The sequence below is a fragment of the Sphingosinicella microcystinivorans genome, from assembly GCF_003634215.1.
In the GTDB taxonomy this organism is placed as follows: Bacteria; Pseudomonadota; Alphaproteobacteria; order Sphingomonadales; family Sphingomonadaceae; genus Sphingosinicella; species Sphingosinicella microcystinivorans.
Genome location: NZ_RBWX01000007.1, coordinates 957,302 through 1,072,644, shown reverse-complemented (window position 1 = coordinate 1,072,644; position 115,343 = coordinate 957,302). Strand labels below are relative to the sequence as shown.

Sequence of the window (115,343 nt, the reverse complement as noted above, 5' to 3'; positions counted from 1 at the left end):
CGGCAAGAAGCAGCGGAACGCTCACGAGCGCGAGCCAGGCGTGGATCGTCATCGGATTGACGCCTTGCAGGCGGCGGAACATCAGCGAGCCGACAGCCCACATGAAGGTGGACAGGATCGTCAGGCCCACGCCCAGCCGCTCGTCCCAGATGGCGGGGTCGAAGCCCATGATGACGATGCCGATGAACGAAGCCGCCGTGCCCGCGATGCGGATCCAGCGGATCGTCTCGCCGAGGAAGATCACGGCAAGGATCAGGCTGAACGGTACGCCGAGCTGACCAGCGATCGAAAGCGCCGCGACGTTCTCGGTGAGCGAAAAGCTGAGGCCGCCCAGTCCCATGAAGATCGCGCCGGAAACAATGCCCGCGATCACGATGTCGCGCATCCGCCCCTTCACGAGGCGAAGCCACGGCAGCGTCACCAGCAGTACGATCACATAGCGCAGGAACACGCCCGTCATCGGGCCGAGTGCGTCGATGATTTCCTTCACGGCGACGACGTTCATCGCCCAGAGGAGGTCGATGAACAGGATGAAGGCGAGGTGCGCGGGCTTCATGACGACATGATCGTCCGGTACGCCGCGTTGATCTCCGCCATGCGAAGATCGGCGACCCGGATGAACTCAGCGGGCGTCCCTTCCGCGTAGTGCCGGTCGGGGTGGTGCCGCTTCACGAGCGCGAGGTAGGCGCTGCGCACCGTCTCCCGGTCCGCGCCGGGCGCAATGCCGAGCACGACATAGGGATCGTCCGGGTCCGGCGCGACATAGCGCGTCTTGATCCGCGCGAAATCGGCGTCGGCGATGCCGAACTCGCGGCGCACGCGGTCGACGTATTCCAGCTCCTCGCGCGTCACCCCGTCCGCCACCGCGATCATCAGCAGCGCCTCGACAAGGTCTTCAAGCACGGGCGATCCGGTGCCGATGATGCTCCGCGCCTGCCGCGCATAGCTTTCAAAGCCGTCGGTCGACCGCTTGGCGAGGTTATAGAAGCGCTCGGCGTTGGGGCGTTCGGCGGCTTCCACCTGGAACAATCGCTCGAACACCGCGAACTCGTCTGCCGAGGCATAGCCGTCCGCGCGCGCCATTTTGGCGGAAAGCGCGATCGCGGCGATCGTGAAGGCGACCTGCGCGCGCTCGCCGCGCCCCAGCCGTGCCGCGCCCACATCGATCGCGTGCCCGGCCGCCAGGCCCGCGAGCGCGCCCAGCGGGCCACCGATGGCGAGCCCGACGGCGGTTCCCAGAATCTTGCCCCAGATCGACATGCGCCGCTGTCTAGACGCTGTTGCAGCCGGATGGAACCGCGATCAGACCGCGCGTGCGAACGTCGGCGGCTGGATGCCCGTGGGCGAATAGAGCCCCCGGTTCTGCCAGTCCGGCACAAAGGCGTTGCTTACGCCGAGCACGGTTTCGGCCGCGCCCAGCACGAGCTTGCCGTCCGGGCTCAGCTGCCGGTGGATGCGCGTGAGAACGTCCTGCTTGCAGGCGTGCGCGAAGTACATGAGCACGTTGCGGCACAGGATGATGTCGAACGGCGCACCGAGCGTCCATGGGCCGAGCAGGTTGAGCGTCTGAAAGCGCACCTTGGCGCGAATTTCCGGGCTCACCGCCCAATGTTCGCCGCTCTTTTCGAAATGCGCCATCAGGCGGTGAATGCTGAGCCCCCGCTGCACCTCGAACTGGGAATAGAGCCCGCTTCGCGCCCGCGTGATCGCGCGGCGGGAGATATCGGTGCCGACGATGTCGATCGTCCACCCCGCCCAGCTTGCGCTGTCCTCTGCGAAAAGCATGGCGATCGAATAGGGCTCCTGCCCCGTCGAAGCCGCCGCGCTCCAGATGCGGATACGGCGAGACGCGGCACGCGCGGTGCGCAGCTGCGGCAGTATGCGCTCCTTCAGCATGTCGAACGGCTGGATATCGCGAAAGAAGAACGTCTCATTGTTCAGCATCGCCTCAACGAGATCGGTCGCCAGTGCCTCCCCGATCCCGGTGCGCGCCAGATGCTTCAGAAAGTCGGACACGCTCACGAAGCCGTGCCCGCGCGCCAGCGGCCCCAGCCGCGATTCGACGAGGTAGATCTTGTTCCGTGCCAGCTCGATACCTGCACGGGCCCGAAGCAGCGACGAGAGACAGTCGAATCCGGCGTCGGGCGCCATTATCGTCCTGCCTCCAGCAGGCAGCCGATCGCCGATGCAAGCCCGCTCACAGGCAGCATTTCGGCGGCAAGGCCCGCTTTCACAACCGCACCCGGCATCCCCCAGACGATCGAGCTCGCCTGATCCTGCGCGAGCATGGTCCCGCCCGCGGCAACCACAGCGCGCGCGCCGTCGAGGCCGTCCGATCCCATGCCGGTCAGCATCACGCCGAGCGTGGCGGCGCCCCACACGGCTGCAGCCGTGCGCAGCATCGGATTGACCGATGGGCGGCAGAAATTCTCCGGCTCGGCGTCCGTAAGGCGCAGCTGCACAACGCCGTCCGCGCGAACGACCTCCATGTGCCGCCCGCCTGGCGCCACGTAGACGACGCCGGGCAGCACGGACATCCGGTCCGCCGCCTCGAACGCCTGCACGCCGCCGCGCCGCGCCATGTGCTCGGCAAGGATGGCTGTGAACATCGGCGGCATGTGCTGTGTCACGATAATGGGTACGCGCACGGGCTTCGGCAGCTGCTCGATCAGCTCGAACAGGGCATTGGGACCGCCCGTCGATGCGCCGATGGCAACAACCTGCGGCACAGCGCGAGAGGGCTCCGCCCGGGCGTAGGGCGGCGGCGCGGCGGCGGGAACGCGGCGCGGCGCGGCCTTCGGCCGTTCGATCTCGCCGAGCGCGCGTACCTTGCGCACGAACTCGCTGCGAAACGCGGGTCCGGCCGCCGTCGCCCATCCGCTGCGCGGCTTCGCGATCGCGTCGGTCGCACCAAGGTTCAGCGCATCGAACGTCACGCGCGCACCGCGCGTTGTCAGTGTGGACGCCATCAGGATGCGCGCGCCCGGCGCGGCTTCCACGAGCCGCGGCAGCGCCGCGATCCCGTCCATCCCGGGCATTTCGACATCAAGCACGATCACGTCGACCCGATGCGCCTTTGCCGCCGCGATCGCGTCCGCGCCGTTCGCGGCGGTGGCAACCACACGGATGACGGGATCGTCGTGGAGCCACTGCGCCATCAGCGCGCGGCTCACGCCGGAATCATCAACGAGAAGGACCCGGATCGAGGCCGCAGCCGGGGGCGATGTCGGTGCGGTTGGAGCGGACGCCGTGTTCATGGCTCGGAACCCCGAGCGCCTAGAGCGCGCCGACCTGTGCGAGCTTCGCTTCGATCACGTCCCGGTCGAAGGGCTTCATGATATATTCGTCCGCGCCCGCGTCGATCGCGGCGCGGATGTGCGCCATATCGTTTTCGGTGGTGCAGAAGACGACCAGAGGCCGTTTGCCTTCCTGTTCGGCACGCAGCGCCGAAAGAAACTCCATCCCGCTCATCACCGGCATGTTCCAGTCGAGCAGGATCACGTCTGGCATTGCCTGACGGCACTGTTCGAGCGCATCGCGCCCGTCCGCCGCTTCTTCAGTCGCAAAGCTCAGATCCTCAAGGATGCGACGCGCAACCTTGCGGATCACCTTGGAGTCGTCGACGATGAGGCACGATTTCATCACAGGCTCTCGCACAGAGGATTGGGCCAATTGTTTCATGACGTGAAAGTCTTGCATTCGCGTTAAGCAGCGACCGCAAGGTCGGCATCCATGATGGCTCGCACGCTGGCGAGAACCATCAGAACATCCAGTTTCAAAATGCCCTCCGAAACCTGCTGCCATCGGCGGTCGAGCGTCGGCGGATTGGGCTCGATCTGTTCGGGATCGACATCGATCACATCGCCGACGTCGTCCACGATCAGGCCATAGGGCTCGCCCTGGAACTCAACGACGACGCACATCGATCCGGCACGGTCCTGCCGGGGCGAAAGGCCGAAGCGCGCCCGAAGGTCGATCGCCGTAACGATGCGGCCGCGCAGGTTCATCACACCGGCGATCCAGCGCGGCGCCAGCGGCACCGGGCTCACCGCACCGAGGCGTATCACGTCCTGCACCTGTGCGACATCGATGCCGAGCAGCTGCCCGCCGAGCACGACGGTAACGAGCTTTGCCGGGATCATGCAGCTTCTCCCTTGAGCTGGCGGGCGACCGCATCGAGCAGCCGCGAACGGTCGAACTTGGCGACATACTGGTCGAAGCCGGCAGCCTCGCCCTGCCGGACATGCTCGTCGCCCGCGAGCGAGGAGAGCGCGACCAGCGGCGTCTCGCGCCAGCGCTCGTCGCCGCGCACGGCGCGGGCGAAGTCGACCCCCGAAAGGCCGGGCATTTCAATGTCGGAAAGGATGAGATCGAAGTATTCGCCGGACTCGCGGAGTGCCAGCGCCTCATCCGCGCTCGCCGCGGTCATCGCCCGGTATCCCGCGGATGCGAGCAGCGGTTTCAGCATGTTGCGGAAAAAGGCGCTGTCGTCGACGATCAGCACACGGCGCGCACCTTCGTCGTCCGCCGGGGCGGCAGCACTGCCCGCCTGCGAAAGATAATGCGCGACATCCAGGATTTCCGTCGCCCGGCCCGCGATAACCGCGGTGCCGATGCGCGATGGAAGGTCGCTTGTCATGCAGATGTCGATATGCGCGTCGACGATATCCAGAACCTCGTCGACCATCAGCGCAACAATGGCGCCCCTGTCGTCGAAGATGAGCGCAGGCTGGCGAGCCCCCACGCGCGGCGTCAGGGGGTCGTCAACCGCAAGCAGAGGCACCAGCGCATCGCGGTATTGCACGACCGGGCGGCCCTCGCTCCATTCGACAGCGGCGGCCTCGAATTCCTCGAGCCGCGCGACGAGGGACAGCGGGACGGCCTTGGGATGCGCGCTGCCCGCGCGGAACAGCAGCATCGCGTCGGTTTCCTGGGTCGCCTCGCGCACCGGCACTTCCAGCGTGTCGGCCGCATCACTTTCTCCAGCAATTCCAAGACTCTCTGCAATTCCGTTCGCATCGAGGATCATGATCACGGCGCCATCGCCCAGAATCGCGTTCCCAGAATAGACGTTCAGCGTCTTCAGGATCGGCGCCACCGGCTTCACCACGACTTCCTCGGTATCGAAGATATTGTCGACGATCAGCCCGAAGCTGATGTTCCCGGCGCGCGCGATCAGCACGTAATCGCCCCCGCTCCGACCATTGCCGATGCCGAGCAGCGTGCTGAGGTGGATCAGCGGCAGCAGACGGCCGCGCAGGCGCATCACCGCGGCGTTGTTCACGTATTCGACGACGTGCTCGTTGTTCGCGCCCACACGGAGCAGTTCGACAACCGTCATTTGCGGCATCGCGAAGCGCTGGCCGCCCGACGCCACGATCAGCGCGGGCAGGATCGCGAGCGTCAGCGGGATGCGGATGGTGAACTCAGTGCCTTTGCCCGGCGTCGATTCAATGTCGATCGCCCCGCCGATCTTTTCGATGTTCGCCCGCACAACATCCATCCCGACGCCGCGCCCGGATACGGAGGTCACCTGCTCGGCAGTCGAAAGCCCCGGATGAAACACCAGCCGCTGCGCCTGCAGCGCCGAAAGATGCACCGCGTCGGCTTCATTCACCAGGCGCAGCGCCACGGCCTTCGCCTTCAGCCGCGCCACATCGATGCCGCGTCCGTCGTCGGCGAGCGTGATGACGATGTGTCCGCCTTCCTGCACCGCCTTCAGCACGATGCGGCCGCGCGCGGCCTTGCCTGCCGCCTTGCGCTCCTCGGCCGCCTCGATGCCGTGGTCGGCCGCGTTCCGCACCATGTGCGCAAGCGGGTCCTTGATGAGTTCAAGCAGTTGGCGGTCGAGTTCGGTTTCGCCGCCCTGCATCTCGAGTTCGATCGGTTTGTCGAGTTCGACCGAAAGGCTCCGCACCAGCCGGGGCAGTGCGCTCCACGCATTGCTGATCGGCTGCATGCGCGTGCGCATCACGCTTTCCTGCAGTTCGCCGACCTGCGCCGACAGCCGCTGCAGCGGCACGGCAAGCCGGTCGTCCTTCAACGTCCGCAGGTGCTGCAGCAGTTCGTTGCGCGTCAGCACCAGCTCCGAAACCGTCGTCATAAGCTGTTCGAGCAGCGCGACCGACACGCGGATCGACTGGATACCCCGGCCCGCTCCCGCCTCCACGGCATTCACCGTCTCGGGCACGATCTCCACTTTCGGCACTTCGGGGGCTGCGATCGCGGCATTCAGGCGCGCGATCTGGTCCTCGTCGTCTCCGGCCGGTTCCTTGCCCGACGCCTCGAGCGCCGCGAGAATCACCTTGATGCCGTCGATCGCGGACAGCGTCTCGCTCACCACGGCCGGGGTCACTTGCGCCTGCCCGTCGCGGACCTTGCCGAGCACGGTTTCAGCGGCATGGGCCAGCCGCTCTAGGCGCGGCAAATTCAGAAAGCCGCACGTACCCTTGATGGTGTGCACCAGCCTGAAGATGTTGTTGAGCACGTCGCGGTTGCCGGGATCACGCTCGAACAGCACGATCTCATTGTCCACGGTTTGCAGATTTTCGGCGGTTTCAGCCAGAAAATCGCCAAGCAACTCGTCCATGTTCCATCCCGGTCTATGCGCGCCGCGCCACCTTGACCGGAAGTGGTTAATGCCGCGCTAAACGGCGAGACGCGTCCCGAAAACGAGAACGCCTTCGTCAGGCTCGGAAATCTGGAGGCTGCTGCCGGTTTCCGTGAGCAGCAGATGGACGAGATAGGCCGCAGCCGCCCGCGGTGTGAGCTGCGCGACAGGGGTTTCGCCGCTGAGCGCAGCGCGCAGTTCGGGATCGAGCAGCATCCGCGGGCCTTCCGCGCGCACCGCAAGCTCCACGCCTTCGCCCGTCTGCTCTGCCGCGACCCGAAGCTCGCCGCCGCGCAGCAGCGCATCCCCGGCGATCATCGCGAGGTTGAGCAGCAGCTTCACCGCGTCCTTGGGCAGCGCCGGGTTGCCGATCATCCACTGCACCGCCACGCGGCGTTCCGCGCCGAACAGCCCTTCCAGGGCCGCCTGCGCCTCGCGCGTGTCGACCTGATCACCGAAGCCGCCCGCGGCGCCAAAGGCGAGCCGGAAGAATTTCAGCTTGTTCGCGGTCTGCCGCGCGCTGTCGGAAAGCAGCTCCATGCAGCGCGCACGCATTTCGGGATCGTGCTCGTCGACCAGCAGTTCGACGCCGTTGTAAAGCGCGCCCACGGGCCCGACGAGATCGTGGCAAAGCCGGGAGCACAACAGGCTCGCAAAATCGGCCGAATTCATGTTTTTTGCCGCTCCCTCCGGGGTCTTTCTTCCCGCCTAATCGGTCGCAGCCCCCCGCGCAAGCGCTCAAAGCGCGGCGGATTCGTCCGAAGAGGCTTCGATAATTCGCACGCCCATCGCCGATGTGCGGCCGTCCGCAAGTTGTGTCAGTTCGAATTCGACAAGCTGGCCATCCTCAAGCGAGGTGATGTTCGATTGATGCAGAGCCGAAACATGTACGAATACATCGCGCGTGCCGACATCAGGCCGGATGAAACCAAAGCCTTTCTTGCGATTGAACCATTTGACTTCCCCGCGCGCCAACGCCTGCCCCTCAGATTATTTCAATGCCCACCGCTTCGAACCGCCCGTGTATGGGGCCGTTTGCGACGACACGGTAGGCTTTTTCGCCGTCCTGACCAAGGATGAGCCAAACCCACCCCGCATCGAGCGCGCGTTCGGCGTCGAGACGCGATGGAACCGCGGGCGCTGACGGATGCGAATGATAGCACCCCAGGATCGCCGGGCCGCCGCTCCGCGCGCCGCGGTGGGCACTGAAAAGCGCGGCGGGATCGATCTCGAAATGCCGCACGCGTTCGTCCGCCACGTTCCTGGCCGCAAGGCTGCTATCGACCGTGCCGCCTGCCCCCAGCAGCAGCCCGCAGGCTTCTTCGGGTGCGCGCGCGGTGCAGTCGGCGCGAATTTCCGCAAGCGTCCGCCTTGCAATTCGAAGCATCATGCCAACATCGCTATCCAATGAGCGGGGGCAAGTCGAACATAAGCGTCATTCTTCCGGCCGAGGCTGCCGGGCAGCGGCTCGACCGCGCGCTCGCCGATGCCCTGCCCAGCCTTTCGCGCGAGCGGCTGAAGGCGCTGATGCTGGAAGGCGCGGTCACGCTCGCGGGCAAGCGCCCCACGCCCTCGCTTAAGGTCGTCGGCGGCGAAGAGGTGAGCGTCTCGGTTCCCGAAGCCGCCCCCGCCACCGCGGAGGCCCAGCAGATCCCGCTCAGCATCGTCTACGAAGACGCCGACCTCCTCGTCGTCGACAAGCCCGCGGGCCTCGTCGTCCACCCGGCTGCCGGCAACCCGGACGGCACGCTCGTGAACGCCCTCCTCCACCACTGCGCCGGCGGACTCTCCGGTATCGGCGGCGTCGCGCGCCCCGGCATCGTCCACCGCATAGACAAAGACACCTCCGGGCTGCTCGTCGTGGCCAAAACAGACCTCGCCCACGAGGGGCTCGCCAAACAGTTCGCCACGCACAGTATCGGTCGTCGCTATCTCGCCGTCGTCGCCGGTCGACCCTCGCCCCCCGCCGGTCGAATAGAAGGTGCCATCGGCCGTCACCCGGTGCACCGGAAAAAGATGGACATCGTTTCTCCCGGCAAGGGCAAGCACGCGGTCACCCACTACCGCACGCTCCAGCCGCTGAAGGACGCCGCGCTCGTCGAATGCAGGCTCGAAACAGGCCGCACGCACCAGGTTCGCGTTCATATGGCGTCAAGCGGACATGCGTTATTGGGGGACCCACTTTATGGGCGCACACGCGCAAGTCACCGCGATCTCCTTAAATCGCTCGGTTTCGGCAGGCAGGCCCTCCATGCCCGGTCGCTGCAATTTGTGCATCCGCGCACCCAAGAAAATCTCACTTTCGAAAGCCCCGTCCCGTCTGATATTCAGGAACTCATAGAGGCGCTTGCCGTTTGAATTCCGCGCGCCACCCAAAAAATCCTTATCCAAGCGAAAGTCGCAACCATGGCCGAAGCCAAAGTCCCCGCCACAATTCCCGCCCTCGGCGGCGAAGCGTCGCTGAACCGCTATCTCTCGGAAATCCGCAAGTTTCCGATCCTTGCGCCTGAGGAAGAGTTCATGCTGGCGAAGCGCTGGCGCGAGCATCAGGATACCGAGGCAGCGCACCGGCTGGTGACGAGCCACCTCCGTCTCGTTTCCAAGATCGCCATGGGCTATCGCGGCTACGGTCTGCCGGTCAGCGAGCTGATCGCAGAGGGCAACATCGGCCTCATGCAGGGCGTGAAGAAGTTCGAGCCGGACAAAGGCTTCCGTCTCGCGACCTATGCGATGTGGTGGATCAGGGCCTCCATTCAGGAGTTCATCCTGCGCTCGTGGAGCCTCGTGAAGATCGGCACCACGGCGGCGCAGAAGAAGCTGTTTTTCAACCTCCGGCGCATGAAGAGCCAGATCGGCGCGCTCGAGGAAGGCGACCTGAAGCCGGAAGTGGTCGAAAAAATCGCACACGACCTCAACGTGACGGCTGACGAGGTCATCTCGATGAATCGCCGCATGTCGATGGGCGGCGATGCCAGCCTGAATGCGCCGCTTCGCGCCGACACCGAAGGCGATAGCCAGTGGCAGGACTGGCTGACCGACGAAGGTCCGATTCAGGACGAGATCGTTGCCGAGCGCGAGGAAAGCAGCCTGCGCGCCGCGCTGCTCGCAGAGGCTATGGCCGTGCTCAACGAGCGCGAGCGTCACATCCTCACCGAGCGCCGGCTCGCCGAGGAGCCGAAAACGCTCGAAGAACTCAGCCAGGAATACGACATCAGCCGCGAGCGCGTGCGGCAGATCGAGGTGCGCGCCTTCGAAAAGCTGCAAAAGGCAATCCGGAAGCTCGCTTCGGACCGCCATCTGCTCGAAGACGCGTAAACGCTATTCAGGCTGGCTGGAATCCTTGATTACGGTCAGCGTTTTGCCTGTCTTCGACTTCACGATGGGGTCGTCCGTTCCGTAAATCGTCGTGCCGGGTACCAAAACCGAACGCACGTCGAGGCGGAACTGGCGCGGCATGCCGATGCTGGCGAACTGTGCACGATCGAACGGCGCGCCGCTCACATCGCCTGATCCCGGAAGTTCGATGTATTGCCAGCGTTCGATGCCGTTTTCCACGGCGGCGAGCGTGATGGCGTGCGTACCGATCGCGCCTTCGGGGAAGCGCACCTTCGATCGGCCGATTTCCTTGCCGTTCCGCAGCACCACGATCTGGCTGTCTGCGCGGCTGACGAGGATGGTCACGGGACCTTCAGGCGATTTTTCAGGCTGCCAGCGGTATCGCATGTCCTCAAGATCGGTCGAAGCCGTCGGGTCAATGGGCAGGAACATGCCCGCATCGCGGATGTAGGTCGTGTCCGTCTTGTCGTCGGCGATGATGACAGTCATGCCGAGGCTGGTCGCGCCGTAGAGCTTCTGGGCAAATGCCATCGGCATGCGGATGCAGCCGTGCGAAGCCGGATAGCCCGGCAGGTTTCCGGCATGGAGCGCTATCCCGTCCCAGGTCAGCCGCTGCATGTAAGGCATGGGCGCACTGTTATAGAGGTTGGAGTAATGCTCCTTCTTCTTCTGAAGGATCGTGAAGATGCCTGTGGGCGTCGCCTTGCCCTTCTTGCCGGTGGAAACCGTGGTGACGCCGATCCGCACGCCGTTCCGGTAGAGCTGTGCCCGCTGCGTCGAAAGGTTGACGATCAGCATGGAAGGGCCTTCCGGCGCCACGGCATCGTACCACACCCACTCGCCCGGCTTCAGCGCCTCCACGGGCGTCGAGATCGGCATCGACTCCTTCGCGCCCTGCGCTGCCGCGGGCACCGCAAGGACGAGAGCAAGTGCCGTGAGCAACGGATAACGCATCAAATTCTCCCGAATCTCTCAGCGCACCGTTGCAGCACAAATGCTCCGCACGCTAGAGACGATCCGTGGCTAGAGGGGCAAGACGGGGCAAATCATCGTGGGTGGTCCGGTTCATCGTCCGGCCGCTGCTCATATTGATTGCCTTCACCCTTCTGTGGGTGCTGCTCTACCGCTTCGTACCCGTGCCGTTCACCGTGCCGATGGCGAAGGACTTCATCGCCGGTAAGGACGTGAGGCGCGACTGGACGTCGTTTTCGAACATCGATCCCGATCTCCCGCGCGCCGTCATCGCAGGCGAAGACGGCAAGTTCTGCTCGCACTTCGGCTTTGATACCGAGGCGATCAGCAAGGCGATGGAGGCGAACGCCGAAGGGCGGAAGCTGCGCGGCGGCTCCACGGTCAGCCAGCAGGTCGCGAAGAACGCCTTCCTGTGGCCGGGCCGTTCCTGGTTGCGCAAGGGACTGGAGGCCTATTTCACCGTCCTCATCGAGTTGATGTGGGACAAGAAGCGGATCATGGAAGTCTATCTGAACGTTGCCGAATTCGGCATCGGCGTTTATGGCGCCGAAGCGGCAGCGCAACACTATTTCGACAAGAGCGCAAAGTCGCTGACACGTCGCGAGGCCGCGCGGCTCGTCGCCGTGCTCCCCTCGCCCATCAAGCGCGACGCCCGCAACCCGCGCGGCTACACGGCCCGCTACGCGAAGCGCATCGAGCGGTGGACGCGGGTCGTGGACAATGAGGGTTTTGACGCCTGTCTGGGCCTTTAGGCGCGCCTGAGCAGCTTGCCGAGGAACGTCCCATCCGCCAGAATCTCGCGCGCCGCATTGTGTCCCGGCGCGCCGGTTACGCCGCCGCCTGGATGCGTGCCCGCACCGCACATGTAGAGGCCCTTTAGCGGTCCCCTGTACGCGCCATGCCCGAGCATCGGCCGCGCGGACCAGAGTTGGTCGAGCGACATGTGGCCGTGCATGATGTCCCCGCCGATAAGGCCGAACTTGCGTTCGAGATCGAGCGGCGAATGGATCTGCCGCGCGATCACCGAGGCCTTGAAGCCCGGCGCATACGCCTCGACCGTGTCGATGATCACGTCCGCCGCGGTTTCGCGCTCGTCGTCCCAGCTTCTTCCATCCGGAAGCTCGGGCGCGAACTGCTGGCAGAACAGGCTCGCCACGTGTTGACCCGGGGGGGCGAGACTGTCGTCGACGATCGAAGGGATGAGCATTTCCACGATGGGCCGCTTCGACATGCCGTATTGCTTCGCATCGAGGAAAGCGCGGTCCATGTAATCCAGCGTCGGCGCGATGATGATGCCGCTCTGCAGATGCTCACCCGGCTCGGGTAGACTCGAAAAGCGCGGCAGTTCCGATAGCGCCACGTTCATGCGGAACGTTCCCGATCCCGCCTTGAAGGCGCGGATGCGGCGTGCGAAGTCCGCCGGAAGGTCCGCCGCGTCGATCATGCGATCGTAAAGGAGCTTTGGCCCGACGTTGGCGATCACGCGCTCCGCCGCGACCTCCTCGCCACCGACAAGGCGCACGCCGACAGCCTTGCCGCCGTCCACCAGCACCTTTTCGACCGGGCTTTCCAGGCTGATCTCGACGCCGAGGTCGCGGCAGACCTTCGCCATGATCTCGGTGATCTTGCCCATGCCGCCGATGCTGTGGCCCCATGCGCCCTTCTTGCCGTTCACCTCGCCGAACACGTGATGGAGCAGCACATAGGCAGAACCCGGCGTGTCGGGGCTCGCGTAATTGCCGACCACCGCGTCGAAGCCGAACGCTGCCTTCACCGCTTCGCTCTCGAACCAGCTGTCGAGGAAGGTGCGCGCCGATTTCACGAACAGGTCGAGCACGTCGCGCTGCTTCTCGATGGGCAATCCGGCAAGGCGGCGCCCCTGCCGCGCGGCATCGACCAGCGTCTTCACGCCGTCGCCGACGTTGGGCGGCGCCTTGAGCGACAAGTCGCGCAGCACGTCGGCCACCGTTTCCAGCGCGTCGTAATATTGCGGCAGCACGTCTGCGTCGCGGTTCGAAAACTTGCAGAACTCGGCCTGCGTGCGCTCCAGCCCGCCGCCCAGCATCAGATAGCGGCCATCGTCCTGCGGCAGGAAGTTGGAAACCGGCCGCTCGATCACGCGGTAACCGTGGTCCGCAAGCCGCATGTCGGCGATCACCTTGGGATTAAGCAGGCTCACCGTGTAGCTCGCCACCGAATTGCGGAAGCCCGGGTGGAACTCCTCGGTAACGGCGGCACCGCCGATCACATCGCGGCGTTCGAGCATACGCACCTTCAGGCCCGCCCGCGCGAGATAGAAGGCGCAAACAAGGCCGTTGTGGCCGCCGCCGATAATCACGGCGTCATAGCGTTTGGTCATGACAGCACCCCTGTATTTTTTTGTTTCTTTTGTGTTTTCAGTTCGCAGCGTGCGGGCGCCGGCTCCACCCCGGCGGTGGTGAACGGTGCTGGCGCGCTTCCGGGATCAGGGCGCGGATCTTGCGGCAGAAGTTGCGGAGCGCGACCTCCGTCTCCGCGAGCGGCCCGACCCTGAAGCTCTCCGATGCCATGCCATCCTGCACGCGGCTGATCAGCCAGGTGTCCTCGGCATTCACCTGCCGGTTGATACGCCAATTGAGATAGCGCGCAGCCTTCATTTCGCGGCGGTCATCCGGCACGGCATAGCTGATCTCGCGGATCAGTGTTTCGGTCGGGGACACCGGCAGCCACTGCATGAAATCGACCTGATCGGGATAGATGTCGAAGGCGACGTTCGGCCACAGCTTGAAATAGGTCCACAGTTTCTGCCGCTCCTCCGGCAGGTACGGCACATGCGGCAAATACTTCTGATACGCCTGCTCGGACGGGTTGTTGGAAAGCCGATCGCGGATCGGCCCCCACATCTTGTCGACGTTCTCCTGCGCCTCCACGCCGTAGCCGCTCCCCATCAGGCGCGTGAGGCCCGGGTGCGCGACGGGGATGTGCAGCCCGTCCGAATAATTGTCGCCCACGTTCTTCCAGTTCACGTGGCGCGGCCGCAACGTGACGCGACCGAATGCGCGCAGATCTTCGAAGCGGTACGGCTCCACCTCGTGGTCGTAGGGCGCGATCATCTCGGCCACGGAGGGCCCGCCATCGTTTTCCAGACGGACGAAGATGAACCCGCGCCAGACGTCGAGGTCAACGGGCACGAGGCCGTGCTTCGATTGGTCGAGCCCCGGATAGCTCTGTTTCAGCGGCACGCCGACGAGCTTGCCTTCAAGATCGAACGACCAGGCGTGATACGGGCAGGTCAGCTTCTTGGCGACCGCGCAGCCCGAAGGCCCGTCGACGAGCCGCGCCCCGCGGTGACGACAGACATTGGTGAAAGCGCGGACGTCACCGTCCTGCCCGCGCACCACGATGATACTTTCGCCGAGATATTCGAGCGTGTGGTAGTCGCCGACATTCGGCACGTCGCTCTGGTGGCACACCACCTGCCACGACGGTCGGATAACACGCCGCATCTCAGCCGCGAAGAACTCCGGGTCCGAATAGGTCCACGCCGGCAGGCTCCATCCCGCGTCGGGATCCGCCTGGATCGTCGCTGTCGCCTTGGTCGCCATCCACCCTCCACTTTATATTAGACAAGTGTATAACAGAAAGCCCTGCTTCACAAGTCCTTTCAGAGCGGCTGGGCGAGCGGCATCCGCCGGCGCAGCGCTGTTAGAAGCACAAGCGTTTGCACTGCGTAGAGCCCCGCAAGCCACAGCGGCAGACCGCGGGTTGACGTCTCCATCAACGCTGCCGCCACGGGAGGCCCCACCATCGCGCCGACGGCATAAGCGAAGACGAGCCCGCTGCCGATTTCCACGCGCTCCTCCCGGCTGACGCTATCGTTACCGAGCGCGACGAGAAGGCCATAGAGTGGCAGCAGGCAGCCGCCGATTACAAAGCCCCCGGCCAGCGCAACGACGAATCCCGGCCGCGCTGGAAGCCCAAGCGCGCAGCCCGCAATCACCGTACCGACCGCGCCGATCAGGATCGCACGCCGCCGGTCGATGCGGTCGGAGAGCCAGCCGAGCGGCCATTGCGCGAACGCCGCGCCGAGCAGCACCGCCGTCATGAAGGTCGAGACCTCGGCGACGCTCATCCCGATCGCGCGCGCATAGACCGGCCCCAGCGCGTAGAGCGAGGCCTCCCCCAGCCCGTAGAGGGCGCAGCCTGCCATCGCGACGGGCGCAGCGCGGATCATGCGCAGCGGCCGTAGTCTGCCGGCGGCGGGGAGCGCAATGCCGACTGGAATGTTCAACCGCATGATCGCGGCCAGCGCCACCACCGCCGAAGCCACGACGAACGGCGCCCAGCCGCTCACGCCGAGCAGTCCGACGACGAACTGGCCGGTGATGAGCGCCGCCTTGCTCGCGATCATGTAGAGCGAGAGCAGCCGCCCCCGCCCGGCGTTGTCGACCTCGGCGTTCAAGCCGGCTTCGGCGAGGATGTAGAGCAGCGCGAAGCCCGTGCCCGAGACGAAGCGGAGCGCGGCCCATGCCGCGGGTTCAGGGAACAGCGGCAGCACGATGATGCCGCCGAGCGCGAGGAGCGCGGCGACGGCGAACGCGCGTCCGCTGCCCAGTCGCTGCACCAGCGGCGGGGCGAGCCAGGGGCCGATGAGGAAGCCGACGTAATAGATGCCGGCGATCCAGCCGATATGGTGGGGGGTGAAGCCGAGGCCGGTTGCGTACAAGGGGACGAGCGTCGTCATCACGCCGATGGCGATGAGGGCGAGCGATATGCTTGCGATGAGTCCCCCGATGATCATCGGCGAATTCCTATTTGACGCGTGTATAGTAGTCCAGCAGGATACACGAGGACAGGGAGGGACGGATGACGATTCTACAGCGTATGTCCTGCGCACTGATCGCAGCCGGTGTGATCGCCACCTCGGCCTTCGCGGAAACCTCCTATGTGCGCGCCGGGCGGATGATCGACACCGAAACCGGCAAGGTCCTCACCGACCGGCTGATCCGCATCGAGGACGGGCGCATTGTGGCCGTCACGCCCTATGCGCCCCCCGCCGACGGCAAGGTGCTCGACTGGTCCGGCTTCACCGTCCTCCCCGGTCTGATCGACATGCACACGCACCTCTCCGATTGGGGCCAGACCAGCAATGTCGCCGAGCCCCTCCTCCATTCGGCGGAGGACATCGCCCTCGTCGGCGCGAAGAACGCGCGGGACACGCTGAACGCCGGCTTCACGAGCGTGCGTGACGTCGGCACGTTCCGCGCGTTCGGCGACGTGTCGCTGAGGAATGCGATCGAGGCGGGTTACATCGAAGGCCCGCGCATGGTGGTCGCGGGCGCTTATATCACCGTTCCCGGCGGCGGCGGCGAAGTGACAGGTATGGCGCCCGACGTGCAGATCCCGGAGATCATGCGCATGGGCGTCGCCGCGGGGCCGGACGAGGTGAAATCGAAATCACGGATGCTCTTCCAGCGCGGCGCCGACTCCCTGAAGCTGATCGCGACGGGCGCCGTACTCGCGGCAGGCACGGAACCGGGCGCGCCGGAGATGACCGAGGCAGAGGTCCGCGCAGCCGTTGAAGAAGCCGCCCGCTACAAGAGCTATGCCACCGCGCACGCACACGGCGCCGAGGGCATCAAGATTGCGCTCAATGGCGGCGTCCGCTCGATCGAGCACGCTTCGCTGATCGACGACGAGGCCATCCAGCTTGCGAAGAAGAAAGGCGCGTGGCTGGTGATGGACGTCTACAACGGCGATTTCATCGACGAGATGGGCAAGGCCGAGCACTGGCCCGAAGAGATCATGCGCAAGAATTTCGAGACGACCGACGCGCAGCGCGTCGGTTTCCGCAAGGCCGTCGCGGCGGGCGTGAAGATCGCCTTCGGCACGGATGCGGGCGTCTTCCCGCACGGGCTGAATGCGCGCCAGTTCAAATATATGGTCCGCTACGGCATGACGCCGATGCAAGCCATCCAGTCCGCGACCACGAGCGCGGCGGCGCTGATGGGCAAGTCGGCGGACGTGGGCGTCATCGCGCCGGGGCGCTATGCCGATCTGGTCGCCGTCGCCGCCGATCCTCTGGCAGATATCAGCGCGCTTGAACGCATCGACCACGTGATGAAGGGCGGCAAGCTGATCCGCTGAGGCGCGCAACCTTCCCCGTCCTGCTGCGTTCGATGAATGAGCGGGTTTGACACGGAGGGTTTCATGGAAGACCGCAAATCGAACCTGAAGCTGGAAGGTGAAGGCAGCTACGAAGGCGCGCGCAAATTTCAGGACGCGCAGCACGACTTCGCCAAATCCGGGAAAGTAGACGCCAAGGCGCGCGAGGCGGCGAAGGCCGTGGACGGTGCCGAGGCCGCCGAACTCGAAGCTGCACGCCGTGCGGCTGCCCAGGGCAAAAGCGCCTGAACAACAGGAGATTCACAATGGAATATGGACTTATCGGCCTTGTCATTCTGGCGCTCGACATCTGGGCGCTGTTGAGCGTCTGGAACAGCGGTGCGACAACCGGCGCTAAAATCGCGTGGACGATAGGGATTATCATATTCCCGCTGATCGGCCTGCTCGTCTGGTTCTTCGCGGGACCGCGTGGAAACCGCGCCACCGCGCTCTAGTTGAAGTCCCGGCCCAGCGTTTCTCGCATCTCCGGGCCGACGATGGCCATGTGGCCGTAGTGCGGATGATCGATCCCGAAGATCACCGTACCGCGGCCACTGCGCCATTCGGCGATCTGATCTTCGGTGAAGGGGAAATGCAGGAAGTGCACGGAGGAGGCCTTGCCATCCTCCCGGCTGCGTTCGACGTCGCCTTCGGCCACGGCCGCGATCCGCGTTTCACCGAGGTGCAGGTAGATGTGATCCTCGACCCCTGCGAGACGCCCGAGGATGGAGGCGCGCAGCTTGGGGTCGTCGATTTCGAACATCAGGGTCGTGGTAAGTTCGCGGCCGTTCGGAATCATCGGATTGTAGGCGGCAAGCTCGTCCGGAATCTGCTCAGCGCCGCCCCGCTCGATATAGAGCATTTCATGAATTTGCAGCCACATGCTGTCATATGACTCGAAGAAAACAGTGACATGCGGGCCAACCGACAGGCGGCGCTTTTTCTTCGCTTCCACCTGCCCCAGCCGCAGCGCCTTCCGCTGCTCGCCGTAGGCGCGCATGTCCATGATGTCGGCGGTTTCGATGGCTCGGGCTTCGCGGGACATAGGCTTTCTCGCTTCTATAAACCGTAGGCTTTCGCCAGCAGCTCGATGGGGTGAGGCACCTGCTCGGGGATCGCGTTCCCGCCCTCGCGCTCCATCACCTGTTTGAGGTGCGGCCCGGCAAGCGGACATTCCGAAACCATGAAGGCGGCGTTCGTCTTCAGCATCGCGCGCGCCGCCGGTTTGCCGACCTTCAGCGCGGTCGCGAAATTCTCCTTGAACATGCCCCACTTGCCGCCGTGACCCGAGCAGCGCTCGACCACGCCGACCTTCGCGTCCGGGATCAGACGCAGCATCTCGGCGCCCTTCTGCCCCATGTTCTGCGCGCGGCTGTGGCAGGGCAGATGGATCGCGATGTCGCCGCCAAGCGGTTGCATTCCGGGCGCGAGCCCTTCCTTTTTCGCGATATCGACCACGTACTCCGTTATGTCGAATGTCGCCTTGGCGAGCTTCGCCACCAGCGGATCGTTCGGCAGGATCAGCGGCCATTCGAACTTCAGCATCAGCGCGCATGACGGCGTCACCGCCACGATGTCGAAGCCTTCATCGATGAGCGGCGCGAAGGCCGCCGCGACCGTCCGCGCCTGCTCGGCGACTGCCGCAAGGTCTCCGTTCTCCAGCTTGGGCATACCGCAGCAGCCTGGATAGACGATCCGTGTTTCGACGCCGTTCGCCTTCAGCACCTTCACCGCCGCCTCACCCGGGCCCGGCATGTTCCAGTTCGCAAAACACGTCGCGTAGAGCGCCGCCTTGCGCCCTGCGGCAGGGGCGGCAGCATCGGCATCGATGCGATCGAGATCGTCCCGACGATCGAGCGGTGTATCCGCGAAAGGCGGCAGCCAAGCTTCCCTGTCGATCCCCGCCGTCTTTTCCATCACGGTGCGCGTGAGGCCATTTCCAATATCCGTCGCCCAGTTGGCGATTGGCGACAGGAAGGACGCCAGCTTGCCGTTGCGGTCCGTCTTCGCGAGCTCGACATCGGCAAGGTGCGTCTTTCCCTTGTGATGTTCGACGGCGCGCGCGCGGAGCATCAGGTGCGGCACGTCCAGCGCCCATTCGTGCGGCGGCACGTAGGGACACTTCGTCATGAAGCACATGTCGCAGAGCGTGCAGGCATCCACGACAGGTTTGTAATCGGTCTTCGGATCGAGGCCGTCGATCTCGCCGCTCGGCGATTCATCGATCAGATCGAACAGGGTTGGAAAGCTGTCGCAGAGGTTGAAGCAGCGGCGGCAGCCATGACAGATGTCAAAGACGCGCGTCAGCTCGGCTTCAAGCATCGCCTCGTCATGGAAATCCGGGCTTTCCCAATCGATCGGATGGCGCGTCGGCGCCTCCAGACTGCCTTCACGCATCAGTTTCCCCCAACGACTCTGATATCACGAGGATAGATCCGTTTCTGAAAGCGCCCAGTCGGACGCACGGCGCGAATTCCCACATGAAACGCATGTCCGCTTGTCCCTCTAAGCGGCAATGGGGACCTGACGCCATGCGCCCGAACGGACGCTCTCAGTCCTGTCTTCACGGAGGCTGCGGGAGGGGCGGTTCCGGGCCTGCGGCCCCGCCCCTCGCCTCCGACAGCGGACACGCTTGCCGCTCTTGCCTTCTCAGGCGTCGAGCGTGTCGAGCGTCTTCTGAAACTTGCCGGCGTGGCTCTTTTCAGCCTTCGCGAGCGTCTCGAACCAGTCGGCGATTTCGTCGAAGCCCTCATCGCGCGCGGTGCGCGCCATGCCCGGGTACATATCGGTATATTCGTGCGTCTCGCCCGCAATCGCCGACTTCAGATTGTCGGACGTCGTGCCGATGGCGAGGCCCGTGGCAGGGTCACCCACCTCTTCGAGATATTCGAGGTGACCGTGCGCATGGCCTGTTTCGCCTTCCGCGGTCGAGCGGAACACCGCGGCGACATCGTTGTAGCCTTCTACGTCAGCCTTTTGTGCGAAATACAAATAGCGGCGGTTCGCCTGGCTCTCACCCGCGAAAGCAGCCTTCAGATTGTCTTCGGTCTTCGTGCCCTTCAGCCCCATGATCCCTCTCCTTCCCAAGCCTGTGCGATACACGCGAAAAGCCGGCCAAATCTCTCACGCGGGCCTGACTTCATCGTCGACGGTATCTGTGGCGGCGGGCAAGCTCCAACGCATTTTCTGCGTCAGCCTGATCGACCTGTTCGATGAAAAAGGCGCGATTAATCAAGGTAATGCAAGTCAATTGCAGCAATTCAGCAACGCCCGCAATATGCAATATGGCGTGCAAAAAAGCTTCATATCAATCGCATAGCACCGTCATACGCCGCGCCTAGGGCTCCCGCCGCCAACCGCGTTTTACCGCACCTATTGGGGGATTTCATGCGTTCGACCTGCGCCGTGTTGCTGGCCGCCAGCAGTCTTTTCGTGCTTTCCAATTCCGCCCTCGCCCAAAACGGCGAGGCCGCCGCCGAGACCGCTGCACTCGATGAAGAAATCGTCGTGTTCGGCTCCGGCCAAACCCGGCAGGTACAGGAACTCGATGCCGCCGACATCGCACTGCTCGCGCCCGGCACGAGCCCGCTCAAATCGATCGAGAAGCTGCCTTCGGTGAACTTCCAGTCGGCGGACGCCTTCGGCGCCTATGAATGGTCGCAGCGCCTTTCGATCCGCGGCTTCAACCAGAACCAGCTCGGCTTCACGCTCGATGGCATTCCGCTTGGCGATCACAGCTACGGCAACGTCAACGGCCTGCACGTCAACCGCGCGATCAGCCCCGAAAACCTCGGCCTCACCCGCGTTTCGCAGGGGTCGGGCGGGCTCGGCACGCAGGCGACCAACAATCTTGGCGGCACGGTCGAGTTCTTCTCGCGCGCGCCCGCGCCTGATTTCGGCATGGATGTTTCGGGAAGCTACGGCACCGAAAACACCATCCGCGCCTTCGCCCGCCTCGAAAGCGGCGAGATCGGCGGCGCCGAAGGCACGGGCGCATACATCTCCTACGGCTATCTCGGCATGGACAAGTGGAAGGGCGTGGGCAAGCAGCGCCATCACATGCTGAACGCCAAGGCCGTCGCCGCACTCGGTGACGCGCGCGTCACCGCGACGCTCAGCGTCTCCGACCGCCGCGAGAACGACTATCAGGACATGTCGAGCACGATGATCGATCGCCTCGGCTATGACTGGGACAACATCTCGGGCGACTACCGCCTCGCGGTCCGCGTTGCCGATGCCTATTGGGCCGAGCAGCCTCTGCCCGCACCGTTCGCGACCATCGACGACGCCTATTTCAACGCAGCCGGTCTGCGGAAAGATTACCTCGCCGCCGTCGGCGTGGAAGCCCCGGTCAGCGAGGCGGTGACAGTCGCGCTCAAAGGTTATTGGCACAACAACGAAGGCCAGGGCCTCTGGTATACGCCTTATGTGCAGACACCGGGCGGTGCGCCGCTTTCGATCCGCACCACCGAATACGACATCGACCGAAAGGGTCTGTTCGGCAGCATCACCGGGGAAATCGGCTTCAACGAAATCACCGTGGGTGGCTGGTACGAGAAGAACGACTTCCAGCAGGCGCGGCGCTTCTACGGCCTCACCGATCGCCTGAGCCCGTCACGGAATTCGCTCAAGTTCCAGAAGGATCCGTTCTTCACGCAGTGGGAATCCGATTTCGACACCGAGACGATGCAGTATCACGTTGAAGACCGCATCACGCTCGGCGCCGCGACGATCACGCTCGGCTGGAAGGGCTTCAAAGTCACCAACGAAGCGACGCCGATCGTCGCCAGCGCCTTCGCGCAGGGCAAGATCAAGGCTGAAGACTGGTTCCAGCCGCACGCCGGTTTCGCCTATGAAATCAACGACTACGTCGAAATGTTCGGCGGCTTCACGCAGGTCGCGCGCGCCTTCACCGCTTCCTCCACCGGCGGCCCCTTCGGCACCACGCAGGCTGGCTTCGACGCCATCAAGGGCAATCTTAAGCCTGAAGAATCAGATACTTACGAAGCCGGCATCCGCTTCCGCGGCGGCAGCTTCAACGGTGTCGTGGGCGGCTACTATGTAAACTTCCGCAACCGCCTCCTCGGCTTCTCCACCGGCGCCGGCATCATCGGCAACCCCGCCGTCCTCCAGAACGTCGGCTCGGTCCGCTCCTACGGTCTCGAAGCCGCGGGCGAAGTGAAGCTGGGCGCAGGCTTCAAGGTCTTCGCCTCTTACAGCTACAACGACTCCACCTATCGCGACGATGTCGTGGACGCCGCCGGAACGCTGATCGCGGCGACCGACGGGAAAACCACGGTCGACTCACCCAAGCATCTCGCTAAGGGCGAACTCAGCTACGATGGAGAGCTGTTCTTCGGACGCATCGGCGTGAACTACATGTCCAAGCGCTACTACAGCTACGAGAATGACGCCTCGGTCGGCGGCCGCGCGATCGTCGACGCCAGCATCGGCTGGCGCATCGCGGAAGGCTATGAGCTGCAGGTGAGCGCCGTCAATCTTCTCGACAAGAAGTACGTGTCGACCGTGGGCACAAACGGCTTCAGCAACCGCGGCGACTCGCAGACGCTGATGATCGGCGCGCCGCGCCAGGTGTTCGCGACGCTGAAAGCCGCGTTCTAATGGCAGGCGTCAGCCGCCGCGAGGTGATGGCGGGGGGTGCGGCGCTTGCCGCGCTCCCCACCACCGCCCTCGCCGGCGAAACCGCGCTCAGCCGCATCGCGTTCGGCTCGTGCGCGCATCAGGACAAGCCACAGCCGATCTGGGACCGGGTCGACGCGTTCGACCCGCAGTTGTTCCTCTTCCTCGGCGACAATATCTACGGCGACACGCGCGACATGGACGTGCTGCGCGCCAAATACGCAAAGCTTGCCGCCAAGCCCGGCTTCCAGCGCCTGCGCCGCAAGACGCCCTGCCTCGCGATCTGGGACGATCACGACTACGGCGAGAACGATGCCGGGCGCGAGTATCCGATGAAGCAGGAATCGAAGGACATCTTCCTCGATTTCTGGATGGAGCCGAAGGCGAGCCCGCGCCGCAGCCGGGCGGGCAACTACACGAGCACGATCATCGGCCCCGAAGGCCGGCGCGTGCAGATCATCATGCCCGACAACCGCTGGTTCCGCTCCGGCCTCATCGGTATCACCGAGGAGCCGAAGGATCGCGGGCCCTATCTGGTGAACAGCGACCCCGCCGCGACCATGCTCGGCGCGGAGCAGTGGGAATGGCTGGAGGCGGAGTTCAAGCAGCCCGCCGACCTGCGCATCTTCGCGTCCTCGACCCAGGTTCTGGCCGATGCGCCCGGCTATGAAGCGTGGATCAACTACCAGGCCGATCATCAGCGCCTGCTCGATCTCATCGACTTCGCCGACGTGAACGGCCTCATCATGATCTCGGGCGATACGCATTACGCCGAGCTCTCGCGGCTCGCCGAGGGCGTACCGTATCCACTCTATGATCTCACGTCGTCGGGCCTCACCGAAGTCTGGCCGTTCCTCGGCCCGAACCGGCTACGCGTCGGCGAGGGGTTCATGGGCCAGAACTATGGCCGCATCCTCATCGACTGGGAACAGCGCGATCCGGAAATCCGGCTTGAGGTGGAAAGTGTCGAAGGTGGGATCGTACTCGCGCAAACGGTGCGGCTTTCCGCCCTACAGGCCTGACCCTCAATCTCCCGCGCCGATGAAGACCAGACGAATGAACGTGCGATAGAGCAGAATCTGCTCGGACAGGAGGCGCGGCTGATCCAGCACGCGCGACAGGATGATGCCGCCATCCGCCAGTGCCGAGAGCATATCGGCAAGGTTTGAAAGGTTGACGTCGGCGCGCGGCGGATATCGCTCGGCGATCCCGACGAACTTGGAGCACAGAATGCTGCGCTGCTGCGGGCACTCCCTGCTCTCACCGTACTCGGGGGCTGTTGCGGCACCGACCACCGTCATGTCGGCGCCATGTGCGCCCACGCACTCGCGGTGTGATCGGACGCGGGACGGACGAATCACTTTCGGTGGGAAACCGATTTCCACTTTTCCGCACGCTGCTCGGGATACCAAAGCTAACGCGCTGCAGCACCATCGGATAAAGCCGTTGCCTTCCAGGCAGCCTCCGCGCGTTTCACAGTACAATAGTCTTCGCTTGCGGTCTCGATCGGACGGAGCGCCTCGAACTTCACGAGCAGGGCGGCGCGCAGGCGCTCGATCTCATCTTCAAGCCGCGCAAGCTCCCGCGCGAGGCGGATCATTTCGGATCGGCGCGTGGCCGCATCGGAGCTGACATCGAACGCGAAATCCGCCGCTCGCACCTGCCGCTCCCGGCGCAGCGTCGCATCGGCATCGACAATCGCCGCAGCGAAAACTGAAAGCTGCGCTTCGGCAGCGACGAGCGCATGGCGGATCTCGTCCAGTTCCTTGCGCCGCAGCCTGCGGTCATCGTCATACGGCGTCTTCACAGCACGGCCCCACGCAGGTCAAAGCAGAGCAGGACCGCGTCTTCGAGAATCGATGGGCGTTTGCAGCGCATGCGTCCAGTGTGCCCGTGCGCGGTTAATGTCACCTTGCCGCGCGGATTCCATAACTGATTCAAAACGAAACAAACCGTGACTCAAGTGCCACAGCAACAATTCAAAGCGCAGTCCCGTTAACTTTTACGCGGCGTTAACCTTTGTAACCCATAACAGGCATGGTTAACGGATTGTACGCGGCAGGGCCGGGATTGGCAGCTTGCCGTTCGGGGACATGAAGAGGGCTACTCAATGCGGGTTCTGCTGATCGAAGATGACGCGACCACGGCGAAGAGCATCGACCTGATGCTTTCGAGCGAAGGCTTCAACGTCTATACTACTGATCTTGGCGAAGAAGGCCTCGATCTCGGCAAGTTGTACGACTATGACATCATTCTTCTCGACCTGAACCTGCCCGACATGCACGGCTATGACGTGCTGAAGAAGCTGCGGCTTGCGAAGGTCGGCACGCCGATCCTCATCCTTTCCGGCCAGAACGAGATGGAATCGAAGGTTCGCGGCCTCGGCTTCGGCGCTGACGATTACGTGACGAAGCCCTTCCACAAGGAAGAGCTGGTGGCGCGCATCCACGCCGTCGTCCGCCGCTCGAAGGGCCATTCGCAGTCGGTGATCAAGACCGGCAAGCTCGGCGTGAACCTCGACACCAAGACAGTCGACGTCGATGGCGCCCGCGTGCACCTGACCGGCAAGGAATACGCTATGCTGGAGCTGCTCTCGCTTCGCAAAGGCACCACGCTCACCAAGGAAATGTTCCTGAACCACCTTTACGGCGGCATGGACGAACCGGAACTCAAGATCATCGACGTGTTCATCTGCAAGCTGCGCAAGAAGCTCTCGGCAGCGTGCGGCGGCGAGAACTACATCGAAACGGTGTGGGGCCGCGGCTATGTGCTGCGCGATCCGGAAACCGGATCGGCCTCAGCGAGCGAAGTCGCCGCCGCCTGATCGCAGACACCTTATCGTTCTGAAAGGGCGGCCCGTTTCGGGCCGCTCTTTTCGTTTGCGCGCGAGCGATGCTTGCCGTCACCAGCCGTAATACGGCTCACCCCCGTCATCATCCGCAGCCAGGCAACCGCAGGGGTATGGGACGAACTGAAGAAGCGGCGCACGACACATCGCTAGCCGATGGCGCGATTGATGCGGGGCGTGTGTTCCTTTCGACACGACAGGCCGTGAAGGCCAAAGAAAGCGCCGTGCGCATGGGGTTTTCGCTCGAACAACCAGGTTTCGGACTGGTTTTCTGCCCGTTTCGAAGGCTCGCGAACACTTTTACGCCCGTAAGGCAGCACTACCCCCCTGAGGCTCCGCACGTCTGCGAGAGAAAGCCTTAACCATTCGGTGTAATTAACCACACGAAACAATGTTGGGACATCACCCCTGTCGTTCAGGAGACCATTTGTGAAGCGTTCGCTCTTGCTGGGTGCTGCATGTTGCGCCCTCGCTGCCCCGGCTTTCGCACAAGATATTCAGACCGGTATCGAAGACGATCTCAGCGCCAACGAAATCGTCATCACCGCGACACGACGCGCCGAAACAGTCCAAGACGTTCCCATCGCCGTGACCGCTATCGCCGGCGATCTGATCAACAATGCTGGTGTCACCGACATTCGCGGCCTGGAGCAATTGAGCTCAAGCCTTGAGGTTTTCACTGGCCAGTCCGCAGCGACGGGAACTTCGCTTTCGATCCGCGGCATTGGCACTGCAGGCGACAATCCCGGTTTCGAACCGGCAGTCGGCGTTTTCATCGACGGCGTCTACCGGGCACGCGCCGGCCTTGCGCTTGCCGAGCTTCCGCCGATCGACCGTGTTGAGGTAATGAGAGGCCCGCAGGGCACGCTCTTCGGTCGCAACACGTCCGCAGGTGCGCTCAGTATCATCACCGAAAGCCCATCGTTCGATCTCGGCGGCTATGCCGAGGTAAACTACGGCAATTATGACGCCATCTCACTGAAGGGCGGCATCACGGGCGGTGTCACCGACACGGTGGCACTGCGCCTCGACGGCATCTACCGCCAGCGCGACGGTTACATCCGCGATGTGAATTCGGACCGCCGCTTCAACAACCTCGACCGCCATACGCTGCGCGGACAGGCGCTGGTCGAGAAAGAAGACCTGAAGATACGATTCATTGCCGACTATTCGAAGACGGACGAGCAGTGCTGCAGCGCCGTGAGCGTCGTTGAGGGTCCCACCGCTCCGGCCGTTCAGCTTGGCGCTTCGCTCGCCGGGCTTACCGGCATCTACACGGGCAAACCCTCGGAGCGTCGGACGGCAGCGACACCGGGCCGGAGCTATGACGAAGCCGTTGAAGAGTGGGGCGTTTCCGCTGAGGTCACGTATGACTTCGAGGCGGTTACGCTGACCTCCATCACCGCGTGGCGCGACTGGGACGTGCGCCGCAACCAGGACATCGACTTTTCCGGCTTCGACCGCGCCTATCGCGAGGGATACAAGCCGGGGCTGCGCGATTTCACGCAGGAAATCCGCCTGCAGGGTTCGGCCTTGGACGATCGCCTCGATTGGCTGGTGGGCGGCTTTTACCTCAACGAGAAGCTAACGCTGACCGACCGCGTACGCTTCGGCACGCAGGCGAATTTCTACAGTGACGCGCTGTTCGCGCCGAGCGGCTTCGAGCTGTTCGACACGTTCGGCCCCGCCGTCCCGGAATTCGGACAGGTGCTGATGGCGCTGAACCCGGCGCTGGCAGCGGCCGCCGCGGGCGACCCAGCGCTGTTCGCGCTGCTGAACTCGCCCCTGCCCGGCGGCAGCGAGGGCGACGGCCAGATCAGCGATCGCTACCGCGTGAAGACGGAAGCGCTCGCGCTCTTCACGCACAACGTGTTCGAGATCACCGACACTCTGAAGCTGACGCTGGGCCTCCGCTGGAACCACGAGAAGAAGAAGATCAACGCGAACCTCAATGCGGTCTCGCCGACGTGCGACTTCTATCTCGATCCGTCGACCGCGATCCTGACGGGCGCACTTGCGACGCTGGCGCCCGATGCCATTCTGCTGACCTGCAACCCTACCACGAACCCCGAGTTCAACGGGCTTTACAACGGCAGCCGCAGCGAGAACGAACTCACCGGAACGGCGAAGCTCGCCTATGCGGTGACGCCGGACTTCATGCTCTATGGCGGATATGATCGCGGCTACAAATCGGGCGGCTACAACCTCGATCGCGGCGGCTTCGACTCGGTCATCCTCGGCGGCGACGGTGGGCAGATCGAAGATCTGGAGTTCGACAGCGAAAAGGTCGATTCCTGGGAAGTCGGCTTCAAGTCGCAGTGGGGCCGCGCGTTCACGCTGAACGTCGCAGCTTTCTATCAGGACTTCTCGAACTACCAGCAGCTGGTGTTCTCGGGGAACAGCTTCGTCACGATGAATGTCGACAAGACGGTGTCGAAGGGCGTCGAGGCGGAAAGCACCATCCGACCAGCGCGCGACCTGACCTTCCAGCTGAGCTACAGCCTTGTTGACGCGAAGATCAAAGACAGCAGCAATCTTGTCGGGACGCCGCTCGAGTTCGAAGCCGGCAAGCAGATCGCGCTGATTCCGCGGCACACGGTTACGGGCGCAGCGACGTGGACACCGCCGCTCAGCGATACGCTGAACGCGCTCGTGCACGCCGACTTCCGCTTCCAGAGCGAACAAGCGACGAGCTCTCAGAGCCGCGGCATTGCCGACAACGAAGGCTTTGCCGTCGTCAACGCGCGTATCGGCGTCGCATCGGCCGATGACAAATGGCGGCTGGAATTCTTCGTCGAGAACCTGTTCGACAAGTACTACCACATGGGTACGTTTGCCGTGCCGGAGCAGCCGGGCACGATCGCGGCCTATCCTGCGATGCCGCGGTTCTACGGCGTTTCGGCCCGCATAGGGTTCTAGCGATATGGGAAAAGGGGCGGCCCGGGGTCTCCAGGCCGCCCCTCCCCGCTCGGCACACTAGTGGGCGGCGCCGGGAAGCGTGGCCTGCGCAAGGTTGCGCGAGCTTGAAATCACTGCGTCGACATGCGCTGCCGCTGTGACCGACGTGTTGCGGACACATGCGCGGCGAACCATTTCCATGGCGATCTCTGCACTCGGCCGGGTGCCGCAGGCTGTAAACACCGCATCCGATGCGCGCTCACGCAGCGCATGCTCGCCTGCGAGCGTTGTGAGGTCGAGATCGGCAAAGCTGACCGCAACCGAGACCGGCTCGGCATGCGAAGACGCGCTGACGAGACCGGCTGTTGCTGCCGCCGCCAGCGCAATCGCTGTGCTTCTGACATAAAACATTCCGGGGAAACTCCTGTGCTTGGGGGGGCGCGAGGGGACACCGGGGAGGAAGGGCTGGGGGAACGTGTCCGCCTCGCGATGGCCCCTTATCGTCCACGAGCGTGACCGCCGCGTGAGAAGCGGGTCAACGCAGCGTCAAAAAAGCAGGTCAGAGAGAAAATCGCATCCGACCGGGGTTTGACGAAGATCAAAGACAGCCATCCCGCGAGAGCGGACAAGCCGTATTGAAAAGGCGCCACCGATGGGGGGAATGGCATTGATCCCGAGCGATTTCGAATACCATATGCGCCGCGCCGGCGAGCACTGGCGCCTTGCCCGGGCATCCGTATCCCCGGAAAAGCGCGCGATGCATAGCCGTATTGCCGACGCCTATATCCGAATCGCTGAAAAATTCTGGGATCAGGAACGAATCGCCGGTCTTCCTTCCACAGGCGGACTCATGCGCCTTCAGTAAGTGCCGTAAGAAAGATCAAAAACGCACGCGTTTTGTAAACCAGCCCGACACATCGGGCAGCATTCATTTCCATCCCGTGACAGCCGCGTGAACTTTATATGAGCGGCTCGACTTACCAAAAAAATGCGCCTCATAGGCGACCCCGGCAAATGGTTAACAAGGGGTCTTCATTACATGCGCACGCTTTCCGTTCTCGCTGGCCTGCTCGCTGCCGCCGCAGCCTTCCCTGCCAACGCCGCCGCCCTGAAGGTGCGCGGCACGACAAGCGTCACGCTCGGCGACGCTTCCGAAATCCCGGCTTATGATGCGAGCGGCGACCGCGTGTTCGTCGTCGGACTCAATGACGACAACGCATTTGTGAAAATCGTCGATGCGAAAACCAGCACCGAGATCGGTACACTCGACACGCACAGCTATTTTGCAGGCGGCTCTGCGAACAGCGTCGCAGTAGGCGGCGGCAAGGTCGCGGTCGCGATCCAGGCTGCGAACAAGACCGATCCGGGCCGCGTCCTCGTATACGATCTCGCGAACCTCGCTGCTGCGCCGCAGTCGTACACTGTGGGCGCGCTTCCCGATCAGGTCAGCTTCTCGGCGGACGGCACGCGGCTTCTCGTGGCAAACGAAGGCGAGCCTTCGAGCTACGGAAAACCTGACAGCGTCGATCCCGAAGGGTCGATCAGCTACATCGACCTTACCGCCGGAATGGTGAAAACCGCAGGTTTCGGCGCGTTCAACGCCAGCAAGTCGGAGCTTCAGGCCAAGGGCGTGCGCATCTTTGGGCCGGGCGCATCGGTCGCGCAGGACCTCGAGCCCGAATACACCGCCTTTTCGCCCGACGGCAAAAGCGCGTTCGTGACGCTTCAGGAAAATAACGCCATCGCTGTCGTGGATCTCGACGGGCCGGACGGCCCCGTCGTCACCGACATCATCCCGCTCGGCTTCAAGAGCTACGCGCCCGGCGCCAACCGATTGGACCCGTCGGACAAGGACGGCATCAAGGGTAATCTGCAGAGCCGTGCAGGCGTTTACGGCATGTACATGCCGGACGCGATCAAGAGCTTCACCTCAAACGGCAAGACCTATTTCGTGACCGCCAACGAAGGTGACGCCCGCGAATGGGATGGCCTCGTCGAGGAAGTACGCGCCGGCACGCTCGGCGACTACGGCATCTTTAACCGGCTCAACGTCACGAACACGCTTGGTGCGGAAGGTCCGGCAGACGGTGAGCTTTTCACCTTTGGCGGCCGGAGCTTCTCGATCCTCGACGAGAACGGCAACCGCGTGTTCGACAGCGGCGACGTGATCGAGCAGATCATGGCCGCGCGTTTCCCAGACGCCTTCGATGACGGCCGCAGCGACAACAAGGGACCGGAGCCCGAAGGGGTCGAGATCGGCATCGTTGATGGCCGCATGGTGCTGTTCCTCGGCCTCGAACGGTCGAACGGCAGCAGCCTCGGCTCGGTTCTGGCGTTCGACATCACCGACTTCGGCCTCGGTGTTGCACCGAAATATCTGGGCGCGATTGTTTCCGACCTGCTCGGACGCCCCGAAGGGCTCAGCTTTTTCACGCGTGACGGCAAGTCGTTCCTCGCCGTCGCCGACGAGGAGACGGGCAACCTCGCCATCTATGCGCTCAATGTCGTGAGCGAGCCCGCCGTTATGGGGCTATTCGGTCTCGGCCTGGCCGGGGTCGTCGCGATGCGCCGTCGGCGCCGTACGAAGGCGATCTCGTAGCACGCCTTTCCTGCCCCCACCGGCGTCTTTGCTAGACGCCCAGGGGGCAGGCCTTCCCTGCGCGCATACTGCGTGCCAATGTGCCCGCCATTAATATGGCAGGAGGCATTGCGCGTGGCAGGAAACATCTTCGGGCGTCGCAAGGGCCTGGACGACTGGCAGAGCTATTCCGGGAACCGCGCGCTTAAACGTACCCTGACCTGGCCTCATCTCGTTGCACTCGGTGTCGGCGCCATCGTCGGCACTGGAATTTACACGCTGATCGGCATCGGCGCGGGTAAGGCAGGCCCCGCCGTGATCGTGTCCTTCGCAATTGCCGGTCTGGTCTGCGCTTGTGCCGCTCTCGCTTATGCGGAGCTTGCCACGATGATGCCGGCCGCGGGCAGCGCCTACAGCTATTCCTACGTGGCCCTGAGTGAACCCGTGGCATGGATCGTGGGTTGGAGCCTCGTGCTTGAATACACCGTGGTCTGCGCGGCGGTCGCGGTTGGCTGGTCGGGCTATGCGGTCGGCTTCCTTAACAGCTGGGGCTTCACGATCCCGCACGAGTTCGCCGCAGGGCCGCACGCGGGCGGCATTCTCAACGTGCCCGCCGTCCTCATCACCATGGCTGTCGCGGGCCTGCTTGCGCTCGGGACGCGAGAGAGCGCGTTCGTGAACACGCTGCTTGTGCTGCTCAAGATGTCGGCGCTCGCGCTTTTCATCTTCCTTGCCCTGCCCGCCTTCGATGCCGCCAACCTCGAGCCCTTCGCCCCCTATGGCTGGGGCTCCGAAGAGATCGGCGGCAACACGGTCGGCGTGATGGCGGGCGCGGCGCTGATTTTCTTTGCCTTCTACGGGTTCGATGCGGTTTCGACAGCCGCTGAAGAGGCGAAGGACCCGTCGCGCGACCTTACCATCGGCATCATCGGCTCCATGCTCATCTGCACGGTCGTCTACATGGCGGTCGCGGCAGCAGCGATCGGCGCTATGCCGGTGGCCGAGTTTTCCGCAAGCGGCGAGCCGCTCGCACACGTGCTGCGTTCGCTCGACTGGCCGGTCGCTGCGCAACTGATCGGCGCAGGCGCCATTGTCGCCATGCCGACCGTGCTGCTCGCCTTCATGTACGGTCAGAGCCGAATCTTCTTCGCCATCGCACGCGACGGCCTGCTTCCCGAGCGGCTGTCGCACGTGAACGCCCGCACCGGTACGCCGATCCTGATGACCATGGTCACCGCCATCGTCGTCAGCATCATCGCGGGTCTGCTGCCGCTCGGCGAGATCGCCGAGCTGGCCAATACGGGCACGCTCGCTGCATTCACCGCCATCGGCATCAGCCTTATCGTACTGCGCCGCCGCGCACCGAACGCAAAGCGACAGTTCCGGGTGCCCTTCCACCTGCCGGTCGCGCTCGTCGCCATCGGCGGCTGCCTCTATCTGTTCATCAGCCTGCCCGAAAAGACGCAGTTTCGCTTCCTCGTCTGGAACCTGATTGGCGCGGGCGTCTATCTCGCCTATGGCGTACGCCAGAGCCTGATCGCCGTTGCCAGTCGGAAGGAAGCCTGATGTACCGCCTGTTCGTCCTCGCCAAATGCGACCTCGGCCACGCCGCGAGCGTGGGCAACCGCATCGCCGAGATGGACGAGGTCGCCGAGGTTTATTCGGTGACGGGCGAGTATGACCTGCTCATCAAGGTGGGTTTCAGCGACCTTCCCGAGATCGAGGACTTCGTGCAGGAAAAGCTGCACAAAGTGCCCGGTCTCAAGGAAACTGTGACGATGATGTCTTACCGGGTTTATGGCGAGGACATTGGGGATTTCGTGAACTGAAATTGATGAAGTTGTCGACGGAGGGGCTGTTTCGTCTTGTTGTGAGACAAAAATCTCATTATGAGTATTTTGTCGAATCAACCTGACGATGAGATGACGACGATGACGAGCGGAGTTTTGAGCCGGGAGGAGATGGACCGGCGGATGGATGCGCATTTCGGGTTCGAGGCGCGCGACGATGTGGAGGGCGTGCTCGCCACGCTTTCGCACGATGTGGAACACGACATCGTCGGCTGGCCCGCAGGCCCCGCGCACGGGCGCGAGGCGACGCGCGGCTTTTATGAGGCGCTGTTTCAGGACCTCTCCGACGGGCGCTTCACGACGCTGCGCCGCCTCTACGGCGAGAACTTCCTTGTCGACGATTCGCTTTGGGAAGGGTTCGCGCCGGGGCATCCGTTCGGCGTTTCGGGGGGCGGCCGGCCGCTGAAATTCCGGCTGCTCCACGTGATCGAATTCGCGGACGACGGCGACATTGCGCGCGAAAACGTGTGGGTCGACCTCGCCGCCATCCTTCAGCAACTTCCCCAGCAATAGCGTGGCGAAGGCGGAGCAGACCGGACGCTGGAAACAACGACGGCGGACACGGCAGGACATTCTGGCCGCCGCCGCCGAACTGCTGAAAAAAGGCCATCGGCCGAGCCTTGAGGAGATCGCGGACGCCGCGCTCGTGTCGCGGGCCACAGCTTACCGGTATTTTCCGAACGCCGATGCGCTGCTTGTGGAGGCGGCGCTGGAGATCGAATTTCCCAAGATCGGCGAGGTTCTGGAAGGCGCAGGTGACGACGCGGTGCAGCGCACCCTGCGCGTGGATGCGGCGCTCCATGCGCTCATCCGGGAGAACGAGGTGCCCCTGCGCCTGATGATCGCGAGCGCGCTTGAGCGCGGGGCGCGGGGCGACCTGCCCGTCCGTCAGGACCGGCGGACGCCGATGCTGGAGGAAGCGCTCGCGCCCGCGCGGGCTTCATTCAATGCAGCCGACTTCAAGGCGCTGATCGCGGCGCTATCGCTTGTCGTGGGCCCCGAGGCGATGATCGTGTTCCGGGACGTGCTGCGACTGGACGACGCCGAAGCGACGCGCGTGCGCCGCTGGGCGATCGAGGCGCTGATCGCGGCGGCGCGCTAGGCGCCGACCACCATTTCGAGCGTCACAGCGGCAACGGCGAACTGGCCGCGCATCTTGTCGGCGATGACCGAGGCATCGTGCTCGGAAAGACCGGGGACGACGACGCGCATCTCCAGCTTTTCCCGGACCCGGCGAGACCGGAAGACCGAGGGCACGAGATCGCGCTGCGCGAAATAATTCAGCATTCTGAGGCTGATATGCGGATCGACGTTCGCAATAATCTCGAAATGCGCGCTCCTGCTCACGTAGGCGAGGTGCGGCCCGGAAACGGCGGGCGCGGCGGCAGCAAGAGCGGTGGACATGACATTCCTTTTTCAAGATTGCGGCGCACTTTTCGCACGAACGCCGAGAAAAAGGGATGCAAAGCGATTGAGCATTCACCGATTTTGTGCATAAAAATCCGCAAATCCAATTTCATAAAGACTAATTTATGCAGCTTGACGATTTCGACCGAAAAATCCTTCGCGTTCTGCAGGAGGATTGCAGCCTTTCCACCGCGGAGATCGCGGAGCGCGTGGGCCTGTCCCAATCGCCGTGCTGGCGGCGCATCGCGGCGATGGAAGAGGCAGGCATCATTCGCAAGCGCGTGGCGCTGCTCGACAGGCGCAAGGTGGGGCTTGGCGCGCAGGTCTTCGCCAACGTGAAGCTCTCGGCGCACGGGCGGGCGCACATGGCGGAATTCGAGGCGACGGTGCGGGAGATAGAGGAGATCCAGGAATGCTACGTGCTGATGGGCACGACGGACTTCCTGCTGCGGATCGTGACGACGGACATCGAGGCTTACGAGAAGCTGTTCTTCGAGAGGCTATCCCGCCTTCCCGGCGTGCAGGAGATCACCTCTTCCATGGCGCTCTCGGAGATCAAGAGCACCACCGCCGTGCCGGTCAGATCCGCTCAAGCCTGAGCGGGAGACCGTCGCGGGGCCTTGGCATCGGGAACATGGCGAAGTCCGCCTTGTAGCCTTCGCCGAGCACGATGCGGCGCCCCTCCAGCAGCTCGAACAGGAAGGCCTTCGCCTGCATGTAGGCGAAGTGGAGGCCGAGGCACATGTGGCCGCCGCCGCCGAAGGGCACCCAGGCGTATTTGTGCCGGCCCTTGGCGTTTTCGGGCGAAAAGCGCGAGGGATCGAACCGGTCCGGATCGGGCCAGAGATCGGGGAGACGATGGGTCATCATCGGGTTGATGCCGATGTGTGTACCTGCCGGGATCGTATAGTTCCCGAACACGAAATCCTTGAGCGCCCGGCGCGGCAGGCCGGGCACGGGCGCATTCAGGCGCATCGCTTCCTTGAAGGCCCACTCGCACTTTTCGAACCGGTCCAGCTCCCCATAGGGAATCCTGTCCCCGAACGCCGCGCGTGCGCCGCGCACCTCGTCGCGCAGCGTTTCCTGCCACTGCGGCGAGGCACCCAGATAATAAACGGTGGAGGTGAGCGAGGAGGTGAGCGTGTCGTGCGCCGCCATCATCAGGAAATTCATGTGATCGATGATTTCCTGATCGGTGAGCAGCCGCGTCTTGCCGGTCGCCTCGTCCTCGTGCTCCGCATTGCAGATCTGCGTGAAGATGTCGTCTCCGGTCGCGCCGCGGCGCTTCGGAATCTCGCGCCCGAAGAAGGCGCACATATAGGCCCGCCCCTTCACCCCGCGCGCCATCGCCGTGAACGGCAAGGGCCGCCGCACGATGCCCATGGACGCCGCGACCATATCGACGAAGCTCTTGTTGATCCGGTCCGCCTCCGGCCCCCAGGGGATGCCGAGGAAGGAGGTGGCGGCAAGATCGAGCGTGAGCTGCTTGATCGCCGGATAGAATTTCACGTCCTCCGGCCATTTCGCGACGCGCGCGGCGATGCCATCCTGCAGCGCGCCCAGATAATTCTGCATCGGCGCGGGCTTGAAGGCGACCGAGAGCGTTTTCCGGTGAACGCGGTGCTCTTCGAAATCCATCAGCATCACGCCGCGCGGGAACAGCAGATCGAGGATCGGGTTCCAGCCCTGCTCCGAAGAAAACGTCTTGTCCCGATCCATGAAGACGAGCTCGTTCGCTTCCGGCCCGATCAGCGAGACCTGCCAGCCGCCGCTGATGTTGGGCGTGCGATAGACGCGGCCATAGCGGCCCATCTGATCGCGCACCATGGTGAGCGGGTCTTTCAGGAACGCGAGGCTGCGCAGCACGCCGCGCAGCCGCGACCGCGGCATCTCGCCGGGCAAATGCGCCAGATCGGCATAGCCCGTATCGCGAAGGCGCGCGAAACGCTCCGCGGGCGTCGAGCCGTCGTCGGTGCGAAACTCCTGCGGATGAACCGGCGCGTTCATGGCGTACCCTTCCCCACAACCGCCCGTTTTTCGGGCCGATCGTGTGCGGCGGGCGCGCCTCCCACAGTACGCCCGCACGCACACAGCATCGAAAGCACGCGACTCTCCCTTCGCGCGCAAAATGCGGAGTGAGGATACGCAAAAATGGGCTGGGCGCAATCTAATTTACACTGAGGTAAGTGGGAGAAGCGGAAGCCAACCGCTATACCATTCAACGCCGACGCATCAGATCAAAAGTATCAGGCACCCAATCATCATCTTCATGCGGTCGCCAAACTGCCTCGCCTAGATGCACAAGCGAGATCGTAAAATCATACTGATCTGAAAAGAGCGTAAGTTCGGTGGACGGCTCTCCAAACCAAGCCTCGTCATGTTCTGCAACGCTCCTACCGCCAACCCCACCCGTCGCAGCAAGTGAGGCGACGGGCAATTCAATGGGCGTGCGGTTCACTGTTCTGAAATAGGCGCCGGTCTTAAGCGCGCTTTTGCTGGAGCGCGCCCATAGTACGAACCCGTCACGTGAGACAACAAGAACAGAACGACGTTCAGCATACTCAATCCAGCGCAATGCCGCAGCCATTAGCGACACGCCGTAGCGTTCCCCACACGCTACAAGATCGTCGAGCGAGGGTTTCGCCTTTGCAGGAATTTGAAGTCGGAAATCATTGAGCGGCATTAGAAGTCCAGCTGCAAAAGTATTCGCTTGCTGTTCAATTTCCCGATAGACGCCGTCCCAGCGCACCATGTCCTGCTGTCCACATTCGATGCCGTCAGGATAGTCGGCGCGGTGCAGCAAATAGTGGCCAAACTCATGTGCCAGCGTGAAGTTTATGCGCCCTTTGGAACTAATGGCATCGTTGTAAATGATGCCCCATCCTGATTTTCCGGTAGGAGCTCGGTATAGCGCACCATCAAACTTGCCGAGGCTTGCTCCTTTCACCAATGTAATTGCATCGCCAGAAAATCGCTGAGCACTAAATTCGCGCGCGACAGTCGTTACATTAACGGGAAATCGACCGTGACCATCTGCATAGACTTGGTCAAGCAGCCGCGTAAGGTCTGCAGCCCAGCGATTTGCAGACAGCTTCAAATTCACTCATCATCACCCCAAAGTTCAACCATACGGCGAATCTTTGCTTTCGTCGGTGCATCCATTTTCTGATAGCTGCGATAGAAATGTGCGTCCTCTGCGTCTTCCTGCGAAGTTTCACCTTCAAGAAGAAAATCAATTGTAGTTCCTAATTTGTCAGCGATCTTCGCCAGCTTCTCAGCAGATGGCCGAGGTGGCCGCTTATTCTCTAACTCCCAGATATAGCTCTTACTCGATCCGCTTTGTTCCGCAAGCTGATCTAGGGTTAGCCCTCTTTCTTTTCTTAGATTACGAATACGATCGCCAAGCGGGTTCACTGAGGTCATTTTTACCCAATTCAAAAAATTCGGAGTAGGCGCACTTTATCGCCTTGACAAGCGAATCACAAACCCTCAATTTGTTCGGAGTAGCGGTATATTTTGTATCGATACAATTGCAAGGACGACAAAATGCCAAAGGGACCCAAAACTCACCACGTGGTGCCGAACTCCAACGGTGGGTGGGATGTAAAACGGGGTGGCAGCGAACGCGCCAGCGGTCATTTTGACACCAAGGCGCAGGCGCTCGAACGCGGTCGCGAGATCAGCCGTAATCAACAGACAGAACTGCGCATACACAACCGCGACGGTCGTATCTCGAGCAGCGACAGCCACGGCAATGATCCCCATCCACCACGTGGCTAACGTGATTAAACAGGAGGACAAAAAATGGCTGTTTTTGTAGTTACATGGAATCTGAATAAGGAACGCTCGGGCTATGACCAAGCCCGTCGTGAATTCATTGCCCATCTCGAACGCTATGATAACGTGAAAGACTCCGGCCTAGAAACCGTGCGATGGATCTCTACTACCAACACGGCGGAGGATATCAGCGCGTTCCTGCAGCAAAAGCTCGATAAAAATGATCGTTTGTTTATTTCGAAGCTGAACTCAGGCCAACATCAGGGGTGGCTGGACAAGACCACTTGGTCTTGGATCAATGCGCGCCTCTAATCCGTAGATACCGGCTTATGCCCCGCCCAAACCTCACGGAACAGCCGGTCGAAATTGCCGCCGATCACCTTTTCGATGATGCGCGCCGGGTACTTCGCGTGGTCCATTTCGGCGGCGATGCTCTGGTCGCTGTCGATGCCGATATAACCCTTCCGCAGCGGTGCACCCCTACTTCGGCGCCCCGCTATACCCCGCCGCCTTCCGCAATTCCGCGGCATCCATCACGTAACCATCGCTGACCACGGTCAACACGCGGCGGAGCGCGCCGAGGTCGGTTGAGGGGTCTCCGTCCACCAGCACCATGTCCGCCTCCTTGCCCACCGCGATCGAGCCGGTGCGCGCGTCGGCGCCCACCACGCGCGCGGGGACGATGGTTGCGCTTTGCAGCGCCTCGGCGGGGGTGAAGCCGGCCTGCTGATAGATTTCAAGCTCGCGGATGAGCTCTATCCCCCAGCCGTCCGTGCCTGCCACGATGGGGACGCCCGCCTTGTGGAGTCGGCCGACCAGCTCCACCATCTTCGCATAGCTTTGGCGATAATCGTCGCGCGTCAGCCCCTCGACCAGCGGATAGCCGCCGCTGGTGAACTGCGCGCGCTCCATGACCGGGGAGATGATGCCCATGTAGGGCGCATAGGCCGGATGGGGCTTTCCGCCATCCTGCGTGAGCATCCCTTCGAAGATGACGATGGTGGGGTCCACCTGTGTCTTGCGGCGGGCGAGATCGGCGATGAAGCCCTTCATCAAGGGGCCATCGAGATCGACATCCTTGAAGTAGCGCGCCGGCCCCTCCATGCGCTGGCGGGTGTTCGCCTTGTCGATCACCTCGCGCGGCATCGCCTCCATCACCACGAAATTGAGGTGGGTAAGCTCGTCGTAACCGGCGGCGACGGCCTCGCTCGGCTTCATCGTGGCGGGCACGTGGCCGTGCACATGAAGGCCGAGGCGGTGCGCCTCCGCCGCGGCAGGGGCGATCCACGCCGGGTTCATGGAGGTGTAGAACTTCACGCCCCAAAGGCCCGCATCCTTTATGCGGCGCACGGCGGCGATGGTTTCCGCCTCGCTGCTGACGACCTCCGCGCCCTGCGCGGCGAGCGGGTCCTTCTTGTCCACAATGGCGGAGATGAAGGGCTCGCCCATCAGCAGCTTGCCGGCGGCGCGGCGCTTCACCACCTCCACCGCGCGATCGAACGTGGTGCCGGGGCTGCGGAAGCTGGTGATGCCGTTCGCGATGTTGCTGAGCACGCTCCAATCGTCGCCGATGTGGAGGTGGCTATCCCAGATGCCGGGCACCAGCGTCTTGCCGCGACCATCGATGACCTGCGCGCCAGCAGGCGCCTTCAGCGAACCCGCCGCGCCGATGGCCGCGATCTTGCCATCCTGCGCGAGGACCGCCTTGCCCGCCAGGAACACGCCCTTGTCGGCATCGAAGAGCTGGACGTTATCGAAGAGGACCGGGGCTTTCGCGGCGGGATCGAGGAAGCGCTTCGCAATGCCTTCGACGGCCTTTGCGGTCGCTGCGTCCTGCGCGTCGCGGAGCTGGCGCAGCGTGCCCTCGTACCCCGCCGGAAGCAGCGAGATGTAGCTGACCTCGCCGAAATAGCGCTTGTTCTCATCGAGCCACACGGGAACCGGCGAGGGCATGATGCCGCTGATGAAGGCGAGCTGGACGGTCTTGGGGCCGGAGGGGCCGTTGATCGTCTGCGTGCCGCCGAAGGTCATGCGGCCCTTGCCGCTCGGCAGGAAATCGAGGCCCTTGTCGCCCGCCGCGGCAAGCGCCTCGATCAGCGGGGCGCCCGCGATGCCGACGCCGCCCGCCGGGATGTACCACGCGCCCGCAGGCGCCTCGCCCGCGTCGTTCGCGGTTTTCCAGGTCGCGCGGCCATTCGCGACGCGGAACTCTTCCGCCGCATCGCCCGACATGGTGACGCCGCGCACCGTCAGCGCCTCTATGGCGCCGTCTTTGCCGAAGCGTGTCACCTGGTCCATCTCGGTGATCCAGCCGCGCAGCTCCTGCGACCAGCGGTACGCCGTGCGGCCATCGGGAAGCTGCCAGCGCCACTGGCTGCCGTGCGTGCCCGCTTCGGACACGACGACATAATGCACCGCGTCCGCCGGGGGCTTCAGCAGCTGATCCTTCGGAACGGGCCTGGACTGGGCGGCAGGCGCGGCACCCTCGTGCGCGCGGGCCGGGCCAACAGCAGCAGACGCAAGCAGCGCCGCGATCAGAACCAAGCGCATCGTCGATCTCCCCGTTATCCGGGGGGAAGCTAAGGGCAAGACGCGCGGGAAGGCAAGCGCCGGCGGCGTCAGTCCATCAGGGCTTCATCGGCGAAGATGGCGGTTTCGGGGGCACCGCCTGCGGCAAGGCGGCCACGGTACATGCCAAGGTCGTTCAGGCCGAAGGCGGGGCGCCCGTCCGCGCCCATCGCGATGAGACCGCCCTCCCCGCCGATCGCGCCGATGGCCGCAATCGTCGCCTTCGCGGCCTCCGAAAGGCTCTCCCCGCGCCACGCCACACGGTCGCACACCTGCCGCGCGGCGCTTTCGCGGATGAAATATTCGCCCGAGCCGGTCGCGGAGACCGCGCACTGGCCGTTACGCGCATAGGTGCCCGCGCCGATGATCGGGGAATCGCCCACACGGCCCCAGCGCTTTCCAACCATGCCGCCCGTGGAGGTCGCCGCCGCGAGGTTGCCCGCGGCATCGAGCGCGACCGCGCCGACAGTGCCGAACAGGTGCGTGGGATCCACCGCCGCCTGCTGGCGCGCCTTCCACGCCTCATACTGCTTCCAGCGCTGGTCCGTGCGGAACCACGAGGGATCGACCTGCTCCAGCCCCTGCTCGACCGAGAAGCGATCCGCCCCCGGCCCGGCGAGCATGACGTGAGGCGTATGCTCCATGACGGCGCGCGCGAGATCAACCGGATGGCGCGTGCGCGTGACGCCCGCAACGGCGCCCGCCTTCAGCGTCCGGCCGTCCATGATGGAGGAGTCGAGTTCGTTGCGACCCTCCGCCGTGAAGACCGCGCCGCGACCGGCGTTGAACAGCGGATTGTCTTCAAGCACACGCACCGCGGCGGCTACGGCATCAAGCGCCGTGCCGCCCTTGCCGAGGACCTCACCGCCCGCCTGCAGCGCCGCGTTCAGCCCGGCGCGGTAGGCCGCATCCTTCTCCGGCGACAGCGCGTTCCGATCCATCACTCCGGCGCCGCCATGGATGGCGAGCGACCAGAGCGGCACTTCGCTGATCTTGCCGCCGTGCGCGGCGTAAGCACGCGTGAAGACGGGGTTTTCCACCTCGCCCGAAGGCAGGTGCACGACCGACCCCGCGCCGATGCCGACCACGCGGATACGCGGCGCTTCAAGCGGACCTGTGGGGCTGAGGCCGCGCAGCGCCGTCCCGTCCACCAGCCATGCGCCGCCATCGGGCGCGGTCGCATAGATGCGCCCTGTGCCGTCCGGCTCCACCGCAAGCGCGGCGCTTTCATCGACGCCGAGGCCAAGCATCGGCGGCAGATCGGCCGCGCGGCCGGCCTGCGCCTTCGCAAGGAAGGCGAACAGACGCCCGAGCCGGTTGCGTTCCTTGAAATGCGTGTCGGTGACGATGCCCTTCAGCAGCGCCAGGTTCAGGAAATCACCCTCGATGGTGTTCTCGGCGCCAAAGGGATCGGCAAGCGCCTCGTCGCTTTTGATGCTGCCGACAGCCGCGCTGTAAAGCTGCTCGCCGAGCATGGCGAGCCCCGCGCTCGTACCCGCCAGCGGCTTTCCCGCAGCGACGTGCGCATTCAGAATGTCCTCGACCTCGGTGCCCTTCCAGTAGCGCACATAGCGCGACTGGTCGCCGCCCGCGATGAAGATGCCGTCCGCCCGCTTCAGGCTGGCGAGGATCTTCGGGTCCGCTGCCGCCGCGCGATCCTTGAAGACGAACGTCTCGGCGGACGTGATGCCGCCCAGCTCGTTGTAAAACTCCTTGCCGATCTCCGGACCCAACGAGGCGCGCAGGATGACGATATGCCCGCGCCCGGCCTTGCCGAAGAACCAGCGCATGGACTCGTGATTCCGGTCCCCGCCACCCATCAGCAGAAGCCCGCCCGAGACAGGAGCCGGCGTGGCCGCACTGAGATCGCCGAGCACATAGTGGCTGTAGCGCCCCTTCGCGAACGCCGGCGACACCACGAAGAGCAGCCCGATCAGCGCCGAAAACAGCCCTTTTGAGAATCCCGATTTCAGCATGCGGACGGCCCTTCCCGAAAAACCCGATGTGACAGCATTATGTTACATAATGATCGCACATGGGAACAATGTTCTTATTCTATCAAGCAGAGTGTTGAAATTTATTACGGCTTCTGCTCGAAACCAGCAAGGCATTCCCGGCGCGGTGAAAGGACCGCGAGGGCTATGCCCGAACCTGGGGAACCCTATGACAAACGTTCAATTCCGCACGAAGCTTTTGCTCGCGCTGGGCTGCTGCCTGCCCGCGCTCGCCACCTCCGCGATGGCGCAAACCACTGATACTGCGACCGAAGTCGATGGCGAGATCCTCGTTCTCGGCTCGCGCATTCCGCGCCTTGCGCAGGAAGGCCCGGCGCCCGTTACCGTCATCAACGCCGACGCCATTCGGGCGAACGGCTACACGAGTGTGCCGGACATCCTGCGCGCCGTTACCCAGAACGGCGGCGAGACGCAGAGTCAGCAATCTTTCAGCGGCGCGAGCTTCACACCCGGCGCGCAACAGGTGGATCTGCGCGGCCTTGGCCCGAACCACACGCTGGTGCTGGTGAATGGTCGACGCATCGCCGACTTCCCGCTGCCCTTCCAGGGCCGCAGCAACTTCACGGACATTTCCAACATCCCGCTCGGCCTCATCGAGCGCGTCGAGGTGTTGAGCGGCAGCGCGTCGGCCATCTACGGATCGGACGCGATCGCCGGTGTCATCAACTTCGAGCTGAAGAAGGAGGTGGACGGCACCACGCTGGATTACCGCCACGGCTTCACCGATCGCGGCGGCGGCGCCTCGCACCGCATCACCGCGACGAGCGGCTGGTCGAACGAGAATTTCCACATCATCGGCGGTATCGAATACACGCTGCAGAAACCGATCTGGGGTTATCAGCGCAACATCCAGGACAGCACCGCCGACAGCCCGACGACGGCCGCCCCTCTCGGCCGGCGCGTTTTCCTGCGTTATGATCCGGACAACGACGAATACGTCGATCCGGGCGCCGACACCTGTGCCGCGCTCGCCCACCTGAACGACGGATCAATCTATTATGCTTCGCGTCCGCGTTACGGCGCGTATGATCCGGTTCTGGACGACTACGGCCCCGGCTATTTCTGCGGCAGCAACACTTCGATCGGCTACGGCACGATCATTTCGCGCCGCGAAGGCTTCAACAGCTACGCGTCCGCCGGCCTCAAAGTTTCGGACAGCGCAGAGTTGTTCCTCGATGCGCAGTTCGGCATCAGCAAGGTCGCGCTGATGCCAGACGTGCTAGACTGGGGCTACCAGAATGCCGCCGGCAGCAGCGACACCACGTTCTTCAACAGCTTCGACGGCGTTCTCGACGACTGGTACCGCCAGTTCACGCCGGAAGAGTCGGGTGGTTTCTCGAACGTGATGACGCGCAATCGCCAGCAGACGTTCAGCATCACGCCCGGCATCAAGGGCAGCCTTGACGACAAGTGGACCTACGAAGTTTCGTTCAACCACAGCGAGTACAAGGCGAAGGTCAAGTTCCCGCAGATCATCGCTGCCAAAGCCAATGAGCTGTTCCTTGGCGATCAGCTCGGCACCGACGACGACAGCGGCTACCCGATCTTCAATGCCGATCCGGAACGTCTCTACACACCGCTGACGCAGGCGGAATACGACAGCATTGCCGTTTACAGCGTCTACGATCCGAAGAGCTGGACGGACAATCTTTCGGCCACCGTCTCTTCAACCGAACTGTTCTCGCTGCCCGCGGGGCCGGTCGGTTTCGCGGCGATCGCCGAGTTCGGGAAGCAGGGCTATGACCTCAACCCCGATCCGCTGGCACTGACGGACTATTATTATGGCCTGAAAGACAGCGACGGCCACGGCAAGCGCACACACTGGGCACTCGGCGGCGAGCTTCGCGCGCCGGTGACGGACTTTCTGCAGGTTTCGGCCGCCGGACGTTACGATCACTTCCGCTTTGCCGGAAATGGCATCGGCAAGTTCACGTACAACGCGGGCTTGGAGCTGCGTCCCGTTTCGACGCTGTTGCTGCGCGCCGCCTACGGCACAGGTTTCCGCGCGCCTGATCTGCACTACGTGTTCACGGGCCCGGGCAACACGCATCCTTCGGCAACCGACTATTTCATTTGCCGCAGCGACGATCCCGACCTTTCGCTGAGCGACTGCAGCGACGATTATTCGGGCCGCATCGTCGCCCAGCGCAATGGCAATCGCGGTCTGAAGCCAGAAACCAGCAAATCTCTCAACGCCGGAATCGTGTGGGCACCGTCGCGTCATTTCGATGTTTCGGTCGACTATTTCCGCGTGTCGCTTGCCAATCAGGTACAGGATATCAGCATCGATTCGCTGCTGCGCGCCGAGGCCGACTGCCGGCTTGGCGTGGATGCCAACGGTTCCCCGGTAGCGATCGATTCGCCGACCTGTGCAGACGCCATTGCCCGCGTCAGCCGCTTCGCGAGCGGCGTGAGCGAAGGCGAGATCGACTATGTCTCCATCAACCCGATCAACATCGCGCATGAGAAGACCAGCGGTATCGACATCGCTTTGCATGGACGCCTGCCGACAGACTTCGGCGAGTTCGCGCTCTCGCTGGCGCATACGCATGTGTTCAAACATACCTCACGCCAGTATCCGGGCGATCCGACCATCAACAGGCTGGCCGAAGACAGCGGCTACTACATGCCGCGCGACAAGACGACGGGCAGCATCACGTGGTCACTCGACGATCTGCGCTGGACGGTGGAAGGCAAGCGGCTCGGCAAACTGCCGAACTATGACGAGGACGCCTATATCAAGGCGAGCTACCTGTTCAACACGACGCTGCAGTACGACTTCACGGATCACCTCCGCGCGTCGTTCACCGTGACGAACGTGTTCGACAAGAACCCGGTGAAGGATCCGACCTACTCGGCGTATCCCTATTACGACATCAGCTGGTTCGACAGCGTGGGCCGCAGCTTCTACCTTCAGGTGACTTACAAGCTAGGCGGTTCGCCGCTGTAAGCGAGGAACGCTTTCGAGACGAACATGATCAGGGCGGGGCTTCGGCTCCGCCCTGAACGTTTCAGGCCTTCCAGACCTCGCGGAACAGGCGATCGAAGTTGCCGCCGATCACCTTTTCGATGACGCGCGCGGGGTATTTCGCACGGTCGAGTTCGGCGGCGATGATTTCCATGCGGCGGGCGCTGTTGAGATCAGGGACCGCAACCGGGCCATCGGCTTCCCCCGGCGCACCGATGCCGGCCTTCTGCCGCGCCTCGGCGGTCTTGCGCACGATATCCATGTAGGCCGGGGAGATGTCGACGGGCGTGATGCTCTGGTCGCTGCCGATGCCGACATGATCCTCTCCGCACAGGTTCAATGTGTGGACAAGATGCTTCATGAACAGCGCTCGCGAGGGCGAGACAGGGTCGCGGCCAAGGAACGGCATCAGATAGATGCCGACAACACCGCCCGTGTTTGAAACGGCGCGGAGTGCGGCGTCCGTCTGATTACGCTGGCTGGCATAAACGGCGCGGGCTCCGGTGTGCGAGCAGGTGATCGGCTTCGACGAGGACGCCGCCGCGTCTATCACCGTCTGCGGCGTGGCGTGGCCGGTATCGACGAGGATGCCGAGGCTGTTCATGCGCGCCACGGCTTCGCGACCAAGCGACGTGAGGCCTTCGTTATCCGGCGAGGAACTACCCGCGCCGAGCGGATTCTTGTCGTTGTAGGTGAGCTGCATGATCTTCACCCACAGGCCGTCGAACGTTTCGATGAGGCTCAGATCCTCACCGATCATGCCCATGCCCTGAAAGCCGAAGATGATGCCGAGCTTGCCTGCCTTCTTGGCGGCGGCAAGATCGGCATGGCGCTTCACGAGCAGGAAATGATCGGGATGCGCCTCGATATGGCGGAGCCATTTCGAGATTTCCTTCACCGTGCCTTCAAGCCCGCCCGGCTTACCCACCGTGAGGTTGACCGCGGTGATGCCCGAGGCGCGCACGTTCGCGAGCTTTTCGGGCGTGAGTTCGCCGGGCGGCGGATAGGGAACGTTCCACGTATCGGGGGAAGCGAGCGCATCGATGACGATCGCCTTCTTGTAAAGCGCCGCCACCGCCGGCGGCACTGTTTCGGCGGCGGCAGGCGCGATGCCCGCCAGTGCCGAAAGGCCGAGGCCCGCCGCGCCTGCCGCAAAGGCGCGGCGACTGATCTCGCTTTCCCCGATCATGTCCGCTCTCCCTAGCGCTTCGCGACGGCGTGGACGACGTCGACGTAGAACTTCTCCGCCTCCGTGATGCCCGCGACCTTCGAACCCGGCTTCGGATCGATGACGATGAACTCGTTTGGCGCGTGCGCGCCCGTACCGTAGCCGATGCCCGCCGAAACGATCGGCATCTTCAGGATATCGGTGAACACGTAATACGGCGCGCTGCCCGCAAGACGGGGCATGACGCTCGGCGTGATGCCGTATTTGCGATACGTGCCGATCACCGCCTGCACGAGCGGCTCCTTCACCGACGACTGCGCGGGCGGATAGCCCGACAGGCGCGTGAGCTTGATGTCCGTGAAGCCCTTCGCATCCAGATGGGCACGGATCAGGCGCTCGGATTCATCGGGCGTCTGGTTCGGCACGAGGCGCGAGTCGAACTTCGCGGTGAACTTGTGCGGCAGGATGGTCTTCGTGCCCTCGCCCGAATAGCCGCCCCAGATGCCGTCCATATTGAGCGTGGTGTTGAAGAGATACTGGGTGATCGCCTCGCGGCCGGACATGCCGTCGATCCACTTGTCGACGCCGAGCGACTTGCGCATCGCGGGCTCGTTCGCTTCCCACGCCGGGAGCACGCCGTTGATGAGTTCCTGCTCCTCCTGGTTCGGCTGGCGGATCGAATCGTAGAAGCCTGGGACAGTGATGACATTGCCGTCCGGCGAGGTGAGGCTCGCGATCGCCTGGGCGAGGCGGAGGCCCGGCGCATCGACGATGGCCTTCAGCGAGCTGTGGATCTCCGCCGTCTTCGGGCCGCCCTGCGGACCGCCCTGCGCTTCGAGTTCGAAATAGATGTTGCCCTTGACGCCGAGCGACATCTGCACGCCGCCCCCGAGCGTCTGCCCCATCATCGGGAAGAGGACCCCGCCGTTCGCCTGCTTCAGCCGGTCCTGATACTTGGCGATGAGATCCGGGTAGTGCGGCGAGCCGAGTTCCTCCTCGCCCTCCGCGAGCAGCATGATGTTCACGGGCAGCTTGCCCTCGGCCTTGATGATGGCTTCGAGCGCGTTCAGGAATATGCGCTGCGGGCCTTTCTGGTTGGTCGCGCCGCGCGCCATGAGGACGCGGCCGAGGTCGTGATCCTCGAGGATGGTGCCCGCGAAGGCATCGACGTTCCAGCCCACGGGCTCGATCGGCTGCACGTCGTACATCATGTAAACCGCGATCGTGGTCTTCGCGCCGGCATCATAATAGCCCCAGACTCCGGGGTGGCGCTTGGTGGGGGCGAGTTCGGCTTCCTTGAAGCCGAGCGCCTTGAGGTCGGCGATCAGCATGTTCGCCATGTCGTTCACGCCGTCGTTCTGGGCGCTGATCGAGCGCTGGCGCACCCAGCGCTGCACGTTCTCGATGTGCGCGGCCTTGTTTGCGTCGATGTATTTGTAAGCGGCGGCGTGCTTGCCCTTGTACGCCGCGACCTTGCCGGCGTCGTAGGCCTTCTCCGTGGTGAAGGGGAACTCGGGGCGCTTCACCTCCTGCGCGGTGGCGGAGAATGCGACGGCGGAAAGCGCGGCGGCGAGAAGCATGGACTTGCGGATCATCAGGTAAACTCCTTGAGGATTATTCTGCGGAAACGGCGGCGATCGGCGCGGGAACGGGCGGTGCCACGTCCGTTATACCGAGTTGCTTCCAGTTGATGAGGGCGTTGTAGAGCATCCGGAACTCGCCGAAGTTCTGCCAGCGCCAGACAGGGTTCGTGGCAAACATCAGGATGCGGCCCTCGCCCTGCGGTATGTTGAGGATCGCGGCGCGGTCCTTCACACCATCAGCGCCGCGCATGAAGCCGCTGAGCACGCCCTCCTTGCCGCCGGGGAATTCCATCATCACGCGGCCCTTCAGCCGATCCGGCACGCCGTAGAGCGTGTTCGACGCCCAGCGCACGGGCATTTCCGCCGCGTCGTAGCCGTAGAACACAGGGTTCTTCGGCTGCAACACCTTCGCCTTCACGATCGGGCCGGGCGCGTAGAAGTCGCCGGGCGCGCGCGTCGTGACGATGTCGTTCACAAGGCCGAACTCAACGGGCACGGCGCTCGCATCGCCCGTGGTGATGAGCGTGCCGCCCGCATCCACGAACTTCCGAAGCTCCACCATGCCTTCAAGGCCCATGCCGCCGCGCACGTCCTCCGACGACCCGTAGTCGCCGAGGAAGCGGTAACGGCCCGTCTTCGTGTAGGGCAGCGGCTTGCCCTTCATGGGAATATCGAAAACGATATCCTTCGTCGAACGGCCCTGCGTCGGCAGGATGATGACATCGTACTTGTCGCGGAGGTTGCCGGCGCGGACCTGCTCCTTGAAGACGAGGTCGTACGCGATTTCGTGCTGATCGAAGGCGTAGCGCACCCAGCCGACCTTCTCGCTCGACCCCCACGTGCTGAACAGCGCGGTGCGCGGCAGCGCGGTTTCGTGTGCGGCAGGGTTGCCGCTGACCGAAACGGCCTGCAGGCCCAGCGATTCCACGGCGGGCTTCAGCGTGTCGTAAGCGCTGCCGTCGACGAGGAGAGACCCCGCCGGGACGGTCTTGCCGCCAGCCTTGAAATCGGCCTCGGCGACACGGACCTTCGCGTCCTTCAAGCGATAGCGGAGCGTTGCGAGGCCGACCGAGCCGTTATCGAGCACCGCATAGGTGCCCGCGCCGCGACCCGAAATGCTGCCGCGCGGCGTGATGCGCTCGACAGGCGTCGTCGGGATATCGAGCGCGGCCTTGTCGTCCACCTCCTTGATGTCGACATGGGCCATCATGCCCATCGTCCACGCCGCATCGTCGTAGGTTCCGAGCTTCTCGTCCGGGTAATTGTCCTGCTTGCGGAGCAGAATTTTGGCGAGACGGCCGTAGGGCTGATCGAGCTTCACGACCAGCGAACCGGCCGGATAGCTGCCGCCCTTGAGCTTCACGCTCCGGTCGGCGCGGCCGACCTCGATCCCCTGCATCCGCAAGAGGTTCGTCACGAACGCAACCCGCGTTTCATCCTTCTGGCCCGCCGGGATGATATAGGCATAAGGCGCCTTGGTCTTGCCGTTCTCAACGGCGTTCGCGCTCTTCTTGTAGAAGTTTTCGAGGATGACATTCGGATGCTTGGCGGCGAGATCGAGCGCGGTCAGAACGCCTGTCTGCATGTAGTTGGTGTTGTTGCGCATCGACCAGACGACCTCCTTGTAGGGAGGGCTGGGACGATACCAGTCCCGCTTCGTCCAGTCGCCGCCGCGCACCGAGGTCTGCACCTCGGGCGCGACATGACGCAGCATCGTCGTCGCGCCGCCGTTGCCGAAGGTTTCGTACATGCGCAGCATGCCGTTGTGGTTCGACGACATGAAGGCGAGATAGCCCGGCGTCCACGCATCGACGAAGCCGTGCGTCCACACGCCGGGCATGCCGTATTTGGTGAGCTGCGCCATCTCGTAGTTCGCGAACCACGGCAGCTCCCCGAACAGGATCGGATCGAGATCGGGGTTCTGCGGCGCCTGCCCGCTGTACGTGTAGAGGAACGGCACCGATTCATGCAGCTCGTGCATCACCGGCGGGTGCCATTCCAGATAATAGTTCATCAGGTGGCGGGCGCTGACATCCGAGAAGTTAATGTCGCGGTTGTTGTCGTGATAGATGTACTTGCCCCAGTAAGGCGGGCCGCCGGGCTTATTGCGATCGTCAGTCTCGTCGATGAGGTTGCGGTAGTACCAATCGACGTAGCGGTCACGGCCATCGGCCTCCAGAACCGGGCTGAGCGCGACGACGACATTGTCACGAATGCCGCGGATCATCTCGCCTTCATCGGTCAGCAGGCGGTAAGTAAGCTCCATCAGCATCTCGGGCGGCCCGGTTTCGGCGCTGTGAAGCCCTGCAGACAGGTGATAGATCGGCTTCGTTCCCGCGATCACGGCAGGTGCGTCTGCGGCCGGCAGCTTGCGCGGATCGGCGAGCAGCGCGAGATTGGCCTTGTAGGTGTCGAGCTTCGCCAGGTTTTCTTCCGACGAGATCATCACCACGATATTCTCGCGGCCTTCCTCGGTCTTGCCGATCTCGATGATCTTTATGCGCGGCGATTTTTCAGCAAGCGCCCGGTAATACCCGACGATCTGATCGTAATAGTGCAGCACCTTCGGCGCGCCGATATGGTTACCCAGAATCTGTTTCGGAGACGGAACGGTGTCTGAAACCGGCAGATGGTCCACGAGCGGGCTGCTGAATTCCGGCTTCGTCGTCCACGCTTTCACGGATTTCGCGAAGTCCGCGTCCGTCGGCTGTGCCATCGCCGTCGTTCCAAGCAGCGCCGCAATCGCAACGCCGACCGCCATTTTAACCATCTTTGCCCCTCCACGCTAACGACAACACGACATCATTCGTCTCCCGCGGCAGCCGCCGAAGCCGTTTTGGCATCTCCTTGCGGAGACCTGATGCTTGATAGCATCAGGATTTCATCATTTTGTCGGGATACGCAACAATCATCTTGCCAAGCACGTGCCCTCGACTCAGAACGGCCCGCGGAGATTTGGGGCTCTATTCGGGCCCCCTCCCAAAATATACTGGCCAGCGTCTTCTCGGACATGGCCGAACAAGGGGGTTTGGCAAGCAAAAGTTTCTTCAAGGGCCGATCGAGTGGCCCTTTCATTCGCATAATCGATGTCCGGCAGATGGTTAAGCCGGACATGCGTAAAAGGAGATTTAGGGTGAGCAAGATGTTCAAAATGTCGTTTTTCCTGGCCGCCACGGCAATGGCCGGGGTGAGCGGGACGGCGGTCGCACAGGAGTCCTCCGGTGATGAAATCATCATTACGGCGCTGAAACGCGACACGAACCTGCAGGATACGCCGATCTCGATCTCTGCTGTTACCGGCGACACGATTGCGAATTCGGGCGTACAGAGCATCGCCGATCTCAATTCGAGCGTGCCGAGCCTTTCCTTCGTAGACGGCGGCCCGTCGCAGCGCCGCGTCGTCATCCGCGGCATTCAGGCCGCCGGTGAGCCGACGGTCGGCACCTACTACGACGAAACCCCGGTGACGGGCGTGATCGGCGCGGGCAACGATGCCGGCGGATCGACCCCCGAACTTCGCCTGTTCGACGTGGAACGCGTCGAGGTGCTGCGCGGCCCGCAGGGCACGCTCTACGGTTCGGGCTCGATGGGCGGCACGCTCCGCGTGATCTACAAGAAGCCGACGAGCGAATTCGACGCGGCGATCGACACCAGCCTTTCCGCGACGAAGCATGGCGGCGCCAACTTCGAAGGCAGCGCGATGGTTAACGTGCCGATCGTGCAGGACAAGCTGGCGGTGCGCGCCACGGGCTTCTACCGGAAGGCGGACGGCTACATCGACAACACGACGCTCGGCATCAAGGACATCAACGAGCAGAAGTATTACGGCGGACGCGTGCTGCTGCGCGCCACCCCGACCGACGATCTGACGATCGACGCGGCCTATTACATGAACCGTTCGCGGACGGACACGCCGTCGTGGACGCTGGAAGCCGGCAAGTATAACTCGGACGCGCTGACCCGCCAGCCGATGCGCGACGATGTCGACCTCTTCAGCCTGACGGCCGCCTATGATTTCGGCGGCGTGGTGCTGACGGCGGCGGGCTCCTACATGGACCGCGATATTTCGACGGTGAGCGACGTTTCGCGGTTCATCCGTTCGACGCGGACGGCGGCAGGCTGCGGTGCCCGCCTCAACGGCAGCGCCGCCATTCCCTGCGCCGGAACACAGCTTACGGACTATTATGCGCTGGTCGATGGCCAGTCGACGTCGGCGCTGTTCCCGCAGCAGAACATGGAAGCGTGGACGGCTGAGCTTCGCCTCAGCTCTGACGGCACGGGACCGCTCAACTGGACCGTGGGCGGCTTCTTCTCGGACCGCGACATCCACGTGGAAAATCCGCAGGTGAACGCAGATCCGGTGACGGGCGCGATCATCTATCCGCTGGAGATCGCAACGTCGCGCTACATCAACGACAGCCTTCGCCAGGTCGCGGCATTCGGTGAAGTCTCGTATGATGTAACCGACCGCCTCAATCTGACCGCGGGCGTCCGTTACTTCCGCTACGACAAGGACATCAACGGCGAGACGACCAAGGGCTCGATCCTTGTCGGCGCCGTCGTGCGTCCGCTGTCGTTCGTATCGACGGACGAGGACGGCACGGTGCTGAAGTTCAACGCGTCGTACAAGATCACCGACGACGTGCTGTTCTACGCCGAAGCCTCGCAGGGCTTCCGTCCGGGCGGCGCGAACCAGGTGATCGGCCTTGCGCAGGAACTGACGCCCTACACGTCGGACAGCCTCTGGAACTATGAGGCGGGCCTGAAGACGACGCTGCTCGATCGCAAGCTCACGCTCAACATGGACGTGTTCCAGATCGACTGGTCGGACATGCAGATCAGCACGCGCACGCCGAACGGCGCGTTCGCCTATATCGGCAACGCGGGCTCGGCGCGTATCCGCGGCTTCGAACTTGAAGGCTCGCTGCGGCCGATCGAAGGCCTCTCGATCTCCGGCAACCTCGCGTATCTCGACGCCAAGCTGACGGAAGACCAGCCGAACGCCGGTACGGCCGTTGCCCCGGCAGCCGGTTTCGACGGCGACCGCATTCCGTTCGTGCCGAAGTTCACGGCGGGCCTTTCGGCCCAGTATGTGTGGGCTCTGACGCAGGGTCTGAACGGCTTCTTCCGGGTTGACGCCAACCACGTCGGCGGCTCCTGGTCGGACTTCCGTCCCAGCTACGTGTTCACACGCTACATCGACGATTACGAAATCGCGAACGTGCGTATCGGCGTCGAGGCCGAGGACAATGCCTGGGGCGTGTATGCCTTCGTCAACAATCTGCTCGACGACACCGCGATCACACGCTCGGGATCGAACGGCATCTTGCAGAACCGCACGGTCGTCAACAGCGTGACGCCGCGCACGGTGGGCCTGAACTTCCGCGCCAACTTCTAAAGACGACGCAGTCAGCCAAAAAGAATGGGGCGGCAACCGCTGGGTTGCCGCCCCTTTTTTTGCCTTTGCGCCAGCCTATGCGGAGGCCAGCAGACTTTCGATCGGCTGGAACTCCTCGTCGATCCCGAACATGCGCGGGCCGAGGACTTCAAGGCTTTCCGGGCGGCGCAGCATCGGATCGGCACTGTAGCCGAGCACCTTCACGCGCTGGCCGTAAGTGAGCATTTCGCCCGTGAGCGGCTCGCCGGATTCGCGATCGAGGATGCTGATAAGATCGGGAACGATCGTGATCGTCTTGCCGTTCAGGCGGCAGACGAGGAATTCGTTCTGGATTTCGACAACACACTCGTCGGTTGAATCCTGGAGGCCCGTCATCGTCGCGCGGCCGAAATGCCAGCCGTCGCGCGTGTCGTGCGTGACGTCGGTGATCTTGCCGTCGAAGAGGATGCGTGCGGTGCGGCCATCCCAGCTGTTCAGATAATCGATCAGGCTTTCGAAGATATCGCGAGAGTCCTCGCGCGCCGTGCGGATCGCGCGGCCGATTTCCAGCGTCTGCGTAATCGTGCGCTGCACGGCGAAGGATTTCGCCTGCTTGCCCGTCATCGGATAGAGCGCGCCGAACGCCATGGCGCCCATCGCGCCGGTGACTACGCGGCAGAGATCCTCCGCCATGCGGTCGTCCACCGCTTCGATGGTGATGACATTGCCGGAATCGTCCATCACGATGCCCGGCGTCGCCTTGCAGCCGTAGATGCTGAACGTCGTCATCTCGATGTGCGGCACGGCGCGGCCGATGCCGTCCGCATCGAGCACCGGAATGCCGCTGATCGCGCCGAGCGCGAGCGGAAACATCGAATTCGCACCGCCGATCTCGGCGCTGATAAGCGCATCGACGCGGCGGCCATAGAAGGCTTCCGCACGCGCGAGGATACGGTGCAGCGTCTTTTCGCTGACGAGGTGCTCGACGATCACCGATGGCGCGCCGATGCCCGCGATGGAGAGCACGAACGCATCGTCCGGGATTTCGTCACACGAGAGGATTTTCGGGTAGCGACCGTTCTTGATCTGCGCGCGGACGAACAGTTCGCCGACATAAGGATCGCCGCCGCCGCCCGTACCGAGAAGCACGGCGCCGCGCGCCATATCCTGAATGTCCTGAACGCTATCGACAATGAACATGATGTGCCTTTCGAAACAGCGTGGGCTCAGGCGAGCGCCGCGAGCGGGCCGACAGCGCGGACCCTGATCTGGACGGAGCCGGATTTCATATGCGTCATCGGAAGCTCGATGATCTCGACAATCTCCACCTCGCCTTCGAGCGCACCCGCTTCAACGGCGGCGTCAGTCGCTTCCCTGCGCGCCAGTTCGAGCGCGGCTTCTCGGCCGAGCGTGCCGACGTCGTAGAGCTTGTCGACACGGCCGCTGACGAGCGCGATGGCGGCGCCGACAGCGTTTGCGACCTCGGCGTGCGCGGGCTTCAACACTTCGGACGTGCCCTTCAGCGCGCGCGAGATGAGGATGCTGCCGCCGCCGACGAGAACGAGGGGGAGCGGATGGTTGCTCGTCTTGATCTGGTCGATCGCGTCTTCGATCTGCAGATGCAGATTGTCGAGCGCGGCCTCCACGGTTTCATCGGGAAGATGCGCGACCTTCGCGGGGTCGCCGATCTGGGCCTGCCCGGCGCGAACGGCAATGTCGCTCGCGGTAAGCGTTTCGCCGCCGAAGATGAGACCTTCCTCGGCGAGGCGGAAGCCGACAGAGTCGGGGCCGACCGTCCATCCATTCTTGCCCTTGCGGACGAGGCTGCCGCCGCCGATGCCGATCGACAGAACGTCGGGCATACGGAAGTTTGTGCGGACGCCGCCGATGTAGTTCGCCGCGGTCGTCTCGCGCGGGAAGCCGCGCAGGAGGAAGCCGATGTCGGTGGTGGTACCGCCGATGTCGGCGACGACGGCCTCGTCGAGCCCGGTGAGGAACGCCGCGCCGCGGATGCTGTTCGTGGGGCCGGCCGAGCAGGTGAGGATGGGGAACGCCGATGCGGTTTCAGTGGTGATCAGCGTCCCGTCGTTCTGGCTGATGTAGATCGGCGCGTTGATTTCAAGGTCGGCGATCGCCGTTTGCAGCGAGCCGATCACCTTTTCGGAAAGCTCGGCGAGCGTCGCGTTGATAACGGCTGCGTTCTCGCGATCGATGAGGCCGAGGCCACCGACCTTCGAGGAGATCGTGATGCGCGCATCGGGCATCACCGCCTGCACGACGACGGCGGCCTTTTCCTCGATATCCGGGCGGATCGGCGCGAAGTTCGCGGAGATGGCGACGGCCTTCAGCCCCTTGGCGCGGGCATCCTCCGCAGCGGCGCGGAGCGCGTCTTCGTCGAGCGGGGCATAATCCTTGCCCGTATAGAGCGCACCACCGCCGACCATGTAGATGTGCGAGCCGGCGACCTCGACGAGATCGTCCGGCCAACCTGCGAGCGGGGGCACGCCGTCCGCTTTCGGCAGCGAGACGCGGAAGATGGCGACAGGCGCCAGCCCCTTGCGCTGCACGAAGGCGTTCACGAACTGCGTCGTGCCGATCATCACCGCTTCGATCGAAGCGCGATGCTCGGGCGCCTTGTCGAGGATCATGCGCACGGCATTGACGACACCGCTGCGCACGTCTGCGGTCGTGAAGCTCTTCGCCGTCGCCAGCACCTCGCGCCCGCGCATCAGCACCGCATCGGTGTTGGTGCCGCCGACGTCGATGCCCAGCCTGTATCCGCTGCCGCTCATGTCAACCTTTCGAAATAGAATGCGTGACGGCGGGCGCCCGGGAGCGCCCGCCAAGACTGTCAGAACTTCACCTTGGCTTCCACGCCATAGGTGCGCGGCGTGCCGCGATAGCCGATCGCGACATCGAGACCGGAATATTTCGGCTGGAAGAATTCGGAATAATACTTCTCGTTGAAGATATTCCGCGCGAAGGCATAGAGGCCGTAGTTTCCGAACTCGACGCCCATGCGCGCGTTGAGAAGGTCATACGGATTCTGCACCGAAGCGTTGTCGGCGTCCCAATACTTCTTGCCGATGTGCTGATGCTCGATCCGCACGAACCCCGCCACGGTCTCGCTGAGATCGCCGCGATACTGGATCGAACTGTTGATCGACAGCGGCACCGTGCGCGGCGAATGATTGCCCACGTCGGACGGGAACAGGCTGCGCTTGATCTCGCTGTCGGTGGTGCCGACACCGAAGCTCGCATCAAGCCCAGGCGCGAGTTTTGCCATCGCCTCGATCTCGAAGCCCTTGATCTGAACCTTGTCGATCGTGTCGATGATCTGCGATGCGGTCGCTGCATCAACGTAGAAGTACTGGTAGTTCTTCACGTTGGTGAGATAGGCGGCGCCGTTCAGCGTGAGCTTGCGATCGAACCACTGCGTCTTGAAACCGACCTCGAAGTTATCGAGCGTTTCGGCGTCGAACACCGGCACGGTGACATTCGGCGCGTTGAAGCCGCCCGAACGGAAGCCGGTGCTGTAGGTGGCGTAAACGAGACGCCCGTCTTCCGGTTTCCACGTCAGCGTCACCTTGGGCTGGACGCGGTCGAACGAGGTCTTGCGGACGGCGCCGGTCACGACGTTCGTCTGCTCGCGCTTGTCCTCGTCGTAGCGGATGCCGCCGGTCAGCGTCAGCGTCGGCGTCAGGTCGTAATCGACCTGCGCGAACGCCGCATAGGCGTTGTTGTCGTTCGTTTCATTGTTGTTGGCGATGAGCAGCGCGGTGTTATCAAACTGATCGCTGCCGTCGATATCGATAAAACCGCGCGTGACGAGCGCACGATCGGTGTTCAGATAATACAAGCCAACGAGCCAGCGGAAATCCTGATCGCTCGCGGAAACGAGGCGCAGTTCCTGACTGAAGGTTTCGAGCTTGGCGTTCTGCCCCTGCCCTGCCTGGAAGCCGAGACCGAAGATACCGCCCGGTGAATCCACGGGATTGCGGAAATCGAGATCGGCCCTGTTGTTCTGCTGGAACTTCGCCCAGGCGCTGATGCCCGTAAGCGTCGCGAAGCCGAAGTCGTAATCGAACTTGCCGGTGAGATCGACGCTGTCGCCTTCCGCGTACGCCGGGAAGTTGAACTGCGGGTTCACGAAGTCGCGCGGAATGCCGGAGAACACGGCTGCGTAGCTGTTCGAACCGCCCCGGAAATCGCTGTATTCGGCACGAAGGTCGAAGGTCAGCAGATCGGTCGGCTTCAGGATCATACGGCCGCGCAGCGAATAATCGTGATCGATATAATCGACGTGATCGCCGCGGAAATCGTTCTTCACGAGGCCGTCGGACGACGTGTAGCTGCCCGAAACGCGGAGCAGAACCTTGTCTTCGACCAGCGCGCCCGAAACGCCTGCAGAAACGTCGATCGTGTCGCCGTTCGCATAGCCGAGATTGACGAAACCTTCGAGTTCGTTGCCCGGCGCTTTCGTCACCACGTTGATGGCGCCGCCCACGGCGTTACGGCCGTAGAGCGCGCCCTGCGGGCCCTTCAGAACCTCGATACGCTCGATATCGAACAGAGTGACGCCGAGCTGCTTCTGGTTGGTCTGCGGCACGCCATCGAGCACGAAGGCGATGGGCGGATCGGCGTTGTTGATCTGGGTGAGACCGCGCATCGTGATGAAGTTGCTGCGATAGGTATCGCCGCGGTCGTAAGTGATGTTCGGCACCTGCGCGATGATATCGGACGTCGATTTAATACCCGCATCTTCGACCGCCTGCGCGGTGAACGCCGTCACCTGGATGGGAACGTTGCGGAGCGGTTCGGCACGCTGCTGCGCGGTGATGATGATCTCGTCGCTTTCGGCGTCCTGCGCCAGCGCCGCGCCCGGCAGTATCGCCAGTGCCGCCGACGCCAGAAAAGCCGTTCTCAGGTTACGACCCGTCATTTCCGTTACCCCTTTTTGCTGTTTTCCCTGCACGCACATATTCGCGCACAGAGGAAAGGCGCGCGACGCCGGAGTCGGGTAGTCAGAGGCGCTGTCGGGTGGCGGGACCGCCTATTTCTCCTGCGCGCGCGCCACTGCGGCCTTGCGGCTCGATACGCCGAGCTTGGCGTAGATCTTCTTGAGATGGAATTTGATGGTGTTCTCGGTGAGCCCGAGACGTCGCGCGATCAGCTTGTTGGACGCGCCCTCGGCGAGATGCGCGACAATCTCCGACTCGCGGTCGTTGAGTGCATCGGGAGAGAGATACTGGGGCTTGGCTTTCAAGGCCCTGAGAACCGTCTCCGCATGGTGCTGTTCGAGCGGCGAGGCCGCGCGCTTCGCTATGCGCTCCATGATTGCGCGGACCGCACTGCCTTCTTCAACGAACGGAGACAGAATCTCCTCGGCGAATGCATGGTGCACCGCCGTGACCATCGCTTCATCGGCGCCGGCTTCGTCGCCCAGCCGGTCGCGCACCAGCGACAGTAGAACATAGCCCTTCACCATCGTGACGAGGCGCTCGCCCGTACGCCCCTCCTCGATCATCGCGCGGGCACCCTCCCCCGCCGCCGCGACGCGTCCGCGCGCGAGATCGATGAGGATGCGGGCCTGCATCGCGAGGTCACGCGTCCGCCAGGGAACATGGCCCGCATCGACTGCGAGTGTCCGCGCGATCGCCTCCGCGCTGTCGATACCGCCGCTACGAAAGCGGTAGATCGCCTCCAGGGACTTCAGCAGGTCTGTAACGCAAAGGAGCCCCTGATTACCGAGCCGCGTCCGCAGTTCGGCGATGACGCGAAGCGCAGCGGGAAGCCCACTGCGACGCCACGCGACATCGACGATGATCGGCCAGGTAACGGCATATTGATCGTACCACGCCTCCCCGGCGCCGAACTGATCGAAGGCGACGCGCACGAGATCCGCCGCGCTCTCCCGGTAGTGCCGCAGATAATCCACCGAGGCGAGCGCCATGCGCGCGGTTGCCGTAACCGTCACTTCGATCCCGCCTGCGCCGCGGCGCCGAAGCGTGGCGGCCGCAAGTTCCGAAGCTGTTTTCAGCGAACCGTGCGCGAGTGCGATCAGCACGTCGTGCGTCGTCAGATGCTGTTCGGCGAACGGCAACATGCCGATTGCCTGATACGTCTCTCGCGTGCGGATCACGGACTGGTGCGCCGCATGGAGATCGCCGCGCATCTGGTACATCACGACCATCGTATTCTCGCACCATGCCCAGAACAGCGGCATATCCGGCGCCAGCGCGCGCACCCTATCAACCTCCGCCTCGCGCGTCGGTGCTATCCCGTTGATGTAGCATTCGAAGAGCAGGTCAAGGGCGTGGCCTTCGAGCTCGAGCTGCTCGCCGTGCCCGGTGGGATCGTCGAGGAAGCCGCCAGTGCTCTCGCGGATACGGCGCAGCCAATTGCTCGCCTCGCCGAAATACCCTGCCTTGAAGTGAGCAAGCGCGGCCATCAGTTGCAGGCGCGGCTGGGCTTCCAGGACCTCCTGCGGCGTCTCGCGCAGGATCGCGCGAAGCTCGCCCGCCCCATATGTAAGGAAGATGAGGATGAACGGAATCCCGCCCAGCGTTTCCATCATCGTGGCGCGGTCGCCCGCAAGATCGTAGTGGCGAACCGAAGCGGCATAGCGCTGCTGCTGCCAGAGCCAGTCCGCCGCGCGCCTGTGAAGCCGCGCCGCATGATCGGGGCTGCGATTGAGGCGAGCCTGCGCATAATCCGACAGCAGCGGATGCAGCCGCCACGCCGGTTCGCCCTCCGATTCCGTCCGCTGGACAAGCGTGGGCAGCTCCGCCTCCACCTCTTCTAGCAACGCCGCGCTATCGCGCCGGTCGCGCACGTAATCGGCGAGGCTCGCCTCGACATAATCGAACGGCGACAGCTCGGTGAGCAGTGTCTGGCTGTGCTCGGCGAGCATCGCGAATACCTGTTCGGCAAGGTAATCGGCAACCTCGTCGACCTGCCCGCTGAAGCGCGGCATCCGCGCCGAGACGCCCATCCGCCCGCGCCAGAGGCGGTAAAGCTGGACGGCGACGGGCCAGCCCTCGGTCTGCTCGGCGATCGCCGCGAGTTCGGGCGCATCGGCGGGGAGACCGAGCGCCTCGCCAAGCTCCGCATCGCTGAGCCGAAGCTCGGCCGGATCGATGATGCGGACAATCCCCTGCGTGCGCAGCACCGAGACGGCGAGCGAAGGCTTGCGCCGGGTCGCCAGCACAAGATGCACCCAATCGGGCAACGCATCCGTCATTTCCTCGACGAGGCGCGCGATCGCTGGGTGATCGACGCGGTCGAAATCGTCGATGATGAGCACGATCGGGCGCTCGTCGCGATCAAGCTGCAGCAGGATCGCATCGAGCATAGTCGCCGCGGGACTGTCCCCGGTCTTGGGCCGCACGGCATCGCCCATCTCGACCCCGGCGGCGGCGAGCGAACGGGCGATCATTTCCAGGAACACATCGGGCTCGCGATCAAGATCGGACGCGGTGTACCACGCCGCCGCGATGCCCTGCTGCGTGAGCCGGTGCCACCACTGACCGAGCGCCGTGCTCTTGCCGTAACCGCGCGGGCCGACGACGATCGTGAGCTTGCCGGCGCGGGCGACATCGAGCGAGCGCAGCACGAGTTCGCGCGTGGCAAGCGGCGCGCGCTGCACCGGCGGGCGCAGACGGCGGCGGCTCGCCCGTTCGCGCGCGCCGGACCGTTCCGTTTCGCGGGGTTCGGCCGCTTCGTTCAAACCCGGTCCTTTACGTTCGGCCCTTTCCGGCCCCCATCAGCAACGCGCCGATCAGGCAGGCGCCGCCCGCGACCAGCCCAAAGGCATTCCAATCGGCGGCCACGACGAGCGGCACAGCAAGCGCCGGGCCGAGCGCGCTTCCAAGCATCAGGAACGCCGGCGCCGCGCCAGCGTGCCGTGCGTCCCCGAGATTTCCGGCGCGCGCGATCACATAGGGTAAACCGAAACCGGGGAGCAAGACCAGCGCCGCGGTCGCTGCCGCGAACAACCACAGCCCCTGCGCCTGCGCGATCAGCACCACGTCCGCCGCGAGCAGGAGGCTGAAACCCAGAACCGGCACGCGCAAACCCGCGCGCTCTCCAAGCATCCGCGACAGCAGCGGCCCAACCATCATGACGACCGCGCATGCGGCCATGATCTTGCCCACAAGCTGCATATCGAAGCTCTTGGCGGCGCCGAGCGGGAAAATGGAGTTCCATGCCATGCTCTGCCCCACGAACATCACCGCAAGGCCGATGAGAACGAGCAAGGCGCGCGGGATGGGGCGAAAGCCGGCGTTGTTCTGTTCGACCTTGCCGTGCAGGCCTGCCGCCGCCGCGAGAAGCGCGCACAGCGCCGTCGCGGCGAGCCCCCCGAATACCGCCACATCGCCAACCGCTTCAACGAGCGGGGGCAGCGCGAGGTAAAACAGCGCGGCAAAGCAGGCGAGACCGATCTGCATGGTGGCAAGCGTCTTTTGCGCGTCGACGCGCTGCGCCGCGAGGGCCGTTGCGGTCGCCAGCACGGCACCGAGCGCAAACCCCGATAGCAAACGGCCCACAACGAACGCTGCATCGAAGGTGAGCATTGCGAGAAGGTTGGCGACGACCGCTACGGCTGCTGCGCCAAGACAGAGTGGCCGCGCCCCGATCCGGCCCGCTATGGCCGCAGCGCCAAGCGTGCCAAGGCCGATGGCCGCGATCTCGCCCGACGCCACCACGCCGGCAAGCTCGCCCCTTGCCCCCGATGCCGCAAGCCAGAGCGGAATCGCCGTCGTTCCCGAAAAGCCCGCGATGTTTCCCGCGACGAGGCTGAAGACCGCGCTTTGACGCTCCGACGCGGACGGCTGCGGCTCAGACAAGAGCGTTCCGGCGGATGCGTCCGTCCGCAACGATCAATGCGAGCCGGTCCTGATGTTCGAGAACGGAAATATCCTCAAGCGGGTTGCCATCCACCACCAGCAGGTCGGCAAACGCCCCCTGCGCGATCGTGCCCAGTTTCCCTTGCATCCCGAGCAGGGACGCGTTCACCGACGTCGCCGAACGCAGGATTTCTTCGGCGCTCATGATCTCGCGGCGGAGCGCGAACTCCCGGGACTGGCGGTCCATGACCGAACCGAGCAGATCGGTGCCAAAGCCGATCTTCGCGCCGGCTTGCCGCAGGCGATCAAGCGAGGTGGCTGCAAGATCGCCGACCTCCCGCACCTTCGCCAGGGCGGCCGTCGGCAAGCCCATCGACGGGCCAACGGCGCGGATCGCATCGATGATCGCCAGCGTCGGGACGGCGAAGGCATCGTGCTCCACGATTGCGGCGACACCGTCTGCTTCCAGCATCGTCGCGTGCTCGATGGAACGCACGCCGTTCTTCACGCAGCGGATCGCGGCCTCGTTCGTGTGCGCATGCGCCATCACGTAGGTGCGCCGGGTGGCGGCCTCCTCGACCGCGACCCGGATCTCCTCGTTGCAGAACTGGTTCATCCAGATGGGGTCGCTCGGCGAAAGAACGCCTCCGGAGACGAACAATTTGATCTGATGCGCGCCGCGCCGCAGCTGTTCACGCACCATCTTGCGCATCTCGTCCGGCCCATCGACGACGACCGACAGTGACCCGCAATAGGCGCAGGCGCAGCCTTCGAAGTGATCGGGATCGCGCATGTCGCCGTGCCCGCCGGTCTGGCTGATCGCGAGGCCGGGGTAGAACAGGCGCGGGCCGTTGATGAGGCCCTTCGCCAGCCCCGCCGCAAGCACATGATCGCCGCCCGCCGCATCGCGCACGGTCGTAAAGCCGCGCTGCAAGGTATCTTCCATGATCCGGCGTGCATGAAGCGCGCGTAGGCCGGGCGGCATCCTGTCGATAGCCGCCGGATTCGCCTCCGCGCCGTAGCAATGGAAGTGCGCATCGATGAGGCCCGGCATCGCGAAACGCCCGCAGCCATCAAGGCGCTGCGTGTCCGATCCGGTTACGGGCTTGTCGGAAACCTCGCGGATCGCGCCGCCTTCAACGACGATCGACATGCCCTCGCCGAGCACAGCTTCCCCGTCGAAGACGGTCACGTTCTCGATGATCAGCGTCATGGGTGCAGGTTCCTGTATCTTGCGCCGCGCCGCAAAGGCCGCAGCGGGTGGTGACGACGAAATCGGGGTGGCAGCTCAGCCAAGGGCAACGGTCACGTCTGCGGATGCCGGACGCGCGCAGCAGAGCAGAACACGGTCCGCAGCGAGCGGCATGGCGGGAGACGGCGAATGCTCGACACTGCCCGACACGAGCGTGCTTTCGCACGCGCCGCAGCTTCCCCAGCGGCAGCCGAACGCAGGGGTAAGACCGGCGGCTTCGGCGAGGTCGAGCAGGCTTGGGTTCGCGGCCTGCGTCCATTCCGCGACGGTGCCGCCAAAGTCCACGCGCGCCCGGGCGATGGTGGGAGCGGCGTCTGCCGCGCCGGGCATGAACGATTCCGATCGCACCTGCCCGGAAGGAACGCCCATCGCGGCGAGCGCCTCGCGCACCATCGCTTCGAATGGCGCCGGGCCGCAGATGTAGACGTCACTGAAAATGCCTTCGAGCTCGACGTCGCGGCCGAAGGGGGCCGTCTTGTAGGCAGGCGCGAGAATTTCGCGCAGGCGGTCGGGCGTAAGCCTTCCGGGTTCGTGCCCGGCATCGCTCTCGCGCGGCGCGGAGTAGAAGACGTGGGCGAGCGCCGCATCTTCGCCTGCCGCAGAGAACACGTGTGTTTCGCCGCACCGCGTCTGGTGAATCCAGACAAGCGGCGGCTGCACGTCCTGCCGCGCCCGGTGCGCCTTCAGCATCGCAAGCATCGGCGTGACGCCGATACCGGCACTGATGAGGACGACGCGCATGAAGCCATCCCGCTTCAGCGTGAAACGCCCTGCCGGCGGACGCGCCCACACGGTGCCGCCGCGCGCGCCGATCTCGTGGAGCCGCGCCGAACCCGACCCGCCCGCGATACGCTTTACGGTGAGACGGTACTGCTTCGGCGTATCTTCGTGATCGGAAAGCGTCCAGCTGCGGACCGGCGCATCGTTGCCGTTGCCCAGCCGGACGGTGAGGAACTGCCCCGCGAGCGCCGGGGCCAGCGGGACATCATCGAGCGGCGTGAGCGCGAAGGAGGCGACGTCCTGCGCCTCGTCACGCAGCTTCACGGCACGGAACGGACGCCAGCCGCTCCAGCGGCCGGTCTTGAGACGCGCCATGTCTTCAAGACCCGCGATGCGCTTCGCGAGCATGCCGCGCGCCTGTCCGCCGAGCCAGGGGTTGGCCAGCGCATCGCGAAGCGCCTGCGGATCGGCCTCGCGCGCGACGAGCAGGCGAGAGAGATCGCCGACGGTGATCGCCGAAGCATCGGGCACCTCTATCGTGGCGACGTCTCCGGCGCCGACCGGCCCCGGGGTTTCGACCGCGAGGTAGAAGCCGATATGGCCGCTTTCGATCATCGGTCCGAGCACGCTGTCAGGCTGATCCATGCGCCACGCGAACTTGAAGCACGGAATGCGCGGCGAGGTCACGCGGAACACCGCGCCGCCGATGCGGACGATATCGCCAATGCGCAGGGTGTTTTCATCGAAACCGGAAACGACGATGTTCTCGCCGAAGCGACACCAGTCCCACGCTTCCCGGTCGACGCCGAAGCGCGCGGCCCACATGTCGTAGTGTTCGCTGGGCGAGGCGAGGACGGCTTCGGTATGCACCGCTGTTTCATTGTCATCCGGCCCCTCGGGACCGAACCACAGCGCGCCGGGTGCTGGGCTGCGCACGATCGAGGTGAAGGTTCGCTGCCCCCTCACATCCTGCCACACCGGCCTTGCCGTGCTGACAGCCGCTACTCTCCGCTCGATCCCCATGGAGCGAGGATAACGCCTGCGCGGGTTGCGACAATCCGGCGCGGTGGGTGATCCCTCACCGGTTCGGGTAGCACGCTAGCCCGCGTTGTCGGCGAGATCCATGAAACGGCGCGCGGCCTCGCGCTCGTCCGCATCCTCGAATGCGTCGAGATCGGGCGCGTCGCCCAGCATGTACATCAGCGCCCACAGCGCAAAGCGTCGCCCGGCATTTGTTTCGAGGCCGAAGTCGACGCGCATGCGGTCAAGGCCGGCAGAGAGCGCCGAGGCGTTGAGCGCATCGATCTCGGCGGTGCCGAAGTAGCGGAACAGAAGATCGTGAAAGTCCATGCACTCCCATAGCCCACGCCCGCCGCCGAACACGAACGAAAGCGACGTTGACTTGCACGTTTTCGTTGAATACAAACTCAATGAGTTTAAATTCAACATTATATAAAAAGGGGGTACTCATGAAGGGATTTTCCCGTTTGTGGATGGCGAGCAGCGCGCTGGCGCTGATGGCGCCGTACGCGGCGATGGCGGATGAGGCCGTGCCGACCGACGAGATCGTGGTGACCGCGCAGAAGCGTGTGCAGCCGCTGCAGGACGTGCCGCTCAGCATTTCGGCGCTCACCGCCGAGCAGATCGAGAAGCGCGGTTTCGACGGGTTCACCGACTACGCCCGCAGCGTGCCCGGCCTGTCGTTCGTGGATCGCGGCTCGGGCCGCAACAAGATCACGCTGCGCGGCGTTTCCACCGGCGTCGACCAGAACCACCAGTCGCCGGTCGGTATCTACATCGACGAGACGCCGGTCAGCTTCCCGAACAACGAGCCTGACCTGCGCCTTTACGACGTCGAGCGCATCGAGGTTCTGCGCGGCCCGCAGGGCACGCTCTACGGCGCGGGCTCGATGGGCGGCACCATCCGCATGATCACGGCGAAGCCGAAGCTCGACCGCATCGAAGCTTCGGTCAGCGGATCGCTCTCCACCACGCGTCACGGCGACGAGAGCGTTGCGCTCAACGGCATGATCAACGTGCCGCTCGCCACCGACAAGGTCGCGATGCGCACCGTCTTCTATTACCGCAACGAAGGCGGCTTCGTTGACAACACGCAGCTCGGCAAGAGCAATGTGAACGATGCCGAAACCTGGGGCGCCCGCTTCTCGCTGAAGATGGCGCCGAGCGAGACGTTCGACGCGACGGCAAGCATCCTCCTCCAGCGGTCCGACTTCGGCGGCACGCAGGAGATCGACCCAACGCTCGCCGGTCTTTCCCAGCGCCGCGCCGTCGCCGAACTGCGCAGCGACGACCTCACCGTTTACAGCCTCGTGCTCCACAATGATTTCGGCTGGGCAGATCTCGTTTCAACGACGAGCTATCTCGACCGCAAGATCAACGACAACCGCGATGTCACCGCCTTCCTCGGCGTGCCGGTGCCGGTCTGGCTCAACAACGTCGTGCCGGACAAGAACTTCGTGCAGGAGATCCGCCTCGCCTCGCCGAGCGGCGGCACGGTCGAATGGATCGCGGGCCTCTATTACTCGCGCCGTAAGAACTCGCTCTACCAGCTCGCCTGGCACGGCGGCCTGTTCGGAATCCCGACGACGACCCCGCTCCTCGACAGCGACATCAACAACGTGACGAAACAATATGCCGCGTTCGGCGAACTGAGCGTCAACGTGACCGACGCGCTGAAGATCACCGGCGGTCTGCGCGCCTTCAAGGTGAAGGAGCGCTTCAGTAAGGTTTCCGACGGCATCATCGCCGGCGGCTTCTCTTCGGATACGGGCAATTCAAGCGAGAGCAAGATCAACCCGAAGATCAACATCTCGTACAAGGCGACGCCGGATATCCTCGTCTACGCGCAGGCCGCGCAGGGCTTCCGCGTCGGCGGCCCGAACACGACCATTCCGCCGCTCGGCGGCGTGTCGGCACCCGCGACGTTCGATTCGGACTCGCTGTGGAACTACGAGGTGGGCGTGAAGTCCGACTTCCTCGGCGGCAAGGCGACGTTCAACGCCGCGCTGTTCTACATCGACTGGAGCGATATCCAGGTAACGGTGACGCGCCCGGACGGCTTCTCGTACGTGACGAACGGCGACAAGGCGAAGAGCAAGGGCGCGGAGGTGGAGCTTTCGCTCCGGCCCGTCGGCGGCCTCGAACTCGGGGCGACGCTCGCTTACACCGACACCTATCTCGCCGCGAACAGCGCGAGCGGTGCAGGCCTGAAGGGCGACCGCATTCCGGCGGTGCCGAAGTGGAGCTACGACATCTTCGGCCGGTACAGCTTCCCGCTGTCGGATGCGCTTTCGGGCTACATGCAGGCGAACGTCCAGCATGTCGGCGGCAGCTACAACGGCTTCCCGAGCGACGTTCCCGCGCCCGATCTTCAGCACAGCTACGAGCTGGCGAACGCGAAGATCGGCGTCGAGACCGGCGACCTCGACATCAGCCTGTTCGTGAACAACCTCTTCGACAAGCGCGCCGAGCTCTTCGTCGATACGACGCTCGGCGACCAGCGCATCAACGTCAATCGCCCGCGCACGTTCGGTATCAGCGCGAGCAAGCGTTTCTAACCTCTTCCTACTGACCTGCGGGCGCGACGGCGATAGCCGCCGCCGCGCCCAATTTTTCGCGCGGCGGGTTGGCGAGGAAAACGGCGCGGTAGGTGAGCGTCGCCAGCGCTTCGGCAAGCTGGTCCCGCGAGTCGACGCAGCCGACGAGATCGGGATTCTGCTGCACGTAATATTCGTGCACGACACCGTCCGACATCGAACCCAGGCAATAGGCCATCAGCAGGCTCGTCTTGCGATCGAGCTTCTCCGGGCCGAGCGCTTCGGAAAGACGACGCGCGAAGCTGTGTGTCCACTGGCGGTTGGATGCCTTCCAGATCTCGCCGAATTCGGGAATCTCCTCGGAGGCCTGAAGCATGCATCGCATCAGCCCCGGCTGTTCCTCGAAATGGCCGATCAGAATCTTGTATTGCTCGCGTAGCGTCTCGAAGAGATCGTCGCTCGGCGTCACCTTGCGCGCCTTCGCGGTCATTTCCGCCATGTAATCGGAGAGCACTTCGCTCGTGACAGCCTGCAAATCGGCGAAATAGTGATAGAAAAGCCCCACCGCGACGCCCGCCTCGCGCGTGACATCCGCAATCCGCATCTGCCGGTAGCCGATGCGCCCGAGGACGCGGATCGTCGCCTGCTTCAGGCGCTCGCGCGTTTCGGCTGCCTGTTCCTTGCGGGTCAGCGTAGCCTTGCGCCCCGGCGTTTTTCTGCTGCCTTCCATGACGATCTCCCAGCTTTCCATCGGCAGCTAGACAGGACTGAACACGAATTCAATGAATTTTGCCCTGTGCAGTGCCTGCGCGCGATTTCGATTGACAGTACGTCGCCCATGAACAACAACTCATTGAATGTAAATTCACTGAAAGTTCAGGATGGGAGTGCGGTGCAAATGCGCGTTCTGAAATGGCTCGCCTGTCTCGTCGGCCTTCTCGCCGCACCTGCTCTTGCCGAGCCCGTGCAGGTCCAGCCTCAGACCCGGCCGCTGGAAGCCTGGGCGGACAGTCTGTTTCACCCCGCACTGAAGACGCACCGCTTCACAGGCGCGGAGATCGTCGTCGTCGAGAAAGGCGCCGTGACGTTCGCGAAGGGCTACGGCCTCGCCGACCCGGCGACCGGCCGCGCGATGGACCCGGCGGCGACCGAGGTCCGCATCGGCTCCACGACCAAGGTGATCACCGCGACCGCGATTGCCCAGCTTCACGAAAAGGGCCTGATCCGCTCGCTCGACGACCCCGCCAACCAATATCTCAAACGCGTGAAGCTGCCCGACTGGAAGGGCCGCCCGGTCACCATCTGGCACCTGCTGACGCACCGCGCCGGTTTCGAGGACAAGGCGTTCGGGCTGGGCACCGACCGCGCCATCGCACATCCCGTGAGCGCGGACGTGATCGCCCGCGCGATGCCGAAGCTGGTGCGCGAACCGGGCACGTGGTCGGTCTATTCGAACTTCGGCACCGCCGTGCTCGGCCTTATCGTCGAGGACGTCTCCGGCCAGCCGATCGATCGCTATTTCAAGGAGCATATCTTCGCGCCGCTCGGCATGGAGCGCTCGTATCTCAACCTCGCGCTCTCGCCCTCCCCCGCACATGCGCGGCCCTATGCGATGTTCCCGAACGGTGAGCGGCAGGCAATCGGGTTCGTGCCGATGAACCCGTTCATCGCGCCTGCGGGCGGCGTCAGCACCACCGGGCTCGACATGGCGCGCTTCATGATCGCGCAGATCGAGGGCGCAAACGGCAAGCCGTCGATCCTGTCTGCGGAGGGCTTCCGCCGGATGCAGACGCGGCAGGTTGCCAACCACCCGGCGACGACCGGCTTCGGCATGGTGTTCATAGAAGGCATGTGGAACGGCGCGCATGTCGTGGAACACGGCGGCGGCTGGCCGGGCTTCCAGACCGTGATGGTGCTGGTGCCCGAGCGCGGCATCGGCGTGTTCGCCTCGATCGTCGGCGAAGGGCCGGTCGTCGACCTCACCGAACAGCTCCGCTCGCTCGTCGACAAGACACGGCTTGCGCCGAATCCGGCGAACCCGGTCGAGCCTGTGCTGAATTCCGCCTTCGTGCGCGAGGCGGCGCTGACTCGCTTCCTTGGCGCCTACCGTCCCACGGAAGCGCCCGTGACGCGACCGGTGAGCGATTTCGCGGGCACCTATTGCCGCCAGCGCCGGTCGTACAGCACGGTCGAGGCCGCATTCGACTTTCTCGGCGCGGGCTATGCCGTGATTACGGCTGCGGCGGGTGCAGACGGCACACTCGCCATTCGGGGCGTGCCCGGTTACCGGCAGGTCGCGCCCGGCGTATTCTTCAATCCGGAGGCCGCGCCGCAAGCGCTCGGCGACCCGAACACGTCCGCGCTGTTCGCCTTCACGGCGAGCAATGACACGGCCACAGGCATGGTGCCGCTGCTGTCCGTGGATGCGTGGGAGCGGTGCAGCGATACGTGGAACCCGCGCGTCGCCGGAATGATGCTGCCGGTGCTGCTGCTCGTCGCTTTCACCGGCATCCTCTGCCTGTTCTGGCCGGGAAGCGGGCGCGCCGAGCGTCTCTCCCGCTGGCTGCCGCTGCTGCAACTCGGCACGATGATCGCCCTGCCGCTCGTTCTGCTTGGTTTCTACGCGGCGGACGACGGCATCATGTACCATGTGCTCGAAGCCCAACCGGGGCGCTTCATCGGCCTTGCGATCACCGGCAATCTCGGCGCGCTCGTCGCCGTGCTGACGATCGCTGCCGCAGTCGCGGCGTGGCTGCGCGGCTGGTGGGGCGAAGGGCGGCGCGCCGTTTTCCGCCGCGTGCATTTCTCCCTCATCGCCATCGCGGCGGCAGGCATTCTCGCCTTCCTCGCCTCACTCAATCTTGTCGGCTGGAACCTGCCGTAATGGGAATGGACATGAAATCGAAGATCGGAAAGCCGCTCGGCACCTCACGCTGGTTCGATGTGGAGCAGGCGCTGGTCACGCAGTTTTCCGCGTCCACGCTCGACAACGACCCGATGCACCTCGATCCCGAATGGGCGAAGGCGAACACGCCGTTCGGCGGAACCGTGGCGGCAGGCTTCTGGACCACATCGATGCTGATCACCATGTCGCACGACATCGGCTTCATCGATGCGTTCGGCGAGAGCGAAGGCGGCGCCTGGTATGCGCTGAACTACGGCTTCAACCACATGCGGCTGATCACGCCGGTGCCGGTGGGAAAGCGCATCCGCGCGCACATGGGCCTGCGCGATTTCGAGGATCGCGGTGACGGCAAGTTCCTGCTCACGATCGACGTGGAGGTCGAGATCGAGGGCGAGGCGAAGCCTGCGCTCGTGGCCGAGTGGCTCGCGATGATCGTGCGGTCGTGACGCGCTAACGTGCAGGCTTGCCGGGCGGCCTCGGGCGGCGCGGCTGGCCCGGCCGAGACGGGTTCGGACGCGCAGCACCGCGCGGACCGCCGGGGCCGCGCGGTCCCGAAGGCTGCGTCGGCTGCGGACGGCGCGGCGGCGGCGCGAGGTCCGGGTTCAGAACCGTGTAGCCTTCCTTCTGAAGGCGGGTGAAAGCCGCCCGCACGCTCGCGAGGATCGACGCCTGCAGCGCCTGCGGCAGATCGTCGAAGGTCGTGTTCGGGTGAATGGCGCTAAGGTCACGGAGCAGGTTGTTCGGCACACCGCCCGACGCCGCGCGCAGTGCAGACATGCCGTCGATCACTGCTGCAACGATGGCTTCCCGCATCACTTCGGCCGCCGGTTTCACCATGAGCTTCCACTCCTGCCCCAATATCGCGAAGCGCTATACACAGCCCCGCGCGCGCACGAAACCGGTAATCCGCAGGATGAAGGCAGCTCCACACTTCACGCGGTCATTGGGGCTTTCCGAAGAACATCAGGAGCTCGGCATTGAACGCAGGAACGACGACACCGCCGTGACTTTCGCCGTCGAAGATATTGAGGCCCGGGTAGCGCAGGCCCGGATAGGCGCGGCTGCGCAGTCGGGTTTCGAAATCGACGAGCTGCGCCACCGGGTCCGGATTGCCGAAGCGCGCGACGATCTCCGTTTCCGCGGCCTTCAATTCGGGCGGGAGTGCGAGCACATGGGCAAGCGTTCGCTCCTTGCCGCCGACACCGAGAAAAAGCGTCGCGCGAAGATCACGGTGTTGCTTCGCCCAATCCCCCTCGCGCGTGAGGAGGTAACCGTCCGACCACAGGATCGCCGGGCTGGAGAGACCGTAATAGCGGAAGCTTTCGGGATGCGAGAGCAGGACGTGCAGACCGAAGAGCCCGCCGAGCGAATGGCCGACGAGCGCGGCATTCGTATTGTCCACGGGATAGCGCTGCGCGATGCGCGGCTTCAGATCAGTCTCGATGAAACGCAGGAAGGCATCGGCGCCGCCATCCCTGATCTCCGGCCCCTCGCCCACGATCTTTCGAACGAGGGCGGCGTGCGGAGCATCGCCGGCAGGGGTGTAGTCGCGCAAACGCAGCGTGATCGTGTCAGCCATGCTCTGCACAGGATAGCCGATCCCGACCACCGCGACGGACGGGATGTCCCCCGCGTCGATCAGGACCCGGACCATCTCGGTGAACAGTGGAAAATGCCCGTCCGCATCGAGAAGATAGACGACAGGGAGGCGCGCATCCGGGGGCGTTTCGGGCGGTACGAATACATGGATGCGGTGGTCCGCACCGGTATCGCGGGATGACATATCGAATGTCGTGGCCGCCGCGGCGAGCGCACTGCACGGAGGGTCCGATGCTACGGCTGGGGTCGAGGCCAGCAGCAGGATGGCTATCAGAGACGCCCGGATCATGCGCCGCTCCCCAGATCATCGATGCCTTTCGCGTCGGCATCGTGTGCGTAAAAGCCCTTGTTGACGATGGTCCACGCGCCATTCCGCTCCGTGAGCGTCAGATAGTCGGTATAGTACCGTCCCCGGAACCAGTCGACGACGCGGACGATCGCAACCGGGCCGGTACGATCGAGGAGATCAATCCGCCACTCCTCGCGCAGCTGCCCGTCGTAGGGTGTTTGCAGCATCGAGACGAAGGCATCGAGATCGCGGCGGACCTCGCTGCCGTCGCGCCAACCCTGAAAGCGCGCCTCGGGATCGAAGACCTGGCGGAGCGCCGTTTCGTCGCCCGCAACCATCGCGTGGTAATAGGCCGCCACCACGCCGCGGATCGCATCTTCACTCACACCGTTTCTCCTGCCGCCTTGAGATCAGCCGCAAACCGCCCAGCGAGCGCGACGTCACCAGCGCCGATATTGAGATGAAGCCCCGGCGGCTCAGTCACCGCGAGCGTGAACCAGCCGCGCCCGGCCATGCGCTGATGCACGATCTTCATATCATGGCACGGCGACGTGACCACGACGAGGCTGAACAGCGGATCACCAAGAACGGCGAAACCCGGCACGGCGTTGATCGCATCGACGAAGGCGCGGCGCGCGGCGGAAAGATCGTGCGCGAGCCTGCGATAGCCATCGACACCCAGATAGCGCATGACCGCCCATGCCGATGCGAACGGCGCGCCCGGCGCGGTTCCGGCGAGCGTTTCCGTCGCCATCGTCGGCAACGGGTGATCCGAATACACGAAATCGATCGCTTGCGCGGACTCATCAGCAAGCAGAAGCACTGATGCGCCTTTTGCCGCGTAACCGTGCTTGTGGAAATCGGCGGACATCGACGAGACGCCGGGCACGTTCAAGCCGCAGGGCGGAATCGCCTCCCCGTTCATGCGCTGGAACGGAGCGAGAAAGCCCGACATGCAGGCATCGACATGAAGCCACAGACCGCGTTCCCGCGCGAGCGCACCGAAGGCGACGACATCATCTTCCAAACCATAAGCGTAGGATGGAAAAGAGATATACAGCATTCGCGTCTGCGGCGTGATCGCCGCAGCCATGGCCGCGAGATCGGCGCGGTGATCCGGTCCCACGGGCACCCGGATCAGCCGGGCGCCGAGCAGCGCCGCCGCCTTGTCGATGCACGGATGCGCGGACCACGCCGCCACGATCTCGGGCACGCCATCGGCAGGTTCCATACTCTGCAGGCAGGCACGGAGGGCAAGGATCACGCTTTCGGTGCCGCCCGAGGTGAGCCTCGCCGTGGTGCCCGTCGGCGCCTCCAGAAGGTCAAGCGCCCATTGCTGAAGCTCTCGTTGCATCTGCCGGATACCCGGGGGCTGCGGCAGGCCGGGATAGGAGGAGACGCGGCCGGCATGGGCGAACATGCCATACGCCTCAGCGGCGATCGCCGAGACGTCCGGCGCCGCGAAAAAGCGACGGGCGAAGCCTATATCGCGCACGGCATCAGCGTCCTGCCGCGCAAACTCCCGAAGCCGCTGGCTGACGGCATCGGCGGAAAGACCTTCCGACGCGAAGGGAACGCGATGAGACATGAACCTGACCTTGAAAAGAGCCACAACGCTCCGGCGATGCGAGGGCACCGCCGGAGCGCGGGTGAGACTAGAAGTTGAACGACAACTCGACGCCGTAGGTGCGCGGCGGCTGCAGGAACGCGACCGTGAAGAGGCCGGGCACATTCGTTGCGTAGGACGCGACGGTCTCGTTGGTGAGGTTTCTGCCATAGAGGCTGAGCGACCAGCTGCCGTCGGCGGCCTTCACGCCCACCTTGCCGCCAAGCCACCAGTACGCGCCCTGCCGCGAGGCATCCGGTGAGCCCGCGAGCAGTGCGTAACTATCCCGCCAGCTCGCCTCGCCGAATGCGAACAGGTTCAGCGTTTCGGTAACCGGCTGATCGAAGGAGAGGCTAGTGTTGATGCTCCACGGCGAGCTGTAGGCCGGGCGCAGGCCTTTGTTGGCTCCGCCGGTGATTTCCGAATTGATGTAGCCGACGCCGAGCGACCAGGTGAGCTCCGGCATCAGCACCGCCGCAGCATCAAGTTCGAAACCATAGGTGCGGACGCCTGGCTCGTTCGCTGTGACATAGCGGAATGCCACGGAGTCATAGATCAGCGTCTGCTGATCTTTCACCTTCATGTAGAAGTTGGTGAGATTGAAGCGCAGCTTGCGATCGAACAACATGCTCCGAAGGCCGAGCTCGAAGGAGTCGATATATTCGGGCTTCACGCTTCCGCCCGAAAAGCCGGAGTTGAAGCTGGCGTTGAAGCCGCCGCCCTTGAAGCCGTGCGCGTATTTCGCGAACGTCGAAACATCGTCCGTCCAGTCGACCGTGAAGGTCAGGTCACCGGTCAGCGCCTTGTCGGTGACCTTGTTGCGCGTCGTGCCGAGCGCGACCAGTGCATCGAATTCCGTCGGCGCCGGATCGTCCTGCGTCAGCATATCGACATAGTCGCCGAAAACGGCATCGGTGCCATCGATGCCGAGCGCCTCCAGAACGCGAATGCCGCGCTTGTTGATCGTATAGCGAAGTCCACCCGTTACGCTGAAACGATCGCTGAAGTGATTGGTCGCCGAACCGAAGGCCGCGTAGCTCTTCGTCGTCGAGCGGGAATCGTCGATCGTACTTGCGCCCGCGATCACGCTTCCGGTGTTCACGCCGAACAGGAAGTTCTGATAGTTCTTCAGCGTATCCCGGTAATAATAGAGGCCCGTGAGCCAGGTGAAATTCCCGCCCGAGGGCGACGCAAGACGGACTTCCTGCGAGAACTGGTTCTGCTTCTGGTCGTTGCGCGCCGTCGCCACGAAGGTTCCCGCGCCCGACGGCCCCCAATTCTGATCCGGATCGCCCTCCTGAATCGCCGACACATCATAAGCGCGCGCGCTGGTGATCGAGGCGAGCGTCATTTCGTTCGGAAACGTGTAGTAGATATTGAGCGCGCCGCCGCCGACCTTACGGAAGCCGTTGTTCCATACGTCGCCAGTCGCCTCGCGATCCGTGATGTCCGGCGTCAGCTTCACGATGTCCGGCGGCCCGAAATAGCCGTGCGAATCGTGATTGTCGTAGTCATCGTAGTCGCCCGTCAGCAGGATGGTGAGATCGTCGGTCGGGGTGAACGCGAGCTGGCCGCGGAACGACCACGCGTCCGTGCTGTCGAGCGGCTTGTCGAGCGAGACATTGCGACCGTAGCCATCATTCCTGATCCGGGCGATACCGATCTTTCCAGCGAGCTTGCCCGGTATGATCGGACCGCTGACGACCCCCATCGCGGTCAGCTCATCGTAGTTTCCGTAGCTGATCTTGCCCTTGACCTTGAAGTCGTCGGAGGGGCGGTCCGTGACGATGTTGATCGAGCCCGCCGTGACGTTGCGTCCCTGCAGCGTGCCTTGCGGTCCGCGCAGCACCTCGACGCGTTCGATATCGATAAGGTTCGTCGTGAATCCGGCCGCGCGGCCGATGTAGACATCATCGAGAATGACCGCGACGCCCGTTTCGAACCCGGGCGCATTGTCCGCAGAATTGATGCCGCGAATGCTGATCGACGTGCTGAGCGTCGTCAGGCGGCTGAAGTTGAGGTTGGGAATGCTGTAGGACATGTCCTGCACATTGTTGAAATTGTGCAGTTCGATCGATTCTGAATCAAAAGCCGTTACGGAGATCGGCACGTTCTGGAGAGATTCCTGCTGCTTGCGCGCCGTGACGATGATTTCGGGAAGCGCAACGACGGCTTCGGTCTCCGCCGCGAAGGCCGGGTTGCAGAATGCTGCGAGGGCAATCGCAGGCAATGTGCCGGCGAAAAGCGCCTGACGGAACGTTCTGTTGTGGATCATGGTTTCCCCCTTTTTTGATTCAAGTTGAATTCGCCTCACACCGCAAGCGCGGCTGACGTCCGCCTCGGATCACCGCAGGCGAATACCTCTCCGTTTTCCGAGACGTGAATGGCTTCGAAGGCGCCGTGCCGCGAACTCCACGGGTTAACGCGCTCGACAAGAATCCCTGCCGCTTCGACCGCGCCAATCAGAGGGTCGCCAAGGTCGGTCTCGACCGTCATGCGATACTGACCATCGACAAGCCCGCCGAACGAGGGTCGCTCGATGCTCTCGGCAAGCGGCATGCTGAAATCGACGATATTCGTGATGTTCTGCACAAGATTGCAGATGAGACTCGTGCTCGGCGAGCCGCCCGCGAGAAAGGGCCGTCCACCGCGGAACATCATGCTCGGGCAGATGAGCACGGTGACGCGGTCGCCCGGCTTCGGCATCGTATTCAGGAAATGATTCCCGGGGCCGCAGATGCTGACGCCGTGCACGAACAGCCCGTTCGCCCAGGGCAGCGACAACGTGGAATGCAGCGCGGTCGCGATGTTGCCGGCCCGGTCGATGACGGTGAGGTGACAGCTTCCCGGACCGTGCGGCGCGGCGCCCGGCGCGGGAGCGGCGCCCTTCAAAATCTTCGCGTAACGTTCCGCAGCATAGGCCTTCGAAGCAATGCGTTCGACATCGAGGGGGGATGATCGCGGATCGCGATACGTCATACCTGTGACAAGCACGTCGCGCGCAGCGAGCATCATGCGCTTCAATGTCTCAGGAGATTCGCTTGCCGGGCCATTCTTGCGAATATCCATCAGCTCGACCAGGTTGAGCATCTCGATGAGATGCAGCCCGCCCGTGTCCGGCGGCACCGATCCCAAGATTTCAAGATCGCGGTATTGCCCCTTGATCGGGTCTTCCCAGCGCACCTGATATGCAGCGAACTCCTCGGGCGTGAGAGCGCCGCCCGCCGCATTAACGGTCGCGCAGAAATCCTTCGCGAAGTCGCCGGTGTAAAACCATCGGCTGCCCTCTTCCCCGAGCCGCTGCAGCGTTTCGGCAGCACCGGGCTGAACGAGCTTTTCGCCGGGATTGAGGATCGCACGGCGCGGCATGAAGATCGATCGCCCCTCGGCGGTGCGCGCGAGCATGGCCTGGCGGCTATACACCTCCCCCCAGAGCGAGGGGTGACAGGCAATGCCGTCTCGCGCGAAACCGATTGCCGGTTTCAACAGGCGCGCAACGGGCATCGTTCCGAACGTGGATGCCGCCGCCTCGAATGCCGCCCAGAACCCTGGCACACACGCCATGCGGCCCGTCGCGGTATCCGCCTCCGTCAGTACGGGCGCGAGTGCACGCGGCGCATTGACGTTGCCGTTCAGGTATCGCGTTCGGCCCGTGGCGGCATCGTGGTACATCATCGACATGCAGCCGGTGATTGTGGTGAGGTGCGGTTCGATCACGGTTTGCGCCGCTGCTGCCGCGAGCAGCGCATCGCAGGCATTGCCGCCTTCGCGCAGAATCCCCACGGCAACCTCCGTGGCCCAGGGGTGTCCGGTAATCGCAAGGCCGCTCCGACCACGCGCCGGTGTCTTTCTACCGAACGCGCCGACGGACATATCAGCCTCTCCGCTGCCTGCCGCAGTGCGGGCGTCAAAGCCCTGCGCGGCTACCGCCATGCGCGGGTTCACAAACCCCGCCGCAGCAGCCGAAGCCAGAAGACCGCGCCGTCCAATCCGAACCAAGTCCATTCCCCCCTGCACCACATGGACCACGGATTTCTCCCCCGCCGCCCGACACACAGGAAGGCTATCGACGCGCCGCTGAACCGGAATGACCTATCGTTACTACTTTTTGACAATGCGGAACCCAGCGCCTTGGCGGGAGAAAAACAAAAGCCTTTTTAGTTATATACACGCGGTCTGAAGCCGCCTTCGACTGCGCGCCGAAAGCCTTCGAAGGGCTCGCCATGCACCGCTATGCATTATAGTATTCGCTTCAGTAGCAGGTGATCGAACACACCGGCACAGGGGGCGCGAACATGCAGCACACAGAGATGCCGCCCGGCGGGGAAAGGCCATTCTACCGGAAGGCCGACAGCCCGGAGCATTTCCGCTGCTTGAGCAAAAGCGCGCTCGTCGACGCGGTTGCCCAGACCCGGGGAACCGGCCTCGTGCCGTTCGAAGCCGCCGACGAACGCATCGCGCTTGCCTATTCCGAGGGGATGCCGATGCAGGGGGAACAGGAAATCCTGTTCTTCTCGAACGATCTCGGCCTCGTGACCTCTGACGTAACCTACGACCGCGAGTTCGATTACGATTTCGTTTTCGAAAACCTGAGTTTCATCCAGTTTCGCTTCGAAGGCCGCTCGTTTGAAGATGCCGGCACGGACGAAGCGTTGCTCGTCCATCGACCGGGCTTTTCCATATCGTCGGCACCCACGGGTCATGAAAGGCGTAGCCGCGTGCTGCTTTCTGAACCATGGCGCACGGTTACGCCTTTTTTTGGCTGGGAGGCCGCAGAGCGTCTTCTGGAGGAAGAAGAAGGCGATCTGCAGCAGGCCGCTCACGCCTTCCGCCGCTGGCAGGCGCGGCACGCGCAAGTGAATCATCCGCTGACGCCCGCAATGTCGGACGCGGCGCATGCCGTTCGGACCTGCAGGTTCACAGGCCCGCTGCGTCGCGCCTTTCTGGAGGCCAAGACGGTAGAGCTTCTGTGCCTCGCGATCGCCTTCATCAACGACGGCATCAGCGACCGGCAGGACGTCCCCCTCTCCCGGCGCGACCAGACACGGCTGGACGATGCACGTGACATCATCGACCGGCATTTCGCGAACCCGCCGACCCTGTCCGTGCTCAGCCGCATGGCCGGGCTCAATCGCCGCAAGCTGACGAGCGGCTTTCGGAGCCGTTTTGGAACCACCGTCCTCAAATACTGTGTGGATCGGCGCATGTCCCACGCGCGCGAACTGCTGGAGAGCGGAGAGTCCATTGCCGACGTGGCGGAAAAAGTGGGCTACGCGGACCAGACCAGCTTCAGCCGCGCGTTCCGTCAGTTCCATGGGCGTTCGCCAAAATATTTCCAGCCGCAGTCGTGAAACGTTGAAGCTGGCGCGTTCCGGAGGACCAGCCGGCTTCTTCGGCCATCCGCGCGCGCTCGGCTATATCGCGGTTACCGAAGCGTGGGAGCGCTTCGCGCAGTACGGCATGCAGGCACTGCTCGTTCTGTACCTCGTCGATACGCTCCTCCAGCCCGGCCACATTGAAAGCGTGGCAGGCTTCGCAGTCATGCGCGCCATACTCGAAGCGCTGTTCGGCCCGATGCAGACGACGGCGCTCGCCTCCGCGATCTTCGGCATCTATGGCAGCTTCATTTATTTGACCCCCATCCTCGGCGGCTTTCTTGCGGATCGTCTCCTCGGGCGCTCGGCCACGGTTATTGCGGGCAGCGTCCTGATGATCAGTGGGCATTTCCTGATGATGAGCGAAGCTGCATTTCTCCCAGCGCTGCTCCTGCTCGTGTTCGGGATCGGCTGCTTCAAGGGGAACCTCGCCGCACAGATCAACGCGCTCTACGGCATGGACGATGCCCGGCGGGCCGATGCCTACCAGATCTACACGCTTGCCGTGAACGCAGGTGTCATCGCGGCGCCGCTCGTGGCCGGAACGCTCGGCGAGACGCTCGGGTGGCGATACGGCTTCGCGGCCGCAGGCGTGGGGATGGGGATCGGGCTCGGCGTGTATCTCGCCGGGCGACGTTATTTGCCTGAAAACCCGGCGCCAAAGGCGAAGATGCGCCCCGCTGGGCGATGGTCGCTCTCGGCCAGCGAATGGAAATCCACGCTCGCCCTGCTCGCTCTGCTCCCGGTCCTCGCACTTGCAGCGATCGGCAATCAGCAGATGTTCAACGCGTATCTTATCTGGTCGGACGCGTCGGCATCGCTGGATGTGTTCGGCACGCGTATGCCGACGACGTGGCTGATCACGATCGACATGCTGGCATCGATCGCCTGCCTGCTCGGTGTCATGTGGTTCTGGAGGCGGATGGCCGTGATCGGTATCGCGCCCATGGAAATCACCCGGATCGCGATCGGCTGCCTGTTTTCCGTCGCGGCCTATGTGCTGCTCGCCAGCGCAACCTGGATGGCGGACTCGGAAGGCGCGAAGGTCGGCCTCGCGACACTCGTGGTGTTCCACATACTCGGAAGCACGGCGTTCGCGCACATCTATCCCGTCTCGCTCGCGCTCTATGCGCGCGCCTCCCCACCCGCGATCGTTTCGACGATGATGGGCATCTATTACCTCCACCTGTTTCTGGCGAACGGCACGACCGGCTGGATCGGCGGCTGGCTCGACAGGCTGGATGCATACGTATTCTGGCTGATGCACGCGGGGCTCGGCCTGCTTGCTTGCATCATGGTTCTTGCGATCGGGGCCGTGTGTCGTCGTACGCTTTCCGCCGAAGCACCAGCGTCGACGCACCAAGACCGGCCCACCCGCCAAGGATGATATATTCGACCGGAAACCCGCTACGCAGAAGCGGCGTGACAAGCGCGGAGGCTGCCATGGTGAGCGCCGCAAGGAAGGCGAAGCCGATCACAATCCGGCCGCCCGGCACGACGAAGTCGGGTGCTTGCACCTGCTTCCGCCGCAGCACGAACACTGCCGCGCAACACAGCACGAAGCAGATTACGACGCTCGTCGCGCTTGTATCGACGAGCAGGCCAACGGCTCCGCGCCCAAGCAGCAATCCCGCCACGTTGATCACCGCGATGATGAGGACGATCCGGTACGGCGAGCCGAAACGCGAATGCAGCACGGTCATTCCGCGCGGCAGGAAGCCCCGCGCTGCAAGCCCGTAAAGTGTCCGCGTTCCCGCGAAATAGACACCGTTCCAGGTCTTGAGCAGCGATGCGAGCAGGATCACGAGCAGGACACGCGCAAGCGTGTCGCCCATAGGGAGACCGCGCACCGCCTGGACCATCGCGAGGTCCGCACCTGCGAGTTCGGACCACGGCTTCATCATCGCCGCCGCGGTAACGGCGAAACAGTAGAACAAAGCCGCCGCCACGATCGAAGCGATCATCACGCGGGCAATGGTGCGAAGCGATATCCCGCTCGCGCGCTCCTCAACCGCCTGGGCGATCGTCTGGAAGCCATTGAGCAGAAACGCGCAGCTCGCGAAGATCGAAAGGCTGCCATGCCACCACGGCGCGCCACCGGGCATTGCCGGAAAGGCGGGTAGAAGGAGCGTAGGATCGCCCCTCCCCGCCATCGCGAGAAGGAGCGCCAGCGCGACCGCGAGGAAACCATAAGTGAGCAGCCCCTGGAACCGCGCCGATGCCGCACCACCCAGATAATTGACGATCGCCATCACAAGCGCGCCCGCCGTGCCGATCAAAAGCTGGTTGCGCGTAACCGGCGCATCAAACAGCGTGTAGAGCACGACATCGTCGAGACCCGGCAACAGCAACTCGATCACCCAAGCGACCGCAAGCCCTTCGAAGACCGTGACCGAAATCCAACCAAGCGCCGTGAACCAGCCGACGAAAAACGCGAGTCTGGGTCCGAACGCTTCAAGCGCGAAGGTGAAATCTCCCCCCGTCCTCGGCACGCGGGCCGTCAGCTCGGCATAGCAGGCCCCAATACAGACGACAGCCACGCCGCCCGCGAGGAATCCAATCACGGCGCCCGCGGGCCCTGCTTCAGCAAGCCACCGGCTCAGGATCACGACCCAGGCCGAACCGATGATCGAACCGAAGCCCAATGCAAAAAGCTGAAAACGGCCAATCCGGCCGGCAAGCCGCTGTCGCTCAGCCATGCTGCGCGTCTTCGGGCATCCCTGCCATCCCCCACCCGTGCATACAGACTCCCCCTCCAGGCCCTATTGCCTATCTCCCCGACCAGCACCAACAGCGCGTGCCGATCGGCAACCTCTTTTTGCCGTTTTGCCCTCCGACACGAATCGGTTGCATCTTTATCTTTGATCAAAGATCAGTATTATGCAATCCAGCGTATGACGCCAACAAAGGGGGGTTAAATGAAAAAACAGGGATACTCACGCATAGCGAACCGCTTGCTGATCGGAACCGCAAGCCTTTTTCCGACTCTACAGATGATCGCGCCTGCCGGCGCATACGCCGCCGAAACCATCGTCAGCGACGAGATCATTGTGACGGCGACGCGACGCAGCGAAACGCTTCAGAATGTCCCGATGAGCATCCACGTGATGACGGCGGAAACCCTCCAGCGTCAGGCCGCCACGACCTTTGCAGACTATGCGACATCAGTGCCCAACCTTACGTTCGGCACATCAGGAGAGGGTACGACCAATTCCCGCACGATCGCCATTCGCGGGATCGGCGACCGCAACACCACTGGCTTCTACATCGACGAAACGCCGGTGCCTGAATCGCTCGATCCGCGCGTTGTCGACGTGTCGCGCATCGAGGTGCTGCGCGGGCCGCAGGGTACGCTTTACGGCGGCCGGTCGATGGGCGGCACGGTCCGCCTCGTGTCCGCGCAGCCCGATACGGGCGAGATGTCCGGCCGGGTTCATGCCGGCATTGCCGATACGCACGGCGCGGACCGACCAAGCTACCAGTTCGACGCGATGATCAATCTGCCGCTCGTGGAGGACAAGGTCGCCGTGCGGATGGTCGGCGTTCACCAGTATGACGCAGGCTTCATCAAACGCGAATTCGGCCCGGAAGGGTCGACGACAACGGTCGACAATGTCGCACGGACGCGAACGAACGGCGCCTCGATCGCGATGCTGTTCAAACCGACCGAAGATCTCAGCCTGACGCCGCGTGTCCTCTATCAGGAGACGCAGATGAACGGCTATCCGTTCACGGACCTCATACTTCCGGACTCAGGGCCGGTGGTTCTGGAACCGACATCCCTGACCCAGCGCCGTCAATTCGACGTGCCCGAAGCGTCACGCGACAAGTGGCTGCTCGCGACCTTCGACATCAAGCTGCAGCGCGACTTCGGAACGTTCACGTCGGCCAGTTCGTATTTCCATCGGCGCTCGCGCGACATCGACGACCAGACGGATTTCATCGCGGCCGCCTTTGGCATTCCGCCGATCCCGACCTCGGTGGAGGTGCGAAACAAGCGCAACAACTTCATTCAGGAGATCCGCTTCGCATCGTCGTTCGGCGGACCGTTCGAATTCGTCTCCGGGCTTTATTATGCGCACAACAAGGGCAATTTTATCTATCCGCCCAACTATGTGCCCGGACTGGACGCGGCTTTTGAAGCGGCAAACGGTTTTCCGCTTGGTACGGAGCTTGTCTATGTCACGAAAACCCCTGTGAAGCAGGTCGAGAAGGCAGCCTATACGGAGGCGACCTACGAGATCACCCCGCAGCTCTCAGCCATTGCGGGGCTGCGCGCTTTCCACGTCCGCACGACGTCGTCGAAAACGTCGGACGGCCTTGCCAATGGCGGCCTTTCGGTCGTGCCCGAGAAGAGCAGCAGCGAAAGCGGCGTCACGCCAAAGTTCTCGCTTCAATACAAGTTCGCCGACGACAACCAGGTCTTCGCGACCGCGGCCAAGGGCTTCCGGCCGGGCGGCGTCAATGCGCTGATTCCCGCCTCGTTCGGCTGCCTCGATGAACTCGCCGCGCTCGGCCTCTCGAACGAATCCGTTCAATCTTTCAAATCGGACAGCGTCTGGAGCTATGAAGCCGGCATAAAGTCGCGCGCTTTCGATCGTAAACTGACACTGAACGCCACGGCTTTCCGTATCGACTGGAGCAGCATTCAGCAGTTGGTGCGCCTGCAATGCGGCTTCGGTTTCAGGGGGAATGCGGGCAAAGCGAAGAGCGAAGGCGTCGAGATCGAGGCTACGCTGCGTCCGGCTGAAGGACTGAGCCTTGACGCAGCCTTCGGCTACACCGATGCGAAATTCACCGAGACCATGCTCACCACGCGCCGCGCGAAGGGTGACCGGGTTCCCGAAATCGCGAAGTACACCGCTAGCTTCGCAGCATCTTATGATTTCCCGCTCAGCGGCGCCATCGACGGGTTCATTTACGGCGACTATCGGTACATCGGCAAAAGCACGAGCGGCAACAATGCCAACACCGATCCCGTTACCGGCACGCTCGTTCCGCGCATCCGGCCGAGCTATGAGATCATGAACGTGCGCGGCGGGGTTCGCTTCGGCAATTACGAGATCGCGGCTTATGTGAAGAACCTGACCGACGAACGCGCCAGTCTTTCCGACAACGTCGCCGCCGCAGTGGAAGCACCGGGACGCGCCCGCGTTTACATCAACACACCGCGCTCGATCGGGATCGAGGCAAGGGTGACCTTTTGAGCAATGAAGCCCGCCGTCTTCGTGTCGGCATGATCGGCGTCGGTGGCGTCGGGCGTCTCCATCTGGAGGCGTACCGGCGCTCGGCCGCCGTCGAAGTCACCGCCTTGTGCGACGCTGATCCAGAACGCGTCGCCGACGCGGCGGCGGCGTGCGGTGCCGCCGCTTATACGGGCCATCGGGACATGCTGATGTCGGAATCGCTCGACATCGTGTGCATCCTGACACCGCCCGCAAGTCGCCTTGGAATCGTTGCCGATGTTGCCGCCGCAGGCCGTGCCATCCTCGTCGAAAAACCCATGGCGACCACACGCGCCGACGCCGAGGAAATGCGAAGACTCTGCGCGGCCGCAGGCGTCCCGCTCAGCTACGGCGCGAGCTATCGCCATCTGCCCGCGCTGAAGCACGCTCGCGGCCTGATCGCGGCAGGCGCGATCGGAGACGTAACCCTGCTCCGCGAGGATTTCGTCGGCGGACGCGGCCCGTCCTCACGCATGGCGTTGCCGCCGTGGCACTATCCCGAAGGCGGCATTGGCGGCAGTGGCATGGGCCTGGTGGATCACGGCGTCCACCTGATCGATGCGTTCGCCTGGCTGACAGGCAGCCCCGTCACCTGGGCAAGCGGGCGCGGCAACGTCTCGGGTGCTCCGCTGGAAACCGAATATGCAATTCTCGGCCTCGCAAACGGCGCGACGGGACATCTGCTTTATGAAGACGGCACCTGGCCGACACAGCTACCGGCAGAAGGGCAGTTCAGTTGGGGCGCAAGCTGGGATGTGGATGGCTATCATCCAGGCGGCGCGTGGCAGGCCCATCCAGGGAGCATCCACGTCCATGGCACACGCGGCGCGCTTCGCATATTCCACTATGCGCACGCCCTGTATCTGTCCGATGCGGAGGGTACGCGCCAGATAACGCTCGAAGGCGATCCGGCCCCCGATCATTTCCGCGCGCAAATCGATGCCTTCGCGTGTGAAGTGCGGAACGGTTTGGCGCCGACGAGCAATGCCGATGCCGGGATCGCCGCACTCGCCGTTCTGGAAGCGATCTACGCGAGCGGCGCCCGAAATATCCGCGTAGAACCCCAGTCCTGAAAAAGGGCGGGAACCAATCCCGCCCTCCCCTTTTCACGCATCAGAATGCGACACGGTCTCCGCCTTTAAGCGCAAGCATCTCGCGCGCTTCGGCAGGCGTCGCGATTTGGTGCCCCAGCTCTTCCAGGATCGAACGCACCTTCGCAACCTGCTGCGCGTTGCTCGTCGCGAGCTGCCCCTTGCCGATGTAAAGACTGTCTTCCAGACCGACGCGCACATTGCCGCCCATCGCGGCGCATGTCGTGACGAACGGCATCTGGTTCCGACCGATCGCGAAGCACGACAGGTAGTAATCATCGCCGAACAAACGATCCGCCGTGTTTCGCATGTGCGTGAGATGATCGATATCCGCGCCGATACCGCCAAGAATCCCGAAGATGCACTGAACGAAATACGGTGGCTTCAGCAAACCCTTATTGGCGTAGTGCGCCAGCGTGTAGAGATGGCCGACATCGTAGCATTCGAATTCGAAGCGCGTGCCGCAGCCTTCGTGAAGCTCGCGGATCACACGCTCGATCTGTGCGAACGTATTCGATTGCGGCGCAGCGTGAGAGCCTTGCAGAAACGGCTTTTCCCATTCGTGCTTCCAAGGCTCCTTGCGCTCCGCAAGGCCAAACACGCCGAAGTTGATCGAGCCCATATTGAGCGAAGTCAGTTCCGGCTGGAAATACACCGGCGCGGCAAGACGGTCGTCCATTGTGAACCCCGGCGCCCCGCCCGTCGTGAGATTGAGCACGGCGTCGGTCGCCTGCTTGATGCGTGGCAGGAAGGCTGCGAACACCTCCGGATCAGGGGTCGGTCGGCCATCGGACGAATTGCGCGCGTGCAGGTGCACAATCGCCGCGCCGGCTTCGACCGCCGCGATCGATTGTTCGGCGATCTCATCCGGCGTGATCGGGAGATACGGCGACATGGACGGCGTGTGGATCGAACCCGTCACAGCGCACGTGATGATCGTCTTTTTAGATTTACGCATGATTTTCCCCTGTGCACGACGCGCACAGGGTTGGCGGAAACCAATACGAACGTCAATACTCTGATCTATGATATTTGATCAAAATTCTTCGACATCTTCCGCGAACGGGTAGGATTTGTGATACCAACGCGCGGTGCGCTGAATGATGATCGCCATCAGCTTTGCTGAACGCGCACCGTCGTGCGCCGCGAGGGCCGCCAACAGCTCTTCCTGCGTCTTGAGCTCAGCGTCCATGTAGTCCTGAGCGCCCTCACCGCCCGCTTGGCTGTGCGTCATCATGGGGCCGAAGCGCAGCCACACGGATTCGATAAGCGCGAGCATCTGTCGCGAACCCGCCTGGCGGTAGATACCGAAATGATACTGGTGATTGGCCCACAGCGCCGCTTCCGGATTCTCGCCTGCCGCCGCAGCGCGAAGCCTCGCCTGCCCTTCCGAAATCTCCGCGAAGATCGCATCGGTCATGGCAATTGCGGCCTTGCGGCAGCAGTGCGGTTCAAGGAGCATGCGGATCTCGATGATTTCGTCGAACTCCGCGCGCGTCAGCGAGGGAACGCACACGCGGCCGCTCGGCAGATTGACGAGCGCGCCTTCGGCCACCAGCCGCTGCACCGCCTCGCGAACGGGCATGATGCCGGAGCCGAGCTGCTCGGCGAGCAGCTTTACGGTTACATGCTCGCCAGGCTGGAAACGGCCGGTCACGAGCGCCCGCCGCAGCTCCGAATAGCTCTGATCCTTCAACGTATTGCGATGCACCGGTGCAAACCGGGTCGCGCGCGCAGCAGTCGTCATCGACGATGTCCCTTTCGGCTCTTTCTTTAGGACGCTGCGACCGCTCCTGTCCATTGCCGCGCTCAGCCCTCCCACTCCGCACCGCCGCAAACTCCGATGAACTGCCCGGTGATGTGCCGTGCCGCCGGCGAGGCGAGGAAGACCGCGAGATCGCCGACCTCCGCCGGGTCGATCCAGCACCGCATCGAGACGAAGCGCAGCATTTCCGCCTCGACTTCGGCCACGGCACGCCCCTGCTCTTCCGCTGCTCGCGCCACAAGCATGCGGCCGCGCGGATTGTCGATGAGGCCGGGGAGGATCGCGTTGCAGCGGATGTTGTGCGGCCCGAGTTCACGCGCGAGATTCGCCGTGAAGCCCATCAACCCCTCCTTGGAGGCGACATAGGCTGTCCGGTTCGGAAGGCCGGTGCGTACCGAAGCGGTGGAAATGTTGACGATGGCGCCCTGCCCTGCAGCCTTCATCACGCGAACCGCACGTCGCGTAACGCGCAGAGCACCGGTGAGGTTGACGGCGAGTGTCCGCTCCCATTCGGCGTCCATGATATCCTCGACCGGCGCGTGCGGACCGCCGATGCCGGCGTTGTTGACGAGAACGTCGAGCTTTGATCCGACAGCATCGAACAGCGCGGCGACGTCGGTTTCGTCCGACACATCGGCACGCGTTGCGGCAATGTCCGGGCGGGCTTCCGCAAGCGCTGCGATGGCATCTTCGGAAACGTCGCAGATGTGGACCCGCGCGCCGGCATCGGCGAATTTTTCGGCGATCGCGCGACCGATTCCGGATGCACCGGCCGTCACCAGAACCTGGGTTGAACTGAAAACTGTCATACGTGTCTCGATCCATCGGCGGTGTTCACGCACCCGGCCGATGCGCTGCGGTTACGGAAAGCCCGTGAAATATTATTGATCAAAGATCATATAGCAAGTCAACCACGCGATCACGGCTGCTTCACGATCTTCCCGCCGATCATCACGAAGTCGACCTTCCGCATCAGCGCGATATCCTCCACCGGATTGCCGGGAACCGCGACGATGTCGGCAGCCATGCCCGCAGCGATGCGGCCCTGACGGTCGGCAATGCCAAGGAACTTCGCGGGCTCCGACGTTGCGGCGCGGATCGCGGCCATCGGCGGCATCCCTGCGGCGACCATCAGCTCGAACTCGCGCGCGTTGTCGCCGTGCGCGGACACGCCGCTGTCGGTGCAGAACAGGATCGGCACGCCAAGTCGATAGGCGCGCGCGAACGTGCCCGACATCCGCGGGCCGATCGCCGCTGCTTTGGGCCGCACGACATCGGGCAGCGCACCTGGTGTTTTCGCTTTCTCGGTGATCCAGTCTCCGGCCATGAGCGTCGGCACGAGATAAATGCCCTTCGTCTTCATCTGCCGCATGGTCTCGTCGTCGAGATAAGTGCCGTGTTCGATCGTCGAGACCCCGGCCGCAACGGCGCGCCGCAAACCATCGAGGCCATGGGCGTGCGCGGCGACGTGCATCCCGTAGTCACGTGCCGTGGCAACAATCGCGGCAAGCTCATCGGGCGTGAACTGTGCGTTCTGGCTGTTTTTCGCGAGGCTCATCACGCCGCCCGTCGCCGTGATCTTGATGAGATCGGCCCCATCCTTGTAGCGCTGGCGAACGGCCTTGCGCGCTTCGTCCGCACTATCGACGACGCCTTCGGTGGCGCCGGGCGTCTTCAGGCCGAGCGCTGGCGAAATACCGTTGGTGGGATCGCCGTGACCGCCCGTGGACGCGATAGGAGCGCCGGAGGTGAAGATGTGCGGCCCGACGACATCGCCGCGATCAATCGCCTTGCGCAGCGCGATCGACACGCCGTAGGCATCGCCGAGATCGCGAACAAGCGTGAAGCCAGCCATCAGCGTGACACGTGCATATTTTTCGATCTTGTACGCGAAATCCGCAGGTCCCAGAGCAAAGGGATCCGTGTAGCTCGCCGGGCCGCTTTCAGAGGAAAGATGCGTGTGCATGTCCATCAGGCCCGGCATCACGCTGTGGCCCGAGAGGTCGATCAGCGTATCGCCCGCGCCCGGCGCGACCTTTCCGACCGCCACGCGCACGATGCGCCCCTCGTCGACGACAATCGTGTGCGGGCCAAGCGGCGCATCGGCCTTGCCGTCGATCAGGTTTCCCGCCTGGATGAAAGTCGCCGCGCCGGCCGCCTGCGCCAGCGGCATCAGCAACGCCGCAAAAATGATCGCACTCCGCCTTTTCATGATTTGTCGCCTTCCCTTGCTTCGCTCTCCCGCCTCGCACGTCCTAAAGTCGGCGGGCACCGCGCCACATGACCAAACGGCACCCATTTTTGACATCGCGGCATCCGGACTGTCCGGCGCCCGAGCCACGGGTCATCAGGAGAGTGATTGACGAACAGAAATATAAAATTATGATCTTTGATCAATATTTGGAAGGGGGATTTATGTCGAGAGCCAGTTTCCGAACAGCATCATTTGCCGCGCTCGCAATGCTGACCGCTTTCGCCGCGCCGGCCCACGCCGCAAGCAATCCGCCGCTGCAGCCCATTGATGTATTCGCCCTGGAAACGGGAAACGACCCGCAAATATCCCCAGACGGCACGCGCGTCGCCTACGTGCGCCTGAAAGCCGACATCGTGACGGATTCCTATCAGCCCACGCTGTGGCTGATCGATGCCGACGGCCGCAACCATGTGCCGCTCACCAAGACCGAAGAGGCCGCGAGCGATCCGCGCTGGTCGCCGGACGGAAAGCGGCTTGCTTTCGTCGCCACGCGCAGCGGCGCGCGCCAGATCGTCGTGCACTGGATGGATAGCGGCGTCGAGACCACAATCGGTGGCTTCCCCGGCGCGCCCATGGGCCTCGAATGGTCGCCGGACGGCAAGACGCTCGCCTACGCGATGCACGTTCCCGCCGCTCCTAAGAGCTACGGCGCGCCCATCACGCCCCCGCCCGGTGCAACATGGAAGCCAGGCCCTATCGTCGTCGACAAGGCGATGTACCGCCAGGACGGCGCCGGCATCATTCCGCCGGGGCAGATGCATATATTCACGGTTCCGGCGAGCGGCGGCACGCCCCGCCAGATCACGACCGACGAATCAGGCGCCTTTCCGCTGATCGGCAGCCCCTATGCCTGGGCGGCTGACGGCAAGGCCCTGATTGTTGCGCTCAACCGCAACGACGAAAGCGCCATTTTGAAAGGCAAGATGTTCGACACGGGACTGTACCTGCTCCCCGTGGACGGCGGCGCGATGAAGACGCTTATCGACCGCGACGGCCCCGAAGCCTCTCCGCAAGTATCGCCCGACGGGAGATACATTGCCTACATCGGCGCTGACGAGGCCGGACGCTGGCACACGACCACGCGGCTGATGGTGCTCGACCGGAACAGCGGCGAACGCCGCGTGCTCACAGCCGCGCTCGACCGCGACGTGATGGCACCGCGCTGGGCCGCGGACGGGCGCGGCATCTACGCCTATTACGCCGACCGCGGCGAGAACCGGCTTGCGCTTTTCGATCTGAAGGGCGGCCGCCGCGAGATCGCCGAAGGGCTCGGCATGGCGCACATCGCCTATACGGCGGAGCCTGCCTTCTCGGTTTCGCGGACCGGTCGTGTCGCCATGCAGTGGGCGGCCCCGGATTCGAGCGGCAACATAGCACTCGCAGGCCCAGGCATCGGAAAGGCGCGCTCGATTACCGGGCTGAACGAGGCGCTGTTCGCGGGGCGTGCGCTCGGTAGAGTTGAAGAGATCAACTATCGTTCGTCGAAGGGCGATCTCCCCGTGCAGGGCTGGCTGATTTATCCGCCGAACTTCGACCCGGCGAAAAAATATCCGCTGATCATGGAAATTCACGGCGGCCCCAACGCCGCCTACGGTCCGCGTTTCGACATCGAAAAGCAGCTGATGGCAGCAGCGGGCTACGTGGTCTTCTACCCCAATGTGCGCGGCAGTACCTCTTACGGCGAGACCTACGCCAATCTCATCGAAAATGCGTTTCCGGGGGACGAATTCGACGACCTGATGAGCGGTATCGACGCGGTCGCCTCGCGCGGCTTCATCGACACCTCACGCCTCTACGTGACGGGCGGATCTGGCGGCGGCACGCTTACGGCCTGGATGATCGCGCGCAGTGAACGCTTCCGCGCCGCCGCCGTGCTTTATCCGGTGATCGACTGGCAGAGCCAGGCGCTGACATCCGATATCCTGCCACTGGTCTTCAAGGGCTTCTTCTTCGGAACGCCATGGAGCCAGCCCGACGATTACCATCGCCGTTCGCTGCTCGCCTCGGTCGACAAGGTGAAGACGCCCACCATGGTGATGACGGGTGAAGCCGACTACCGCACGCCGATCTCGGAATCGGAGCAGTATTTTGCCGCGCTCAAATACCACGGGGTCGAAAGCGTGTTCGTGCGCGTTCCGCTGGAAAACCACGGCATCCGTATGTTCCCGAGCCACTTCGCGCAGAAGGTGGCCGGAGTGATCGGCTGGTTCGAAACGCACAAATAAGCGTGCGCCGGCGCCTGTTCAGGCGCCGGCCTGCCGGATCATCTGCTTGGCGATGATTGTCAGCTGGATCTGCGTGGTGCCCTCGTAGATGCGGAGCAGGCGGACATCGCGGTAGAAGCGCTCGACCTTGTATTCGGCCATGTAGCCCGCGCCGCCATAGATCTGCACCGCGCGGTCGGCGATGCGGCCGACAGCTTCGGAGGCGTGAAGCTTCAATGCCGAACATTCGAGACTGACCGCTTCACCCGCATCGAACTTCGCGGCGACCGACTGCAGGAGCGCTTCTGTCGTCAGCATATCCACCTTCATGTCGGCGAGCATGGCCTGCACGAGCTGGAAGTTCGCGATGCGGTCGCCGAACTGCTTCCTTTCCATCGCGTAAGCGAGGCTCATCTCGATGAGCCGATCGCACATGCCGAGCGCGACGGCTGCGATGTGAATGCGGCCGCGATCCAGCACCTTCATCGCGGTCTTGAAGCCACGCCCCGGTACATCCCCGATAATGTTCGCGGCGGGAACGACGACATCGTCAAGGATCACGTCGGTCGTGACCGAGCCCTTCTGGCCCATCTTCTTGTCGGGTTTGCCGAGCGTAATGCCCGGTGTATCGGCGGGCAGAATGAAAGCGGAAATACCGCCCGCGCCCTTCACGTCCGGCTCGGTCCGCGCCATCAGCGTGAAGACGTTCGCACGCGTCGCGTTGGTGATGAAGCGCTTGGTGCCGGTGATGCGGTACGTGTCGCCGTCTCGCACCGCAGCAGTGCGGAGCGATGCGGCATCGGAGCCCGCCTCAGGCTCGGTGAGACAGAAGCTCGCGATCGCCGCGCCGCTTGCGAACTTTGGCAGCCATTCGCGCTTCTGCGCCTCCGTGCCGTCTATGACGATGCCCTGACTGCCGATGCCGAGCGTGGTGCCGATCACCGAACGGAAGACGACCGACGCGCGCGTCAGCTCGCGGATGAGCGCGGCCTCTTCGGACATGGTGCAGCCGAGCCCGCCGTATTCTTCAGGCACGGAAATGCCGAACAGGCCCATCTCGCGCATTTCGTTCACGATCGCATCGGGAACGGCGTCCGCTTCCTCGACCGCGTCTTCAGCCGGGATCAGGCGTTCATCGACGAAACGGCGGATGGTCGAACGAAACAGTCCGAACGTCTCTGCATCCACGGCGATTCTCCTGCAAACAGAAGGGCCGTATGCCATGCCGCGCGAGGCCGTGCGAGCGTTCGCGCCCACCTAGGGGACGTCAGCCGCCCTCGCCTTCGCGGCCTGCCGCTCTGCGAACCATTGGCGCAGCATTTCCATGGTGCAGCCCGTCTGCCCACCGGAACCGACCGCAGAGCAGCTGTTCGGCATCGTGGGGCGGCTCGCCTCGTCGAGTGTGCGCACGCGCGCTGTCCACGACTGCGAGGGCGGGTCGCTCTTCTTCGTTTCGCGGAGGCGCTTGGGGATGCGGTATTGCTCGCCCTCGGGCTCCCGCGCGCAAACGACGATCTCGTCGCCATCGCCCTTGGGACAAGGCTCGTTGCCGTAGACAGTGATGTTGGTGATGCGATTCGGCACCTCGGCATGCGCCGGAGATACGGATACGAGGGCGAGGAGCACCGCGCACAGTGCCCCACTCACCTTCAACACGCTCATGCCACCGCGCTTCATGACCTCGTTCGCCCTTGCTTCGGCACATCCTTTGCGCCCGTGGATGAGCGGAGGCTGAACGCGTTTACGGCAAGGCCGCTGCGTACGCGGCGGCGCCCGCGCTCCAGCCGCCGCCGAGCGCCTTGAACAGGTTGATCTGAGCGTCCGCGATGCCCGCGTCGATCGCGGCGAGCTGCGCTTCGGTTTCCGCAAAAGTGCGCTCCGCATCGATGAGTGCGAGGCTATCCACCTGCCCTTCCCGCTGCTGCGCGCGCACGATGCGGGCGGCCTGCTCTGCCGCGTCTCGCGCCGCCTTCAGCGCCGTGCGCCGATCAAGCGCGCTCGCGTAGGCGGAAAGCGCCGTTTCGGTCTCCTCGAGCGAACGCAGCACGGTGCCGTCGAAACCCGCGAGCGCCGCGCGCGTGTCGGCCTCCGCACCGGCAACGCGCGCGCGGGCGCGTTCGTGATCGGTGAACGACCAGCTGAGGAGCGGGCCGAGCAGCCAGCGCAGCGGGCCGCCGCCGAATACGTCGCCGATGTTCGGACCGGTCGAACCGATCGACGCGCCGAGGCTGATGCGCGGATAGAGATCGGCGGTCGCGACGCCGATGCGCGCGGTTGCGGCGGCGAGGCGGCGTTCGGCGGCGCGGACATCCGGGCGGCGCGCGAGGAGCTGCGCGCCGTCGCCAACAGGGATCGGCGTGTCGAGCCGAAGCGTGGAAATGCGCACCGCCGCGATCGGCGGCAGATCGGCGGGCACGCGGCCGGTGAGCGTGGCGAGGCGGAACAGCGCAGCATTGCGCTCGGCGGTAAGCGCAGGGATTTCGGCCTGTCGTTGGTTGCGGAGCGTGGCGATGCGCGCGACATCGAGACTGGTGGTTAGACCCACGGCACGCCGCCTCTCCGTGACACTGAGCGACCGATCGAGCAGTTCCACGATGCGCTCCGCCACGGCGATCTGCTCGCCCGCGGCAGCGGCCGTCGCATAGGCGCGCGTCGTTTCGGCGACGACCGAGATGCGAACCGCTTGGAGATCGGCCTCGGCGGCGCCGAGATCGCCGCGCGCGGCCTCGATCCCGCGCGAGACGCGGCCGAACAGATCGACCTCATAGGCGACATCCAGCCCGGCATCGATGGACCAGTCCTCACGCGCTGCACCGGGGCCGCGCTGACTTTCAGGCACGCGGCCGTAGGTGGCGCGCGCACCGATGCCAACGTCCGGCAGCCGGTCGGTGCGGACCTCTCGGAGCGCGGCGCGCGCCTTCTCCAGCCGGGCGACGGCAACACGCACATCCGTGTTCGCGGCGACGGCATCGGCGACCAGGCCATCGAGCACGGGATCGTCGTAGAGCCGCCACCAATCGGCCTTCACCGGCGCGAGCGTATCGACGGCGGAGGTCGCCGCGACGAACGCATCGACGGATGAAGGTGTCTTGGGCGCGGCATAGTCGGGGCCGGTCGTGCAGGCGGCGAGCGCCAATGCGGAGGCGGCGATCATCAGATTGCGGAACATGAGCGTGCGCCTTTCTTATTCGGCGAGTTGCAATGCAGTGGATGGGCGGCGACGCATCCGTTGGCCGAGGCTGCGGCTCACCACATAGAACACGGGTGTGAAGATGAGGCCGAACGCGGTGACGCCGATCATGCCATAGAATACGGCGGTGCCGAGCGCCTGACGTAGTTCCCAACCCGGGCCCGAGCCCATCATCAGCGGCAGCACGCCGAGGATGAAGGCAAAGCTCGTCATCAGGATCGGACGCAGCCGCGCGCGCGCCGCCTCGACCGCCGCCGCGTGCGGTGCGAGGCCCCGCTCCTCGGCCTGCTTGGCGAACTCAACGATCAGAATCGCATTCTTCGCGGCAAGGCCGATGAGCACGATGAGACCGATCTGCGTGAGGATATTGTTGTCGAGCCCGTGCAGGTTCACGCCTAGCATCGCTGCAAGCAACGTCATCGGCACGATGAGAATGATCGCAAGCGGCAGCATCAGGCTTTCGAACTGCGCGGCAAGCACGAGGAACACGAACACCACCGACAGGCCGAAGATCAGCACCGCGATATTACCCGCAGCCTTCTGCTGGAAAGCGAGATCGGTCCATTCCGCCGCGAAACCCTGCGGCAGATCTTCCGCGATCGTTTCCATTCGTGCGAGCGCCTGGCCGGTGGAGGCGCCGGGGGCGGTATCGCCATCGATCTCGACTGCCGGGAACAGATTGTAGCGCGTGACACGGTACGGCCCGGTACGGTCCTCGAAGGTCGCGACAGCGCCGATCGGCACCATGCCGCCGCCGTTCGAGCGCGTCTTCAGTTGCGCGATGTCGGAAGCGTCGTCGCGGAAGGGTGCGTCGGCCTGCGCGGTGACGCGGAAAGTGCGGCCGAGCAGGTTGAAATCGTTGACGTACGCCGAACCGAGATAGACCTGCATCGCCTCGAATACGCGCGTTGCGGGCACACCGAGCATGTCGGCCTTGGCGCGGTCGATGTCGGCATAGATGCGCGGCGTCGCGGTGTTGAACAGCGTGCGCACGTTGGCGAGTTCAGTCGCCTGATGCGCCGATCCGATGACACCGCCTGCTGCCTGTTCCAGTGCCTGATAGCCCGCGCCGCGCCGGTCCTGCACCATCATGCGCCAGCCGCCGCCGTTGCCGATGCCCTGAATGACCGGCGGCGGCACGACGAACACGAACGCTTCATTGAGATCGGCAAGCGCGGCGCGCATGTCGTTCTCGATGGCAGCCTCGGTGCGGCCGGTCTTCGCGCGTTTGGCGAAGGGCTTGAAGGTGACGTAGGCAGCCGCGGCGTTCGACGCCTGCGTCTGCGAGGCGCCATCGAAGCCGGAGAACATCACCGCCGCTTCGGTGCCGGGCACTTCGAGCAATTTTGCAACGGCTTTCTTGAGCACTCGGTCGGTCTGTTCGATCGAACTGCCCGGAGGGAGCTGGATCGCGGCGAGCGCATAGCCCTGATCCTGCGCGGGAATGAACCCGGCCGGAGTCGCCCAGAACAGCGCGCCTGCCGCGAGCATGAGCCCGCCGTAAACCGCGAAGACACGCTTCGGCGCTGCCGCGAGTCGGCGGGTGAGATTGGCGTAGCCCTCGCTCAGGCGGTCGAAGTTGCGGTTGAACCACGCCCCTGCCAGCCACAGGCGGCGGTGCCAGCCGGATGCCGGCGCCGTCTCCGCCTTGGGCCGCAGCAGCAGCGCCGCGAGCGCGGGCGACAACGTGAGCGACAGCACGAGCGAGATCACCGTGGCGCTGGCGATCGTCACCGCGAATTGGCGGTAGAATTCACCCGTGATGCCGGTGAGGAACGTTGTCGGCACGAACACGGCGCAGAGCACCAGAACGATCGCGACCAGCGCGGCGGAGACTTCGTCCATCGAACGATGCGATGCCTCACGCGGAGAGAGGCCATGTTCGAGATTCCGTTCGACGTTTTCGACAACGACGATCGCATCATCGACGACGATGCCGATGGCAAGCACAAGCCCGAACATCGACAGTGTGTTCAGCGAATAGCCGAGGCCTGCAAGCACCGCGAACGTGCCGATCAGTGAAACCGGAATCGCGATGATCGGAATGATCGCCGCGCGCCAGCTTTGCAGGAAGATGAGGATGACGACGACGACGAGCAGCGCCGCCTCGAACAATGTCGCCTGCACCGCACCCATTGATTCGCTGATGAATTCGGTGGGGTTCCAGATAACCCGGTATTCGAGTCCCTGCGGAAAGCTCTTTGCAGCTTCGGCAAGCTCGGCCTTGACGCCTTCGGCAGCCGCGAGCGCATTGGTGCCCGGACGCTGGGTGATCCCGAGGATGATTGAATCCTGGCCCGACAAGTAGGCGTTGACGCCGTAATCCTCCGCGCCGAGTTCGACGCGCGCGACATCGCGTACGCGCGTGATCGCACCCGAGGCATCGGTGCGGACAATGATGTCGGCGAATTCGTCGGCGGTCTTGAATCGGCCCTGCGTCTCGACGCTCAGCTGCTGCGCCGCGCCCGTATCGAACGGCGGCTGGCCGATGGTTCCGGCCGCGACCTGAATGTTTTGCGAACGCAGTGCAGAGACGATTTCACCCGCGGTGAGCCCGAGTGCGGCGGCGCGGCCCGGATCAATCCAGATGCGCATCGCATAATCGCGCGCGCCGAAAACCTGCACGTCGCCGATACCGTCTACACGCGTCAACCGGTCCTTGATCTGCGTGAGCGCGTAATTGGAAACATAGCTGCGATCGAGCGATCCGTCGGGCGACAGCACATTCACCGCCATCAACCAGGACGGCGAGGTCTTGCGAACGACGACGCCCTGACGACGTACCTCTTCAGGAAGACTGGGCTCGGCGAGCGCGACGCGGTTTTGCACCAGCACCTGCGCGGCATCGAGATCGGTGCCGAGCTTGAAGGTGACGGTAATCGTCAGGCGCCCGTCCCCAGTGGATTGCGACGACTGGTAGAGCATGTTGTCGACACCGTTGATCTGCTGCTCGATCGGCGCAGCAACCGTGTCGGCCACAGTCTCGGCAGAGGCACCGGGATAGTTCGCGCTCACCGTGACCGTTGGAGGAACGATGTCGGGGAATTGCGAGACCGGCAGGCCGAAATAAGCGAAGGCGCCGACGATCGTGATGATGATCGCGATCACGCCCGCAAAGATGGGCCTGCGGATGAAGAAATGGCTGAAGCGCATCGGACAATGCCTTTCCTGCCGCCTCCCGCTCTGTACGCGGGAGGCGTGGTCTTCGTTTGTTGTGCGTCGGATCAGAGCGCGGCGATGGTCGCCTGCGAAGCCGCGGGTTCGTTCACGGACGCAGCGGTTGTCGGCGCCGCGCCCGGCAGATCGATCTTGGTGACACGTGCCGTAACCTTCGCGCCGGGCTGCACCATCTGGAGGCCCTGGATCACGACCATCTCATCGGCTGAAAGCCCTGTACGGATGCTTCGGAGGCTGCCGATGCGCGGGCCGGGCGAGACTTCGCGCGCGGCGACAGTGCCGTCCTTGCCGACCACATAGACCACCTTGCGCGCCTGATCGGTGCGAACGGCTGCATCGGGAACGAGCAGCGCCTGCGAAGGCGACCCATCCGTCAGCCGCATGTTGCCGAACATACCGGGCGTGAGGAAATAATCCGGGTTCGCGACGACGGCACGGGCGCGGATCGTGCCCGAATGGGCGCTGATGCCGTTGTCGGTGAAGTCGACACGACCTTTCCAGGTGTAGCCGGTTTCATCCTGCAAACGGATTTCGACCTGCTGCGCCACGTTCGACTTCTGTCGTTCGCGCTGCGCCTTCAGGAACAGCGCCTCCGAACTGTCGAAGGTGAAGTAGATCGGATCGAGCGCATTGATCGTGGTGAGCAGCGTACCGCCGGTGGCATCCGCCGTGGACACGATATTGCCCGCATCGACGCGCCGATCCGAAATGCGACCGGTGATTGGTGCGCGCACCTCGGTGAACTGGACGTCGAGCGCGCGGGCACCCACACGAGCATCGGCCGCTGCAAGCGCAGCGCGCGCCGCGCGAACACGGGCCGAAAGACGATCGAGATCGCTTTGGGACACGGCATCATCCGCACGCAGACGGTTGGCACGTTCGAGATCGGCTTCCGCAAGCGCAACGTCGCTGCGCGCCTGCGCGGCACCCGCGCGGGCTTCCGCAAGCGCGGCGTTGAACGGTCGGGGATCGATCGTGAAAAGGCGCTGACCTTTCTGTACGATCGCGCCGTCGGCGAAATGTACCGCGGTGACAGCACCCGAGACGCGCGGCCGCACCTCGACGCTACTCGACGGTTCAAACCGGCCGACATGATCGTCCCACTCCGTCACATCGCGCACGAGCGGCGCGGCAACCGTGACCGTGGGCGGCGGGGCCGCAGCAATCGCAGGCGATTCACGGTTTAGAACGCCCACTGCCACGACGGCAATCACGGGCAGTGCGGCGGCGGACAGGTGCTGCCACAGCGGGCGATCGGTAAACCGCCGCCGCACGGGCGATGCCGTCGCGCCGTCGGCTTCGATCTTAGTCATCATGTTCATCGGGAATTCCTTCGTTCGCGGCGCGCACGCGCATTGGTGATGCTGCTCGCAAGCAGCGCATAGTGATCGTGGGTGAAACCGGCGCTGAGGAAGCCGCGGATCGCGGACTCGGCGATGTGATAGCCCTGATGCCACGTCAGCACGGCGATCTTGCGCAGGGCTTCCAGTTTCGAATCGGCGAGCTGCGGATTGGGCCGGCTTCCAAAGAGGGTGCCGAGCGCGACGGCGACGCGGCCGGGGGCGTGCAGCGTCGAGAGGGAATCGCGCTCGGCGAGGGCCACCACCGACCATTCGAGAGCCGAGAAACGGGCGCTCGGACGGTCGGCAGCGGGGGACAGGATTGCGGCGGGCTGCGCGGTAGCCGGAGCAGCGGCGCCGAGAACATCAGTGAAGGCGAGATAAGCCATGGTGCAAGTCTCCCTGATCAAGGCGCGAGCGCCTTCGTTCGCCGCGTCTCTTCGCGGCGTCGGTTGCGGATGATGATTGCCGGGCACATGGCCTCATCGGGCGAAGCGGACAGCTTCGTCGGGCAATCTTCAGTTATGGATTGGCGGGTTGAAACGGACGTAGTCGCCCAGCGTCAGCCCTTGTGAATACTGCAGTGTCGCACCGGTTTCCCTTCGATGCCGTGAGCCGTCGGGATGGCCGCTCACCTTCTGTACCTAGAGGTATATAAACCGTGCTGCGGTGCGTCAACAGCTTTTTGTACCGGTCGATAAAGATTTATTTCCGGTATGCGAAAGCTGCTATTTCGAAGGCCACATCATCATGCTGGTTTCGATCATGCGTTCGAGATCGGCGCGCGTCGCGCCCGCCCCTGCCTGCACGGCCATGCCCTGCAAAAGCGCATAGAGAAAGCTGGTCAACCCCTCCACATCCACGCTTTCGGGGAGATCGCCTTCCGTCTTCGCACGCTCGAAGCGTTCGACGAGCGCGCGCCGCGCGACCTTGCCGCGTTCAAGCACCTCGAGCCGGATGCACTCGGCCTCCGCGCCGCACGCAACCGCGCTGATCACGCCGAGACAGCCGTGCGGCTCGCAAGTGCTGGTCTGATTTTCCATGCTGCCATGCAGCAAATGTGCGGCGACACCGCGTGCTGTCGGCTGCGCCAGCGACTTGCCGACGTAGGCGAGCTTTTCGGTCTCGTAGAGGTCGAGCGCCTTGCGAAAGAGCGCTTCCTTGTTACCGAACGCCGCGTAGAGGCTGGGCCGCGTGATGCCCATCGCCTCGGTGAGGTCATTGAGCGACGCGCCTTCATAGCCCTTGCTCCAGAATACGCGGAGCGCAGCGGCAAGCGCCGTATCCACGCAAAACTCGCGCGGACGACCTTTCACAGGAGCAGCAACCGTTTCCATATCGACCGGTATATAATCAATCCGTCACGGAGCGCAAGCCTCAGACAGCGGCGCGTTTGCGGTCTAGCGCCGGGAGCGCCCCAGTGCGGGATAGATGTCCGCGGCCACGCTCATGTCTGCAACGGTCGCCCCGCGCTGGCCGATCGGGCGCGAAGCGCCTGTCGTCGTGTCACACGCCGTCTGGCGTTCGGCCTCCGCGTTGATCAACCCGCCAAGCAACACCGCATATGCGGAAACATAGAGCCACATCAGCAGCACCACGACCGCGCCAAGCGAACCATAGGTTGCCTGATAGGAACCGAATTCGGCGACGTATACCCCGAAGCCCAGCGTCGCGATAAGCCACATCACGGTCGCCAGAAGGGATCCTGTCGTCAGCCACCGCCAGCGCGCATCCGCCCGGTGCGGCGCGAATCGGTACATGGCTGCGATTGTGAAGCTGCAGAAAATCCCGGCGCACAGCCAGGTGACAACGCGCATCACAAGGGCCGCGAAGGGCCCAATCCCTTCGGCAAGTTCGCGCGCGAAGCCGAGCGCCGAGGCTGCGAGCATGCCGAAGACGCCCAGAAACACGGCGCCGGCAACAAGAACGGCCGAAACCGCCGCGCTGCGGATGATCCCGCGCGTATCGCGCTCATCATAGATGACGTTGAGCGCCGTCATGACGGCGCGCGCGGCGCGGCTTGCGCCGAAGATCGAAATGCCGATCGCGATGGCAAGGCCGAGCCCCTTCGCCGTTGCCGCCGCCCGCGTGAGGTTGAGCAGCTGATCGTAAATGAGCCGGGCCGCATCGGCCGGTACGAGTTCGATGATGAGGCGCATGTGCGTCGCGACGGTCGCCGGATCGGCAACGAGGCCATAGCTCATCACGAGCGCCCCGAGCAGCGGGACGAACGACAGGAATGCATAGAACGCGACGCCCGCCGCCATGAGAGACAGATTGTGCGTGCCGTTGCCGCGCCACACGCGGAAGAGGATTTCCCGCCATGCCCGCAGCGTCAGGGCGTGGGGGCCGTTCGCGCCTGCACCGCGCTGCTCGGGAGTCGACATGGCGTCCTCGAAATGCTGGCCGTTCATCGGCTTACAAGGCGCCGCAGCCGGGAAGGTTCCCCGGCTTCAACCAACCGCTACTCCAGATTCTGGTGCAGGCGGTTCAGAAGCTCGATCAGGCGCCGGAAATCCGTGGCCGAGAAACCGCGGATCAGGCGCCGGTAGAGCGGCGCCGTCACGGCGCGCGCCGCCTTCAGCTTTTCGTGGCCCAAGGGCTTCATCGCGAGCGTCGTCACGCGGCCGTCTGTGGCGGACGGAAGCGTTTCGACGAGCCCGGCCTTCTCCATCCGTTCCACAACGCGCATCAGCGTGGAGACGTTGATGACGGCGAGCTTCGCCACCTGGCCGATAGATTGCGGCTCCGCCTCCCCCAGAATCATGAGCACGCGCCACGTCGGGATATCGATGCCGATGGCGCGGAGTTCCGCTTCGATGTTCACGTTGTAGCGGCTGACCGTACGATTCAGCAGGTAAAACGGATAGTTATCCACCCGGAAGTCATCCGATCCCGGATCCCCATAGGCACGCAAATCCTCGGCCACTTCGAGCTCCCTTGAAACGCAACGGATTTTACTTGCATATGCAAGTTTATCAAAGCATAGTTTGGGCTTCATGATCTGGAGGAGGGATTATGTCCAGCACGCCGATTCTCGCAGAGTTTGCACAAGCCTTGTCTCGCGGCGACGTGCGGGTTGTCGATCTGACGCAGACACTGTCGGAAGATACACCGCTGCTGGTTCTCCCTGAGCCATTCGGGCAGACAGCGGCCTTCTCACGGCAGGAAATCTCCCGCTACGATGATCGCGGCGTCGCGTGGCACTGGAACAACTTCACCGTGGGCGAGCACACCGGCACGCATTTCGATGCGCCGGTCCACTGGGTGAGCGGTCGCGATCTGCCGGACAATACGGTGGATACGGTGCCTGCCGCGAACTTCGTCGCGCCTGCGGTCGTTCTGGACTTTTCCCGCGAATGCGCCGCCGATCCCGATTTCCTGCTGACCGCCGCCCATGTGAAGGACTGGGAAGCCGCGAACGGCCCGATCCCGGCGGGAAGCTGGGTTCTGTTCCGCACCGACTGGTCGAAACGCGACGTGGACGCCTACACCAACCGCCGCGAAGACGGCGCGCACACGCCCGGACCCGCGACCGATGCGATCGAATATCTGATCGCGCGGAACGTGATCGGCTTCGGCGTGGAGACGATCGGTACCGATGCCGGGCAGGCACATCTGCTGACGCCGGCCTACCCTGCGCACACCCTACTGCACGGCGCCGGACGCTATGGCCTGCAGTGCCTGCAGAATCTCGATCAGCTCCCCGCGACGGGCGCAGTGCTGATCTGCCCGCCGCTCAAGATTCGCGGCGGCTCGGGCAGCCCGCTCCGCGTTCTCGCACTCGTCGGGGCCTAAGCGGTGGCCGAGCGTTCGTTCGTTGCTGAAGCCCGCAAGCTGACGGCCGGCGCCGGCGAGACGTTTACCGGCGAAGGCATCCTCGCCGTGACCAAGGCGCTGCTTCAATCGGGCGTGGCATACGTGGGCGGTTATCAGGGATCTCCGATCAGCCACCTGATGGACGTGTTCGCGGACGCGAGCGATCTCCTTGAAAGCCTGGGCGTGCATTTCGAAGCGAGCGCTTCGGAAGCAAGCGCGGCAGCGATGCTCGCCGCATCGGTCAATTACCCGCTGCGCGGCGCGGTCGTTTGGAAATCCGTGGTTGGCACGAACGTCGCGTCGGATGCGCTCTCCAACGTCGCATCGGGCGGTGTGACCGGCGGCGCGCTCGTCATCGTCGGCGAGGACTATGGCGAAGGCTCCTCGATCATGCAGGAGCGGACGCACGCGTTTGCGATGAAATCGCAAATCTGGCTGCTCGATCCGCGCCCCAACCTGCCGAGCATTGTCGCAGCGGTCGAACAGGGCTTCGCGCTCTCCGAGGCTTCGAATACGCCGGTGATGCTGCAGATGCGCGTGCGATCGTGCCACATGACGGGATCGTTCACGGCGAAGGACAACGTGCGACCGAAAATGACGGTGGCAGAGGCCGCCGCAGCGCCGCAGCGTGATACGAACCGTATCGTTCTGCCGCCTGCGAACTTCCTGCACGAGGTGGAGAAGATCGAAAAGCGCTGGCCTGCGGGGATCGCTTATGTGCGCGACCAGCATCTGAACGAATGGTTCGGCCCGGATGAAGCGCACGGCATCGGCATCATCGTGCAGGGCGGCCTCTACAACAATCTCAATCGCGCGATGGAGCTGTCGGGACTTTCGAGCGCGTTCGGCGACAGCGCGCTGCCGGTCTATTGCCTGAACGTCACCTACCCACTGATCCCCGACGAGGTGAGCGCGTTCTGCCGGGGCAAGCGCGCGGTTCTGGTGGTTGAGGAAGGGCAGCCGGAGTTCATCGAGCACGAGCTGAATACGCTCGTGCGCCGCGCCGGAATCGATTGCCGGATCATCGGCAAGGACACGCTGCCGCGCGCCGGGGAATATAGCGCGCAGGTGATCCGCAAGGGACTTTCCGACTTCCTGCACGCATGGGCGCCCGAGATCGCGCCTGCGGAAACGACGGAATCCCCCCTGCCCGCGCCGGTCGCGCGGCAGATCCCACAGCGTCCGGCGGGCTTCTGCACGGGCTGCCCGGAACGACCGGTATTCACGGCGATGAAGCTGCTCGAACGCGAGCTTGGCCCGGCGCACGTTTCCGCTGACATCGGCTGTCACCTGTTTTCGATCCTGCCGCCCTTCAACATCGGCAATACGACAATGGGCTATGGCCTCGGCACGGCCGGCGCGTCCGCCTTCAAGCCCAAAGGAAAGCGCGCGATCGCAGTGATGGGCGACGGCGGCTTCTGGCACAACGGCCTCACCTCCGGCATCGGCAACGCGGTGTTCAACAAGGACGACACCGTTACCATCGTGATCGACAATGGCTATTCAGCCGCAACGGGCGGACAGGACATCCCCTCCTCCCGCGCCGACAACAAACGGCGGGCGACGCGCAATCCAATCGAGCGTGCAATCCGCGGCGTTGGTGGCGCGTGGGTCCGCACGATCGAGCGTACCTACGACATCAAACAGATGCGCGACACGCTGCGCGAGGCGCTGACCGCGCCCGACAAAGGCCCGAAGGTTATCATTGCGCAGTCGGAGTGCATGCTGAACCGGCAGCGGCGCGAAAAGCCGCTGATGCGCAAGGCAGAGAAAGACGGAAAACGCGTCGTGCGCGAGCGCTTCGGCGTCGACAGCGATACCTGCACAGGCGACCATAGCTGTATTCGCCTTTCGGGCTGTCCTTCGCTTTCCATCAAGCCCAATCCCGATCCGCTTCGGCGTGATCCGGTGGCGCACGTGGAAAACAGCTGCGTCGGCTGCGGCCTGTGCGGCGAGGTGAGCCACGCAGCGGTACTGTGCCCAAGCTTCTACCGCGCCAGCATCGTTTCCAATCCGGGCCGCGTCGAACGCACCTGGATGAAGATGCGCCAGGCGATCATCAAACGTCTGCAACAGCGCGACACGCGTGCGCGCCTCGCACGAGCTTTCTGACCATGCAGCAGAACCGTTTCAGCATCGCGATCCTGGCCCTTGGCGGGCAAGGCGGAGGCGTGCTTGCCGACTGGATCCAGCACATCGCGCGCGAAGCCGGCTGGCTCGCGCAAGGCACCTCGGTTCCCGGAGTCGCACAGCGGACCGGATCGACCGTTTATTATGTCGAACTGGCGACGCCTGACGACGAGGGGCGCACGCCCATCATGGCGCAGATGCCCATGCCCGGCGACGTGGACATCGTGGTCGCATCCGAACTCATGGAAACTGGGCGGGCGCTGCTGCGCGGCTTTTCCACGGCGGGCCGCACCACGCTGATCGGATCGACGCATCGTATCTACGCGATTTCTGAAAAGGCCGCGATGAGCGACGGGCGCGGCAACGGTGACGCGATCGTCGCCGCCGCGGGCGAACGCTCGAAGCGCTTTATCGGTTTCGATATGGAAGCGGCGGCTGAAGGCACGAACAGCGTGATCAGCGCCGTGATGTTCGGCGCGCTTGCGGCAAGCGGGGCACTGCCGTTCGGGCGCGACCTATACGAAAAGGCCATTCGCGACAGCGGCATCGCGGTTGCGACCAATCTCGCCGGGTTCGACGCGGGATGGCGCGCGGCCGAGGGGGCGCTCACGATGCCCGTAGAGGAAAGCCATCCGGTTCCGCAGGCATCGACGACCGTGGGCAAGGCACTGGAAGCGCGCGCCCGCGCGAACCTCCCCGAAGCCGCGATCCCGAATGCGCTGCATGGCATACAGCGCCTGATGGACTATCAGGACGCCGCTTACGCAGGGCTTTTCCTCGAACGGCTGGAAAGCGTCGCGGCGAAAGACCAGAGTCCGTTCACGCTTACCGCCGAAGCCGCGCGTCATCTCGCGCTCTGGATGAGCTACGAGGATTCGATCCGCGTCGCCGACCTCAAGACACGCGAGACACGCATCGCGCGCGTGCGGGGCGAAGTGAAGGCTTCGGACGAACAGTTGCTTACCATCACCGAATTCATGCATCCCCGGCTTCGCGAAATCTGCGAGATCCTGCCCGCGCGCCTCGGTCGCGCCATTCTCTCGAACGAGATGTTTTCCCGCAGCATATCCGGTTTCTTCACCCATGGCAGACACGTGGAAACGACAAGTTTGCGTTGGTTCCTGCTGCTGAGGACGCTTGCCGGGATGCGCCGGTGGCGTCCGATATCAATGCGCTTCGCGGACGAACAGGCGCGGATCGAAACATGGCTGGAGCGCGTACGGACGGCGGCGGCGAGCGATAATGCACTCGCCATCGAACTCGTTCGCTGCCAGCGGCTCATCAAAGGCTACTGCGACACGTTCGAGCGTGGACTCGGCAATTTCGAACGGATCATGGCCGCGCAGCCGCAATCGGCCGAAGAGGTGAGTCGTTTGTGCACCGCCGCGCTTTCGGATGAAGGCGGCCAAGCGCTTGAAGAGGCGCTGAAAGCCGCCTGAAATCACAGGTTCGCGCGTATCACGCCTCAACATAATACTTGATTATTCAAGTTTTTCGGATAGCATTTCTGCATTGGGGAGAGGAGTTCATACCGTGGCGATCAAAGCGCGCCCGTCGGTCTATCTAACTTTCGCGGCAGCGGCGGAACGCTGGGCCGAACGCCCTTTCCTTCACGCCCCCGCGGATGCAATCGGCGAGCCCCTGCCCTTCGAGCAGAGCTTCGCGGAAGCTGCGGCGTCTGTTGACGCCCTGCGCGCCGCTTACGGCAAGCAGGGCTACGGCAAAGGGCACCGCATCGGCCTCGCGCTCGACAACCATCCCGCATTCTTCCTGCATTTCCTCTCACTGAACGCGCTCGGGGCGAGCGTGGTGCCGCTCAACGCCGCGATGCGCCCCGAAGAGATGGCGCCGATCGTTGCAGCCGCCGATCTCGATGCCATCGTCGCGTGGCCGAAACATCGTGCGATGCTGGACAGCACGCAAACGCTGAGCGGTACGTCTGTGCCCGTCGCTGAGCCAACGCTTGCGAACCTTCCGCGTGCGGTGCGCGCCGCAGGCGAAGACGAGACGCCGGATACCGATCGCGAAGCGGCAATGCTTTTCACCTCCGGCACCACCGGCAAGCCGAAGGGGTGCATCCTTTCCAACGCCTATTTCACGTGGGTGGGGCATTTCTACGCGACGCTCGGCGGCCACTGCGCCTTCCGCGAGGGCGAGGACCGCATCCTGACGCCGCTACCCGTCAACCACATGAACGCGCTCGCGTGCAGCTTCATGGCCGCGGTGATGACGGGAAGCTGCCTGATCCAGCTTGATCGTTTCCACGCCTCGCGTTGGTGGGACACGGTGCGCGAGACGCGCGCGAGCGTGATCCATTATCTGGGCGTGATGCCCGCGATTCTGCTCCAGCGGGAAGACGAGACGGCCGATCTTGCAGTGCGGTTCGGGTTCGGCGCGGGCGTCGATCCGCGCCACCACGCGCGCTTTGAAGAGCGCTTCGGCTTCCCGCTGATCGAAGCCTGGGCGATGACCGAGACCGGCGCCGCCGCATGGATCACGGCCAATCGCGAGCCGCGCCATGTGGGCACACGCTGCTTTGGCCGCGCGCCCGACCATCTCGACGTGCGCATCGCGGGAGACACGGGCGCCGACGTGGCGGATGGCGAACCCGGAGAGCTTCTGGTCCGCTCGCGGGGCGACGATCCGCGCCGCCATTTCTTTTCCGGCTATTACCGCGATCCGGCCGCGACCGAGGCGGCGTGGGAAGGCGGCTGGTTCCACACCGGCGACATCGTGAAACGCGATGCCGAGGGGAATTTCTTCTTCGTCGATCGCAGCAAGAACATCGTGCGCCGCAGCGGCGAGAATATCGCGGCGGTCGAAGTGGAAGGTGTTCTGATGCAGCACGCATCCGTCTCCGCGTGCGCTGTGCTCCCGATCGAGGACGAACTGCGCGGCGAGGAAGTGATGGCGCTGGTGCAGACGAATAACGGCGCAGGAACCGAGGCGCTTGCGAGGGACATCTTCAGTCACTGCCTCGACCGGCTCGCCTATTTCAAGGCGCCCGGCTACATTGCTTTCGTCGACCATTTGCCGACCACGGCATCGCAGAAATTGCAGCGCGGCGAAATCCGCTCGTTGGGCCGTGCCCTGCATGCGAAGGGCAGTGCCTTCGATTTGCGCGCGCTGAAACGCGGGCCGAAGGCAGCATGAGCGGGGCGCGGGATTATCGCGGCGTGGCCGTCACCTCTCCGGTGACGATTCCCTATGCCCGGCGCAGCGACAAGCCCGCGCACTGGTTCATAGGCTCGGCGCTACGCGCGCTCCTCGATGCGAGCGGGCTCGACAAGGGCGAGATCGACGGCCTTGCAGTGTCCTCCTTTTCGCTGGGGAGCGACACGACGATCGCGCTGACCGAACATTTCGACATGTCGCCGCGCTGGATCGAATGGCTGCCGACCGGCGGTGCGAGCGGTGTGATGGCACTGCGCCGCGCCGCGCGCGCCGTGCAGGACGGCGACGCGAATATCGTCGCCTGCATCGCGGGGGATACGGCGGGGAGCGCCAGCTTCTCAAACCTCGTAAGGGAATTCAGCCGCTTTTCGAGCGCCGCCGTCTATCCGTATGGCGCGGCAGGCCCGAACGGCGTGTTCGCGCTCATCACCGATAATTACATGCGCCGTTTCGGGGCGGAGCGTTCGGATTTCGGGCGGATTGCCGTTAGCCAGCGCGCCAATGCAAACGGCAATCCCAATGCACTGCTCGGTGCCAAGCCGCTCAGCATCGACGATTATCTCGCCGCGCCGCCGATTGCCGAACCGATCCATCTGTTCGACTGTGTTTTGCCCTGCGCGGGCGCAGAGGCGTTTCTGGTGATGAGCGATGAACGCGCACGTGCGCTCGGGCTGCGCTATGCGCATGTTCGCGGGGCAATCGAGCGGCACAACGCTTTCTTCGAAGACCCGGTCGCCGAGCGCGGCGGCTGGGCGATGGACCGTGACGCGCTCTATGCGCAGGCAGGCCTTGGCCCCGACGCGGTTGATTGCCTGCAGACCTATGACGACTATCCCGTGATCGTCGCCATGCAGATCGAAGACCTTGGCTTTTGCGGCAAGGGCGACGCGCCGGCGTTCCTGCGCGCGCACGACCTGACCGTGGAGGGCGATTTTCCGCACAACAGCTGCGGCGGCCAGCTCTCCTGCGGACAGGCGGGCGCAGCGGGCGGTTTCCTGCCCGTGGTGGAGGCGCTGCGTCAGGTGACGCGGCAACCGCTGGGGCGACAGGTGCCGGACGCGCGCATCGCGCTCGCAAGCGGTTACGGCATGGTCACCTACGACCGCTGCCTTGCGAGCGGCGCGGTGCTGCTGGAGGGGATGGCATGACGATCCACCTCCAGACGTGCACGGCGTGCGGCGCGCATCAATATCCCGAGCGCGATCTGTGCCGAACATGCCTCAGCGATGCGCTGGTCCGCACCGAAAATGATGGGCGGGGACGGTTGATTGCCGCGACGACGCTGCACCGATCGCTTGAGCCCGACACCGCGCTCCCGCTTCGCATCGGCACGGTCGCACTCGATGCCGATGTGCGTGTGATCGCGTTCCTTGGGGACGGCGTTCAGCCGGGTGATCGCGTCGCACTGAAGGCTGCCGCCGATGCGGAGCAGAACCAGGTTTTCACCGCAGAGAAGGACCCAGCCGATGCCTGATCAGACGCACACGGTTCTGGTGACGGGCGGCAATGCCGGAATCGGCGCCGCGATCAGTCAAAGCCTCCTGAAGGATGGCGCCCGGGTGATCAACGTGTCGCGCCGGATGCCGGATTTCACGCACGAACGGCTGCAGACGCTCGTTGGCGACCTCACCAATGCCGCGGACCTCGCACGCATCTGCGAAGAGGCGGCCGACATGGGCATCACAGGTTTCGTCCACAATGCCGGCGTGATCCGGCCCGCGCCGTTCGGGGAGGTGACGGACGTCGATCTCGATCATCTCGTCGACCTCCATTTGCGCGCGGCCATCCACATCGGACAGGCGCTGCTGCCCGGCATGAAGGCGGCCGGAACGGGGCGGATCGTGCTCATTTCCTCGCGCGGCGCGCTCGGCCTGCAAAACCGCACCGCTTATGCCGCGACCAAGGCCGGGATGATCGGCATGGCGCGCACGTGGGCGCTGGAACTCGCGCGCGACGGCATCACGGTCAACGTCGTTTCACCCGGGCCCATCGAGACCGACATGTTCCACGAACTGATCCCCGAGGGATCGGAGCGCAAGCGCAATGTCGCCGCTTCCATCCCGGTGGGCCGCGTAGGAACCGCGGAGGATGTCGCTACCGCAGTAGGCTTCTTTCTGGGCGACGGCACGGGTTTCATCACCGGCCAGAATCTCTTCGTGTGCGGCGGTGCCAGCATCAGTTCGATCACGCTTTGAATTTTTGATTGGGAGGACCAACCATGTCCATCACATCAGGCCTTGTCGAAGACGACCGCGTTCATCGCAGCGTCTATACCGATCCGGCGATCTTCGAGCTGGAGATGCAGCACATCTTCGGCGCGACGTGGATCTATGTGGGCCACGAGAGCCAGATTCCGCACGACGGCGATTTCATCACCACATCGATCGCGCGACAACCGCTGCTGATGGTGCGCGACAAGGGTGATGTGCACCTGCTCTACAATCGCTGCCCCCACAAGGGGGCGCAGGTCGTGCCCGAGGGGCAAGGCAATGCCCGCATGTTCCGCTGCGCCTATCACGGCTGGATCTTCCAGCGCGACGGCGCGGTGCGCACGATCCCGCTCGACGACGGGTACGAAGGCACGTGCATGAGCAAGGGCAGCCCGGACGCGAGCATGACGCGCGTGACGAATGTCGCCTCCTATCGCGGCTTCGTTTTCGCCTGCCTTGCGGACGAAGCCCCGCCCTTCCGCGAATGGCTGAGGGGCGTCGATTCCTCCATCGACAACATGGCCGACCGTTCACCCGAGGGTGAGCTGGAAGTGACGGGCGGCGTGCTGCGCTACATGCACCGCTGCAACTGGAAGATCTTCCTCGAAAACCTCAATGACCTGATGCACCCGATGGTGACGCACATGTCATCCTCCGGCACGGCGCGCAGCGTCGCCAACCGGCACTTCGGCAAGGGCGAGAAGCTTCCGGCGGCGATCGAGATCCTCGGGCCTTTCACCAGCAATTACGAGTTCTTCGAAGACATGGGCATCCAGGCTTTCCCCGGCGGCCACAGCTATTCGGGCGGTACGGTGAGCATCCATTCGCGCTATTCGGAAATCGATGCCTACAACGTCGCGATGAACGCCGCCTACGGCGAAGCACGTGCGCGAGAAATCTTCTCGATGAACCGCCACAATACGATCGTCTATCCGAGCCTGACACTGAAAGGCCCGATACAAACCATCCGCGTGATCAAGCCCATCGCAGTCGATCGCACGCTCGTTGAATCCTGGACGTTCCGCATGAAGGGCGCGCCCGACGAATTGCTGGAACGCTCGATCCTCTACTGCAACCTGATCAATTCCTCGGCCAATCTGGTGGGTCCGGACGATCACGAGGCGTATCAGCGTATCCAGACCGGCCTGATGGCGGACAAGGTCGAATGGGTGAACATGCAGCGCCACATGGGCAAGGAACAGCCGAACGCGGACGGCGGCTGGTCGGCGATGGGCACGAGCGATCTCGTGTTCCGAAACCAATACCGGACATGGGCTGCTTACATGGAGAAGGCCGCATGAGCGCCGATCTGCAGAAGGTCGAGGATTTCCTTGTCCACGAGGCGCGGCTGCTCGACGCGCGCGACTGGGAAGCGTGGAACGCACTGTTCACGCCAGACGGCATCTACTGGATGCCGGCCGCACCGGGGCAGGATGATCCGCTGCAGCATGTCTCTCTCGTTTACGAGAACGCCCTGCTCCGTGAAATCCGCATCCGCCGCTTTGCCGACACCAGCGCCTTTTCGCTGCAGGGCGGCCCGCGCGGTTGGCGTATCGTCGCGAACGTCCGCATCGATGCGCAAGACCCGGCGTCGAACACGATCACAGTCAGCTCGCGGTTGATGGCCACCGAGTATCAGCGCGATCGCACGACGCGCTTCGAGGCTTTCGTGACGCACCGCCTGGTCCCGGAAGGCGAGTCCTTCCGCATTGCCCTGAAGCGGGTGGAACTGCTTGACTGCGACGCGGCGCGCGGGGATATCAACCTGTATCTCTAGCGGCAGAGCGATGACAGAACCGACGTCCAGCGCGATCTCCGCCTCCGGCGAATTCGATATCGAGCGGTGGCCGTTCTACTGGCTGACGCGGTTTACCGGCCGCTACCTGCACGAAATGGAAATCGCGCTGAAAGCGCTTGGGCTCGATATTCCCCGCTGGCGCGTGCTGATGAGCCTGCGCGGCGACAAGGTCTTGAGCGTCAGCGAAATCGCCGACAACGCCATCGTCAAGCTGCCGACCATGACCCGGATCGTCCAGCGCATGCAGATCGACGGCCTCGTCCACTGCCGCCAGAGCGCGTCAGACCGGCGGGTAACCGAAGTCAAGCTGACGGATGCGGGACGACTTGCCGGCCAACAGGCATGGGGCGTGGCGGATGCGATCTACAGCCGCACATTCGGCAAGATCCCGGCTGAAGAGGTGACGCGCCTGAACCGCACGATGCGCACGCTCAATCGCAATCTCGACGACTGACGAGCCCCCCCGCGCGACCGCCGGCCCACCCGCCTCTCACAACCGTTTAATGGTCCTTTTTAAGTAAAAAAGCAATTCGACGACAAATCGTTGTCAATTTGAATTTCAGCGTTAGAATGTGTGTGCCGCGTGTGCCAGTCGGGCGCGCGAATAAAGTGCCGGGAGGCACCGCAGGGCGACAAAGGCACACGATACATGCGTACACCCGCCCTGCTCCTTGTCTGTTTTATCCTTGCTCAAGCCGACAAGCAGGTCATGGGCCTGCTCGCGATCGACGTGCAGCGGAGCTTTGGCCTCACCAACACACAGCTCGGTTTTTTGCAGGGCGGCGCCTTTGCAATCGCGTTCGCCATCGGCGGCTTGCCGATTTCAAGGCTGATCGATTCCGGCAATCGGGTGAAACTCGCGGCGGCCTGCGTCGCTTTGTGGAGCCTGGCCACGATCCTTTGCGGGTTTGCGGGGTCTTTCGCCGCACTCCTTCTGTTTCGTGCGGCCACGGCGGTTGCCGAGGCGGGGCTGCCGCCGGCTGCCTTTTCGATCTTCAGTCAACAGCGCGATCCTCGGCGTGTTGCGCGCCTGACCGGCATTTTCATGCTGGCGCCCTTCGTCGGCACGGGGCTCATGTTCCTGCTCGGCGGCAACCTGCTTGAGATCGCCAGAAGCGGCGTTGTGGATTTCGTCAGCGCCGCGGAACCTTGGCGCGTGGTCTTCTTCGCGGTCGGTGTTCCCGGCCTGATCCTGGCACCCCTGCTTGCGATGCTTGGCCGAGAGCCGCCGCGCACGCCCCCACCATCAAACCAAACGACAATGCCGGACTACAAAAGCGTATTCCGCTTCATTTTCCGGGAGCAGCCGTTCCTTCGCAATTACTATTTCGCCCTCACCGCCTTCTACGCGGCAACTGCAAGCCTGCTGGCCTGGTATCCGGCATTGCTGGTCAAAACACTCGGGATGACAACCGGTTCGGCAGGCGCCCACGCTGGCGCAACCTATCTGGTCGGGGGTATCGCGGGCGCCCTGGCAGGCACGGCCTATTTTTCATCGCGCCGCGCCTTGAGTCCTGCGCTGATGGCGCGCGCATTTGTTGTGCTTGCGGCCCTGCTGGGCCCTGTTGTGATTGCACTCCCGCTCATGCGGGACCTCGCCCCCTCGCTCGCACTTTATGGCCTGTTCGCGTTTTTCTCTTCCGCCGTACTCGCACTGATGCCTGTACCGGTTCAACTGACGCTGGAGGATCGCGCTCGGGCGCGCGGAACAGCGATCCTCTCGCTGCTGATGTCCGCTTGCGCCGGAACCGCCGGGCCGCTGTTCGTAGGCGTTTTCATGGACGCCACCGGCGAGCCGCTGAGCGTCGCGCTCCTGTGGACGATGATCATCTCGTCGCTCGCCTCGGTCTGGTTCTTCGCACGGGCCGCGCGGTCGACCGCACCGAAGTTTAGTTCAACAATTTAACATCGATTCGTTGACGTTTTGTATTTTTGCATTAGCCTGCGTCATATCGATGCACAGCATGAGAGGGTGTATGTCCGGCATTATCCCAACAGGTCTCTGGGTCATGGACGAGGCACGGTCGCGTAAACTGACCCCGGCATCGCTCACGCTCTGGGTTCTGAAAGATGAC

The 115,343-nt window shown here is 63.9% G+C and carries 100 protein-coding genes (2 of these 100 running past the window's edge); 42 read left to right on the top strand and 58 right to left on the bottom strand.

Annotation, left to right across the window (positions count from 1 at the left end):
• The 10 genes from DFR51_RS05245 to DFR51_RS05200 form a co-directional block, all read right to left on the bottom strand.
• Window positions 1–556, bottom strand: partial view of a DMT family transporter gene (locus tag DFR51_RS05245; RefSeq protein WP_121047939.1) — the 5' portion only. Its footprint begins 347 nt before the window's first position; the window shows 556 of its 903 coding nt (coding positions 1–556); it begins with the start codon at window positions 554–556; the stop codon falls past the left edge of the window.
• Window positions 553–1,260 carry a J domain-containing protein gene (locus DFR51_RS05240; protein WP_121047938.1) on the bottom strand — a complete coding sequence of 236 codons (708 nt, stop codon included), beginning with the start codon at window positions 1,258–1,260 and terminating at the stop codon, window positions 553–555. The genes DFR51_RS05245 and DFR51_RS05240 overlap by 4 nt, the downstream gene beginning before the upstream one ends.
• Window positions 1,261–1,302: 42 nt before the next feature.
• The gene (locus DFR51_RS05235; protein WP_121047937.1) at window positions 1,303–2,151 is read right to left on the bottom strand and encodes a CheR family methyltransferase; all 849 of its coding nucleotides are present in this window, start codon (window positions 2,149–2,151) and stop codon (window positions 1,303–1,305) included.
• The gene (gene cheB, locus DFR51_RS05230) at window positions 2,151–3,257 is read right to left on the bottom strand and encodes a chemotaxis-specific protein-glutamate methyltransferase CheB (protein WP_121047936.1); all 1,107 of its coding nucleotides are present in this window, start codon (window positions 3,255–3,257) and stop codon (window positions 2,151–2,153) included. The genes DFR51_RS05235 and cheB overlap by 1 nt, the downstream gene beginning before the upstream one ends.
• Before the next feature lie 19 nt (window positions 3,258–3,276).
• Window positions 3,277–3,642, bottom strand: coding sequence for a response regulator (locus DFR51_RS05225; protein ID WP_121047935.1), 366 nt, complete (start codon window positions 3,640–3,642; stop codon window positions 3,277–3,279).
• A 62-nt stretch (window positions 3,643–3,704) separates the two neighbouring features.
• On the bottom strand, window positions 3,705–4,142 hold the full coding sequence (locus DFR51_RS05220; RefSeq protein WP_121047934.1) for a chemotaxis protein CheW: 438 nt from the start codon (window positions 4,140–4,142) through the stop codon (window positions 3,705–3,707).
• Window positions 4,139–6,589: a hybrid sensor histidine kinase/response regulator gene (locus DFR51_RS05215; protein WP_121047933.1), complete on the bottom strand. Its 2,451-nt coding sequence runs from the start codon at window positions 6,587–6,589 to the stop codon at window positions 4,139–4,141. Before DFR51_RS05215 ends, DFR51_RS05220 begins: the two co-directional genes overlap by 4 nt.
• A gap of 57 nt (window positions 6,590–6,646) precedes the next feature.
• Entirely contained in the window at window positions 6,647–7,282 is a 636-nt protein-coding gene (locus DFR51_RS05210; RefSeq protein ID WP_121047932.1) for a histidine phosphotransferase family protein, read from the bottom strand.
• A gap of 66 nt (window positions 7,283–7,348) precedes the next feature.
• Window positions 7,349–7,585 (bottom strand): cold-shock protein, encoded by a 237-nt coding sequence (locus DFR51_RS05205; RefSeq protein ID WP_121047931.1) that lies wholly within the window; start codon window positions 7,583–7,585, stop codon window positions 7,349–7,351.
• Between the two features lie 10 nt (window positions 7,586–7,595).
• Window positions 7,596–8,000: a M67 family metallopeptidase gene (locus tag DFR51_RS05200; protein WP_121047930.1), complete on the bottom strand. Its 405-nt coding sequence runs from the start codon at window positions 7,998–8,000 to the stop codon at window positions 7,596–7,598.
• Between the two features lie 17 nt (window positions 8,001–8,017).
• Here DFR51_RS05200 and DFR51_RS05195 point away from each other — a divergent pair, with 17 nt between their 5' ends.
• Both DFR51_RS05195 and rpoH read left to right on the top strand, forming a co-directional pair.
• Window positions 8,018–8,968, top strand: coding sequence for an RluA family pseudouridine synthase (locus tag DFR51_RS05195; RefSeq protein ID WP_121047929.1), 951 nt, complete (start codon window positions 8,018–8,020; stop codon window positions 8,966–8,968).
• A gap of 48 nt (window positions 8,969–9,016) precedes the next feature.
• Window positions 9,017–9,925 carry an RNA polymerase sigma factor RpoH gene (rpoH, locus tag DFR51_RS05190; protein ID WP_121047928.1) on the top strand — a complete coding sequence of 303 codons (909 nt, stop codon included), beginning with the start codon at window positions 9,017–9,019 and terminating at the stop codon, window positions 9,923–9,925.
• Between the two features lie 3 nt (window positions 9,926–9,928).
• On the opposite strand, the gene DFR51_RS05185 is transcribed toward rpoH, so the two are convergent.
• On the bottom strand, window positions 9,929–10,900 hold the full coding sequence (locus DFR51_RS05185) for a L,D-transpeptidase (RefSeq protein ID WP_121047927.1): 972 nt from the start codon (window positions 10,898–10,900) through the stop codon (window positions 9,929–9,931).
• A gap of 101 nt (window positions 10,901–11,001) precedes the next feature.
• Between DFR51_RS05185 and mtgA the strand changes: the two genes are divergently transcribed.
• Window positions 11,002–11,670, top strand: coding sequence for a monofunctional biosynthetic peptidoglycan transglycosylase (mtgA, locus tag DFR51_RS05180; RefSeq protein WP_243445387.1), 669 nt, complete (start codon window positions 11,002–11,004; stop codon window positions 11,668–11,670).
• On the opposite strand, the gene DFR51_RS05175 is transcribed toward mtgA, so the two are convergent.
• Genes DFR51_RS05175 through DFR51_RS05165 form a run of 3 tightly spaced genes read right to left on the bottom strand, consistent with a single transcriptional unit; the run spans window position 11,667 to window position 15,698 of the window.
• A complete protein-coding gene (locus DFR51_RS05175) occupies window positions 11,667–13,277 on the bottom strand; it encodes a phytoene desaturase family protein (protein WP_121047925.1) in 1,611 nt (536 codons plus the stop codon). The genes mtgA and DFR51_RS05175 overlap by 4 nt on opposite strands.
• A 37-nt stretch (window positions 13,278–13,314) precedes the next feature.
• Window positions 13,315–14,502 carry an aromatic ring-hydroxylating oxygenase subunit alpha gene (locus DFR51_RS05170; protein ID WP_121047924.1) on the bottom strand — a complete coding sequence of 396 codons (1,188 nt, stop codon included), beginning with the start codon at window positions 14,500–14,502 and terminating at the stop codon, window positions 13,315–13,317.
• A 59-nt stretch (window positions 14,503–14,561) separates the two neighbouring features.
• Window positions 14,562–15,698, bottom strand: coding sequence for an MFS transporter (locus DFR51_RS05165; protein ID WP_121047923.1), 1,137 nt, complete (start codon window positions 15,696–15,698; stop codon window positions 14,562–14,564).
• Window positions 15,699–15,763: 65 nt separating this feature from the next.
• On the opposite strand from DFR51_RS05165, the gene DFR51_RS05160 reads away from it, so the two are divergent.
• The 3 genes from DFR51_RS05160 (at window position 15,764) to DFR51_RS05150 (ending at window position 17,517) form a co-directional block, all read left to right on the top strand.
• A complete protein-coding gene (locus DFR51_RS05160; RefSeq protein WP_121047922.1) occupies window positions 15,764–17,044 on the top strand; it encodes a Xaa-Pro dipeptidase in 1,281 nt (426 codons plus the stop codon).
• A 63-nt stretch (window positions 17,045–17,107) separates the two neighbouring features.
• Window positions 17,108–17,311: a hypothetical protein gene (locus DFR51_RS05155; protein ID WP_126494709.1), complete on the top strand. Its 204-nt coding sequence runs from the start codon at window positions 17,108–17,110 to the stop codon at window positions 17,309–17,311.
• Window positions 17,312–17,328: 17 nt separating this feature from the next.
• Window positions 17,329–17,517: a PLD nuclease N-terminal domain-containing protein gene (locus DFR51_RS05150; RefSeq protein WP_121047920.1), complete on the top strand. Its 189-nt coding sequence runs from the start codon at window positions 17,329–17,331 to the stop codon at window positions 17,515–17,517.
• Here DFR51_RS05150 and DFR51_RS05145 read toward each other — a convergent pair.
• From DFR51_RS05145 to DFR51_RS05135, 3 genes are all read right to left on the bottom strand, one after another.
• On the bottom strand, window positions 17,514–18,107 hold the full coding sequence (locus DFR51_RS05145) for a DUF3501 family protein (RefSeq protein ID WP_121047919.1): 594 nt from the start codon (window positions 18,105–18,107) through the stop codon (window positions 17,514–17,516). The two genes, DFR51_RS05150 and DFR51_RS05145, sit on opposite strands and share 4 nt — an antisense overlap.
• Window positions 18,108–18,121: 14 nt before the next feature.
• Window positions 18,122–19,459: a (Fe-S)-binding protein gene (locus tag DFR51_RS05140; RefSeq protein ID WP_121047918.1), complete on the bottom strand. Its 1,338-nt coding sequence runs from the start codon at window positions 19,457–19,459 to the stop codon at window positions 18,122–18,124.
• Between the two features lie 252 nt (window positions 19,460–19,711).
• Window positions 19,712–20,131, bottom strand: coding sequence for a rubrerythrin family protein (locus DFR51_RS05135; RefSeq protein ID WP_121047917.1), 420 nt, complete (start codon window positions 20,129–20,131; stop codon window positions 19,712–19,714).
• Between DFR51_RS05135 and DFR51_RS18715 the strand changes: the two genes are divergently transcribed.
• From DFR51_RS18715 to DFR51_RS05125, 3 genes are all read left to right on the top strand, one after another.
• The gene (locus tag DFR51_RS18715; RefSeq protein WP_126494707.1) at window positions 20,130–20,381 is read left to right on the top strand and encodes a hypothetical protein; all 252 of its coding nucleotides are present in this window, start codon (window positions 20,130–20,132) and stop codon (window positions 20,379–20,381) included. The genes DFR51_RS05135 and DFR51_RS18715 overlap by 2 nt on opposite strands.
• A gap of 68 nt (window positions 20,382–20,449) precedes the next feature.
• Window positions 20,450–22,684, top strand: coding sequence for a TonB-dependent receptor (locus DFR51_RS05130; protein WP_121047916.1), 2,235 nt, complete (start codon window positions 20,450–20,452; stop codon window positions 22,682–22,684).
• A complete protein-coding gene (locus tag DFR51_RS05125) occupies window positions 22,684–23,724 on the top strand; it encodes an alkaline phosphatase D family protein (RefSeq protein WP_243445386.1) in 1,041 nt (346 codons plus the stop codon). The genes DFR51_RS05130 and DFR51_RS05125 overlap by 1 nt, the downstream gene beginning before the upstream one ends.
• A 3-nt stretch (window positions 23,725–23,727) precedes the next feature.
• Here the strand turns inward: DFR51_RS05125 and DFR51_RS18935 are convergent, their stop codons facing one another.
• Window positions 23,728–24,003 carry a hypothetical protein gene (locus tag DFR51_RS18935; protein WP_160119178.1) on the bottom strand — a complete coding sequence of 92 codons (276 nt, stop codon included), beginning with the start codon at window positions 24,001–24,003 and terminating at the stop codon, window positions 23,728–23,730.
• A 113-nt stretch (window positions 24,004–24,116) separates the two neighbouring features.
• Complete coding sequence (locus DFR51_RS05115) at window positions 24,117–24,509, bottom strand: hypothetical protein (protein WP_121047915.1); 393 nt, start codon at window positions 24,507–24,509, stop codon at window positions 24,117–24,119.
• 303 nt (window positions 24,510–24,812) lie between these two features.
• On the opposite strand from DFR51_RS05115, the gene ctrA reads away from it, so the two are divergent.
• Window positions 24,813–25,526: a response regulator transcription factor CtrA gene (gene ctrA, locus DFR51_RS05110; protein ID WP_121047914.1), complete on the top strand. Its 714-nt coding sequence runs from the start codon at window positions 24,813–24,815 to the stop codon at window positions 25,524–25,526.
• 453 nt (window positions 25,527–25,979) lie between these two features.
• Window positions 25,980–28,469 carry a TonB-dependent receptor gene (locus tag DFR51_RS05105; RefSeq protein WP_121047913.1) on the top strand — a complete coding sequence of 830 codons (2,490 nt, stop codon included), beginning with the start codon at window positions 25,980–25,982 and terminating at the stop codon, window positions 28,467–28,469.
• A gap of 57 nt (window positions 28,470–28,526) precedes the next feature.
• Here DFR51_RS05105 and DFR51_RS05100 read toward each other — a convergent pair whose 3' ends face one another.
• Complete coding sequence (locus DFR51_RS05100; protein WP_121047912.1) at window positions 28,527–28,859, bottom strand: UrcA family protein; 333 nt, start codon at window positions 28,857–28,859, stop codon at window positions 28,527–28,529.
• A gap of 283 nt (window positions 28,860–29,142) precedes the next feature.
• Between DFR51_RS05100 and DFR51_RS05095 the strand changes: the two genes are divergently transcribed.
• The 6 genes from DFR51_RS05095 (at window position 29,143) to DFR51_RS05070 (ending at window position 33,978) form a co-directional block, all read left to right on the top strand.
• Window positions 29,143–29,313, top strand: coding sequence for a hypothetical protein (locus tag DFR51_RS05095; RefSeq protein ID WP_207790672.1), 171 nt, complete (start codon window positions 29,143–29,145; stop codon window positions 29,311–29,313).
• 174 nt (window positions 29,314–29,487) lie between these two features.
• Window positions 29,488–31,047: a choice-of-anchor I family protein gene (locus DFR51_RS05090; protein WP_160119176.1), complete on the top strand. Its 1,560-nt coding sequence runs from the start codon at window positions 29,488–29,490 to the stop codon at window positions 31,045–31,047.
• 114 nt (window positions 31,048–31,161) lie between these two features.
• On the top strand, window positions 31,162–32,592 hold the full coding sequence (locus DFR51_RS05085) for an amino acid permease (protein ID WP_243445385.1): 1,431 nt from the start codon (window positions 31,162–31,164) through the stop codon (window positions 32,590–32,592).
• On the top strand, window positions 32,592–32,855 hold the full coding sequence (locus tag DFR51_RS05080; protein WP_121047908.1) for an Lrp/AsnC ligand binding domain-containing protein: 264 nt from the start codon (window positions 32,592–32,594) through the stop codon (window positions 32,853–32,855). The genes DFR51_RS05085 and DFR51_RS05080 overlap by 1 nt, the downstream gene beginning before the upstream one ends.
• Window positions 32,856–32,948: 93 nt before the next feature.
• Window positions 32,949–33,389 (top strand): ester cyclase, encoded by a 441-nt coding sequence (locus DFR51_RS05075; RefSeq protein WP_243446542.1) that lies wholly within the window; start codon window positions 32,949–32,951, stop codon window positions 33,387–33,389.
• A 1-nt stretch (window position 33,390) separates the two neighbouring features.
• A complete protein-coding gene (locus DFR51_RS05070) occupies window positions 33,391–33,978 on the top strand; it encodes a TetR/AcrR family transcriptional regulator (RefSeq protein ID WP_121047907.1) in 588 nt (195 codons plus the stop codon).
• Here DFR51_RS05070 and DFR51_RS05065 read toward each other — a convergent pair.
• A complete protein-coding gene (locus DFR51_RS05065) occupies window positions 33,975–34,280 on the bottom strand; it encodes a hypothetical protein (protein ID WP_121047906.1) in 306 nt (101 codons plus the stop codon). The two genes, DFR51_RS05070 and DFR51_RS05065, sit on opposite strands and share 4 nt — an antisense overlap.
• A 128-nt stretch (window positions 34,281–34,408) precedes the next feature.
• Between DFR51_RS05065 and DFR51_RS05060 the strand changes: the two genes are divergently transcribed.
• Entirely contained in the window at window positions 34,409–34,882 is a 474-nt protein-coding gene (locus DFR51_RS05060; protein WP_121047905.1) for an Lrp/AsnC family transcriptional regulator, read from the top strand.
• Here the strand turns inward: DFR51_RS05060 and DFR51_RS05055 are convergent.
• The 3 genes from DFR51_RS05055 to DFR51_RS05045 all read right to left on the bottom strand — a co-directional run bounded on the left by DFR51_RS05055 (window position 34,863) and on the right by DFR51_RS05045 (window position 37,706).
• A complete protein-coding gene (locus DFR51_RS05055; RefSeq protein ID WP_121047904.1) occupies window positions 34,863–36,290 on the bottom strand; it encodes a cytochrome P450 in 1,428 nt (475 codons plus the stop codon). The genes DFR51_RS05060 and DFR51_RS05055 overlap by 20 nt on opposite strands.
• 211 nt (window positions 36,291–36,501) lie before the next feature.
• A complete protein-coding gene (locus DFR51_RS05050) occupies window positions 36,502–37,386 on the bottom strand; it encodes an ImmA/IrrE family metallo-endopeptidase (protein ID WP_243445384.1) in 885 nt (294 codons plus the stop codon).
• Window positions 37,383–37,706 carry a helix-turn-helix domain-containing protein gene (locus tag DFR51_RS05045; RefSeq protein ID WP_121047903.1) on the bottom strand — a complete coding sequence of 108 codons (324 nt, stop codon included), beginning with the start codon at window positions 37,704–37,706 and terminating at the stop codon, window positions 37,383–37,385. Before DFR51_RS05045 ends, DFR51_RS05050 begins: the two co-directional genes overlap by 4 nt.
• Window positions 37,707–37,829: 123 nt before the next feature.
• Between DFR51_RS05045 and DFR51_RS05040 the strand changes: the two genes are divergently transcribed.
• Both DFR51_RS05040 and DFR51_RS05035 read left to right on the top strand, forming a co-directional pair.
• Window positions 37,830–38,063 (top strand): DUF2188 domain-containing protein, encoded by a 234-nt coding sequence (locus DFR51_RS05040; RefSeq protein WP_121047902.1) that lies wholly within the window; start codon window positions 37,830–37,832, stop codon window positions 38,061–38,063.
• A 24-nt stretch (window positions 38,064–38,087) separates the two neighbouring features.
• The gene (locus tag DFR51_RS05035) at window positions 38,088–38,372 is read left to right on the top strand and encodes a hypothetical protein (protein ID WP_121047901.1); all 285 of its coding nucleotides are present in this window, start codon (window positions 38,088–38,090) and stop codon (window positions 38,370–38,372) included.
• 168 nt (window positions 38,373–38,540) lie between these two features.
• On the opposite strand, the gene DFR51_RS05030 is transcribed toward DFR51_RS05035, so the two are convergent.
• Entirely contained in the window at window positions 38,541–40,610 is a 2,070-nt protein-coding gene (locus DFR51_RS05030) for an amidohydrolase family protein (protein WP_121047900.1), read from the bottom strand.
• 68 nt (window positions 40,611–40,678) lie between these two features.
• A complete protein-coding gene (locus DFR51_RS19550) occupies window positions 40,679–42,604 on the bottom strand; it encodes an isoaspartyl peptidase/L-asparaginase (RefSeq protein ID WP_121047899.1) in 1,926 nt (641 codons plus the stop codon).
• A 187-nt stretch (window positions 42,605–42,791) separates the two neighbouring features.
• On the opposite strand from DFR51_RS19550, the gene DFR51_RS05020 reads away from it, so the two are divergent.
• Window positions 42,792–45,593: a TonB-dependent receptor plug domain-containing protein gene (locus tag DFR51_RS05020; protein ID WP_121047898.1), complete on the top strand. Its 2,802-nt coding sequence runs from the start codon at window positions 42,792–42,794 to the stop codon at window positions 45,591–45,593.
• A 61-nt stretch (window positions 45,594–45,654) separates the two neighbouring features.
• Here DFR51_RS05020 and DFR51_RS05015 read toward each other — a convergent pair whose 3' ends face one another.
• Genes DFR51_RS05015 through DFR51_RS05005 form a run of 3 tightly spaced genes read right to left on the bottom strand, consistent with a single transcriptional unit; the run spans window position 45,655 to window position 51,123 of the window.
• Complete coding sequence (locus tag DFR51_RS05015; RefSeq protein ID WP_121047897.1) at window positions 45,655–46,800, bottom strand: dipeptidase; 1,146 nt, start codon at window positions 46,798–46,800, stop codon at window positions 45,655–45,657.
• An 11-nt stretch (window positions 46,801–46,811) separates the two neighbouring features.
• Window positions 46,812–48,374, bottom strand: a complete 1,563-nt coding sequence (locus DFR51_RS05010) for a M20/M25/M40 family metallo-hydrolase (RefSeq protein WP_121047896.1) — start codon at window positions 48,372–48,374, stop codon at window positions 46,812–46,814.
• A gap of 19 nt (window positions 48,375–48,393) precedes the next feature.
• Window positions 48,394–51,123 (bottom strand): M14 family zinc carboxypeptidase, encoded by a 2,730-nt coding sequence (locus DFR51_RS05005; protein ID WP_243445383.1) that lies wholly within the window; start codon window positions 51,121–51,123, stop codon window positions 48,394–48,396.
• A gap of 381 nt (window positions 51,124–51,504) precedes the next feature.
• Between DFR51_RS05005 and DFR51_RS05000 the strand changes: the two genes are divergently transcribed.
• Window positions 51,505–53,760 (top strand): TonB-dependent receptor, encoded by a 2,256-nt coding sequence (locus DFR51_RS05000; protein WP_121047894.1) that lies wholly within the window; start codon window positions 51,505–51,507, stop codon window positions 53,758–53,760.
• Between the two features lie 75 nt (window positions 53,761–53,835).
• On the opposite strand, the gene DFR51_RS04995 is transcribed toward DFR51_RS05000, so the two are convergent.
• The 8 genes from DFR51_RS04995 to DFR51_RS04960 form a co-directional block, all read right to left on the bottom strand.
• A complete protein-coding gene (locus DFR51_RS04995; RefSeq protein ID WP_121047893.1) occupies window positions 53,836–54,939 on the bottom strand; it encodes a DUF917 domain-containing protein in 1,104 nt (367 codons plus the stop codon).
• A 26-nt stretch (window positions 54,940–54,965) separates the two neighbouring features.
• Entirely contained in the window at window positions 54,966–56,531 is a 1,566-nt protein-coding gene (locus DFR51_RS04990) for a hydantoinase/oxoprolinase N-terminal domain-containing protein (protein WP_121047892.1), read from the bottom strand.
• A gap of 59 nt (window positions 56,532–56,590) precedes the next feature.
• A complete protein-coding gene (locus DFR51_RS04985; protein WP_243446541.1) occupies window positions 56,591–58,681 on the bottom strand; it encodes a TonB-dependent receptor in 2,091 nt (696 codons plus the stop codon).
• A gap of 111 nt (window positions 58,682–58,792) precedes the next feature.
• Window positions 58,793–61,468, bottom strand: a complete 2,676-nt coding sequence (locus tag DFR51_RS04980; RefSeq protein WP_121047891.1) for a LuxR C-terminal-related transcriptional regulator — start codon at window positions 61,466–61,468, stop codon at window positions 58,793–58,795.
• Between the two features lie 10 nt (window positions 61,469–61,478).
• Window positions 61,479–62,588, bottom strand: coding sequence for a hypothetical protein (locus DFR51_RS04975; RefSeq protein WP_121047890.1), 1,110 nt, complete (start codon window positions 62,586–62,588; stop codon window positions 61,479–61,481).
• Window positions 62,581–63,801 (bottom strand): metal-dependent hydrolase family protein, encoded by a 1,221-nt coding sequence (locus tag DFR51_RS04970; RefSeq protein WP_121047889.1) that lies wholly within the window; start codon window positions 63,799–63,801, stop codon window positions 62,581–62,583. The genes DFR51_RS04975 and DFR51_RS04970 overlap by 8 nt, the downstream gene beginning before the upstream one ends.
• A 75-nt stretch (window positions 63,802–63,876) precedes the next feature.
• Window positions 63,877–65,583: an MOSC domain-containing protein gene (locus DFR51_RS04965; protein ID WP_121047888.1), complete on the bottom strand. Its 1,707-nt coding sequence runs from the start codon at window positions 65,581–65,583 to the stop codon at window positions 63,877–63,879.
• A gap of 75 nt (window positions 65,584–65,658) precedes the next feature.
• On the bottom strand, window positions 65,659–65,910 hold the full coding sequence (locus tag DFR51_RS04960; protein WP_121047887.1) for a hypothetical protein: 252 nt from the start codon (window positions 65,908–65,910) through the stop codon (window positions 65,659–65,661).
• Window positions 65,911–66,029: 119 nt separating this feature from the next.
• Here DFR51_RS04960 and DFR51_RS04955 point away from each other — a divergent pair, with 119 nt between their 5' ends.
• Window positions 66,030–68,138 (top strand): TonB-dependent receptor, encoded by a 2,109-nt coding sequence (locus DFR51_RS04955; protein WP_160119174.1) that lies wholly within the window; start codon window positions 66,030–66,032, stop codon window positions 68,136–68,138.
• Between the two features lie 7 nt (window positions 68,139–68,145).
• On the opposite strand, the gene DFR51_RS04950 is transcribed toward DFR51_RS04955, so the two are convergent.
• On the bottom strand, window positions 68,146–68,847 hold the full coding sequence (locus tag DFR51_RS04950) for a TetR/AcrR family transcriptional regulator (RefSeq protein ID WP_160119173.1): 702 nt from the start codon (window positions 68,845–68,847) through the stop codon (window positions 68,146–68,148).
• A 168-nt stretch (window positions 68,848–69,015) separates the two neighbouring features.
• Here DFR51_RS04950 and DFR51_RS04945 point away from each other — a divergent pair, with 168 nt between their 5' ends.
• Together DFR51_RS04945 and DFR51_RS04940 are read left to right on the top strand one after the other, a co-directional pair.
• Entirely contained in the window at window positions 69,016–71,001 is a 1,986-nt protein-coding gene (locus DFR51_RS04945) for a serine hydrolase domain-containing protein (protein WP_160119172.1), read from the top strand.
• 11 nt (window positions 71,002–71,012) lie between these two features.
• Window positions 71,013–71,468, top strand: a complete 456-nt coding sequence (locus tag DFR51_RS04940) for a MaoC family dehydratase (protein WP_160119171.1) — start codon at window positions 71,013–71,015, stop codon at window positions 71,466–71,468.
• Window positions 71,469–71,472: 4 nt separating this feature from the next.
• Here the strand turns inward: DFR51_RS04940 and DFR51_RS04935 are convergent, their stop codons facing one another.
• The 6 genes from DFR51_RS04935 to DFR51_RS04910 all read right to left on the bottom strand — a co-directional run bounded on the left by DFR51_RS04935 (window position 71,473) and on the right by DFR51_RS04910 (window position 78,521).
• Window positions 71,473–71,859, bottom strand: a complete 387-nt coding sequence (locus DFR51_RS04935; protein WP_197723601.1) for a hypothetical protein — start codon at window positions 71,857–71,859, stop codon at window positions 71,473–71,475.
• A gap of 103 nt (window positions 71,860–71,962) precedes the next feature.
• Complete coding sequence (locus tag DFR51_RS04930; RefSeq protein ID WP_121047882.1) at window positions 71,963–72,910, bottom strand: alpha/beta hydrolase; 948 nt, start codon at window positions 72,908–72,910, stop codon at window positions 71,963–71,965.
• Entirely contained in the window at window positions 72,907–73,296 is a 390-nt protein-coding gene (locus DFR51_RS04925) for a nuclear transport factor 2 family protein (RefSeq protein WP_121047881.1), read from the bottom strand. Before DFR51_RS04925 ends, DFR51_RS04930 begins: the two co-directional genes overlap by 4 nt.
• Window positions 73,293–74,498, bottom strand: coding sequence for a pyridoxal phosphate-dependent decarboxylase family protein (locus DFR51_RS04920; RefSeq protein ID WP_160119170.1), 1,206 nt, complete (start codon window positions 74,496–74,498; stop codon window positions 73,293–73,295). The genes DFR51_RS04925 and DFR51_RS04920 overlap by 4 nt, the downstream gene beginning before the upstream one ends.
• Before the next feature lie 67 nt (window positions 74,499–74,565).
• Entirely contained in the window at window positions 74,566–76,791 is a 2,226-nt protein-coding gene (locus DFR51_RS04915; RefSeq protein WP_121047879.1) for a TonB-dependent receptor, read from the bottom strand.
• Window positions 76,792–76,826: 35 nt separating this feature from the next.
• Window positions 76,827–78,521, bottom strand: coding sequence for a gamma-glutamyltransferase (locus DFR51_RS04910; protein WP_121047878.1), 1,695 nt, complete (start codon window positions 78,519–78,521; stop codon window positions 76,827–76,829).
• 290 nt (window positions 78,522–78,811) lie between these two features.
• Between DFR51_RS04910 and DFR51_RS04905 the strand changes: the two genes are divergently transcribed.
• Entirely contained in the window at window positions 78,812–79,867 is a 1,056-nt protein-coding gene (locus DFR51_RS04905) for a helix-turn-helix transcriptional regulator (RefSeq protein WP_126494701.1), read from the top strand.
• A gap of 4 nt (window positions 79,868–79,871) precedes the next feature.
• Window positions 79,872–81,278 (top strand): peptide MFS transporter, encoded by a 1,407-nt coding sequence (locus DFR51_RS04900; protein ID WP_197723599.1) that lies wholly within the window; start codon window positions 79,872–79,874, stop codon window positions 81,276–81,278.
• Here the strand turns inward: DFR51_RS04900 and DFR51_RS04895 are convergent.
• Window positions 81,184–82,590 carry an APC family permease gene (locus DFR51_RS04895; RefSeq protein WP_121047875.1) on the bottom strand — a complete coding sequence of 469 codons (1,407 nt, stop codon included), beginning with the start codon at window positions 82,588–82,590 and terminating at the stop codon, window positions 81,184–81,186. The two genes, DFR51_RS04900 and DFR51_RS04895, sit on opposite strands and share 95 nt — an antisense overlap.
• 219 nt (window positions 82,591–82,809) lie before the next feature.
• Between DFR51_RS04895 and DFR51_RS04890 the strand changes: the two genes are divergently transcribed.
• Window positions 82,810–85,098, top strand: coding sequence for a TonB-dependent receptor (locus tag DFR51_RS04890; protein ID WP_121047874.1), 2,289 nt, complete (start codon window positions 82,810–82,812; stop codon window positions 85,096–85,098).
• On the top strand, window positions 85,095–86,189 hold the full coding sequence (locus DFR51_RS04885; RefSeq protein ID WP_126494699.1) for a Gfo/Idh/MocA family protein: 1,095 nt from the start codon (window positions 85,095–85,097) through the stop codon (window positions 86,187–86,189). Before DFR51_RS04890 ends, DFR51_RS04885 begins: the two co-directional genes overlap by 4 nt.
• Before the next feature lie 40 nt (window positions 86,190–86,229).
• Here the strand turns inward: DFR51_RS04885 and kce are convergent, their stop codons facing one another.
• The 4 genes from kce to DFR51_RS04865 all read right to left on the bottom strand — a co-directional run bounded on the left by kce (window position 86,230) and on the right by DFR51_RS04865 (window position 90,184).
• Complete coding sequence (kce, locus tag DFR51_RS04880) at window positions 86,230–87,165, bottom strand: 3,5-dioxohexanoate:acetyl-CoA acetone transferase (protein ID WP_121047872.1); 936 nt, start codon at window positions 87,163–87,165, stop codon at window positions 86,230–86,232.
• 78 nt (window positions 87,166–87,243) lie between these two features.
• Window positions 87,244–87,954 (bottom strand): GntR family transcriptional regulator, encoded by a 711-nt coding sequence (locus tag DFR51_RS04875; RefSeq protein ID WP_160119169.1) that lies wholly within the window; start codon window positions 87,952–87,954, stop codon window positions 87,244–87,246.
• Between the two features lie 62 nt (window positions 87,955–88,016).
• Window positions 88,017–88,781, bottom strand: a complete 765-nt coding sequence (locus DFR51_RS04870) for an SDR family oxidoreductase (protein ID WP_121047870.1) — start codon at window positions 88,779–88,781, stop codon at window positions 88,017–88,019.
• 110 nt (window positions 88,782–88,891) lie between these two features.
• Window positions 88,892–90,184 carry a metal-dependent hydrolase family protein gene (locus DFR51_RS04865; protein ID WP_121047869.1) on the bottom strand — a complete coding sequence of 431 codons (1,293 nt, stop codon included), beginning with the start codon at window positions 90,182–90,184 and terminating at the stop codon, window positions 88,892–88,894.
• 248 nt (window positions 90,185–90,432) lie between these two features.
• Between DFR51_RS04865 and DFR51_RS04860 the strand changes: the two genes are divergently transcribed.
• Complete coding sequence (locus tag DFR51_RS04860) at window positions 90,433–92,451, top strand: alpha/beta hydrolase family protein (protein ID WP_170151747.1); 2,019 nt, start codon at window positions 90,433–90,435, stop codon at window positions 92,449–92,451.
• Between the two features lie 18 nt (window positions 92,452–92,469).
• Here DFR51_RS04860 and DFR51_RS04855 read toward each other — a convergent pair whose 3' ends face one another.
• The 9 genes from DFR51_RS04855 to DFR51_RS04815 all read right to left on the bottom strand — a co-directional run bounded on the left by DFR51_RS04855 (window position 92,470) and on the right by DFR51_RS04815 (window position 103,066).
• Complete coding sequence (locus DFR51_RS04855; protein ID WP_121047867.1) at window positions 92,470–93,618, bottom strand: acyl-CoA dehydrogenase family protein; 1,149 nt, start codon at window positions 93,616–93,618, stop codon at window positions 92,470–92,472.
• Window positions 93,619–93,687: 69 nt separating this feature from the next.
• Window positions 93,688–94,107 (bottom strand): hypothetical protein, encoded by a 420-nt coding sequence (locus DFR51_RS04850; RefSeq protein ID WP_243446540.1) that lies wholly within the window; start codon window positions 94,105–94,107, stop codon window positions 93,688–93,690.
• A 64-nt stretch (window positions 94,108–94,171) separates the two neighbouring features.
• A complete protein-coding gene (locus DFR51_RS04845; protein WP_121047866.1) occupies window positions 94,172–95,599 on the bottom strand; it encodes an efflux transporter outer membrane subunit in 1,428 nt (475 codons plus the stop codon).
• A 15-nt stretch (window positions 95,600–95,614) separates the two neighbouring features.
• Window positions 95,615–98,773 (bottom strand): efflux RND transporter permease subunit, encoded by a 3,159-nt coding sequence (locus DFR51_RS04840; protein WP_121047865.1) that lies wholly within the window; start codon window positions 98,771–98,773, stop codon window positions 95,615–95,617.
• 71 nt (window positions 98,774–98,844) lie between these two features.
• A complete protein-coding gene (locus DFR51_RS04835) occupies window positions 98,845–100,119 on the bottom strand; it encodes an efflux RND transporter periplasmic adaptor subunit (protein ID WP_121047864.1) in 1,275 nt (424 codons plus the stop codon).
• Window positions 100,116–100,526: a hypothetical protein gene (locus DFR51_RS04830; RefSeq protein ID WP_243445380.1), complete on the bottom strand. Its 411-nt coding sequence runs from the start codon at window positions 100,524–100,526 to the stop codon at window positions 100,116–100,118. The genes DFR51_RS04835 and DFR51_RS04830 overlap by 4 nt, the downstream gene beginning before the upstream one ends.
• A 339-nt stretch (window positions 100,527–100,865) precedes the next feature.
• The gene (locus DFR51_RS04825; RefSeq protein ID WP_121047863.1) at window positions 100,866–101,474 is read right to left on the bottom strand and encodes a TetR/AcrR family transcriptional regulator; all 609 of its coding nucleotides are present in this window, start codon (window positions 101,472–101,474) and stop codon (window positions 100,866–100,868) included.
• A 63-nt stretch (window positions 101,475–101,537) separates the two neighbouring features.
• Window positions 101,538–102,551, bottom strand: coding sequence for a YihY/virulence factor BrkB family protein (locus DFR51_RS04820; protein WP_243446539.1), 1,014 nt, complete (start codon window positions 102,549–102,551; stop codon window positions 101,538–101,540).
• Between the two features lie 50 nt (window positions 102,552–102,601).
• Entirely contained in the window at window positions 102,602–103,066 is a 465-nt protein-coding gene (locus tag DFR51_RS04815; RefSeq protein ID WP_121047862.1) for a MarR family winged helix-turn-helix transcriptional regulator, read from the bottom strand.
• A gap of 89 nt (window positions 103,067–103,155) precedes the next feature.
• Between DFR51_RS04815 and DFR51_RS04810 the strand changes: the two genes are divergently transcribed.
• The 12 genes from DFR51_RS04810 to DFR51_RS04755 form a co-directional block, all read left to right on the top strand.
• Window positions 103,156–103,935: a cyclase family protein gene (locus tag DFR51_RS04810; protein ID WP_121047861.1), complete on the top strand. Its 780-nt coding sequence runs from the start codon at window positions 103,156–103,158 to the stop codon at window positions 103,933–103,935.
• 3 nt (window positions 103,936–103,938) lie between these two features.
• Window positions 103,939–106,068, top strand: coding sequence for an indolepyruvate ferredoxin oxidoreductase subunit alpha (locus DFR51_RS04805; RefSeq protein WP_121047860.1), 2,130 nt, complete (start codon window positions 103,939–103,941; stop codon window positions 106,066–106,068).
• A gap of 2 nt (window positions 106,069–106,070) precedes the next feature.
• Window positions 106,071–107,525, top strand: a complete 1,455-nt coding sequence (locus tag DFR51_RS04800; RefSeq protein ID WP_121047859.1) for an indolepyruvate oxidoreductase subunit beta family protein — start codon at window positions 106,071–106,073, stop codon at window positions 107,523–107,525.
• Window positions 107,526–107,619: 94 nt separating this feature from the next.
• On the top strand, window positions 107,620–109,239 hold the full coding sequence (locus DFR51_RS04795; protein ID WP_126494697.1) for an AMP-binding protein: 1,620 nt from the start codon (window positions 107,620–107,622) through the stop codon (window positions 109,237–109,239).
• Window positions 109,236–110,408, top strand: a complete 1,173-nt coding sequence (locus DFR51_RS04790) for a thiolase family protein (RefSeq protein WP_121047857.1) — start codon at window positions 109,236–109,238, stop codon at window positions 110,406–110,408. The genes DFR51_RS04795 and DFR51_RS04790 overlap by 4 nt, the downstream gene beginning before the upstream one ends.
• Window positions 110,405–110,734, top strand: a complete 330-nt coding sequence (locus DFR51_RS04785; RefSeq protein ID WP_121047856.1) for a Zn-ribbon domain-containing OB-fold protein — start codon at window positions 110,405–110,407, stop codon at window positions 110,732–110,734. Before DFR51_RS04790 ends, DFR51_RS04785 begins: the two co-directional genes overlap by 4 nt.
• The gene (locus DFR51_RS04780; RefSeq protein WP_121047855.1) at window positions 110,727–111,455 is read left to right on the top strand and encodes an SDR family oxidoreductase; all 729 of its coding nucleotides are present in this window, start codon (window positions 110,727–110,729) and stop codon (window positions 111,453–111,455) included. The genes DFR51_RS04785 and DFR51_RS04780 overlap by 8 nt, the downstream gene beginning before the upstream one ends.
• A gap of 23 nt (window positions 111,456–111,478) precedes the next feature.
• On the top strand, window positions 111,479–112,771 hold the full coding sequence (locus DFR51_RS04775; protein WP_121047854.1) for an aromatic ring-hydroxylating dioxygenase subunit alpha: 1,293 nt from the start codon (window positions 111,479–111,481) through the stop codon (window positions 112,769–112,771).
• Window positions 112,768–113,247, top strand: coding sequence for an aromatic-ring-hydroxylating dioxygenase subunit beta (locus DFR51_RS04770; RefSeq protein ID WP_160119167.1), 480 nt, complete (start codon window positions 112,768–112,770; stop codon window positions 113,245–113,247). The genes DFR51_RS04775 and DFR51_RS04770 overlap by 4 nt, the downstream gene beginning before the upstream one ends.
• 10 nt (window positions 113,248–113,257) lie before the next feature.
• On the top strand, window positions 113,258–113,722 hold the full coding sequence (locus DFR51_RS04765) for a MarR family winged helix-turn-helix transcriptional regulator (RefSeq protein WP_121047852.1): 465 nt from the start codon (window positions 113,258–113,260) through the stop codon (window positions 113,720–113,722).
• A 195-nt stretch (window positions 113,723–113,917) separates the two neighbouring features.
• Window positions 113,918–115,174 carry an MFS transporter gene (locus tag DFR51_RS04760; RefSeq protein ID WP_126494695.1) on the top strand — a complete coding sequence of 419 codons (1,257 nt, stop codon included), beginning with the start codon at window positions 113,918–113,920 and terminating at the stop codon, window positions 115,172–115,174.
• A gap of 70 nt (window positions 115,175–115,244) precedes the next feature.
• Window positions 115,245–115,343, top strand: partial view of a hypothetical protein gene (locus DFR51_RS04755; RefSeq protein ID WP_126494694.1) — the 5' end (the start) only. The gene runs 315 nt beyond the window's last position; the window shows 99 of its 414 coding nt (coding positions 1–99); the start codon lies at window positions 115,245–115,247; the stop codon falls past the right edge of the window.

Bases quoted from the DNA above. Each gene is read 5' to 3' on its own strand.
- DFR51_RS05240 (WP_121047938.1), bottom strand. From the start codon at position 1,260: ATGTCGATCTGGGGCAAGATTCTGGGAACCGCCGTCGGGCTCGCCATC.
- DFR51_RS05235 (WP_121047937.1), bottom strand. From the start codon at position 2,151: ATGGCGCCCGACGCCGGATTCGACTGTCTCTCGTCGCTGCTTCGGGCC.
- cheB (WP_121047936.1), bottom strand. From the start codon at position 3,257: ATGAACACGGCGTCCGCTCCAACCGCACCGACATCGCCCCCGGCTGCG.
- DFR51_RS05225 (WP_121047935.1), bottom strand. From the start codon at position 3,642: ATGAAATCGTGCCTCATCGTCGACGACTCCAAGGTGATCCGCAAGGTT.
- DFR51_RS05220 (WP_121047934.1), bottom strand. From the start codon at position 4,142: ATGATCCCGGCAAAGCTCGTTACCGTCGTGCTCGGCGGGCAGCTGCTC.
- DFR51_RS05215 (WP_121047933.1), bottom strand. From the start codon at position 6,589: ATGGACGAGTTGCTTGGCGATTTTCTGGCTGAAACCGCCGAAAATCTG.
- DFR51_RS05210 (WP_121047932.1), bottom strand. From the start codon at position 7,282: ATGAATTCGGCCGATTTTGCGAGCCTGTTGTGCTCCCGGCTTTGCCAC.
- DFR51_RS05200 (WP_121047930.1), bottom strand. From the start codon at position 8,000: ATGATGCTTCGAATTGCAAGGCGGACGCTTGCGGAAATTCGCGCCGAC.
- DFR51_RS05195 (WP_121047929.1), top strand. From the start codon at position 8,018: ATGAGCGGGGGCAAGTCGAACATAAGCGTCATTCTTCCGGCCGAGGCT.
- rpoH (WP_121047928.1), top strand. From the start codon at position 9,017: ATGGCCGAAGCCAAAGTCCCCGCCACAATTCCCGCCCTCGGCGGCGAA.
- DFR51_RS05185 (WP_121047927.1), bottom strand. From the start codon at position 10,900: ATGCGTTATCCGTTGCTCACGGCACTTGCTCTCGTCCTTGCGGTGCCC.
- DFR51_RS05175 (WP_121047925.1), bottom strand. From the start codon at position 13,277: ATGACCAAACGCTATGACGCCGTGATTATCGGCGGCGGCCACAACGGC.
- DFR51_RS05170 (WP_121047924.1), bottom strand. From the start codon at position 14,502: ATGGCGACCAAGGCGACAGCGACGATCCAGGCGGATCCCGACGCGGGA.
- DFR51_RS05165 (WP_121047923.1), bottom strand. From the start codon at position 15,698: ATGATCATCGGGGGACTCATCGCAAGCATATCGCTCGCCCTCATCGCC.
- DFR51_RS05160 (WP_121047922.1), top strand. From the start codon at position 15,764: ATGACGATTCTACAGCGTATGTCCTGCGCACTGATCGCAGCCGGTGTG.
- DFR51_RS05155 (WP_126494709.1), top strand. From the start codon at position 17,108: ATGGAAGACCGCAAATCGAACCTGAAGCTGGAAGGTGAAGGCAGCTAC.
- DFR51_RS05150 (WP_121047920.1), top strand. From the start codon at position 17,329: ATGGAATATGGACTTATCGGCCTTGTCATTCTGGCGCTCGACATCTGG.
- DFR51_RS05145 (WP_121047919.1), bottom strand. From the start codon at position 18,107: ATGTCCCGCGAAGCCCGAGCCATCGAAACCGCCGACATCATGGACATG.
- DFR51_RS05140 (WP_121047918.1), bottom strand. From the start codon at position 19,459: ATGCGTGAAGGCAGTCTGGAGGCGCCGACGCGCCATCCGATCGATTGG.
- DFR51_RS18715 (WP_126494707.1), top strand. From the start codon at position 20,130: ATGATCCCTCTCCTTCCCAAGCCTGTGCGATACACGCGAAAAGCCGGC.
- DFR51_RS05135 (WP_121047917.1), bottom strand. From the start codon at position 20,131: ATGGGGCTGAAGGGCACGAAGACCGAAGACAATCTGAAGGCTGCTTTC.
- DFR51_RS05130 (WP_121047916.1), top strand. From the start codon at position 20,450: ATGCGTTCGACCTGCGCCGTGTTGCTGGCCGCCAGCAGTCTTTTCGTG.
- DFR51_RS05125 (WP_243445386.1), top strand. From the start codon at position 22,684: ATGGCAGGCGTCAGCCGCCGCGAGGTGATGGCGGGGGGTGCGGCGCTT.
- DFR51_RS18935 (WP_160119178.1), bottom strand. From the start codon at position 24,003: ATGACGGTGGTCGGTGCCGCAACAGCCCCCGAGTACGGTGAGAGCAGG.
- ctrA (WP_121047914.1), top strand. From the start codon at position 24,813: ATGCGGGTTCTGCTGATCGAAGATGACGCGACCACGGCGAAGAGCATC.
- DFR51_RS05100 (WP_121047912.1), bottom strand. From the start codon at position 28,859: ATGTTTTATGTCAGAAGCACAGCGATTGCGCTGGCGGCGGCAGCAACA.
- DFR51_RS05095 (WP_207790672.1), top strand. From the start codon at position 29,143: ATGCGCCGCGCCGGCGAGCACTGGCGCCTTGCCCGGGCATCCGTATCC.
- DFR51_RS05090 (WP_160119176.1), top strand. From the start codon at position 29,488: ATGCGCACGCTTTCCGTTCTCGCTGGCCTGCTCGCTGCCGCCGCAGCC.
- DFR51_RS05080 (WP_121047908.1), top strand. From the start codon at position 32,592: ATGTACCGCCTGTTCGTCCTCGCCAAATGCGACCTCGGCCACGCCGCG.
- DFR51_RS05075 (WP_243446542.1), top strand. From the start codon at position 32,949: ATGACGACGATGACGAGCGGAGTTTTGAGCCGGGAGGAGATGGACCGG.
- DFR51_RS05065 (WP_121047906.1), bottom strand. From the start codon at position 34,280: ATGTCCACCGCTCTTGCTGCCGCCGCGCCCGCCGTTTCCGGGCCGCAC.
- DFR51_RS05060 (WP_121047905.1), top strand. From the start codon at position 34,409: ATGCAGCTTGACGATTTCGACCGAAAAATCCTTCGCGTTCTGCAGGAG.
- DFR51_RS05055 (WP_121047904.1), bottom strand. From the start codon at position 36,290: ATGAACGCGCCGGTTCATCCGCAGGAGTTTCGCACCGACGACGGCTCG.
- DFR51_RS05045 (WP_121047903.1), bottom strand. From the start codon at position 37,706: ATGACCTCAGTGAACCCGCTTGGCGATCGTATTCGTAATCTAAGAAAA.
- DFR51_RS05040 (WP_121047902.1), top strand. From the start codon at position 37,830: ATGCCAAAGGGACCCAAAACTCACCACGTGGTGCCGAACTCCAACGGT.
- DFR51_RS05035 (WP_121047901.1), top strand. From the start codon at position 38,088: ATGGCTGTTTTTGTAGTTACATGGAATCTGAATAAGGAACGCTCGGGC.
- DFR51_RS05030 (WP_121047900.1), bottom strand. From the start codon at position 40,610: ATGCGCTTGGTTCTGATCGCGGCGCTGCTTGCGTCTGCTGCTGTTGGC.
- DFR51_RS19550 (WP_121047899.1), bottom strand. From the start codon at position 42,604: ATGCTGAAATCGGGATTCTCAAAAGGGCTGTTTTCGGCGCTGATCGGG.
- DFR51_RS05020 (WP_121047898.1), top strand. From the start codon at position 42,792: ATGACAAACGTTCAATTCCGCACGAAGCTTTTGCTCGCGCTGGGCTGC.
- DFR51_RS05015 (WP_121047897.1), bottom strand. From the start codon at position 46,800: ATGATCGGGGAAAGCGAGATCAGTCGCCGCGCCTTTGCGGCAGGCGCG.
- DFR51_RS05010 (WP_121047896.1), bottom strand. From the start codon at position 48,374: ATGATCCGCAAGTCCATGCTTCTCGCCGCCGCGCTTTCCGCCGTCGCA.
- DFR51_RS05005 (WP_243445383.1), bottom strand. From the start codon at position 51,123: ATGGCGGTCGGCGTTGCGATTGCGGCGCTGCTTGGAACGACGGCGATG.
- DFR51_RS05000 (WP_121047894.1), top strand. From the start codon at position 51,505: ATGTTCAAAATGTCGTTTTTCCTGGCCGCCACGGCAATGGCCGGGGTG.
- DFR51_RS04995 (WP_121047893.1), bottom strand. From the start codon at position 54,939: ATGTTCATTGTCGATAGCGTTCAGGACATTCAGGATATGGCGCGCGGC.
- DFR51_RS04990 (WP_121047892.1), bottom strand. From the start codon at position 56,531: ATGAGCGGCAGCGGATACAGGCTGGGCATCGACGTCGGCGGCACCAAC.
- DFR51_RS04985 (WP_243446541.1), bottom strand. From the start codon at position 58,681: ATGACGGGTCGTAACCTGAGAACGGCTTTTCTGGCGTCGGCGGCACTG.
- DFR51_RS04970 (WP_121047889.1), bottom strand. From the start codon at position 63,801: ATGACGCTGATCATCGAGAACGTGACCGTCTTCGACGGGGAAGCTGTG.
- DFR51_RS04965 (WP_121047888.1), bottom strand. From the start codon at position 65,583: ATGGGGATCGAGCGGAGAGTAGCGGCTGTCAGCACGGCAAGGCCGGTG.
- DFR51_RS04960 (WP_121047887.1), bottom strand. From the start codon at position 65,910: ATGGACTTTCACGATCTTCTGTTCCGCTACTTCGGCACCGCCGAGATC.
- DFR51_RS04955 (WP_160119174.1), top strand. From the start codon at position 66,030: ATGAAGGGATTTTCCCGTTTGTGGATGGCGAGCAGCGCGCTGGCGCTG.
- DFR51_RS04950 (WP_160119173.1), bottom strand. From the start codon at position 68,847: ATGGAAGGCAGCAGAAAAACGCCGGGGCGCAAGGCTACGCTGACCCGC.
- DFR51_RS04945 (WP_160119172.1), top strand. From the start codon at position 69,016: ATGCGCGTTCTGAAATGGCTCGCCTGTCTCGTCGGCCTTCTCGCCGCA.
- DFR51_RS04940 (WP_160119171.1), top strand. From the start codon at position 71,013: ATGAAATCGAAGATCGGAAAGCCGCTCGGCACCTCACGCTGGTTCGAT.
- DFR51_RS04935 (WP_197723601.1), bottom strand. From the start codon at position 71,859: ATGGTGAAACCGGCGGCCGAAGTGATGCGGGAAGCCATCGTTGCAGCA.
- DFR51_RS04930 (WP_121047882.1), bottom strand. From the start codon at position 72,910: ATGATCCGGGCGTCTCTGATAGCCATCCTGCTGCTGGCCTCGACCCCA.
- DFR51_RS04920 (WP_160119170.1), bottom strand. From the start codon at position 74,498: ATGTCTCATCGCGTTCCCTTCGCGTCGGAAGGTCTTTCCGCCGATGCC.
- DFR51_RS04915 (WP_121047879.1), bottom strand. From the start codon at position 76,791: ATGATCCACAACAGAACGTTCCGTCAGGCGCTTTTCGCCGGCACATTG.
- DFR51_RS04910 (WP_121047878.1), bottom strand. From the start codon at position 78,521: ATGGACTTGGTTCGGATTGGACGGCGCGGTCTTCTGGCTTCGGCTGCT.
- DFR51_RS04905 (WP_126494701.1), top strand. From the start codon at position 78,812: ATGCAGCACACAGAGATGCCGCCCGGCGGGGAAAGGCCATTCTACCGG.
- DFR51_RS04895 (WP_121047875.1), bottom strand. From the start codon at position 82,590: ATGGCTGAGCGACAGCGGCTTGCCGGCCGGATTGGCCGTTTTCAGCTT.
- DFR51_RS04890 (WP_121047874.1), top strand. From the start codon at position 82,810: ATGAAAAAACAGGGATACTCACGCATAGCGAACCGCTTGCTGATCGGA.
- kce (WP_121047872.1), bottom strand. From the start codon at position 87,165: ATGCGTAAATCTAAAAAGACGATCATCACGTGCGCTGTGACGGGTTCG.
- DFR51_RS04875 (WP_160119169.1), bottom strand. From the start codon at position 87,954: ATGACGACTGCTGCGCGCGCGACCCGGTTTGCACCGGTGCATCGCAAT.
- DFR51_RS04870 (WP_121047870.1), bottom strand. From the start codon at position 88,781: ATGACAGTTTTCAGTTCAACCCAGGTTCTGGTGACGGCCGGTGCATCC.
- DFR51_RS04865 (WP_121047869.1), bottom strand. From the start codon at position 90,184: ATGAAAAGGCGGAGTGCGATCATTTTTGCGGCGTTGCTGATGCCGCTG.
- DFR51_RS04860 (WP_170151747.1), top strand. From the start codon at position 90,433: ATGCTGACCGCTTTCGCCGCGCCGGCCCACGCCGCAAGCAATCCGCCG.
- DFR51_RS04850 (WP_243446540.1), bottom strand. From the start codon at position 94,107: ATGAAGCGCGGTGGCATGAGCGTGTTGAAGGTGAGTGGGGCACTGTGC.
- DFR51_RS04845 (WP_121047866.1), bottom strand. From the start codon at position 95,599: ATGTTCCGCAATCTGATGATCGCCGCCTCCGCATTGGCGCTCGCCGCC.
- DFR51_RS04840 (WP_121047865.1), bottom strand. From the start codon at position 98,773: ATGCGCTTCAGCCATTTCTTCATCCGCAGGCCCATCTTTGCGGGCGTG.
- DFR51_RS04835 (WP_121047864.1), bottom strand. From the start codon at position 100,119: ATGAACATGATGACTAAGATCGAAGCCGACGGCGCGACGGCATCGCCC.
- DFR51_RS04830 (WP_243445380.1), bottom strand. From the start codon at position 100,526: ATGGCTTATCTCGCCTTCACTGATGTTCTCGGCGCCGCTGCTCCGGCT.
- DFR51_RS04825 (WP_121047863.1), bottom strand. From the start codon at position 101,474: ATGGAAACGGTTGCTGCTCCTGTGAAAGGTCGTCCGCGCGAGTTTTGC.
- DFR51_RS04820 (WP_243446539.1), bottom strand. From the start codon at position 102,551: ATGAACGGCCAGCATTTCGAGGACGCCATGTCGACTCCCGAGCAGCGC.
- DFR51_RS04810 (WP_121047861.1), top strand. From the start codon at position 103,156: ATGTCCAGCACGCCGATTCTCGCAGAGTTTGCACAAGCCTTGTCTCGC.
- DFR51_RS04800 (WP_121047859.1), top strand. From the start codon at position 106,071: ATGCAGCAGAACCGTTTCAGCATCGCGATCCTGGCCCTTGGCGGGCAA.
- DFR51_RS04790 (WP_121047857.1), top strand. From the start codon at position 109,236: ATGAGCGGGGCGCGGGATTATCGCGGCGTGGCCGTCACCTCTCCGGTG.
- DFR51_RS04785 (WP_121047856.1), top strand. From the start codon at position 110,405: ATGACGATCCACCTCCAGACGTGCACGGCGTGCGGCGCGCATCAATAT.
- DFR51_RS04780 (WP_121047855.1), top strand. From the start codon at position 110,727: ATGCCTGATCAGACGCACACGGTTCTGGTGACGGGCGGCAATGCCGGA.
- DFR51_RS04775 (WP_121047854.1), top strand. From the start codon at position 111,479: ATGTCCATCACATCAGGCCTTGTCGAAGACGACCGCGTTCATCGCAGC.
- DFR51_RS04770 (WP_160119167.1), top strand. From the start codon at position 112,768: ATGAGCGCCGATCTGCAGAAGGTCGAGGATTTCCTTGTCCACGAGGCG.
- DFR51_RS04765 (WP_121047852.1), top strand. From the start codon at position 113,258: ATGACAGAACCGACGTCCAGCGCGATCTCCGCCTCCGGCGAATTCGAT.
- DFR51_RS04760 (WP_126494695.1), top strand. From the start codon at position 113,918: ATGCGTACACCCGCCCTGCTCCTTGTCTGTTTTATCCTTGCTCAAGCC.